This is a genomic window from Caldicellulosiruptor diazotrophicus (assembly GCF_017347585.1).
Lineage (GTDB): Bacteria > Bacillota > Thermoanaerobacteria > Caldicellulosiruptorales > Caldicellulosiruptoraceae > Caldicellulosiruptor > Caldicellulosiruptor diazotrophicus.
In genome coordinates this window covers 1,695,784-1,811,126 of record NZ_AP024480.1, presented here as the reverse complement: position 1 = coordinate 1,811,126, position 115,343 = coordinate 1,695,784, and the positions used below count along the sequence as shown (strand labels likewise).

Genomic DNA, 115,343 nt, shown 5'->3' with positions numbered 1-115,343 from the left:
CAAAAGCTGTGAGATTATATGGCAAAAACGATTTGAGACTTGAAGAATTTGAACTTCCACCAATAAGAGAAGATGAAATCCTGGCAAAAGTAATTTCTGATAGTCTTTGTATGTCTTCTTATAAGGCAGCAATTCAAGGAAGTGACCACAAAAGAGTACCAAAAGACATAGATAAAAACCCTGTTATAATAGGTCATGAATTTTGTGGGCAGATAGTAGAGGTAGGTAAAAAGTGGCAGGATAAATTCAAGCCAGGTGACAAATTCACGGTTCAGCCTGCGCTGAATCTCAAAGACAATCCATATGCAGCGCCAGGCTATTCGTTTCAGTACATTGGTGGTGATGCAACATACATCATTATTCCCAATGAGGTGATGGAACAAAACTGTCTTTTAAAATATGAGGGTGATGCTTTTTTTTACGGCTCACTCGCAGAGCCAATGTCGTGCATTATTGGTGCATTTCATGCAAGCTATCACACACAGCAAGGCAAGTATATACACATAATGGGTACATTGGAAAATGGTTTTATGGCAATCTTAGCAGGTGCTGGTCCAATGGGCCTTGGTGCTATTGACTATGCTGTGCACGGCCCTAAACCACCAAAGCTGCTTGTTGTGACAGATATAAACCAGGAAAGGTTAGATAGAGCAGCCTCAATATATACTCAAGAAGATGCTAAAAAGCATGGTGTTGACCTTTATTATGTCAATACTGCCAATATAGATGATGTTGAGAATTATCTTCTTTCATTTACTGATGGCAGAGGCTTTGACGATGTTTTTGTCTTTGCTCCAGTCAGAGAACTTGTTGAACTTGCAGATAAAATTCTTGCAAGAGATGGGTGCCTAAACTTTTTTGCAGGACCGAGCGACCCCAATTTTTCAGCACTTTTGAACTTTTACAATGTCCATTACAACTCAACGCACGTTGTTGGAACAAGTGGTGGCAATACCGATGACATGATTGAAGCGCTTGATTTGATGGCAAAAGGTATCGTCAACCCCGCTGCAATGATTACTCATATTGGAGGGCTCAATTGTGTAGCGCAAACAACTCTAAATCTTCCCAAAATCCCTGGCGGAAAAAAGCTTATATACACAAACATAGAGCTTGAACTTGTGGCAATAGAAGATTTCAAAGAAAAAGGCAAAGAAAATCCTCTTTTTGCAGAGCTTGCAAAGATTGTTGAAAGAAATAATGGTCTTTGGTGCAAAGAGGCAGAAGATTTTCTTTTAGAGAATGCTAAAAAGATTTGACAGTTAAAATTGTATATTGGCAATGATGAAAGGAAGATATGCAAAGTGTGTATAAATGTTTGTTATTTAGAAAAGGTAGACTATCAGGAATCTCTTTCAATTCAAGAGAGCATTTGGTCTTTGAGGGTTGAAAAGAAGATTGGTGACACACTGCTGTTGCTTGAACATCCACCTGTTATCACAATAGGAAGACGTGGCAGTAGGAATAACATACTTGTGTCAGAGGAATTTTTAGAGAAAATGGATGTCGAGGTGTTTGAGGTAAGCCGTGGTGGGGATGTGACATACCACGGTCCTGGTCAGCTTGTAGGATACCCAATTTTTGATTTGGCTTTGACAGATAGAGATATAAAAAAGTTTGTGTATCTTTTAGAAGAGGTTTTTATAAGGCTTTTAAAAGACCAATATGATGTTGAAGCGCACAGGGATGAAGATAAATACACGGGTGTTTGGGTTGGCAATGACAAGATAGTTGCTATAGGTATAGCAGTTAAAAAGTGGGTGACCATGCACGGGTTTGCTTTCAATGTAAATACAGATCTTGAACACTTTTCATGGATTGTTCCGTGCGGACTGAAAGATAGAGGTGTTACATCCTTAGAAAGACTGATTGGAAGCACAATTCGGTTTGAAGATGTGGTTGATAAGGTTCAGACTTATTTTGGAAAGGTTTTCGGCAGGAGTTTAAATATCTTGGACAAAGAAGAGCTTTTCAATTTGCTAAAAATTCAAACACAAGAAGGTATGGAAAGATGAGCTATCTAAAAAAGCCTGATTGGCTTAAGATAAGAGTAAAGGCAGATCAAAAAATAGATGATGTCATAGAAATTTTAAAAATGTTTTCTCTTCACACGGTGTGTGAAGAAGCTCAGTGTCCAAACATTTATGAGTGCTTTTCAAAAAAAACTGCTACTTTTTTGATTATGGGAGATGTATGCACAAGAAACTGCACATTTTGTGATGTCAAGAAAGGGAAACCTGTGAAGTTAAATAGTGATGAGCCTAAGATGGTTGCAAATGCTGTAGGTGCATTGGGACTAAAGTATGTTGTTATAACCTCTGTTACAAGGGATGATTTGCCAGATGGAGGAGCTTTTCACTTTGCAGAGTGCATAAGAAGCATAAAAGGAAAAAGCCCACACACAAAGATTGAGGTTCTAATTCCTGACTTTAAAGGTAGTTTTGAATCAGTTTCAAAGGTTGTAGAAGCTTCACCTGATGTTGTTGCACACAACATAGAGACCATCGAAAGGTTATATCCCTGCGTAAGACCTTTGGCAAGTTATAAAAGGTCGCTTGATGTCTTGAGGATGGTAAAAGAGATTGATAAGAATATATTTACAAAATCGGGTATCATGGTTGGACTTGGTGAGACAAAAGATGAAGTTAAAAAGGCGCTTGAAGACTTAAGGAAAGCAGAGTGTGATTTTGTAACAATAGGACAATACCTATCCCCTTCCAAGAATCACCATCCTGTTGTTGAGTTTGTTCATCCAGATGTCTTTGAAGAGTACAAAGAATTTGCAATTTCAATTGGATTTAAGTTTGTTATGTCAGGTCCTCTTGTGAGAAGTTCATATATGGCAGAGAATGCAAAAGATATAATTGAAAATATACGCAAAATATAAAATTAAAAATACAATAATCAAAATAACATTGACAAAAAACAAACAAAATGATATTATTGAATTGAAAATGAACAAAATTAACAAAGTATCTGAAAAAATATATCAAGTATTGAGAAATAAATAAACAGCTCAAATGGAGGTTTTTTTGAGATGGCAACACCTGTAATAATGCCCAAGCAAGGGCAGACTGTTGAAAGCTGTATAATTACAAAGTGGCACAAGAAAAAAGGTGATAAGGTTGAGGTTGGCGACCTTTTATTTTCTTATGAGACCGACAAGGCAAGCTTTGATGAGGAGGCAAAGGTAAGTGGTGTGCTTCTTGACATCTTCTTTGAAGAGGGTGAAGAGGTTCCTGTCTTGACAAATGTGTGTGTGATTGGTGAACCTGGTGAGGATGTACTTAAGTTCAATCCAAAGACCTTCTTGGAAGATCAAAAAGATCACATCTCACATTTGCAGACAGCTGAGCAAGACGTCCCGATGGAAACTCAAACAGAAATTTCAAAGCACTATTCTCCAATTGAAGGGAAAATAAAAATTTCGCCCAGGGCAAAGAACTTAGCTGAAAAGTTAAATGTTGATTTTAGGTTTGCAAAACCTTCAGGACCGGACGGAAGAATAATTGAAAGAGACATTTTAAAACTTTTTGAGTCAGGGCCTGTGTTCACAAGTGCGGCAAAGCAGGAAGCAAAAGAAATTGAAGATGTTGAAGTTTTAGATCCAACTGGCATTGGTGGTAGAATTACAACTTTTGACATTGAAAGGGCAAAGCAGGAAAGCTATGTCTCAAAAACTTCTGAGTCTTCTGGGCAGAATGTAGAATATGAAGATGTGCCGCTATCTAACATCAGAAAGGCTATCGCAAAGGCTATGTATCTATCACTTACCACAACAGCTCAGCTGACATTACATACATCATTTGATGCAAGTAAAGTCCTTGAGTTTAGAAAGAAAGTAAAAGAAAACAGAGAAAAACTGGGACTTGAGGATATCACAATAAACGATGTAATCCTTTTTGCTGTCTCAAGGGTTTTACCAAAACATAAGTTGCTCAATAGCCATTTTTTGGATGATAAAATGAGATATTTCAAGAATGTTCATCTTGGGTTTGCAGTTGACACAGAGCGTGGTCTTATGGTACCAACAATATTCAATTGTAACCAAAAGAGTTTGAGTCAAATCTCAAAAGAAGCAAAGGAGCTAATTGGCCTTTGCAAAAAAGGAACAATCTCACCAGACCTTTTGAAAGGAGCAACATTCACTGTCACTAACTTAGGAAGCTTTGGCATAGAAAGTTTTACGCCTGTCCTAAATCCTCCTCAGACAGGGATTTTGGGTGTAAATACAATTGTCCAAAGGCCTAAGGAAGAAGATGGACATATAAAGTTCTATCCTGCAATGGGGCTATCACTAACATTTGACCACAGGGCATTAGATGGAGCCGATGCAGCAAGGTTTTTGAAGGATTTAAAGGAGCTTTTAGAAAACTTTGATTTGCTTTTGGCACTCTGATTCTGAAGAAAGGGTGAAAACTTAGATGAAATACGACCTTATAATCATAGGTGGTGGACCTGCGGGGTATCTGGCAGCGGAAAGGGCTTCAAAAGGAGGACTTAAAACGCTCTTGATAGAAGAAAGGTATTTGGGCGGTGTTTGTCTCAATGAAGGCTGTATTCCTACAAAGACTTTACTGTACAGTGCAAAGATTTTAGAAGGGGCAAAGCATGGTTTTAAATATGGTGTTGAAGTAAAAAATATCACGTTAAACCATAAAAAGGTGCTTGAAAGAAAAGACAAAGTAATAAAAACTCTTGTGACAGGAATAAAAAGTAAGCTCAGAAAAAGCGGTGCTGAAATACTCAGCGGCCATGGAGAGATTTTGGGAAGAAACAGCAAAGGATATATTGTAGCGGTGGGCGATAAAGAATTTGCTACAGATAGGCTTTTGATTGCCACCGGTTCTTCGCCTTTCATTCCACCAATTGAGGGCGTGAAAGAGGGGCTTGAAAAAGGTTTTGTGCTGACCAACAGAGAAATTCTTGAGATTGAAAGTGTTCCAGCATCGATGGTTGTGATTGGTGGGGGAATTGTTGGGCTTGAGATGGCGTCATATTTCAATTCGGCAGGTTCAAAAGTGACTGTGATTGAAATGCTTGACCACATTGGCGGCGGCATGGACAGGGAAATTTCGAATATACTGCTTGAAGCATACAAGAAAAAGGGAGTTGAGTTTGAACTTTCAGCAAGAGTTACTAAAATTGATGACCGAAAAGTGGTGTATGAAAAAGATGGAAAGATCTTCGAAAAAGAGGCAGAGAAAGTTTTGCTGAGCGTCGGAAGAAGACCAAATATAACAGGGTTTGGACTTGAAAACATAGGAGTTGAGGTTGAAAAAGAGTGTATAAAAACAGATGAGAGAATGAAGACAAATGTTCAAGAGGTGTATGCTGCGGGGGATGTAAATGGAAAGCTCATGCTTGCTCACACAGCGTACAGAGAAGCAGAGGTTGCTGTATGGAATATGCTTGGAAGAAGGATGAAGGTGAACTACAATTCTATTCCTTCTGTTGTATATACAAACCCGGAGGTTGCATGGGTGGGCGAGAGCGAAGAGTCGGCAAAAGAAAAAGCTTTGGAATATGAAGTTGTAAAACTTCCTATGCTTTACAGTGGAAGGTTTGTTGCCGAAAATGAAGAATTTGACGGGCTTTGCAAAATATTGATTGATAGAAAGAAGAGAACAATACTTGGCTGTCACATGATAGGAAACTACAGCTCAGAAATAATTTTCGGTGTTGGTGTGATGATTGAGATGCAACTGAGAGTTGAAGATATAAAAGATATTGTATTTCCACATCCGACGGTTAGCGAAATCGTAAGAGAGGTCATATTTGAGCTATAGAATTTGTGGGGGAGGTTGGTTTAAAGATGCCAAAGTCACAGTTTATTGACCCGAACGAGGTAAGAAAAAGTGGCTGGATAAAATTTTTTGATATTCCTGTAAACCAGTATAACAAAACCTTAGAAGAGGAGAGACAAAACTTTTCGGATGACCAGCTGATTAGAATTTACAGAGACATGCTTATAATCCGCGAATTTGAAACAATGCTCTCTTTAATAAAAACGACTGGGAAGTACAATGGAATAAAGTATGACTACCCGGGACCGGCACACCTGTCGATTGGTCAGGAAGCAGCAGCGGTGGGCCAGGCTTTTGTGCTTGATAAAGATGACTTTATATTTGGTTCACATAGAAGTCATGGAGAGGTTATTGCTAAGGGCCTTTCAACAATTGAAAAGCTCAGTGACAATGAGCTTTTAAAAATTATGGAAAGTTATTTTAATGGAGCAATACTTAGAGTTGTGGAAGAAAACTTAAAAAATATCTCAAGCATTAAAGAACTTGCAGTCAACTTTTTCTTGTATGGCACGCTTGCCGAGATATTTGGAAGAGAAACAGGCTTTCAAAAAGGGCTTGGCGGGTCTATGCATGTGTTCTTCCCACCATTTGGAATTTACCCGAACAATGCAATTGTTGGCGGGTCTGCTGACATTGCAGTAGGAGCAGCTTTGTTTAAGAAAATCAATAAGAAAAATGGCATTGTTGTTGTCAATATTGGCGATGGTTCGATGGCGTGTGGACCTGTATGGGAGGCTATGTGCCTTGCTTCAATGGACCAATACAAAAAATTGTGGGATGATGAATACAGAGGTGGTCTTCCAATAATCTTCAATTTTATGGACAATCAATATGCTATGGGCGGGCAGACACGCGGCGAGACAATGGGATATGACATGCTTGCAAGAGTCGGAGCAGGCGTTAACCCTGAGCAGATGCATGCTGAGCGTGTTGATGGCTACAATCCACTGGCTGTAATTGATGCAATGAAGAGAAAGAAATACCTGCTGCAACAAAAACAAGGCCCGGTACTTTTGGACATTGTCACATACAGGCTCACAGGTCATTCTCCATCTGATTCATCTTCTTACAGGACAAAAGAGGAGATTGAGGCATGGGCAGCTCAAGACCCAGTTGTAACTTATAAGGATGAGTTAATCAAAGCAGGTGTTATGACAGAAGAAAAGATAGAGGAGATTCAAAGCTATGTGAAAGATCTTATAACAAAGATATGTGCTCTTGCTGTTGATGAAAATGTTTCGCCAAGAATAAATCTTGTGAAAGACCCTGATGGTATAGCAAGATATATGTTCTCAAACCAGAAGATTGAGAAGATGGAAGACAGAACTCCTGAGGTTTTGATTCCAAAAGAAGAAAATCCGCGTGTAAAACAGATAAAAAACAAAATAAGAGTAGGAATTGTTGACGGGAAACCTGTTCCAAAGGCAAAGGTGTTCAATCTCAGAGATGCAATATTTGAAGCGCTGCTTGACAAGTTCTACACAGATCCAACACTTATCTCATACGGAGAAGACTTGCGCGACTGGGGCGGAGCTTTTGCGGTCTACAGAGGACTTACTGAGTCGCTCCCATACCACAGACTGTTTAACACCTGTATCTCAGAAGGTGCAATAGTTGGGTCTGCAGTTGGATATGGGATGTGTGGTGGTAGGGTTGTTGTGGAGATAATGTACTGTGATTTTATCGGAAGAGCAGGGGATGAGATATTCAATCAGCTTGCAAAATGGCAGGCAATGAGCGCAGGGACATTGAAAATGCCTGTTGTTGTGAGGGTTTCTGTTGGTTCAAAATATGGTGCACAGCACTCACAGGACTGGTCTTCTATTGTCTCTCACATTCCTGGACTTAAAGTTGTATTCCCAGCAACACCTTACGATGCAAAAGGTCTTATGAACAGCGCACTGTCTTCCACAGACCCAGTGATTTTTTTTGAAAGCCAAAGACTGTATGACATTGGAGAGCTTTTCCACAAAGAAGGCGTACCGGAAGGATATTATGAGGTTCCAATTGGCGAACCTGATATCAAAAAAGAAGGTAAGGACATTACAATCCTGACAGTTGGAGCAACACTGTACAGAGCACTTGATGCAGCCAAAATCTTGGAAGAAAAGTATGGTGTTAGTGCTGAAATCATTGATGCGCGGTCGCTCGTACCTTTTAACTATGAGAAGGTGATTGAATCTGTCAAAAAAACAGGGAAAATTGTGCTGGCTTCTGACGCATGTGCAAGGGGCTCAATTTTGAAAGACATGGCAGCAACAATTGCCGACCTCGCATTTGACTATCTTGACGCGCCACCTGTTGTAGTTGGTTCTAAAAACTGGATTGTACCTGCATACGAATTTGAAAACTATTTCTTCCCGCAGGCTGACTGGATCATTGATGCAATCCATGAGAGGATTATGCCGCTCAAAGGTCATGTGCCAAAGAACAACTTCACAACAAATGAGATTTTAAGGACAAATAGACTTGGTATATAATACTTTTAAATCCAAGATGAGTTTTCGGGATGTGGTGTTGTGAATGATTTTAGAAGGCAAAAAATCCTTGATATATTAGAACAAAAAGGGGAAATCCAGCTTCAAAAACTCAAAGAGTTTTTTCCGGACGTATCAACCATGACGCTGCGACGTGATTTGATTGCGCTTGAAAAGGAAGGACACCTCATTCGGACGCATGGTGGTGCTATCAGCACAAAGAAGCTGTGGCAGCTGACTGGCCAGGAAGACGAATATTCAAAGCGTGCTCAGGAAAATATTGAAGCAAAAATGAAGATTGCAAATATTGCAAAGGGACTTGTTGAAAAAAACAGGTCAATATATTTTGACGCAGGTTCTACCATCATGTGGCTTGCCAAAATACTCGATAGTGACAATTTCACAATCATCACAAGCGGGCTTAATATTGCACTCGAACTTGTGAAAAAGAAAAGTGTCTTTGTTGTGATGCTTGGCGGGATTGTCAATAGCAACACCTTATCAGTGTCTGGTCCAAATGCCATATTTTCTCTTGATAGAATGAACATTGACATTGCTTTTATGAGCGCATCAGGTTTTTGTCTTGAAACAGGATTTAGTGTTTCAAATGCATATGAAGGTGATCTCAAAAGAAGGATAATCGACCGGAGTCAGAAAGTGGTTATGCTTATGGACACTTCAAAAGTGGGCAAAAACATGCCGTTTTCGTACGCAAGGCTTGAGGAGATTGACATATGGGTTTGCGAAAAAGCACTTCCAGAAGACATAGAAAAGGCTGCCCGTGAAAGTGGAGTTGAGATTTTATATTGAGGGAAAAGGGAGGGAAGGTTTTTATGAGCTTAGATTACGAAAAAATTCTTGCTGATTATGAAAGAGCAAAAGAGGTATACAAAACTTTTGGTATTGACACAGATGAAGTTCTAAAGAAGATGAAAGGGATTAGTATTTCACTTCACTGCTGGCAGGGCGATGATGTGACAGGGTTTGAAGAAGCAACGAAAGGCATGGGCGGTGGCGGAATTTTAGCAACAGGAAACTATTTTGGCAGGGCGAGAAACGGCGATGAACTCAGGTCTGATTTAGAGTTTGCTATGAGCCTCATTCCTGGCAAGCACAAGGTAAATCTTCACGCAATATATGCTGAGACAGATGGGAAAAAGGTTGACAGGGATGAGCTTTCAATTGACCACTTTGAAAAGTGGCTCAAGTGGGCAAAAGAAAAGGATATAGGGCTTGATTTTAATCCCACATTTTTTGCCCATCCAAAGGCACAGTCAGGATACACGCTCTCAAGCACAGATAAAGGTGTCAGAAAGTTTTGGATAAAGCATGGCGTAAAATCAAGAGAAATTGCATCCCAAATAGGGAAAGAACTAAAAAAGACTTGTATAAACAACATTTGGATTCCTGATGGGTCGAAAGACTTTACAGCAAAGAGGTATGAGTACAGGAAGATTTTGAAAGAGTCTTTAGATGAAATATTTGCTGCGTCGGTTGACAAAACCTATCTTGTTGATTCTGTTGAGAGCAAGCTTTTCGGAATTGGGTCTGAGGCATTTGTTGTTGGTTCTCATGAGTTTTACATGGGCTATGTTTTTACAAGCAAGCATGATATAGCAATTTGTTTTGACCTTGGACATTTCCATCCAACAGAAAGTGTGGCTGACAAGATTTCATCAGTTATAACATTTTCAAAGAAGGTGCTTTTGCATTTGAGCCGTGGTATGAGATGGGACAGTGACCATGTTGTTGTGCTGAACGATGAGGTATTGTCTGTTTCGCAGGAAGTAAAAAGGGCAGATGCTTTTGACAGGGTGTTTTTTGCATTGGACTTTTTTGATGCAAGCATAAACAGGATTACTGCTTGGGTGACAGGCGCAAGATCTGCATTAAAATCAATTCTGTACGCTTTGCTTGAACCAACACATCTTTTAAATGAAGCTGAAAATGAAGGGGATTTTGGGAAACGGCTTGCGCTTTTAGAAGAGTTCAAAACTTTGCCATTTGGTGCTGTGTGGAACAAGTTCTGCTATGAAAGTAACGTCCCTGTTGGAAGCAGCTGGCTTGACAAAGTAAAGGAATACGAGGATAAGGTGTTGAAAAGTAGGATATAAAAAACAAAAAAAGGCTGCAGCTTGCGGTTAGGTTACATAAAACCGGCTGCAGCCCTTTTTATATCCACATTATTTAAACGGATTTTCGTCCTTGTAGAGCATATTTGCTGGTTGATTGAACGATATGTCATCAACACCCAGCATTTTCATTGCGTCAAATAGAACTTTTCCAACATGTTTGAATGCAACTGCTGTGTGATGCGGGAATCTCTTTTGAATCAGAACGTATCTGTAGAATCTTCCCATTTCTTTTATTGCAAACACACCAATTCCACCAAATGATCGTGGGTCAATGTCAATTACCTCACCCTGTGCAATGTACGACCTGAGCTGACAGTCAGCTGTTGACTGAAGCCTGAATATTGTTATTTCACCAGGTTTTATTGCGCCTTCAAGTGTTCCGCGAGTGATATCAGGTTCTTTGTCAGGTTCTAAAAGTCTGTGCATAATGAGCTGGTATCTCATCTCTGCATATTTCATATGGCAAATTGGAGTATTTCCGCAGTGGAATCCCATAAAAAGGTCTGTTAACTTATAATCTTTGAACTTGTCCTTATTTGCCTCGTACATATCTTTTGGCACTGTGTTGTTTATATCAAGGATTGTTGCGGGAAGCTGTGTTGCAAGTGTCACTATATATTCGCTCAGTGCCCCGTATATATCAACTTCACATGCAACTGGAATACCTCTTGATGCAAGCCTTGCGTTTACATAGCATGGAACAAACCCAAACTGTGTCTGAAAAGCTGGCCAGCACTTGTTAGCAAATATTGCAAACTTGCAGCTGCCACGATATTTTTCATACCAGTCCATCAAGGTGAGCTCATATTGAGCAAGCTTTGGCAAAATACCTGGGTGTTTGTTTCCAGTGCCAAGCTCATCTTGCATTTGTTTTACAATCTCAGGTATACGTGGGTCATCTTTGTGGTTGTTGAATGCCTCAAACAGGTCAAGCTCAGAGTTTTCCATTATTTCTATACCAAGGTCATAAAGAGGTTTTATTGGTGCGTTACATGCAAGGAAATCCTGTGGACGTGGTCCAAAACTGAAGATTTTAAGGTTCTTTACTCCTATCACAACCCTTGCAACATCTACAAAATGTGCAATCATGTTTGCAACCTCGCTGCTATCTCCAACAGGATACTCAGGAATGTAAGGATTGAGCTTTCTAAGACCTATGTTGTACGAAGCGTTTAGCATACCACAGTAAGCATCGCCACGACCGTCAAACAGATTTTCTTGTGTCTCTTCAGCTGCTGCGACAAACATGGAAGGTCCGTCGAACTTTTGTGCAAGCATTGTTTCAGGTCCTTCTGGACCAAAGTTTCCAAGATACACAACAAGAGCATTTACACCTGCTGCTTTAAGTTCGTCTAAGGCTTTTAAAACGTCGTTTTCATTTTCTACTGTTGTCTTCGCCTCAAAGATGTCAATGCCAAGACGTTTGCACGCTTCAACTACCGCTTTTCTTCTTTTTTCAGAAAGTGTAATTGGAAAACAGTCTCTGCTAACTGCCACAATTCCAAGTTTTACTTCAGGTATGTTTTGAATCATCTTAAATATTCCCTCCAAAATGTTCTTATAAATTCAGAAATGTTTTTATAATTTAATTATATACCTTTCAACTTGTGCATACAATAAAATAATTCCATTATATTCCATTTAAAATCAAAAAATTGTTCACATACAAGTTGGGAAGCAAACTTTTCAAAATCCACTTTTAAAATAAAAACTTTTATGCTACAATATCATAGTTAAAATATAACTTTTTATTAGACCGACAGCAATGAAAAATTTAAAATAAATCTTTTTGAGGGAGGATTAGAATGGAGTTCAAGATTGAAAGAAAAGGTACAAACAAAGCAATAATTGAGGTTGAGGTTGAGGCTGAAAAGTTTGAAGAAGGTCTTCAAAAGTCTTATTTGAAAAACGCAAAATATTTCAAAATTCCAGGTTTTAGACCTGGCAAGGCTCCAAGGTCTTTGATAGAGAGAGCTTATGGCGAAGAGGTATTTTATGATGATGCTATTGACTATGTTTTAAATGAGACATATCCAAAAGTGATTGAAGAGAGCAAACTTGAAGTTGTTTCAAGGCCAGAAGTAAATATTGTTCAGGTCGAGAGAGGAAAGAGCTTAATATACAAAGCTGAAGTGTATATAAAACCTGAGTTTGAGCTTGGACAATATAAGGGAATTGAAATCAAAAAGATTGAATATCCTGTTGCTGAAGAAGAAGTAGAACACGAGCTTGAACACTTGAGAGAGGAAAATGCAAGGTTTGTTCCTGTTGAAAGGGAAGTTATGCAAGGCGATATTGTCACGATCGACTTTGAAGGGTTTGTGGATGGAGAGCCGATTAAAGGTGGTGCTGCTCATGATTATGAGCTTACAATAGGTTCTAACGCATTTATACCGGGGTTTGAAGAGCAGATTATTGGTATGAACAAGGGTGAGGAAAAGGAAATAAAGGTAACATTCCCAGAAGATTATCAAGAACCTTCGCTTGCTGGTAAAAAAGCAACTTTTAAGGTGAAAGTGAAAGATATAAAAGTAAAAGAGCTTCCTGAGCTTGACGACGAGTTTGCAAAAGATGTCAGTGAATTTGAAACGTTAGAAGAATTGAAGGAAAGCATCAGAAACAGAATTAAAGAGAAAAATGACCAACGAGCAAAAGACGAGATGATTGATGCGATTTTAGAAAAAATTGCCCAAAATACTTCAATAGATATTCCTGAACCAATGATTGAAAATCAGATAAATTATTATGTTGAAGATGTTGTAAGAAACCTGCAGTACTTTGGCATGACATACGATAGATACCTGCAAGCTATAGGAAAGACTGACAAGGAATTTAGAAGCCAGTTTAGAGAAAGAGCAAAAAAAGCTGTAAGAAATAACCTTATCCTGGAAAAGATTGCAAGGGTAGAAAATATCCAGGCAACAGATGAAGAGCTTCAAAAAGAGCTTGAAAGACTTGCAAAGATGTATAATTTGGAAGTTGATAAGCTCAAAGAAAGACTTTCTGAAGATGATATTGAATATATAAAAGAGGGTATAATCCTAAATAAGGCTATAGATTTTATTTACGAAAATGCTAAAATTATAAGTGAAGATAATCAAATTGAAAATCAGGAGAATTGAATTAAACCAAGCTTTTGAGTGAGAATTGATATTTTTAGTGTCACTAAATTGTTTATTGGATAAAGGAGGGAAAAATTATGTCTGCACTTGTTCCAATAGTTATAGAGCAGACAAACCGTGGCGAGAGAGCATATGATATATATTCAAGGCTTTTAAAAGATAGAATAGTAATCCTAAGCGGTGAGATTACAGACGATATTGCATCACTTATAGTTGCTCAGCTTCTTTTCTTAGAGGCTGAAGACCCTGACAAAGATATTTACCTTTATATAAACTCACCTGGTGGTTCTGTTACAGCAGGCTTTGCAATCTATGACACAATGCAATATATAAAACCTGATGTTTCAACAATCTGTGTTGGTATGGCAGCGTCAATGGGTGCGTTCCTGCTTGCGGCAGGTGCAAAAGGTAAGAGGTTTGCCCTACCAAACAGCGAGATAATGATACATCAGCCGCTTGGTGGTGTTCGCGGTCAGGCAACAGATATAAAAATTCATGCTGAATGGATTTTGAAGATAAAAAACAGAATAAATAAAATCTTGTCAGAGAGGACCGGTCAACCAATTGAAGTTATTGAACGTGATACAGACCGCGACTTTTTCATGACAGCAGAAGAGGCTTTAAAATACGGTATCATTGACAAGGTGATTGAAAGGCGTCCATAAATTCTTCTTTTAATTTGAGGTGATTCAAAATTGGCTAAATTTGAAGAAAAGAAACAGCTAAGATGTTCATTCTGTGGGAAGTCACAGGATGAAGTAAGACGGCTTGTTGCTGGTCCCGGGGTTTATATCTGTGATGAGTGCATTGAGCTTTGTTCTGAAATAATCTCAGAGGATTTTGAAGAAGAAGAATACAATGAGTTTGACGACAGACTTCCAACTCCAAAGGAAATAAAAGATTTTTTAGACCAATACGTTGTTGGTCAGGACCACGCAAAAAAGATTTTGTCTGTTGCTGTATATAACCACTACAAGAGGATATACTACCACGACACTAAAAAAGACGATGTTGAACTTCAAAAGAGCAATATCTTGATGCTTGGACCAACAGGGTCTGGAAAAACATACCTTGCACAGACTCTTGCAAAAATGTTAAATGTCCCATTTGCAATAGCTGATGCAACAACTTTGACAGAAGCAGGTTATGTTGGTGAAGACGTTGAAAATATCCTGCTCAGGCTCATACAGAATGCTGACTATGATATTGAAAGAGCAGAGCGTGGTATAATTTATATAGATGAGATTGACAAGATTGCAAGAAAGTCTGACAATCCGTCTATCACAAGAGATGTTTCAGGCGAAGGCGTGCAGCAGGCACTGCTCAAAATTTTGGAAGGGACTATTGCTTCTGTACCGCCACAGGGTGGGAGAAAACATCCGCACCAGGAGTTTATACAGATAGACACAACAAACATCCTGTTTATCTGTGGCGGGGCTTTTGAGGGTATTGAAAAGATAATTGAAAAGAGAATTGGTGAAAAGACACTTGGTTTTAACGCAAAGATTGAGAGCAAAAAAGAGAAAAAGATTGGGGATATATTAAGACAAATAATGCCTCAGGACCTCCTAAAGTTTGGAATGATTCCTGAATTTATAGGACGTGTGCCTATAATAGTTACATTAGATGCACTTGACAAGGAAGCTTTGATAAAGATACTAACAGAACCTAAAAATGCTCTTGTAAAACAGTACCAGAAACTTTTTGCGATGGATGGCGTTGAGCTGGAGTTTGAAAAAGATGCATTAGAAGCAATTGCTGACAAGGCTATTGAACGCAACACTGGTGCAAGAGGGCTTAGAGCTATAATGGAAGAGATTATGCTTGATGTAATGTTTGAGATTCCGTCAAATGATAAAATAGAAAAGGTTGTTATTACAAAAGCTGCTGTTTTAAAAGAAGACAAACCTATTGTAATAATAAATGAGAACAAGAAAGTTCAGAAAAGGCCGAGACTAAAACATCGACTTCAGGAAAGAAGAGGAAATGTCTCATAACACAAAATTTGAGATGTAGAACTGACGATATAGGAAGAAGGCTGGATAAACATACCAGCCTTCTTCTTTTTGAATTTTTCGTTTCAAAGAAGGGAATTTTGAGTTTGTAGAGAATTTAGATATTATAATAAGTGGAATATAAATAAGACAAAAAAGAAACTTTTAAAAGGTCCGGTGAGAAGTTTTGTTAAAAATAAGAGAGTATCAGGAGAGTTTAGAAGAAAAGATTCTTTCTCCCTATGCAACACTTTCAAAAAATTCAAAAGGAAGGCAAAAACCAGAACAAAAATGTGATGTAAGGACAGAGTTTCAAAGAGATAGAGATAGGATAATACATTCCAAATCTTTCAGAAGGCTAAAACATAAAACCCAAGTGTTCATATCTCCAGAAGGTGACCATTACAGAACAAGACTTACACACGCTTTAGAGGTTGCCCAGATTGCAAGAACCATTGCAAGAGCACTGAGGCTCAACGAAGATTTGACAGAAGCAATAGCACTTGGTCATGATTTGGGTCACACACCATTTGGTCATGCAGGCGAGGACATCTTAAATAAAATAACTACAATCGGATTTTCACACAATGTCCAGAGTTTGCGGGTTGTAGATTTCTTGGAAGGTGAAGAAGGTCTTAATTTAACATTTGAAGTAAGAGATGGGATTTTGAATCATGTGTGGGGAAGAACGCCTGCCACTTTAGAGGGTAGAGTTGTCCAGTTTGCTGACAGAATTGCTTATATTAACCATGATATTGACGATGCTATGAGAGCGGGCATATTGAAAGAAGATGACCTGCCGAAAGACTGTCTTAAAATACTTGGATATTCTAAGAGAGAGAGAATTAATACATTAATTAGGGATATAATAAAAAATAGTATGGACAAGCCAGAAATCTCCATGAGTGAAGATGTTTTTTATGCTATGCAAACTTTGCGAAGGTTCATGTTTGAAAATGTTTATATTGGTTCCGAGGCAAAGAAGGATGAAAGTAAAGCTAAGTATATTATACAAGCTCTGTATGAGTATTTTATGTCGAACTGTGATGCTTTACCAGACGATGTGAAAAGGAATATCGACAGGTTTGGCAAGGAACAAGCAATAGTTGACTATATAGCTGGAATGACAGATAGATATGCTATGCGAAAGTTTTATGAATTATTCTTACCATCACCATGGAACAAACTTTGATTTTTATTAAAAATGCTAAAAGGTATTTTAAAAAATTTGTCGAAATAAAATTAAATTGTCTTAAAAAATGCGAAGGTGAACATAATGTGTTGGAAAGAGTTGTAGAACAGGTTTTAAGCAAAATTGACATTGTTGATGTTGTCTCAATGTATGTGCCACTTAAAAAAGTGGGAGTGAACTTCAGAGCGCTTTGTCCTTTTCATCAAGAAAGGACGCCCTCTTTTTATGTCTCGCCGGCAAAACAGATATTTCACTGTTTCGGATGTGGAGTTGGAGGTAATGCTATTCATTTTGTAATGCGGATGGAAAATTTAACATTTACAGAAGCACTTAAGGTTTTAGCGGAGAAGGCTAAGATTGATGTAGATTTTACTCAGGCTCAGTCGTCAAGAGATAAAGCGTTAGCTAAACAAAAAGAAGAGCTTATTTCTCTTCACCATGATTGTTTAGAATATTTTCAGAGGCAATTGTATTTAAGAGAAAATATAGATGCTGCAAGGTATGTTTTGAAAAGGGGGATCAAAAAAGAAACTGCAAAGCAGTTTGGGCTTGGATATTGTCCTTATAATAATAATTTGTATGAGATGCTCTCAAGAAAGTATTCCAAAGAGATTATTGATAAAAGTGGAATTTTTATTGAGAGAAATGGAAAAAATTATTGTAGATTCGAAGGAAGACTCATTTTTCCTATATTCGATACAATGGGCAGAGTAATTGGATTTGGTGGTCGTATAATTGATGATTCGCAAACACCTAAATATATGAATTCTCCAGATACTCTAATATTTTCAAAATCAAAAATTTTATATGGTCTTAACATTGCAAAATCAAGTAAAGAAAAAGATTTTGTAATTGTTGAGGGGTATATGGATGTAATTTCGCTTCATCAAGAAGGTATAGACAATGTTGTGGGGGTTTTAGGCACAGCACTTACACAAGATCATAGTTTTCTTCTGAGGCGATACAAAAATGAGGTTGTTCTTTGTTTAGATAGTGACCAAGCAGGCAAAAACGCTACATTTAGAACTGCTGATATACTTTACCAAAGCGGCCTTATGGTAAAGGTTATGGAACTTGAAAATGCTAAAGACCCTGACGAGTTTATAAAAAAATTTGGGAAAGATGCGTTTTTACTAAAAAAACAAAATGCTATGTTTGTAATAGATTTTAAAGTAAAGCAGATTTCTTCTAACTATGATTTATCAAAATCAGATCAGAAGTTTAAATTTATCAAAGAATACTTTGAAAAGATTTTAATGCCAATCACAAATGAGGTTGAGAGACAGGAATATGTAAGAAAATTATCACAACTTGCACAAATTGATGAAGAAGTAATATTAAAAGAATTTACCAAAAGTGAAAACATAAAACTAAAACGTTTAGAAAGTATTCAACATTTTAGGGAAGTTCAGCAAAAGAGTAATTTATCAGAAGAAGAAAGAATCAAAAAGAATGATATAGACCTTTTATCCATCTATGTAGAATGGGCTAACAAGTCAGAAAGTATCAAAAACTCTGTTACTGAAGATGATTTCTGTACCGAGGATATAAAAATGCTTTTTAGTTCAATAAAAAACTTAATTAATGAGGGGATGGAATTGACCTATTCGATGCTTTTGACATTTGTCAATGACGAGAAGATATTATCAGAACTAACAAGCTTTTCCTCAAAAGGATTCGAAACAGAAGAAGCAGCCAAAAAGGCAATAGATGAGCTTAAAACAAATAATAATAAAATGTTATGGCTAAAACGAGAAATGTTGGAAGCACAAAAGAGAGGAGACAATGAAAAGGTGTTAAGGTTGCAAACGCAAATTAGGAGAATCAAAGATAGAAAGGAGGGAATTTGAGGGATGCCAGAGCAGAACATGGAGAACAATGAGGTAAAAAAACTCAATGGGGAAAATATAAATAAAAATAATGAGAACGAAAATCGACAAGAAGTTGATGAACAATTGTTTGTATCACAGAAAAATGAAAATCAGGAAAAGCAGTCTGGTAAAAAGAGTTCAGAAAATAAATCAGAAAGTAAGAAAATAAGTGAGGAAAAGAAGACACTTATACGAGAGAAGGTCAGGGAGTTAATATCACTTGGTCAGAGCAAAGGTTTTCTGACATATTCTGAAATACAGGAAATTCTTGACAAGGTAGAGCTTGATGCAAGCCAGATTGAGAACATTTATGATACCTTAGAGAGTATGGGAATTGATGTGGTTGACGACAGAGTATCTGAAGAGGAGCTTTTAAAAGACGACTTGGAAAATCTACCTGAAGGTATTGCTATAGATGACCCTGTTAGAATGTATCTCAAAGAGATTGGCAAAATTCCTCTTTTGACACCAGAAGAGGAGATTGAACTTGCAAAGAGGATTGAACAGGGCGATGAAGAGGCAAAAAAGAGGCTTGCTGAGGCAAACTTGAGGCTTGTTGTTAGCATTGCAAAAAGATATGTAGGACGTGGAATGTTATTCTTAGACCTGATTCAAGAAGGTAATTTGGGACTTTTAAAAGCAGTTGAGAAGTTTGACTACAGAAAGGGCTATAAATTCTCAACATATGCAACCTGGTGGATTCGCCAGGCAATAACAAGAGCAATTGCCGACCAGGCAAGAACTATAAGAATTCCTGTTCATATGGTTGAGACAATAAACAAGTTAGTTAGGGTATCACGCCAGCTTCTTCAAGAAAAAGGAAGAGAGCCAACGCCTGAAGAGATTGCAAAAGAGATGAACATGCCTGTTGAAAAGGTGCGTGAGATTTTGAAGATTGCTCAGGAGCCTGTATCATTGGAAACGCCAATCGGTGAGGAAGAAGACAGCCACTTGGGTGACTTTATCCCTGATGATGATGCTCTTGCACCATCTGAAGCAGCTGCATATTCAATGTTAAAAGAGCAGCTTTTAGAGGTTTTGGATTCTTTGAACGAAAGAGAAAAGAAGGTTTTAAAGCTCAGATTTGGCCTTGAAGATGGCAGGGCCCGCACCTTGGAAGAAGTTGGCAAGGAGTTCAACGTGACACGTGAAAGAATTCGTCAAATTGAGGCAAAGGCTTTGAGAAAACTCAGACATCCAAGCAGGAGTAAGAAGCTTAAGGATTTTTTGGAATAGTAATAAAAAGCAGGGTCTACCTTTGAGCAGGTAGTCCCTGCTTTTGTTACAGAGTTCATCGATTTTACACTTTATTTATATAATACTGCATCAACAACGACAGGAAAGGCTTGAAGATTTCTATAGTGTTGATTTATATAAAATTCAATTTTTAACGTATTTCCTCCTACAACTTCTAATGATACATTTTTAGTTTTTTCACCCTTTGCAATTGGGCTTTCATATTTCTTTTCACCATCTAAATAGATTCTGAAGACACCACTTGCCCCGACATCTGTATCATCGTCAAGCCCAAGGGTTAGATTTAACTTTTTATAATCTCCATTGAGTTTATATTGAACAAAAGTATATCTTCTACTATCATTTTCATCCCACCATTGTGTGTTATATGCTCGCCACACAATATTTTTGCCCTTTGTTGCGCCTAATATTGTGACCTCATTTGAATTAGAAACTGGATTAAAGTCTATTGAATAATAGTCGCTTAATGGCAAATCAGTCAAAAAGATGCCTCCATTTGGTGTTAAATTAGGTCCAATAACCAATGCTTTTTTGTTGTCATCAATTTTCCAAGGTGCAATATTTTTATTGTAGAAACAGTAAAGAATAGAGTCAAGATGAACAAATCTCATCCCTTTATAGTTTAAAAATGGAACTTTGTATTTGAGTGTTACTCCATTTAGGATAATATCTCTTTGATACTCATAAACTGGGCTTGTCGATACCTTTTTGCTAAGTTCATTCACCTTTGCTTGAAGATTAGCATTTTCTTTTTTTAGCTTGTCATATTGAGTTTTTAGAGAATTGTAATCTTTCAAAAGTTTTTCGTACATTGTCTTATAATTTGTTGGAGATGACGCAACTGCAACAAAACAAAAGATAACAGCAAATATGGTTATAAATACTGAGATGTGCTTTTTCATTTCCTAAACCTCCCTAGAAGAGATTTTGTTCCTGCTATTTAATATACAAAACGAAAAACTTAATGTCAACCATATTTTGAGATAAATAAGCTCTTGCATTTATATACGAGAAAAATTATAATTAAATCAAGATTACACCTTAAAAGTATATAATTTGTCGAATAATGTCGAATAGTGTCGAATTATATTAAAGAATGATGATGGGAGGGAAAAAAGTTGCTTTACTGTCCCAAGTGTGGTGCTACAATTGAAAATGGGAAGAAAGTATGTATTCAGTGTGGAGAGAGCTTAAAGTCAAAGATTTTGAGTAATTTGCAAAGGACAAAGAAAGAGTTCTTCTTAGAGAAATACTTTGAGGGCCAAACAAAAGAATTTAGAGTTCCAAGCTTAAAATTTAAATTTGACAGAAAACTTTTGCCTTGGCTTTGCGGAATTGTAGGTTTCCTAGTGTTCTTAATATTGTTTGTAACGATTGGAAAGTCAATATATTCTCCCCAAAGGGTTGTGAATGAATTCAAGGAAGCTGTTAAAAATAAAGACACAAAAATGCTTTCCCAAATACTTGTTCATGAAACAGGTGAACAAATTTCACAAGATAATCTAAAAGCTTTCTTAGAGTTGTGTCAGACAAAGCCTGAATACATAAACGGTGTTTTCAAAGCGTTAGATGAAGCAATTCAATCAATTTCAAATTCATCCTCAGATAAAAAGAATAGATCTCTAACTGATATTTTATCTGATCTTTTCTCAACTCAAGATTATTCAAATGATTTTCTCTTAAAACCTACAGGCAAAGGCTTGATCTTCTTCACGAAATATAAGATTGCAGCAAAAAATTACTTTTTAAAAGTGAAGTGTGATACAAAGGACGCAAAAATATACTTGAATGGTAAAAACATTGCTTCAGTTTCAGATCCATCTCAGGAAATTTCAATAGGTCCATTGATTGCTGGGATATACAAGGTTAAAGCTGAATATAAAGGTCCGTATTGTACATTAGAAAAGATTGATGAAGAAGAAATTTACAGTACAGATTTTAGTAACTATAACCAATACACAGCTGAACTATATCTTTATCCGCGCTATGTAGAGGTAAACTCAGATTTTGAAGATGCAGAGATAGTTTTGAACGGTAAGCCAACTGGTGTTTTGGTAAAAGATGCGTCTAAATTTGGACCTGTAAGTGACGGAAGTGAATTTAATGCAAAAATAAAACTTCCATGGGGTGAAGTGAAAACAACTTCTGTAAAACTTGGCAGCTGGTCAAATAGCATTACAATTCCAAATACACTTTCAAACGATGATACTAATAATTCGACCTTCGAAAAGGTTGCTTCTGTTATTAATGATTTTGAAAAGTCTTACAGAACTGCTATGACATCTCAGGATCCGAATAAGTTTTTGCACATTTCTGATGAATTAAAACAAACATTTTCAAATAGAATTCAGGAACTAAAAGATTATGAACAAAAATTTACAGGTAAAGTTACAAAAACAGAGTTTAATTTTGGAACATTACAATTGTTTAAAGATGAAGAGGGAAAAATAACATTAAAAGTTACTGCAAAAATTTACTATAAAGATGCAGTATATTACAAGGACGATTCTCCACCACAAGATATTCCTGAAAAAGTAACTGCACAGGTTTACACGCTTGTATGGGATGAAAATACAAAGAACTTTATTATTGTTGGAATAGAGGCTCCATGGTTTTATAATTGGCCGGAAGATGGCAAGATTAAAGAATACAAACTAGATGAAGGGAGTGTGTGATTGAAATGACAAAGTGTCCATACTGTGGTAGAGAACTTCAGGAATGTGAGGTTTGCACTTGCCAAACAAATCAAACGATGGTGAGTCAGACAACTGGCAATCAAGTTACAAGCGGTGAAGCATTGAACGATACTCAAAATACTGCGAAAGCTAGTGAGGATGTTAAAAGCGAAAGTATTGAGCAGACTGTAAATACCGCTGAAGAAAAGAAAAAGGAATCTACTAATACTTTAACCCTAAATGATGTAATTAACTCAGCAGTTCGATATTGTTATCTTACAATAAAGTTTGCTTGGGCATTTTTGAAAAATCCATTTGTTTTTATTTCAAAGGTTATACAGAATAATGATTACAAAGTAGGTGTTTTGTTTGCTACTCTTACTTTTGTATTTGTTTCTATTCAAAATCTTGTTTTAGCGGGGAGGGGTATAAAGTTAGTTGAAGATTTTATCGGAATATCAGGGCTTTTGTATTCTTATTCATCCTTTAAAACCTTTTTGTACAACTTCATAATTTTGTTTCTTTTGTATCTTCTATATTGCGGTACTCTCAAGTTAGCGTTTATGATAATTAAAGAAAGTGTAGATTTTAAAGCTATATTAGGTGCGGTTGGAGTAAGCCTTATTCCAATTGTATGGGTAGTATTATTAAATCTGTTATTGCAGTTTATTGCTATATGGCTTGTAATTTTATTAGGTATTTTTGGTATTATCACAAATACAATTCTTAACTTTTGGTCAATTAGGACTTTATCACAAAATAAAGATACTACAGCGCTTTACATCACTGCGACAACGTATATCGTATGCATTATTGTTGTAGCAATAGTCATGTTTGCCTTAGCTAATGGAATGGCAAGCTCAGGAGGAGTTGGTACGACAAGTTTTAGTTCAAATAGCATTATTGGTACCTGGTCAGATGATAAAGATACTATTACGTTCAACTCAGATGGAACATTTAAGGCTAATTATTATTGGTTAGGTGGAAATTGGGAGATAAATGGGAATAAGTTATATCTTACAGGAATATTAACTGGAAAAGAAGGGTATTATTACAAAGTTGAGGGCAATAAATTGATATTGGAGCCTATTCCTGGTTCGGGTAGGGGTAAGTATGAGTTTTACAGGGTTAGATAAATATGAGAATGAGATTTTGAGATTGAACTTAATAAATCTAAGAATGAAAGGTGGAAAATTATGAATAGACTTAGAAAAACTGTGATGTTCAAAATAATTGTAATTTGCATTGTATGTTTATTACTTTCGGGTTGTACATTATTTAAAAGAATCAAAAATGAAAATGTGTCACCTAATCAGAATATTGGTAAGGTAGTTTATAATGATGAAAAATCTACCATATCCTTGGGAAATAAAAATATTTCTGGAAAGCAAGTAGAAAAAGTAGTTAAAGTTAATAAAAAGACAATTGAACAAAGTGAAAGCAACAAAATTATAAAAATAGAATATCCTGTAATAATTGCAAGTGGTTATCCTCAATCAGCGATTGAAAAAGTAAATGAAACAATTGAACATTTTATCAAGAATAAATTAGAAGAAATACAGAAGACAGGAGAGTCTTTTGTATTAGGAATTACTTACGAATGCCATTATTACAAATTAAAAGATATTTTTTCCACAATATTTTTTATTGATGGAGGAGGAAGTGGAGGATATTACGAATCTATGACATTCAATTTTAATCTTATTAATGGAAAATTGTTGCCCAGAGAGGATATTATAGATAGCAATGCCTTAAAAAAATTAAGGAGTTATATAACTTTTCTTTCAGCAACATGTAGAGATATTGAATTGAAAACTCCAAAATATCAAGAAAGCCTTAATCAAGCAACTGAAAATACAGATATTCAAATAGATGACAAGTTTATTATAAAAGATGATGGAATAGAAGTATATTTTCCTTCTTTTGATATTGATCCCAATGGGAAAAACTCAGCAAATTTTTATATTAAGTTTGATGAGTTAAATAAGAATGTGATAAAAAGAATAAATATTCAATCATTAAGTGAAATAGAAAAGCTTACGAAAATGAACTTTAAAGATATAAAATCCATTTTTGGTTTATGTGATATAACTTATATGTGGGAAGGTGTAGTTTATTACAATATTGGTGCCCTAGAGTGGGCTTTTAATCCTGAAGATGGGTATTACAAAGATGTAGATTCTAAAATTCCTAATGCAATTCTTTTTCATGAAGGTGCAACTATTTTAGGTGTCGAAATAATGAAAATGACACCTGAGCAAGCTTATGAAATTCTCAGAAAGAACAAATCTGGGGCAATAAAAAAAGTTACAAGAGGGCAAGGTGCGGATTCTGATGAAGTTATCATATGTGAGTTAAGTAATGGAATTAATATTTACTTTGAATGTGGACGGAAATCTGTTGACTCCAATGAATTGGTAATTGTGGATGTTATTGTAAAGAGAAATTAATTGAACATATAATTTTCCCTGAAACAATTTTGGCATTAGTTTGTAAAAATAGAATATAGCTATATTGATAAAAGTTGGAACTGGATAGTTGAACCTAATTATGACGCAGCAAGTGGGTTTACAAGTGAATTTGCTTGTATTAGTAAAATAACCTTGAAGGACTAATTGTGTTGAAGAACATGATATTTAAAGAGAAGGACTAAGATTTACGTATAACTTTGCTGAGTAGATATGCAGTTATAAATTAAAGTGAGATATTTAAAAGCAAAAATTTGAGAACAAGTGTTTGAAATATATTAATTAACTTTGGGATGGTGAAAATGATGTTTAATAGAAGGCCAAAAATTATTTTATTAATAATATTCTTGATAATATCTGTATCAATAACCAAAATTAGTTTGGGATTTAGCAATAAAATTTATATAATAGTGGAACCAAAACATGAAGGTGAAGTAGTATGGATGGGGTCTAATATAGGTATATACAGGAGTAATGGTAATAAATATGGTGTTTTTGATATAAAAAGCTTTAAGATTCTTATACCTGCAAAATATAAAGAAATAAACTGTTCATTTAGTGATAATTTGATTGAGGTTAAGTACAAAGATAAATATGGCTTTGTGGATAAGAAAACAGGAGAAGAAATAGTTGCACCAAAATATGATTATATCGATTATAGTGACAATTTTGAAAATTTAGTACCTGTGATAGTAAACAATAAACGTGGATTGGTTAGTAAGATTACTGGTAGAGAAGTATTACCAATCAAATATGACTATGATTCTTTTCTTGGTGCTTTTTCTGACTATAATGGAAGTTATCTAGTTGAAATTAAATTAAATAGAAAAGTAGGTCTTGTAAACAAAAATGGAATAGAGATTATAAAACCTATATATGATGAAATCAGAGGAATTGGAGAAGGAGATATTGCTACAGTTACAGTGAATGGTCTATTTGGATTTGTTGATGTTAAAAACGGAAAAACATTGATAGAACCCCGATATAACTATGCAGGAGTTTTCAGCGAAGGATCAGCACCAGTTGTAGACGGAATTTCGTGGTTTTTTATAGACAAGTCAGGAAAAGTAGTTATAAAATTACCATATGACAGAACATTAATGGGCTTTGTTGATAGTTTTCATGAAGGTTTAGCTGCTTTTGGGATAGGATGGAATAATCCTAAGTGGGGGTTTTATTGATAAGACTGGCAAGGAAGTTTTTAAGCCTCAGTATGATGAAGTTAAATTATTTTTTGATGATTTACTCCGAATTAATAAGATGTTAGTTAAGGTTAAGGTAAGAGGTAAATGGGGGATTATAGATAAAAGAACAAAAAAAGAGATAATAAAGCCAATATATAATGAGATTGAATACTTCAGTAGCAATGTTGTAATGGTTGAAATTTTACAACAAGGAAAAATTAAGTATGGTTTTGTAGATATAAACACAGGTAAAGAAATAATTTCTCCCAAATATGACTTTGTAGACTATTATTCAAAGGGAAATAAATTTGTAAAGGTTAGAATTGGTGGTAAATGGGGACTCGTAGACAGACAAACGGGAAAAGAATTATTAACTCCAAGGTATGATTATATTGGAGAGGTTAGTGAGGGACTGATTACAGTTAGTGTCGATAAAAAGTGGGGTTTTATAGATATAAATGGTAATGAAGTTGTAAAACCAAAATACGATTTTGTAAAAGGCTATAAAGAAGGATTAGCGGCAGTAGAAATAAATGGTAAATGGGGATTTGTAGATAAAATGGGTAATGAAATAATAAAACCTCAATATAATGATGCTGAAAGTTTTAAAAAGGGTTTTTCTTTGGTAAGCACTGACGATGGTTATTACTTTATAGATAAAACAGGAAATAAGGTTAATAAATTAAATATTGATTTTAGTTATATTTTAGTTCCTATAGAATATAGCACAGAATGGGACTATGTTGTATATAAAGATGGGAAGTTTGGGTTTCTTAAAATTCAAATAAATTAGAACCCATAAAATTTGGCGAATGGAAATTAATTATAAATACAGAATTTGGATATTTATATCTGGGTGGTGAATGATTAAAATGAAGAAAATTTTTCTAATACTTTTTAACATAGTGCTATTGCTTAGCTTACAATATGGTTTTGCCAATTCTTTATCAAATAATCAAAAATATACATTGAAAGTTATACCTAAAATAAAGTATATAAAAACTTTTGAAAACTTAGCTGGGGATCCATTCAGAATTGTTAAGTCTACAACAGATTTAGGTTTTGTAACAGTAGGAGTTATAAGTGGTTCAGGGACAATTTCAGGTGGATTTATCCAAAATTGCAATGTAATAATATCGAAATGGAATGCTGATGGACAATTAAAATGGCAGAGAATTTTTGGCGGAAAAGGAGATGACGTTCCTTATTTTTTAGAAACGTTAAGAGATGGTGGAATTGTAGTTGTTGGAACTACTACATCCAAAGACGGAGATTTGAAAGGCTTGGCGAAAGGTGATAAGGATGCTTTTATAATAAGATATGATAAAACTGGCAGGCTTGTGTGGAAAAGTGTGTTTGGTGGTAAGGGATGTGATGAGTTTAAAATGGTAGTAGAATCTGTCGATGGAGGGTTTATAGTTGTAGGCTCTTCTAATTCTATTGATGGAGATTTAAAAGGTTTATCAAAAGGTGAATCAGACGCATTGATTGTAAAGTATGATAGAAAAGGGAAAATTCAATGGAAAAAAACTTTTGGAGGTTCAAATATTGATTACTTTAATTTTATTATTTCAATGGATGATAAAAGTTATGTTGCAGTTGGAAATGTACTTTCTGTTGATAAAGACATTAGAAATTTAAAAAAAGACACTGACAAGTATAGAGGAGATGTCCTAATAACAAAATGGGATGACAAAGGAAATTTATTATGGAAGAAGGTTTTTGGGGGAACAGGTGATGAAATGGTAAATACTGTTGTTAGGCATAAAACCGGTATTATTATGTCAATAAATGTAAGTATATGTAAAGGTGGTGACATAAAAAAATTTACTGGTTTAGACAATTATGTACGTGGAGATCTATTATTAAAATATGATTCTAAAGGACAGATAACTAATGCTAAATTATTCAAAAAAGGAGTTGAGACTATTTTGCCATTACCAAATGGAAGTTTTATTGTTGGTGCAAATTATGAGATAGATCGAAGTGAGAAAGGAATTTATATATATAAAACAGATTTAAAATTTAATATTCAATGGGAAAGATGTTTTGGTGGTAGTGATACTGATATATTGAAAGATATTGCATTAACTGAAAAAGGCAATATAATACTGAGCATAAGTACAACTTCACAAGATGGAGATTTTGCGCCACAAACTCAAATTGATTTTGATAAAAAATATTTTAACGCCGGTATTATTAAGTTAGATAAAAATGGAAATATAATATGGAAAAAAGTTTTTGGTGGAAGTAATTATGACAGCTTTTATTCAATACTGCATTGCACAGAGAAAAATATTATAGTTTCGGGAGATACTAATTCTTATGATGGCAATTTTGATAATAGGATAACACAGAAGCATTTTTCACATCCTATTCCTATTATAGTATCTATTGAAGAGGAAATATTAAGAAATATAGAGTGGGTTAAGTTATTTGGAGGAGAGAATAATGATGTTTTTACTTCTGGTGTATCTTTCAATAACTCAGAACTTATTGTCGTAGGATACTCAAGCTCTTTCTATGAAGATTTAAAAGAATTAAGAAGAAATATTCCTGGAAACACAACAATTGGATTAATACTCAGATTTAACAAGAACGGTCAAGTCATCTGGAAAAAAAGTATTTTTGGTGATGAATATTGTTTAATAAATCAACTAAATTATGTAATAAAAACTTCTGATAACAATTTTATTGCAATAGGTTCAGTAGAGCAATATAATAATCGACCTTCATATGGATTAATACTCAAATTTGATAAAGATGGAAATATTCTTTGGAGAAAGAGTATAGGAAATGATATGAAAGGTCATAATAGTTCAGAATTAACAGTATTTAGTTCTGTTATTGAGACATTAGACGGTGGTTTAGTTATAGGTGGACAGTTGTTTGGTAAGGCTGCCATATTAAAGTTAAATTCTAATGGTGATGTTGAATGGATTAAATATATACATCAAGATAGCAAACACGGATGTATTGAAAAAGTTACGAAATTACAAAATGGAAGTATTGTTGCAGTCGGTTGGGTAACAGCTAAGGAAAGAGATTGGAAAAGCAGCTATGGAGGAGACTGTGAAGGTTTCATAGGATTGTTTGACTTAAAAGGGAATGTATTATGGGAGAAGTTATTTAAAGGCACAGGGGATGATAGATTTTTATCGGTGACAGTTACAGCTAAGGACGAAATTTTTGTTGTGGGTGATTCAAGTTCAAAAGATTTAGATATGTATGATGTTGTAAAGAAATCTTCACATCTTATAACTGATGATTGTCCCGATGGAATTATTGTCAAATACGATAGTAAAGGTAACGTAATTTGGAAGAAAATATTTGGTGGAAGTAGGAAAGATTCGTTCAAAGATATAATCTTCAATGGTGATATAATTATGGCAGTAGGTTTGTCAGATTCAATTAATGGGGACCTGACAGATTTAGTAGATATGGGATTGAAAAGAGAATGGAATGAAATATGGGGTGACATTGTTTTAGTAGCATATTATTCCAATGGAGATATTATATGGAAAACATTGATAAGTGGAAAAAGATGTGATAAACCTTTTAAAATTATTCAGGATGGGGAAGATAGTTATGTCATTTTAGGAAGTACCTCTTCAGAAGATGGAGATTTTGATTGCATTAATCAAGGGTTAGATGATGCATTTATACTTAAATTAAGATTAAGCAATCAGCTAAGATAAGTTGCGGTTATAATAAATTATCTTTGAAGATGGCTTTATTTAAATTAAAAAATAGCTCGTTGAAAGAAACAGATTAACAGGTTTTAACGTTAAAAAGTAGAAAAGAATTCAACCAGGATCTTAAAAATGCTATTCTAAGTGAGAAAGCAAAGTTTTTCGACCAAATAGTGGTTGTTGGAGTGTAAAAATTAAAGACAAAAAATGCATTAATTACTGTTTCTCAAAGTAAAATGGAAGCATGCACCAAAAAATTCTTGAAAGAAAATATTAAAAAGTTATTTAGCGTAGCAAATATATTTGGAAGATTAGTAGGAGATAGTGTAAATGAAGTATTGGGAGATAAAGGAGATGTGACTGGGAGTCTGGATGTTGTAACTAATCTCTTAAATCTTGTAAGTGATGACTTGCTTGAAATGATACCTATTAAATCCTGTTAAATATAACTTTTATATTGATGAAAATGACTATAAAACTAAGAAAATAATTATTACTTACAATGGTAATTTTACAACATTGCAAATAACCCTTGATAACATCAAATTTGGGAAAGATGTTTTATTCCCTAACCCTCCAAAAGAAGCTTTTAAAGAAGCCGAAAAAATTTCCTTTAAAAGTTACCTCAATCCAATTGGTTTTAATATCAGTTATTGGGATGGTGTTATTCCAGTTTATAATTACTTAATTGTGAATCAGATGCTTGCGGAATTAAACGTGAATATAAGTAATTTTGGATACTAAAATAACGATTAATTTGAAATATTGAGAAAATAAACATTTTTAAAGGTCTGGAGGTAAACAATTTAAATCTACTAAACGGTTAGGAGGGAATATTACTATGTTGGACTTATTGCAAAGGACAATAATTGAAGGAAGATTGTCTTGCTATGTGAAGAAAACTAAGGAGTTTAATCCATATAAAAAATCAGATGTTTACGATTGGGAGTTTAAAAAGGAGATAAACCGATATATTTTTAAAGATTTTTATCGTGGATTTAATCCCTATGCAGGGGTTGAAATAATAATTGAGAAAGACAGTAATAAAGTAGTATGGATATGTGATTATGTTGGTTATGTTTTGAATAAATGTCCAATTGGTACAAATCAAGTATATGATTTTTTAAAAGAAGCTAGGGCTAAGCATTTAGTGGAATGCAAGGATAATCTATTTAAGGATTTTACATACGAAAAAGAATTATTAAAATATAAATCGATATTTGAACTTAAAGCAACAGGAGTATTGGAAAAAACTGATATTTATTATGATAAAGAATTAATTGCCCAACACATTGCATCTGGAATTGTGAAAATATGAGGATGGATTTTTATGAAAATAAAAATTGTTAAATAGAAGATATAGTTATTGAAGGCAAAAAAGTTAAACAAGAGATAAAAAAATGTCCCCGTTGTCATAAAATATTATAGTGCAAAAACATAACAACCATAGGTTATGCATATTAAGAGCAGGGGTTACTCATTCCCCTGCTTTTGATTTGTCAGGTTATTTAGTTATTGACTTTTTACTTACATACATTTAAAATAGTAAGCTATCTTTAAACTTTAAAAGGAGGCAGCCAAAGATCTAAAAATGCTAACCCAAAGAACTGACATTAGAAACATCGCTATAATTGCCCATGTTGACCATGGTAAAACAACCCTTGTAGATAGCATGCTAAAACAAAGTGGAATATTCCGTGAAAATCAGGTAGTTGAAGAAAGAGTTTTAGATTCAAACCAGCTTGAAAGAGAAAAAGGAATTACCATAATGGCCAAAAACACAGCAATTATGTACAAAGGCATAAAGATAAACATCATAGACACACCGGGCCATGCAGATTTTGGAAGTGAAGTTGAAAGAGCGCTTGTTATGGCAGATGGTGTGCTTCTTGTTGTTGATGCCTATGAGGGTCCAATGCCCCAGACAAAGTTTGTTTTAAGAAAAGCCCTACAGCTTAAACTCAAGCCAGTTGTTGTTATAAATAAAATTGACAGGCCATTTGCAAGGCCTTATGAGGTTTTGGATAAGGTCTTGGACCTTTTTATTGAACTTGGAGCAGATGAAGACCAGCTTGATTTTCCATATGTTTTTGCATCAGCAAAAGAAGGTATCGCAAAGTTTGATTTAGAAGATGAAAGTTACAATTTAGAACCACTTTTTGAGATGATTATAAACAATATTCCAGCACCAACTGGTGAAATTGATGCACCTTTCCAGATGATTGTAACTTCAATTGACTATGACAATTATCTTGGAAGAATTGCTATTGGAAAGGTTGTAAGAGGTAGTGTAAAACTCAATCAGCAGGTTGCAGTTTGCACAAGACAAGATGGGGTTTTACAAAAGACAAGGGTTACAAAGCTGTATCAGTTTGAAGGTTTAAAAAGGGTAGAATGTAGCGAGGCAAAGCTTGGTGATATTGTTGCAATTGCCGGAATAGATGGTATCAACATTGGTCAGACTGTGGCAGATGCAGAAAATCCAGAGGCGTTGGAGTTTATCAAGATTGATGAACCAACAATCTCTATGATATTTTCAACAAACGACTCACCTTTTGCAGGAAAAGAAGGTGAGTATGTAACATCAAGGCACTTACGAGAGCGCCTTTTTAAGGAACTTGAGAGAAATGTAGGATTGAAAGTTGAGGAGACCGATTCATCCGATTCATTTAAGGTGTCAGGAAGAGGGGAGCTTCATTTAGCAATATTGATTGAAACCATGCGGAGAGAGGGCTATGAGTTTCAGGTTTCAAAGCCACAGGTTATAACAAAGATTGTAAATGGTGAACTTTATGAGCCGTATGAATATTTGATAATTGATGTTCCAGAAGAGTTTATGGGCACTGTCATGGAAAAATTGGGTCCGCGAAGAGCACAGCTTCAGAACATGACCATTTTAAATGATGGATTTATGCGTCTTGAGTTTATAATACCTGCAAGAGGACTTATAGGTTTTAGGTCTGAGTTTTTGACAGATACCAAAGGCAATGGTATTATGAACCATGTGTTTTATGACTATATGCCATATGCTGGTGACATTCCAGAAAGAAACAGAGGAGCACTTATAGCTTTTGAAACTGGAGAGGCTGTGGCATATGGTCTTTACAATGCCCAGGAGAGAGGTCGACTTTTCATTGGACCTGGAACTGAAGTATATGAAGGTATGATTGTTGGTGAAAGTTCGCGCCCTGAAGATATTATTGTGAATGTTTGCAAGAAAAAACATCTTACTAACATGCGTTCAGCCACAGCTGATGAGGCTTTGCGTTTAACTCCTCCTCTGCAGCTTTCGCTTGAAGAATGTATAGAATTTCTGGCAGAGGATGAACTTTTGGAAGTGACACCAAAGAGCTTAAGGCTTAGGAAAAAGATTTTAAATCATGAGATGAGAAAGAAGATGGAGGCAAGAGCTAAAAAAGAAGAAAAGGAGCCTGTTTGTTGAAGGCTCTTTTTTCTTTTTTGATTTTCATTGTGATATAATATGAGCATGAAAATCAAAGAAAAGTTTTGGGGTAAGTGGTACTTATGAGGTTATGGCAAAAAGGTTTTAAATATTATTTGGTTGTATTACTCTTCTTAGTCTTAATGGTTTCACTTGTTTATGTATCATTTAAATCTCAAAGAGAAAAGGTAATCGAAACTGTGGTTGAAATTCCACAAAATACATCCACAAAAGATGTGGCTATGATTTTGAAGAAAAATGGGATTATAAAAAACCCGTACTTTTTTATGTTTTATGTCAAATTAAATAACTACAAAATAGCAGCAGGAAAATACAAGCTTTCGTCTGATATGACATATAGAGAGCTTTGTAGAGCTCTTGAAAAAGGTTTTGTTCCAAAAGTTGCTATTAAGTTTACTATTCCAGAAGGGTTTACAGCCCAGCAAATTGCCAAAAAACTTCAAAGTCTTGGACTTGTAGATGAAAACAAGTTTTTGGAAACTGTGAATAGTTATGACTTTAATTTTAAGTATAAATACAGTTCAAAAGAAGTAAAGTACAAGCTTGAAGGGTTTTTGTTCCCCGATACATATGAAGTATATCCCCGCACTTCTGAAAAGGATATTATAAAGATGATGCTAAATAGATTTTTAGAAGTGTATGAAAGCATAAAGGATAAAAAGACAACAAATTTAGATGATATTCAAACGATTATACTTGCTTCAATTGTTGAAAAAGAGGCAAAAAAAGATAACGAAAGAGGGATTATTGCTGGTGTGTTTTTAAACAGGCTACAAAAAAACATAAAACTTGAAAGCTGTGCAACGGTAGAATATGTGTTGCCTGTTCACAAAGAGGTTCTTTCTTTGCAGGATGTGAAAATAAAATCTTCATACAATACATACTTAAATAAAGGATTGCCACCTTCTGCTATCTGCAACCCTGGCAGAAAAAGTCTTCTTGCGGCTTTAGCTCCTACAAAAACAGATTATCTATTTTTTGTTGCCAAAAAGGATGGAACTCATATATTTTCAAAGACATTTGAAGACCATTTGAAGGCTCAAAAACAAATAGAAGAAGGGAAAAAATAAAAATGGATATATCACAGGACATTTTAAACCAGTTTATAAGAAGTAAGCTTACAAATATGGATCCAAGACTTTTAAAAATTGAAAAGGAGGCTCAAAAGAAAAATATACCAATAGTTTCAAAAGAAGTATCGCGGCTATTAACAATACTTTCAATGCTGAAAAAACCAAAGAGAATATTGGAGATTGGCACTGCAGTGGGATTTTCAACGCTGTCCATGCACTTAGGCTTCCCTGAAGCAAAGATTATTACAATAGAGATGGACTTTGACATGGTCATGGAGGCTAAGAAAAATATAAAAGAGTTTGGTGCACAGGACAAAATAGTTGTTATTGGTGGTGAGGCGGAAGAGGTTTTAGAGGCAATTGAAGGTGAGTTTGACATGATATTTTTTGATGCTGCAAAAGCTCAGTACATTGATTATTTCAACCTTACCAAGGAGAAGATGGCTAAAAATTGCCTCCTTATATGTGACAACGTGCTTTTTAAGGGAATGGTTGTGGGAAGAAGATATCTTAAAAGAAGGATGATAACAATTGCAAAAAGAATGAACAAGTTCATAAAAATGATAGAAGATGACCCTGACTTTGTAATGACACTTCTTCCCATTAGCGATGGAGTGTTGATAGCCGTAAGGAAAAAATAAAAAAAGGTTTGCGGAGGTTTTTTAGAAGATGATGAAGATAAAAAAGCCTGAGCTTGTTGCACCTGCGGGCGATTTGGAAAGGCTAAAAACTGCAATTTTGTATGGTGCAGATAGCGTGTATATTGGTGGTAAAGAATTTGGGCTCAGAAAATATGCGGGCAATTTTGATTTTGATGAGATGAAAGAAGGCATTGATTTTGCACATAAACATGGTAAAAAGGTGTATCTTACAGCTAACATATTCGCAAGGAATGAAGATATTAGGAAAATAAATGAGTTTTTTGATATTATAAAAAATTTTGAATTTGATGGAATAATTGTGTCTGACCCAGGGATATTCATGAAGGCTAAAAATCTTGGGATACCAATTCATATAAGCACTCAGGCAAATACAACAAACTATGAATCTGCCCGTTTTTGGCATCAGCTTGGTGCAAAAAGAATTGTGCTTGCAAGAGAGCTGTCTTTGGATGAAATCAGAGAAATAAGAGAGAATATTCCCGAGAGCCTTGAACTTGAAGCTTTTGTTCATGGAGCGGTCTGTATTTCATATTCAGGCAGGTGTTTTCTAAGTGCGTATATGACATACAGAGACGCAAACAGAGGCGAGTGTGCTCATCCGTGCAGGTATAAATATTATGTCATGGAAGAAAAAAGACCAGGCCAGTATTTTGAGGTATTTGAAGATGTTGATGGTACTTATATCTTTAACTCGAAAGACCTTTGCATGGTTGAGCACATTGACAAGCTTGCTTTTGCAGGTATTGACGCTTTTAAGATTGAAGGAAGGATGAAAAGTAGTTTCTACGTTGCAACAGTTGTAAGTGTGTACAGAAAAGCAATTGACAAGTTTATAGAAGACCCTGAACATTTTGAACCTGAAAAAGAATGGCTTGAAGAAATTGCAAAGTGTTCTCACAGAAGTTACACAACAAACTTTTATTTTGGAAAGCCAGATCATGACGACTATAGATTTGAGTCAAGCAAATATGTCAGGGAATATGAATTTGTGGGAATTGTCAAAGAAGTATTGAATGATGGCTGGGCTGTGGTCGAGCAGAGAAACAGGTTTTTCAAAGGAGATACTGTTGAGGTTATGCTTCCAAATGGGACATATTTTGTACAAAGGATAGATAGAATTTATGACCTTGAAGGAAATCCCTTAGAGGTTGTCCCTCATGCACAGCAGCTTACAAAAATAAAATTTGACAGGCCTGTTGTAGAATTTGCAATGCTAAGAAAGAAGGTAGAAAATTAAAAATTAATGGTGGACATGCAACAAAATGGGGGAATGAGCATAAACTATATGCTGACCTTAAAAAGTGTGGCGGGGATATTTAAAATGTTTTACATCGAAAATCAAAGTTCATTCCCCCAACCAATGTCTTCTGAAGAAGAGGAAATGTATCTGAACAAGATGTGGGAAGGCTGCAAAGAAGCTCGAAATATTCTCATTGAAAAAAATCTGCGTCTTGTTGCGCATATAGCAAAAAAATACACATTTTCATTTCCAAATTTAACAGATGATATCATTTCTGTTGGGACAATTGGGCTTATAAAAGCAATTGAGACTTATTCTTCAACAAAGTGTACAAAGCTTTCTACATATGCTGCAAAATGTATTGAGAATGAGATACTTATGTATCTTAGACAAAATAAAAAGTTTTTTTCCCAGCTTTCACTTGAAAATCCAATTGGCAGTGATAAGGACGGAAATGAAATAACACTCATGGATGTTTTGCAAAACGATCAAGAAGATATAGAGGAGCAAATTGATTTAAAAATCAAGATAAAAAATCTTCTGAAAAGGCTTAACAAAATTTTAAAAGGCCGTGAAAGAAAAATAATTGAGCTGAGATATGGTCTAAAAAATGGTAAAGCAAAAACACAATTGGAAGTTGCAAATTTGCTTGGCATTTCCCGCTCATACGTCTCACGAATAGAAAAAAAAGCACTTCAAAAACTTTATGGAGAACTTCAAAATTTAAGTGATAATTTTTAAAATGGTCGGGATGACAGGACTTGAACCTGCGACCTCCTGGTCCCGAACCAGGCGCTCTACCAAGCTGAGCCACATCCCGACCTTTTGTTTTATTTTTTGAAAAGAAGTTTACAAACCTCTATCTATCATTATATAATAATTCTCAAAAAAATCAATCGAAAAAGGAGAATAAAATTGAGGCTTATAAGAAAAAGATTTTACCCAGAAGAAGAAATAGATATCTCATCTGACCAAATAGTATACCTTGGCGAACAAGTATTGGTCACCAAGTGGCTTCCAATCAAAAAAAGAGAGGATATAAAATGGGGAGCTTCTTGCATATATTTTGACAAAGGAATAAAAATTAGCAAAGTCTATGGAAATGATGATAGACTAATTTATACCTATTGTGATATCATTAATACACGGAAAGACGAAGAAAAGATTGTCACAGAAGATCTGCTTGTTGATGTTGTAGTATATCCTGACGGCAGCTACAAAATAATGGACATAGATGAGCTTGTAATGCTGAGAAGAGAAAATAAAATCTCTGAAGAGATGCTTTTAGATGCACTTTTTAAACTCAATTTTCTTTTGAATGACATTTACAATGGCTTTAAACTGGACAAGGTAGAAGAGTATCTTAGAGAAAAAGGAGTGAAAAACCAGAATGATAATTATTGGTGAGAAAATAAATTCAACAGTTAAAAACGTTGCAGAGGCTATAAAAAATGAAGATTATAATTTTATAGTATCCCTTGCAGAAAAACAGGCAAAAGCAGGGGCTCATTATATAGATGTAAACGCTGGAGCGTTTGTCGACCTTGAGGCGGAAATACTAAAAAAGATGGTTCAAAGCATTCAAAGCAAAGTTGACATCCCACTTTCAATTGACAGTCCACGACCAGAGGTAATTTCTGAGGTTATGAAAGTCTACAAAGGACAAAGAGCAATTTTCAATTCTGTGATATATGAGCAAGGAATCTTAAACAAAGCTCTGCCCGTGATAAAAGAGTACAACATGAAAGTTGTTGCACTTTTGATGGAAGATAGTGGCATTCCAGAAGACCCAAAAGAAAGGCTTGAGATAGCAAAACGACTTGTTGACAGATTTGACAAGGAAGGAATCTTGCTTGAGGACATTTTTTTGGACCCGATGGTTCAGCCAGTTTCTGTGGATAAAAGATATGTCGATATTGCACTTGAGACAATCAGGCTTTTGAGGAATGAGTTTGAGAATGTGAATATCATATGCGGACTTTCAAATATATCCTTTGGCTTGCCAAAAAGAAGGTGGATAAACAGAGCATTTTTGCCTATTGCAATCTACTTTGGACTAAATAGCTGTATTGCTGACCCTCTTGACGATGTTTTGATGAAGCTCATTTATGCTTCTGAGACTTTGTCTGGGCAGGATGAGTTTTGTATGGAATATATTACAATGGCGAGAGAAGGCTTTTTAGATTAAATATGACAACCAAAAGGTGAAAAGATGTTAAAAGTTTCAAAAGTGTTGGAAAAAAGTTTGGCTTACAAATGTGGCATCAAACAAGGCGATATAATTTTAAATATAAATGGTAATGAAATTAATGATGTTCTTGATTATATGTATTACTCTAAGGATGAGATTCTTTTAATAGAGTATTTGAGGGATGGGAATATTCAAAAGGTTGGTCTTATAAACAGAAAGTTAAAACCTCTTGGAATAGAATTTGAATATGAAAATGTGAGAAGATGCACGAATAAATGCATTTTTTGTTTTATAGACCAGCTTCCCCAAGGAATGAGAGAAACTCTTTATATAAAAGATGATGATACTGTTCTTTCTGTTTTGAATGGAAATTATATCACTCTCACGAACTTGAGAGAGAAAGATTTTGAAAGGATAGTAAAGTTTCACTTGAGTCCATTGAAAATTTCTGTACACACCACGGACCCACAACTCAGAGTATTTATTTTGAAAAACCCTAAAGCATCTATGATATTAAAACAACTTAAATATTTATCGCAGCATGGTATTGAGTTTGATGTTCAGGTAGTATTAATGAAAAATATCAATGATAAGGATAATCTTGACAAAACAATCTCAGACCTTGCTGATTTTTATCCTAATCTTAGGTCAATTGCAGTTGTGCCTGTTGGACTTACCAAGTATAGAGAGGGGCTTTTTGAGCTTGAGCCTTTTTCAAAAGAGGATGCAAAAGAGGTTATTTTGCAGATATCAAAATGGCAAAAAGAGTTTGAAAGAAGATTTGGGACCAAACTTGTATTTGCTTCAGATGAGTTTTATGTAAAGGCAGAAGAGAAAATACCTGATTATAGATTTTATGAGGAGTTTAGACAAATTGAAAATGGGGTAGGTCTTCTAGCCCTTTTTAAAAAACAGTTTTTAAGTAGCTTAAAAAAACTAAAACCAAATGTTAAATTAAAAAAACGTATAACTCTTGTGACATCTGTGGCAGCATATAAGTTTATGAAAGAACTAATTGAAACTTTTAACCAGAAGTACCCAAATATAAAGGTTGATGTTGTGGCTGTTGTCAATAATTTTTTTGGTGAAAATGTCACTGTTGCAGGGCTTTTAACTGGCCAGGACATTATAAACCAGCTAATGTGCAAAGAACTGGGAGATTATGTTTTGGTTCCTGCATGTGCTCTCAATCATGAAAATAAATTCTTGGATGATGTTCATATAGATGATGTTGCCAAAGAAATAAAAAAGCCTGTATATCCTGTGCAAAATCATGGCAGAAAACTTTTGTATTACCTTTTGAAAGGTGGTGAGGGGAATTGAAGCCAACAGTTGCAATAGTTGGAAGGCCAAATGTAGGTAAGTCAACACTTTTTAACAGGCTCATTGGCGAAAGACGGGCAATTGTGGATGATACACCGGGTATTACCCGTGACAGAATAATTGGTGAGACAGAATGGAGAGGAATTACTTTTAATGTGATTGACACTGGTGGAATTGAGCCGTACTCTGAAGACATAATATTAAAACAAATGAGAAGACAAGCCCAGTTTGCAATTGATATGTCTGACGTTATTATTTTCATGGTTGATGGCAAGACTGGTCTTACTGATGCAGATAGAGAAGTTGCCAACATGCTCAGAAGTTCAAAAAAACCAATTGTTCTTGCTGTAAATAAGATTGATAATATTTCACAGCAGGCTATAATATATGAATTTTATGAGCTTGGGCTTTCTGACCCGATAGCAATGTCTGCTGAGCATGGAACAGGAGTTGGAGATGTTTTAGATGCAGTTGTTAATTACTTTAATAAAGAGGGAATAAATGAAATAGAGGAAGGTACAATAAAGGTGGCGATAATAGGGAAGCCAAACACAGGAAAGTCCTCTCTTGTAAATTATATTCTGGGTGAGGAAAGGGTTATTGTGAGCGATATTCCTGGAACAACGCGCGATGCTATTGACTCTACATTTGAATTTGAAGGCATTCCTATGACTTTGATTGACACGGCAGGACTTAGACGAAAAAGCAAAATATATGACAACGTGGAAAGGTATAGTATGCTGAGAACTCTTCAGGCAATAGAAAGAAGTGATATCTGTATAATTTTACTTGATGGAACAGAAAATGTTTCTGAACAGGATGCAAAGGTTGCAGGATATGCTTATGAGGCTGGGAAAGGTTGTATTGTGGCAGTCAATAAATGGGATGCTGTTGAGAAGGATGAAAAAACGGCTGATGAGTACAAAAAACAGATAGAAGAAAAGCTCAGTTTTCTAAAATTTGCACCTGTACTTTTTATTTCGGCAAAAACAGGGTTCAGAGTTAAGAAACTGCTTGAGACAGTATTATATGTATATGGTAATTATACTAAAAGAATCACTACTGGTCAGTTAAATGATGTTTTAGCAGAAGCAACTACAGTCTATCAGCCACCAAGCGACAAAGGAAAGCAGCTCAAAATCTATTACATGACTCAGGTGGGTGAAAAACCGCCCAAAATAGCTGTTTTTGTGAACAGCAAAGACCTGTTTCATTTTTCATATCAACGGTATATTGAGAATTATTTGAGAAAAACTTTCGACTTTACTGGAGTTCCAATAATATTTCTCATTAGAGAGAAAGGGGAACAGGACAAATGAAAGCACTTCAGATTTTGATTGTTCTTGCAGTGGGTTATTTGCTGGGAAGCGTTCTTCCAGCCCTCATAATCGGCAAGATGGTAAATGGTATTGATATTAGAAAGTATGGTAGTGGAAATCCCGGAACAACAAATGTTTTAAGGACTCTTGGAATTGGTCCTGCAATTTTGGTTTTTGCAATTGACGTTTTAAAAGGAGTTGTTGCTACCTTGTTTGCAAAGATAGTAATGCCAGATGACGTTGTACTTGGTGTTACTTTAGCTGGATTTGCGGTTATTTGGGGACATACTTTTCCACTTTATTTCGGATTCAGGGGAGGAAAGGCAGCGGCAACTTCGATTGGTGTTGCGCTTGTTGCGACACCTACCATAACCATTGTTGTGATTGCTTTAGCGCTTATTGTTCTTGCCATCAAAAGGTATATGTCTTTAACAGTGATTGTTGGATCAATTTTGTATTTCTTTGCAGTTTTGATATTTGAAAGAGAGTATTGGTTTTTAGCTTTAATTATTTTAGTAGTTATAATCGTAAGACACAGAGAAAATATTAAAAGGCTTTTAAATGGTACAGAAAGAAAGGTAGGGGAAAGGGTTAAGCTTCAATAAACAGAATGAATTCGTATAGTAAAATAGCTGTTTACTATTCAAAATTTTCGTCATTGTTTTTTTGCAGAAAAGACATTCTCAGGTTTATTGAAAAAAGTTTTTTGAATTTTGGGGTTAGAAAAGATTGTAAGATATTGGACATTGGCTGTGCAGATGCCAAACTGTTATTTCTTTTAAAAAGGAGAAGTTTTAAAAAGCTTTATGGAATTGATATTTCTTCAAAGATGATAGAACTTGCTTTCGAAAGAGCCGTTTCAAAGGGGATAAAGCTTTACAATCTGAATTTTTTGAATTTTACGTCAAGAAAAAGGTTTGATGTTGCTCTGTGCACAGTGGATGTTATAAATCACATTCCTAAGAAGGAGATATTTAGATTTTTTAGAAATACCAATATCATTTTGAAGAAAAATGGAATATTTATTTTTGATATAAATACCAAAGAATACCTACAAAAACTTGGCAAGAGAAAATTTATTGTGAGAAAAATTGAAGGAACACTTGTGAGATGGAAGTTTAGCTTGAGCTCAAGGTATCTCAAAATAAATTTTTCAGTAAAAGAAAAAAATTGTGAGAATGTTTCAGAAGATATATACCAGTTTATATATGAGGAAGAATTTATTGAGAATATCTTAAAAGACTGTGGTTTTGAGGTCTTAAAAAAAGTGTATGATTACAGGCTGCCTTTTAGAACCAAATTTTCGTCAAAAGTGTGTTATGTGTGTAAAAAGATTTGGTGAATAATAATATCACAAAAGAGAGAATAATATTCTGTGTAAATCATTTTAGAAGAAGGTGGATTTTTAAAGATGCGAGGAAGAGTTAAATGGTTTAATCCCGAAAAAGGTTATGGGTTTATAAGTACTGACAATGGTGAAGATGTGTTTGTGCACTTCTCTGCTATCAATATGGAGGGGTACAAGACACTTGCAGAAGGGCAGACGGTTGAATTTGACATTGTGAAGACAGAAAGAGGCAATCAGGCTATGAATGTAAGGAAGGTAAAATAAGCTTCTGGCAGTTTTGCTGGAAGCTTTTTTGTTTTTGGATTAAAATAGACTTATAAAACTCTCAATAAATTGAATTTCGGAGGGAGAATTTATATGGCACAAATCTTGAGAGCTCTGTCAAAAGACAAAAACATAGCAATCTTTATCATGGACTCAACAGATATAGTAGAATATGCGCGCAAAATACATAACCTTCCACCTATTCCTGCAGCAGCTTTAGGAAGGTTATTGACAGCAACATCCATGATGGGCATAATGCTCAAAGGAGAAAATCATTCTGTGTCAGTTCAAATATCATGTTCAGGTGTACTCAAAGGCTTGGTTGCTGTTTCTGACTCAAAAGGGAATGTAAAAGGGTATGTTAAAAATAAGGAGGTGCTCACAGAAATTGATGAGAGAGGGAAGTTGAATGTAAAAGGAGCAATTGGAGAAGGCACGCTCACGGTTATAAAGGATTTGGGATTGAAAGAACCATATATAGGTCAAATTGAACTTGTATCTGGCGAAATTGCTGAAGATATAACACATTATTTTGCACTGTCAGAACAAATTCCTTCAGCTGTTGCGCTTGGTGTTCTGATTGACAGAGATGAAAGTATAAAGTCAGCAGGAGGTTTCATTGTTCAGGTTTTGCCTGAGACAGATGAAAAAGTTATTTTTGACCTTGAGCAGAAATTGAAAAATTTTACGAACATCTCATCAGTGCTTGAAAATAAAAGCATTGAAGAGATTGTAAAAGAACTTTTTGGCAGTATAGAATATGAAGTTTTAGCTAAGCACCAGCCAGTGTACAAGTGTGACTGTTCTAAAGAAAAGGTAGAATCTATAATTCCGCTTTTAAAAGATGAAGAAATTTCAGATGAGACCATCGAAATTGTATGCACTTTTTGCCAGAAAAAATACTATTTTTCCAGAGAAGAAGCTTTTAAAATTAAATATGGTGAATAATTGAGAGAAAAATCGAGATTTATTTAGCAATAGTAAGAAGAAGCTCAATTTTGAGCTAAAACGGCTGAATTTAATAAAAATTTGCCCAAAAAACACTATTGAAAAAAACGCGCATCTTAAGTATAATAAAACATGTCGCCGCTGATTGAAGCGGCGGTTGAAAAAATGGGCGGTTAGCTCAGCTGGGAGAGCACCTGCCTTACAAGCAGGGGGTCGCAGGTTCGAGCCCTGCACTGCCCACCATTTTAAATTGGCCCAGTAGCTCAGTCGGTTAGAGCGCCAGCCTGTCACGCTGGAGGTCGAGGGTTCGAGTCCCTTCTGGGTCGCCATATAAAATAAATGTGCCTCGGTAGCTCAGTTGGTAGAGCAGAGGACTGAAAATCCTCGTGTCGGTGGTTCGATTCCGCCCCGAGGCACCAGTTTTTAAAATGAGCGGGAATAGCTCAGGTGGTAGAGCGCTACCTTGCCAAGGTAGATGTCGCGGGTTCGAGTCCCGTTTCCCGCTCCAAAATTTTATTTTATATAAAGGAAGACGTGGCGCCATAGCCAAGCGGTAAGGCAAGGGTCTGCAAAATCCTGATTCCCCGGTTCAAATCCGGGTGGCGCCTCCAGTATGTGAAAATTATCAAACCTGCTCAAAAGAAGTGAGCAGGTTTTTGTTTTTCTAAAGAAGGATTTTTTGAGCTTTGTGTCGAATAAAAATATATTGTACGCTTTTTTAAAGGTTGTCAAATTATTGACAAGAAATTTTACTTTAAGGAGGGATTGCAGTGGGAGCCTACATAGCTTTAATCTATGGAGTTATTGTATTTGCAATTCTTGTAATCATTGGTCTTGTCAGGTTTATCTTTTCTCAAGAAAAAGGCAATGAAAAGATGCAGGAGATTGCAGGTGCAATCAGAGAAGGTGCCATGGCATTTTTAAACAGGCAGTACAAAACTATAGGGATTCTGGCATTGATTGTTGCTATTATAATCATCATTGCAAACTATTTTGGTAACCTTTCAAAAGGTTCGTCACATGCTGTTTCAATTGCTTTTCACATAGGTTTTGCTTTTATAACAGGTGCACTCTGCTCAGCAATATCTGGGTATTTGGGAATGTATATTGCAGTGAATTCTAATGTCAGAGCTGCAGCAGGTGCAAGAAAAGGTTTAAATAGAGCCTTACAGATAGCTCTTCGTGGCGGTGCAGTGACAGGTTTGGCTGTGACCGCGCTATCTCTTTTGGGTGTTGCAACACTGTTTTTACTGTATGGAGGAGCTTCTGGGAAAGAAAATCTTATAAAAGAAGCACCTTCGCTGATTGTTGGTTTTGGATTTGGTGCATCATTTGTGGCTCTTTTTGCCCAGCTGGGCGGTGGAATTTATACAAAGGCTGCTGACGTTGGCGCTGACCTTGTTGGTAAGGTAGAAGCAGGGATTCCCGAGGATGATCCGAGGAACCCAGCTGTTGTTGCTGACCTTGTTGGTGACAATGTTGGAGACTGTGCAGGCCGTGGTGCAGACCTTTTTGAGTCAACAGCAGCTGAGAATATAGGTGCGATGATATTGGGTGTTGCACTGTATCCGGTGTTCGGTTGGAAAGGAATTTTGTTCCCGCTTGTTGCACGTGCTATAGGTATTGTTTCGTCTGTTATTGGACTTTTCTTTGTCAACACAAAGGATGAAAGCAAAGACCCAATGAAGGCTTTGAACAAGGGCTACTTTGTCACAACAATTTTGAACTTGATAGTATTGATTTTCATAGTTAAAGCAATGCTCTCTGGGAAACTTCCAAACGGTCAAGAGGTTAACTGGTGGCTTTTGTATGGCTGTGCAGTTGCCGGAATTATATTGAGCTATATTTTCGTATGGCTAACAGACTTTTATACCTCATACCACTACAGACCTGTTCAGGAGATAGCTAAAGCATCAACTACCGGTCCTGCAACAAATATCATAACAGGTATGTCTGTTGGTATGGAATCAACAGCGTTGCCGGTTATATTTATCTCAATTGCGATTTATATCGCATACAAGCTTGGTGAACATGCACTTCCTGGGTTTGCAAACGGAGGACTTTACGGAACAGCAATTGCGACAATGGGTATGCTTTCAACCTGTGCATACATTTTAGCAATGGACACATTTGGACCGATTACAGACAATGCAGGTGGTATCACTGAGATGTCAGGTGCACCTGAAGAGGTAAGAAATGTTACAGACAGGCTTGATGCTTGTGGAAATACAACAAAGGCTCTGACAAAAGGTTATGCTATTGGTTCTGCGGCACTTGCAACTTTCTTACTTTTCTCTGCTTACCTTGATGAGGTCAAAAAGATACTGGGAAGACCACTTGAGTCATGGTTTTCTGTTGATATTGGAAAACCTGAAGTATTCATCGGTGCATTTATCGGTGCGATGGTTGTTTACCTTTTCAGCTCAACAGCAATAAGGGCGGTTGGAAGAGCAGCCCAATATGTTATTTTAGAAGTAAGACGTCAGTTCAAAGAAATCCCAGGTATCATGGAAGGAAGAGCAAAGCCAGATTATGCAAAGTGTGTTGACATTGTTACAAAAGGTGCTTTGAAAGAGATGGTTGTTCCTGGTATGATAGTTGTTATTGCGCCAATACTTGTTGGAATACTTCTTGGTAAAGAGGCAGCAGCAGGATTTTTAATGATAGGTACTATTGCAGGTGTTATATTGGCACTTTTCCTCAACAATGGCGGTGGTGCTTGGGACAATGCAAAGAAGTTCATAGAACTTGGTAACTACGGTGGCAAGAGATCTGATGCACATAAGGCAGCAGTTGTTGGTGACACAGTTGGAGATCCTTGCAAAGACACAGCAGGTCCATCTTTGCATGTTCTTGTAAAGCTCATATCAACTATTACATTAGTATTTGTATCCTTGTTCAGATAAGAATTTAATTAGAAAAACAAAAGGGAAGAAGGGAATGTAATCCTTCTTCCCTTTTTGTTCTTTTAGTAATGAAGGCTGAACTGAATTAAATCAGCGTAATCAGAAATTAGATTAAAGTTGTTAAACAATTTTCAAAAATGGTATAATAAAATTAGGAAATGAATAGGGGGGATCACAGATGGGTCTGTTTGGGTTAGGTGTTCCAAAACAGATAAAAGAGCTAGGACGTGACATCTGTGAGCCGCTTGATGTTGAGTACATTGAAGGTCATCCAGACATAAAGTATCAGGGTAGAATGAAGTTGCATGTCTGCCAAAACGGTTTTTACCTAATTGACCCATCAAAAAAACACTTTGGAGTTGTTAAATGGACAGATTTTAAAGATGCATACCCCAGCAAAACAGGTGACAGAAGAACAGTGATTGCAACAAAAGATTATAAGATTTACTTACTTGGTATTGAAGAGAGAGTTTGCGAGGTTCTGACAAAGAGGATGGCAAGCTAAGGTGAGGTAAGTATATGCTTGAAAGGTGTTTTGTAAGGAGAGGGACTGCGCTTTGCAGTCCTTTATTTTTTGGACTAAATATGTCAAAATATTTACTCTTCTACAGAAAAATATATTGAGGTGGGAATTTTTAATTTAATCGAGATCTAAACTCAAAAAATGAAATTACTTTGACGAAAAAAAGCAAAATTGATCATTGACAAAGTTGCAAGTAGTTGTATAAAATTTTAACAGAAAACTACAGGGAATAAGTGGTTAAAAGATTAATTGTAGCAAAAATCATAATAGAACAAGAAAAAAACACAAAAGCTATATTTAGCAAAAGTATACGGATAATGAGTGGAAAATACTGCTATGTAAGACAGAGGAATATACTAAGATTAGAGCAATCTTACTTTTGATGTACGGTCACAATCTCTATTGTGCGCATAGGTGGTGTGATAAAAAAAATAACGAGGTTGAATATGTAAAAGGTTTGATAGACAGAGAGATTGAACTTAAGAGGAGTGTAGAGTAAAGTGTTAAAGTTGCTTTTAGTTGAATATAAAGATAAACTACGAATGCAAATGTTGATATTTAAACGTTTTGGAATGTTACTGGTATTAGGATTGATACTATTATTTTGGATGACGCCAAGTTTGACTGATAACCATTCTTTAAATAAATTTAATTATTTAGCAAATAAATGGATGATCCTTTTAGCTATTACATTATTCTTCGCATTGAAGACATATATATTTAGGAATACTAACATCCATATTTATTTTCCTACATTTGTTCATTTTTATACGCAAAATTTTTATAAACTTGGACTTGTAATGATAATCAGACTCATTAACTACTTAATTTCAAGAAGTTTTTTATTTTACTTTTTATATAAAATCATGATATATATATTTGGTGATAATTTACATTATTTTATAACAAAGGAAATTTTATTTCTGTTTATTGTAACAGACATTTTTTCAGAGTCAATCAAGTTTATCTGTTCGTTTACTCTTTTTTTAAAATATTCTTTCATAATAAAAACGCTATCGTTGTTGATATTTGTTTTATTAGCTTATTTTTTAAATGAAAAGGTTTTTCTTATATTATTAGCAATTGAGATAGTGTTAATACCCATAATTTTGAAAAACGTTGATACACAAAAATTGCTAAATTATAGCAAGATTATATATAAATCAAACTGGGGATTTGCAAGAGGTGACTGGGGATTACTTGTAGAAGTAGGTGAAGAATACAAGAAGTTGATTGATTTTAATGAAAAGAAATCTTGTGATTTGGCGCTGTCATTTCCATTTAATGCCTATTTATGCCAATTTTTGATTTTCAAAAGAGTCTATTCGAGGCAATTAATATTGTTATTGTTGATAACGGTATTATCAGTTATTATCCTGCCAAAACTGCAATTAAGTGTACAACTATATTGCTATTTTATCATTCATAGCTTTATGTTATTTTACCTTTTACTATTCTACTTGATGGATACAAAAGAACATATATATTTCTATATGCATAGATTGAACCACTTAAAATTAACATTTTCAGCATTGCCTTTTGTGCTTATTAACATATTTTTAAATTTCTTACTACTTGCCTTTTTACAACAGTTTTGGTATTACAAAGTAATTTGGTATTTAGTATTAGATTCACTCTTGTTTTTTGTGTTGAAAATTTTTTGGCAAAATGAAAAAATTAAGTTCTTAATGTTGTGTGGCGTAATAATTCTCCAAGGTTTGTTACTTAAATTTTAATTTTCTTTAGGAAATAAAATCTTTGCTGTAACACTTTGTTAACTTACCAATTTCAAAAGCCTCCTTAATTGCGATTAAAGGAAATAAGAGCCTTAACAGAAGGCTTTATTTTTTTGTGGATAAGTACCCCTCTTCTTTTTCTTGATAATGAGATTTTTTTACTATAAAATAAAGAAGAGTAGCAAAAAAGCTTTAAAAACAAAAGGAGATGAGATAAAGCATGATTACAAGAAACGATGTTGAATATGTTGCAAACCTTGCAAGGCTAACTTTAACAGAAGAAGAGATAGAAAAGATGACAAAAGAGCTTGGTGCTATAATTGAATTTGCAAATAAGCTTTCTGAGCTAAATACTGAAGGGATTGAACCAACTGCGCATGTTCTGAATCTTTACAATGTTTTTAGAAGCGATGAGGTAAAACCTTCGTATCCACGTGAAGAGATTTTGAAAAATGCTCCATCTCATGACGATGTTTGCATAAAAGTCCCAAAAATAGTAGAATAAATCTTTATATGTAAGGAGGCAAAACAAAAGATGCTCTACAAACTAACTGCGCACGAGGCAATTGATCTTATCAAGAAAAAAGAGGTCAAGTGCCAAGAAGTTGTTGAAAGTGTTCTTGAGAGAATTAAACAGGTTGAAGATAAAGTAAAGTCGTATATAACAATCACAGAACAAGAAGCTTTAGAGAATGCGAAGAAGATTGATGAGAAGATAGCAAAAGGCGAAGATGTAGGGGTGCTTTACGGTCTTCCAATTGCCTTGAAAGATAATCTTTGCACAAATGGAATAAAAACAACCTGTGCATCTAAAATCCTTTACAACTTTGTTCCCCCTTACGATGCAACTGTTGTGAAAAAGCTAAAAGAAAATAATATGACGCTTTTAGGAAAGCTCAATATGGACGAGTTTGCAATGGGCTCATCAACAGAAAACTCTGCTTTCCACACAACAAGAAATCCGTGGGATTTGGAAAGAGTTCCGGGGGGTTCATCAGGTGGGTCTGCTGCGGCTGTTGCGGCAGATGAAGCATTTTTCACCCTTGGTTCTGACACAGGTGGGTCTATCAGACAGCCAGCTTCACTTTGTGGAGTTGTTGGCATGAAGCCAACATATGGAAGGGTTTCGCGATTTGGACTTGTTGCATTTGCATCTTCTCTTGACCAGATAGGACCTTTGACAAAAGATGTTGAAGACTGTGCTTTAGCTATGAATATCATCTGCGGACATGACCCATATGATGCAACATCAGCACCAGTTGATGTTCCTGACTTTACAAAAGCATTGAAAAACGATGTGAAAGGTCTAAAAATAGGTGTGCCTAAAGAATATATGGAGAAAGGTGTAAATGAAGAAGTAAAAAAAGCTGTTGAAAAAGCTCTTGAGCTTTTAAAATCTTTGGGTGCAGATTATGAAGAGTTTTCTATACCAATTGTTGAGTATGCTCTTCCAACTTACTACATCATTGCATCATCTGAGGCAAGTTCAAACCTTGCAAGGTATGATGGAATCAAATATGGGTACAGGACGCAAAACTATGAAGACCTAATAGATTTATACAAAAAGACAAGGTCTGAAGGATTTGGACCTGAGGTAAAAAGAAGAATTATGCTTGGCACATATGCACTTTCTGCGGGGTATTATGATGCATACTACAAAAAAGGGCTTCAGGTTAGGACATTGATTAAGCGGGCATTTGACGAAGCTTTCCAAAAATATGACGTAATAATTACTCCTACAAGTCCAACAACAGCTTTTAAAATAGGTGAAAGAGTTTCAAATCCACTTGAGATGTATATGTCTGATATATGTACAGTGCCTGTAAATATTGCTGGGCTTCCTGCTATTTCTATTCCATGCGGATTTGATAGTAATGGTCTTCCAATAGGTCTTCAAATAATAGGAAAGGCGTTTGATGAAGAGACTATCTTAAAAGTTGCATATACCTATGAACAAAACAGTGGACATAAAAACCTAAAACCCAAGAATTTATAAATCTCTACAAAAGTTATTAATCAAGAGGTGAAATAAGAAGATGGAATATGAGGTTGTGATAGGTTTAGAGGTCCATGCTGAGCTTGCGACAAAGTCGAAAATATTTTGCAGCTGCACAACAGAGTTTGGCGGTGAGCCAAATACCCACTGCTGTCCTATTTGCACTGGTATGCCAGGAGTTCTTCCTGTTTTGAACAAAAAGGCAGTTGAATATGCCATAATGGCAGGGCTTGCAACAAACTGTCAGATAGCAAGATATAGTAAGCAAGACAGAAAAAATTATTTTTATCCGGACCTTCCAAAGGCTTACCAGATTTCACAGTATGATTTGCCACTCTGTTACAATGGTTATATAGACATTGAGGTAAATGGGCAGAAAAAGAGAATAGGAATAAAAAGAATTCACATAGAAGAGGATGCTGGAAAGCTTCTTCATGACCAGTGGGAAGAAGGAAGTCTTGTTGATTTTAACAGGTGCGGTGTTCCTTTGATTGAGATTGTTACAGAGCCGGATTTACGTTCAAGTGAGGAGACACGAATTTTTCTTGAAAAGCTAAAAGCAATTTTGCAATACACAGAGGTTTCTGACTGCAAGATGCAGGAAGGTTCGCTCAGAGTGGATGTGAATTTGTCTGTGCGACCAAAAGGTTCAAAAGAATTCGGTACAAGAACAGAAATGAAAAACTTAAACTCTTTCAGATCTGTTGTGAGGGCAATAGAATATGAGGCAAGAAGACAAATAGAGGTTTTAGAAAGCGGCGGTGTTGTTGTTCAGGAGACAAGGCGCTGGGATGATGCAAAAGGTATAAGTTTATCTATGAGGACAAAAGAAGAAGCGCATGACTACAGGTATTTCCCAGAGCCTGACCTTCCACCTATAGTTGTAGACGACAGCTGGATTGAGGAGATTAGAAAGAGAATTCCTGAGCTTCCTGACCAGAAAAAGGAAAGGTATATAAAAGAGTATGGGCTTCCAGAATATGATGCCGGCGTTCTGACTTCATCAAAGGCTATAGCCAACTATTTTGAAGAGTGCATAAAATATACGCAAAACATAAAGGCTGCAAGCAACTGGATGATGGGAGAGATTATGAGAATCTTAAATGACAAAGGGTTAGAACCTGAGGAAATTAATAATATAAAGATTAAGCCAAATCAGCTTGCAAGCCTTATTAACCTTGTTGATAACAAGACAATTTCCAACACTATTGCAAAACAAGTCTTTGAAGAGATGTTTGAAACGGGCAAAGATCCTGAAGTTATTGTAAAAGAAAAAGGGCTTGTTCAGATAACAGACAAGAACGTAATTTTAGAAGCTGTGAAACAGGCAATAGCAAACAATCCAAAATCAGTAGAAGATTACAAGAATGGCAAAGACAAGGCGTTTGGATTTTTGGTGGGGCAGGTTATGAAGATAACAAAAGGCAAGGCCAATCCACAGCTTGTGAATGAAATCTTAAGAGAGGAGCTTGAGAAAATTTAAGCTCCCTCTTTTTTAAATTTTTTGAAAAGGTGAGAATGAAGGTGGAAACCAAAAGGTTTGGAATAGAGGAAGAAATCTTAAATAAGATTATCGAAATTTTTAAGAAATACAAGCAAGTGAGAAAAGCTTGTATCTTTGGTTCGAGGGCAAGAGGAGACTATAGAAGAGGTTCTGATGTAGATATATGTATTTGGCTTGAAGAGGAGAGTGAAAATCCAATTTATAAAATCCAGGATGAATTAGAAGAAGTTAATACAATATTGCTGTTTGATGTTGTTGCGTTCGATAGCATTACAAAAGAAAATCTCAAAGAAAGTATCATAAAAGAAGGAGTAATTATATATGAAAGAGAGAATAGTAGAGAAGTATGAAGATTTTAAGACTGCTTTAAAAAGATTAGAAGAAGGTATAAGTATACAGCCGGACAAGGATATTATTATGGACGGGGCAATCCAGAGATTTGAATTTGTCTTTGAACTTTCATGGAAGCTCATGAGGGAATATTTGAAGTATACTGGTTTGGAGATTAACAATCCTCGGACCGTTATAAAGTATGCATATCAAAATGGCATTATAGAAGACGGTGACAAATGGCTTAAAATGCTTTCAGATAGAAATATGACTTCTCACTTATATGACCAAAAAATGGCTTATGAGATTTACCAAAACATTAAACTTGAGTATGTAGAGCTATTTAGGAAGTTGGTTTTAAAGTTTGAAGAGATAATAATTTCTGAGCTATGAAGATGGCAAACTTGTTGATAGATTTGTAAAAAAGGGTAAAATAAAATTGAGAAAATAAGCTTTTAGCAAGTTGTCTTTTGAGGAGATGGTAAGATGCAAAAAAAAGAGAAAAACAACAATTTTTATATGGCGTTTTGTGATGACAGGTTCAAGATAAACAGGATTTCAGTTACCTTTATAGATAGGCTTGAAAGAGAAAAAAATACTTTAAATGCTCTATTTCCAATGGTTTTAATAAGAGGGAACAATAAGTACAAGGATATGAAAGAAATAAATAGATTTTTGGACAATATGTATGGTGCATCTTTGAGCATTGATGTGGATAAAAAGGGTGACCTGCAGGCAATTTCATTTGCAATAAGCTTTTTAAATGATAGATTTGCAGGAGAAAACCTTTATACAAAAGCGCTACAGTTTTTGTATGACATCATATATGGTCCGATAAAATATGGCGGTGGATTTGAAGAAGAAGCTATATTGCAAGAGAAGAACAATCTAAAACAGGAGATTGAAAGCAGGATAAACGACAAGGTTCAATATGCAATTGACAGATGTATAGAGATTATGTTTGAGGGGCAAAATTATGCTCTTTATGAAAAAGGAAATGTTGATGACTTGCAAACCATCACAAAAGAAAAGCTCTTTTCACAATACCAAGAGGTTATTACCAAAAAGCCTATGTACGTGTTTGTCTATGGTGACTATGATGAAGAATGGGCAACTTCAAAAGCATTAGAGATTTTTGGAGAGGAAAAAAGAGAGAGTATACACAATGATTTTTTTGTAGACATTCCATTTGAAAACACAAGATATGTAACAGAAGAGATGGAAGTAAATCAAGGCAAAATTGCCCTTGGGATAAGAACAAATGTGGATGTGACATCTGAGGATTATTACAAACTTTTGATGCTCAACGGAATTCTAGGAGCATCTCCAAAATCAAAACTTTTTGAAAATGTTCGCGAAAAAGCTTCTTTGTGCTACTACGTATTTTCAAGGATTGACAGGTTCAAATCTGTAATGATTATTAGCTCTGGAATTGAAATTGAAAACTATGAAAAGGCTTTAAATATGATTTTGCAGCAGATAGAGGATATCAAAAATGGGAGGATTGATGATATCGAATATGAAAGTGCAATAAACTATTATAAAACAGCTCTGATGGCTATATATGACAGTCCAAGGGATCTTCTGAGTTTTTATTTAAATCAGGCATTAGTTGGACAAATAATAGAACCCAAGGAAGTTTTTGAAAACCTCAAAAATGTGAATATAGAGGATATAAAAAAGATAGCAAACAGGTTTGAGCTTGATACTGTATATTTTTTGAAAAACAGAGGTGTTGCTAAAGATGGAAAGGATTTATGATGATGCTCTCAATGAAGAGATTTATATAAATTCATATTCAAATGGACTAAAAGCTTTTGTCATAAAAAAGAAAAACTTCAGCAAGGCATTTGCAGGTTTTGCAACAAAATACGGTTCTGTTGATAGTAAATTTGTTCATCCAAAAACAAAAGAGGTTGTTGAGGTTCCAGATGGCATTGCACATTTTTTGGAACACAAATTGTTTGAGGAAGAAGAAGGAAATGTGTTTGACAGATTTGCAAAATTTGGTGCAATGGCAAATGCATTTACTTCCTTCAAAGAAACAGTCTACTATTTTATATCCACTCAAAACTTTTATGAAAATTTTGAGATTCTCTTAGATTTTGTTCAAAATCCGTATTTTACTGATCAAAATGTCGAGAAAGAAAAAGGGATAATTGGACAGGAGATAAGAATGTACCAGGACAATCCAAACTGGAGGGTTTATTTTAATCTCTTGAATGCACTTTATGTAAACAATCCTGTGAAAATTGACATTGCAGGAACATTAGAGAGTATTCAAAAAATTACAAAAGAGGATTTGTATTTGTGTTATAATACATTCTATCATCCAAGCAATATGATAATTGTTGTATGCGGTGATGTGGACCCTAAAAAAGTTTTTGATACAATTGAAAGGATGGAAAAGACAAAAGAATATCAAAGCCTGATAGAAAGGATTTATCCTGATGAGCCTGAAAAATTAAATCAAAAAAAGATAGAGGCAAGGCTTTCAGTGGCAGTGCCAATCTTCTATATAGGCTTTAAAGACAATCAAAATGACCTTCCGCCATATGAGATGATAATGAAGGATATACAAACACAGATAATGGCTGAAATGCTGTTTGGAAAATCCACAGATTTTTATGAAAAGCTTTATAAAGAAGGACTTATCAACCAGAACTTTGGGTTTGAGTACAACTGTGAACCTGAATATTCATTCTTTATGATTGGTGGAGAGAGCAAAGACCCTGAAGAGGTTTACAGAAGAATAATTGAGCACATTGAGGATGTCAAGAAAAAAGGAATTGACAGAGAAGAGTTTGAGAGAGCAAAAAAGGTTGTTTTGGGGACTCACTTGAGAAAGTTTGATAATCCTGAAAAACTCTCTGTTGAGTTTATATACAACTATTTCAAAGGAGTAAATATATTTGAATATGTTAAACAAATATCTTCTGTATCATTTGAAATGTGCGAAAAAAGGCTCAAAGAATTTTTTGATGAAAGTACAAGCTGTATATCAATTGTTTGGCCAACAAATTAAGACAAATATAAAGTTTGGAGCAAAGGAAAATGATAGATGATAGTATTGTTTTTCCAGGGCTTGGTTTGAGATTTAATTTTAGTCCAGTTGCATTTAAGATTTTTGGACTTGAGGTCAGATGGTACGGGATTATAATTGCAATTGGTTTTTTATGTGGTTTTCTTGCAAGCACATATTTTGCTAAAAAAGAAGAAGTAAACCCAGAGGTTTTGCTTGACATTGCAATAATTGCACTACCTGTTGCAATAATCTTTGCAAGGGCTTATTATGTGATTTTTAATTTTAAAGAGTTCAAGGACAATATTCTAAGCATTTTTGCCATTCGCCAGGGTGGAATTGCGATATATGGAGCTTTGATAGGTGCGCTTTTGAGCACATACATTTATTGCAAGATAAAAAAAATAAATTTTTTCAAAATATGTGATGTGGGTGTTCACGGTCTGATATTAGGGCAGGCAATAGGAAGATGGGGTAACTTTGCAAACAGGGAAGCTTACGGCTATGAGACAAATCTTCCATGGCGTATGCAGATTTATAGCAATGAAGTTGGGAGAAGAATAGATGTTCATCCAACATTTTTGTATGAGTCTTTATGGGACTTTTTTGTCTTCTTGCTTTTATTATTTCTCAGAAAGTATAAAAAGAAAGAAGGGGATATGTTAGGATTTTATTTAATATTTTATTCTACCGGAAGGTTTTTCATCGAGGGGTTGAGAACAGACAGTTTAATGATAGGGAATTTTAGAGTATCCCAGATTGTTGCAGCTTTGTGCATTGTTGTAGGAAGTACAATTGTGTTAAAGAACAAAAGGTCATTTTTCGACAAAATATAGCAAAAAAACAGCACAATGTATTTTTAGAGTATTTTTGTTGACAAAATACGCGTTTGGGTTTATAATTAAAATACAATCTTTGTAAGATGGTGGGAATATGATAACAGAAAAGATAATGAAGTTGAGAGAGAAGTTGGATGAACTGATTAACAGCAACGCTGATTATGAGTCAATATATCATGTCAGTACAGAATTGGACAAGCTGATTCTGGATTATTACAAAGAGAGAAATGAAATGGTGCTCAAAAAGTTAGTCAAAAAGGAAGGGAATGTGTAAAAAAGTTTGCCTGGTCAAAAAGAGCCTGATAGGAGGCAAAACACAAAAGATGAGAATTTTTACGATATAAAAAATAGGGCAGATAAAAATCTGCCCTATTTTTTTTTTCATTTGTTGAAGGATTTTTCAAATTGGTATAGAATATTTTTATAAAGTGGTTCAAAGTGGAGTAAAGTGGTTTAATGTTAATAGGAGAATACAAGCATGTGGTAGACAATAAAGGTAGAATAATACTTCCTTCTAAATTCAGAGAAGAACTTGGTGAGAGATTTATCCTTACAAAAGGACTTGATAACTGCCTTTTTGGATATTCTTTGAAAGAGTGGTCTGTGCTTGAGGAAAAGCTTAAAAAACTTCCACTTACAAGCAAAGAAGCACGAACATTTTTGAGATTTTTCTTTGCGGGGGCGTGTGAGTGCGAGGTTGACAAGCAGGGGAGAGTCCTCATTCCCCAGAACCTAAGAGAATATGCAGGTATTCAAAAAGAGGTATTTATAATTGGTGTTATGACAAGAATTGAAATATGGAGCGAGGATAACTGGCTCAAAGAAATGACTAATGAGGACCTTTCGGTTGATAGAATAGCACAAAAAATGGAGGAGCTGGGTATATAAGTTTTAGAAGGAGTAGGGGAAAGTTTAATGTATGAACACATACCGGTGCTACTTGAAGAGTCGGTGTTTTTTCTTGTTACAAATCCGGATGGAATTTATGTTGATGCTACTTTTGGTCTTGGTGGACATTCAAAAAGAATACTTGAAAGGATTTCTAACAAAGGTTTTCTTATTGCTATTGACAGGGACTTGGAAGCTATTGAGCTTGGCAGAAGAAAATTAGAAGCTTACAAGAATGTAGAGATAGTGCATTCTTCATTTTCAAAAGTTGATGAGGTGCTGGAAGCTTTAGGAATTGAAAAGATAGATGGAATACTCTTCGACTTTGGTGTTTCTTCATTGCAACTTGACAAGCAAGAAAGAGGTTTTTCGTACAGCAAAGAAGCTTTTTTAGATATGAGGATGGATACAACATCAAAACTAACCGCGTATGATGTTATCAATTTCTATTCTAAGGAAGATTTAGAGAGAATAATAAGAGAGTATGGTGAAGAGAGGTTTGCAAGAAGGATTGCAAAAGCGATTGTGGAAAGAAGGAATAAAAAGCCTATTGAAACCACAACAGAATTGAGTAGCTTGATTTCTTCTGTGGTACCGAAGCCAAAAGATGGTTCACATCCTGCACAAAAGACTTTCCAGGCTATCCGAATAGAGGTAAACAGAGAACTTGAGGAAATAATGATCGCGCTTGAAAAGAGTTTGAGATTTTTGAAATCTGGTGGGAGGATATGTGCAATTTCTTTTCACTCTCTTGAAGATAGAATAGTAAAAGAGTTTTTCAAATTTCACTCACTTGACTGTATTTGTCCGAAAGATCTTCCTGTCTGTATATGTGGCAAGAAAAAAGAGCTTAACATCATAACAAAAAAGCCAATAACCCCTTCTAAAGAAGAGATTGAGAAAAACAAAAGAAGTCACAGCGCAAAACTGAGAGTTGCTGAAAAGGTCTGAAAAATAAAAAGGGGGTTTTTTAAAATGTCAAGAGCAGGTTCAGCAATTTATAGCGAAGATTACTGGGAAAATAATTTGGCTGATAGAGAAGAGATTGAACAAGAAATTGCAAAAAAAAATCACATAAGAAAACAAATATTAAAACAAAAGAAAGTTGAAAGATCAAGGTTTTTTAGGAATATATTGTTTGTTTGCATATTTTGCAGCATGTCAATAATTATTATGTGCGGGTATGTGAATATTACTCATGAGAGAGCAAAACTTGCTCAGCTTCAGAATGACCTTAAATTACAAACTGATATAAACAAACAGTTAAAACTTGAGATAGATGGGAAGCTTACTCTATCTGAGATAGAAAAGATTGCACAACAAAAATATTCAATGGCATATCCTGAATTTTCGCAAGTTGTGTATGTTACTGTTCAGTTGCCTGAAGAAAAAAAACAGAAGGTCGCAAAAGAAGAAAAATCGAATTATAATAATAAAGTGTCTTTGATAATAAACTTTATTAAGAAAATCTTTTAAAATTTTTAAGACCCAAAAAGCTGGAGGAAAAAGGCTTGAAAGAAGCATCTATAAAGATAAAAAAGAGAATTCTTTTTATTATGTCAGTGTTTTTTTTAAGCTTTGTAATGCTGGTGGGACGGCTTTTTTATCTTCAACTAATAAAAGGTGAAGAACTTAAAAAAAGAGCTTTTTCACAATGGACGCGGGAAAGGCTTGTTGCACCCAAAAGAGGAAGTATTGTGGATAGAAATGGCAAGATCTTAGCGATGTCAATTACAGCTGAAACGGTTGTTGCATCTTTGAATCAAATCAAAGAAAAAGAGTGGACTGCTAAAGTGTTATCTGGTATTTTACAGATGGATTATCAAAAAATTTTAAAAAAGCTAAATACAAAGGGAGTTTCAGATATTTACATAGCACGCAATATTGACAAAGAGAAGGCAGATAAGATAAGAAAATATGCTCTGCCAGGGATTTATTTGACAGGTGGGACAAAAAGGGTGTATCCAAACGGTAATTTTCTGGCTCAGGTTCTTGGCTTTACAGGGATTGACGACCAAGGACTGTCTGGGCTTGAACTTTATTATGATAAGTATCTTCGCGGCAAACCAGGTGCCATTTCAGCCCAGACTGATGCAAGTGGCAGAGCTGCTCCATTTTCAGAAGAGTTTTTTAAAAAGCCTGTCGATGGCTATGACCTGATGCTTACAATTGACGAAACAATACAGCATTTTGCTGAAAAGTATGCACAAAAAGCTCTTTATGATAACAAAGCAAAGAGTGTAACCATTATTGTTGAGAAAGTCAAAACAGGCGAGATTTTAGCTATGACCTCCAAACCTGATTTTGACCCCAATAAACCATTTGATCTTATATACAAAGACAGGTTTCCTGACTTTGATAAACTATCTCAAGCTGAAAAGAACAAGATAGTCCAGTCAATGTGGAAAAACAGAGCACTGACAGACACATACGAGCCCGGTTCAACATTTAAGATAGTCACCGCAGCTGCAGGGCTTGAAGAAGGGGTTGTTAATGAAAATTCTCAATTTTATTGCAAAGGATATGTCAAGGTTGCAAATGCAACGATAAAATGTTGGAGGTATTACAATCCACACGGCAGTGAAAACTTTGTTGAAGGTGTTCAAAATTCTTGCAACCCTGTATTCATAGAAGTGGGACAAAGGCTGGGAAAAGAGAAACTCTACAAGTATATAAATCTTTTTGGGTTTGGTCAAAAGACTGGAATAGACCTTCCCGGTGAGGCAAAAGGGATTGTTCAGCCACTGAGTAAGATTGGGCCTGTTGAACTTGCAACAATTTCTTTTGGTCAGGGAATTTCAGCAACTCCAATTCAGGTTATCAGTATGATAAATGCAGTTGCAAATGACGGTGTGTGGGTCCAGCCTCATGTTGTAAAGGCCATATATGATAAGGACAAAAAACTGATAAAGTCTTTTGACAGCCCGAAAAAAAGAAGAGTTTTGCACCAGGACGTTGCACGAAGGCTTAAAATAATGCTTCAGTCTGTTGTGACAAACGGTACAGGTCACAATGCTTATCTTTTGGGCTATAAAGTTGCAGGGAAAACAGGAACTTCGCAAAAGTACGACAAAACATCTAAAAAGTATATAGCATCATTTGGGGGGTTTGCGCCGGCCGACAATCCCGAGGTGTCAGTTCTTGTCATTATAGATGAGCCTGACCCTTCACTTTATTATGGAGGTCTTATAGCCGCACCAGTTGCAAGAGACTTATTAAATGATATACTCAGATATTTGGATGTCCAGCCACAGTATACAGCTGAGGAGTTAAAACAGATAGAGCTATATAAAGAGTTTATAGTTCCAAACACAATCGGAATGAATGTTGGGGATGCAAAGAAAGAAATTAACAATAACAAATTTAATGCAAGGGTCATAGGAAATGGTGACAAGGTGATTGACCAGGTTCCAAAAGCTGGGTTTATGTTGAAAGAAGGTTCAACAATAATATTGTTCACTCAAGAAATGTCACAAACAACTGTAATTGTTCCCAATGTAGTGGGCTTGAGTGCACAGGATGCACAAAAGGTGCTTTCAAATAGTCTTCTCAACATAAAAGTTAAAGGAATGAAAGGAAAGATTATAAGACAAAATCCACAGCCAGGGACAAAAGTCCCAATAGGTTCAATTGTTGAGGTTGAAATTGCTGATAAAGAAAATGCAGAATAGAAAGGGTGAAGAATTCTTGAAATTAAAAGATTTAATTGAGGACGTTGATATTATAGAAACAAATGTTAAGGATTTTGATAAAGAAATAATTGATATTGTATACAATTCAAAAAATGCAAAAGAAGACTGTGCTTTTGTGTGTATAAAAGGTTTTAAGACAGATGGGCATGAATATATCGATGAAGCGGTCCACAATGGTGCTCGTTTGGTGGTTGTAGATGAGTTTTTTGACACATCTAAGATTGAAGGGAAGGTTGATTATATAAAGACTTCAAATACCAGAAGGGCCCTTGCTGTTATGTCTGCAAACTTTTTTGGTCATCCTTCAAAGGACTTTTTACTGATTGGTGTGACAGGTACAAATGGTAAAACTTCGACAACATTTATGATAAAGTCTATCCTTGAAGTTCATGGACAAAAAGTGGGGTTGATTGGTACAATCAAGAATATGATAGGTAGCAAAGAAATTGAGGCACAGCATACAACGCCTGAGTCTTATGACCTGCAAAAACTCTTTTGGCAAATGAAAAATGAAGGTGTTGACAGTGTTGTGATGGAAGTGTCTTCACACTCTCTTGAGCTTTTCAGGGTTTACGGCTGTGATTTTGACGTTGGAGTTTTTACAAACCTTACTCAGGATCATTTAGACTTTCATGGAACAATGGAAAATTATTTTAATGCTAAGTTAAAACTTTTTAATATGAGCAAAAAAAGGGTTGTAAATGCCGATGATATGTGGGGGAAGAGAATTATAGAAATGTATCCTGACAGTGTGACATATGCAAAGGACAGCGATGCCCAAGTTTTTGCACAAAACATTAAACTTTTTGTTAACAAAAATCAATTTGATATGTGGTATAATGACAAAAAAGCAGAGATAACACTTAATATCCCCGGTCTTTTTTCAATTTACAATAGCCTTGCCGCTGGAGCGTGTTGCATCGCGCTTGGCCTTGAACTTGATACAATAAAAAAAGGACTTGAGAAATTAAAAGCTGTGCCCGGCAGATTTGAGATTGTTGAGTCAAATGAAAAGTTTACTGTGGTAATTGACTATGCACACACACCAGATGGACTATTAAATCTTATGAAGACAGTAGATGAAGTTACGAATGGTAGAAAAGTGTTACTTTTTGGATGTGGCGGAGACAGAGACAGAGCAAAAAGACCAATTATGGGCGAGATTGCTGGCAAGATGGCAGATTTTGTAATTGTTACATCTGACAATCCGCGAACAGAAGACCCGCTCAAGATAATTGCCGATATCTTGGAGGGGATAAGAAAGACAAATGTTGATTATGTGGTTATACCCGACAGATATGAAGCTATCAGATATGCTATAAAGAATGCAAGAGAAAATGATTTTATTGTTCTTGCTGGGAAAGGCCATGAAACTTACCAGATTTTAAAGGATAGAACTATACCGTTTGATGAAAGAGAGGTTGTGAAGAATATCTTAAAGGAGTTAAGAAAATGAACCTGTGGCTTTCTGAGATAGCAAAAGCTGTGAATGGAGAACTTAAAAATTTTTCTAATGATGTAATTGTTAAAAATTTTTCAATTAATAGCAAAAACATAGGAAAAGATACCTTATTTATTCCTTTAAAAGGAATTAGATTTGACGGACATGATTTTGTAAAAGAAGCATTGCAAAATGGTGCAATTTCGTTTATTTCTCAAAAAGAATTTGAAGATGTAAATATACCTTATGTTAAAGTCCAGGATTCTCTTTTAGCACTGCAAAATTTGGCTTATTATATAAGAAAAAAATTAAGCGACTTAAAAGTTATAGGGGTTACTGGAAGTGTAGGCAAGACTTCAACAAAGGAATATATATACGGTGTACTTAGCTTAAAATATAAAGCTTATAAAAACCAAGGTAACTATAATAATCATATAGGTCTTCCGATTTCTATTCTGAATATTCCAGATGATACTCAAATTGCTGTATTTGAAATGGGAATGAATAATTTTGGCGAAATATCAAAACTATCTCAAATTGCAAAACCTGATATTGGAATTATAACAAATATTGGTATTGCACACATTGAAAATTTAAAGTCAAGATACAACATTTTTCTTGCAAAGTCAGAGATTCAGGACGGGATGCCAGAAAATGGGATACTGATTATAAATAACGACAATGACATTTTGAATCTTCATAAAAGGGAATTCAAAAGAAAGGTTATTACTATTGGGATTGAAAACGAGAGCAATTTTAGAGCACAAAACGTGCAAAGACATCAGAATGGATTTTCATTTGAGGTAGATAACTACACCTATTTTATAGAAAGCTTTAATTTTCATGACATTTATAACTCTCTTTTTGCAATTGCGGTAGGTACAATTTTAGGAGTAGACAGGCAGCTTGTGAAAGAAGCAATCCGCCAAAAAGAGAGACTAAAGAGAAGGTTTGAAATTATCAGAAAAGGAAACATTACAGTTGTAGATGATACTTACAATGCAAGTACACATTCGATGCTGTCTGCTATAGACAGCATATGTGAGTTTGATGGCAAAAGGATATTGGTGCTGGGCGATATGCTCGAACTTGGCGAATTTTCTGAAGAGGAACACAGAAAAGTTGGCAGGTACATATTGCAAAAGCCAATTGATGTTGTTGTATGCACAGGGAAAGACGCATTTTATATATATGATGAAGTAAAGAAAAAAGATGGTTTAAAAGCATATTTTGTTTCAAAAGATGAGTGTTTAGATGTGTTGGAAAGAGAAGTTACAAGTAACTGTACAATTCTTTTTAAGGCTTCGCGGGGTATAAAACTGGATGAAGTTGTAGATGAATTTCTCAAGGAGAGATAAAAAATGCTTGACATTGATACAATACTTGCAATAATGATTTCGTTTTTGATTGTTTTAATTACTATGCCAATTGTAATTCCATTTTTAAAATATTTAAAATTTGGTCAGGTTGTACGTGATGATGGGCCAAAAACACACCACAAAAAAAGTGGAACACCAACAATGGGCGGGCTGGTTATAGGTTTTGCTATTATTGTAACATCACTAATTTTCTACAAAAAATATCCTGCAATTGGAGCACCTCTTATAGCCACATTTGCTTTTGGACTTATAGGTTTTATAGATGATTTCATAAAGGTTGTGCTAAAAAGATCTTTAGGCCTTCGAGCACGTGAAAAACTGGTACTTCAATTTTTAATCAGTATAACCTTTTTGTATATTATACAGAAACATTTAGGAAGTGATGTTTATCTGCCAGTTCTGAATAGATACATTGACTTGAAATGGGCATATGTTCCAGTGATGTCGGTTTTAATGGTTTTCACTGTAAATGCTGTGAATCTTACAGATGGACTTGACGGTTTGGCAAGTGGTGTAACAATGATAGTATCTTTATTTTTAGCCATTATCTCCATATTTTCCAAAAACCATGATATGGCAATTTTTAGTGGAGCTATTGTGGGGAGTTGTATGGGATTTTTGAGATACAATGCACATCCGGCAGTTGTGTTTATGGGAGATACAGGATCTCTGATGTTGGGTGGTTCCATATTTTCAATTGCTGTGATGTTAAAACAGCCTGTACTTGTGTTGGTTATAGGTGGGCTATATATAATGGAGGCAGCATCAGTAATGCTTCAAGTATTATATTTTAAGCTCACGAAAAAAAGAATATTTAGAATGGCACCTTTACATCATCATTTTGAACTTTTAGGCTGGGATGAAGCGAAAGTTGTTGTTGTCTTTTGGATATTTACAATTTTGTTTTGCTTGCTTGCCTTGGCAATGATACAGCTGAAAATTTAGTAGTTGGAGGTTTTTAAAATTGGATTTAATAGGGAAAAATGTTTTGATAGTAGGTCTTGGTAAAAGTGGATTGGCTTGTGCACAATTTTTAAAAAAATATGGTGCTTTTGTGATAGGTTTTGATGAAAAGGCAGAAGAACAGTTCAAAGAAGAAGATAGAAATTGTGCAGAAAAGTACTGTGACGAAATCTATTATTGTGAGATTCCCGATGAGGTGATTGACAAGGTTCAGCTTGTTGTTGTTAGTCCTGGCGTGCCACTTACCAAAAGACCTTTGGTGCTTGCTTATAAAAAAGGTGTTGAGGTTATTGGTGAGATTGAGCTTGCATATAGGTTCTGTAAAAGTAAAAATATTGTTGCTATCACAGGTACAAATGGTAAAACAACAACCACAACTCTTGTAGGAGAAATTTTAAAAAAACAGTATGAAGATGTTGTTGTATGTGGAAACATTGGTCTACCATTTATTGATACAATAGAAACATCAAGTGAAGATACTATTTTTGTGCTTGAGATATCAAGTTTTCAGCTTGAAACTATTAAATATTTCAAACCAAGAGTTGGATGTATTCTCAATATCACCCCTGACCATCTAAACAGACATATAACAATGGAGAATTATATAAAAGCAAAGATGAGAATATTCGAAAATATAGATGAAAAGGGATATACAGTTCTCAACTATGACAATGACATAACCCGTGATTTAATTGGAGTGGCAAAAGGGAATGTTATAGTATTTTCAAAAACAAGGGTTCAGTTTGAAAATGTAGTATTTGTTGAAGACGATATAATTTATTTTACCATTGATAGAAAAACACAAAAAATTATGAAAAAAGACGAAATATTTATACCGGGTCAACATAATTTAGAGAATGCTCTTGCAGCAATTAGTTGTACTTTGCCGTTTGGAATAGAAAAAAATACGATTAAGCAAGTTCTCAAGACTTTTAAAGGTGTTGAACACCGCATAGAATTTGTGGCAGAAATAAATGGTATAAAATTTTATAATGATTCAAAAGGTACAAACACTGATGCTGCTGAAAAGGCACTCAATGCTTTTGAAAACCCAATAATTTTAATTGCCGGCGGGTATGACAAGGGAGAAAGTTTCGAGAAATTTGCAAGCTTAGTTGCTAAGAAGGCTAAAAAAGTATTTTTACTTGGTCAGACAAAACAAAAGATTGCCAGTGAACTTGAGAAAAACGGATATAAAAACTTTGAGCTTGTTTCAAACTTGAAAGAAGCGGTTAAAAAGAGCTTTGAATGTGCTCAAAATGGTGATATTATACTTCTGTCACCTGCATGTGCAAGCTGGGATATGTTTGAAAACTATGAGCAAAGAGGAAGGATATTTAAAGAATATGTAAATGAGCTTTTAACAACAGGGATGTGAGTGTTGAAAATGGAAAGGAAGATGATAGATTATCCGCTTTTGTATATTACTCTTTTGCTTTCGCTAATTGGCGTTGTGATGATATTTAGCGCAAGCTATTACTATGCTTATTACCATTTTCATGACAGCTACCATTTTTTAAAAAAACAGATAATAGGTCTTGTACTTGGTTTAATAGTGATGTATATAACAACTCAGATTGACTATAGAGTATGGAAAAAGTTTGCTATTATGCTTTATATAGTAGCTACAATATCGCTTATAGCTGTTTTAATTCCGGGAATAGGTAAACTTGTAAACAACGCACGTAGATGGATTGATATTGGACCTATTCAGTTTCAGCCATCAGAACTTGCAAAATATGCTCTTGTTATAACACTTAGTACTTATTTTGACCATATTGAAAAACCGAAGTCAAAATTTAAAGCTTTTATCATATCAATGATTTTGACAGGATTATTTTTTGCACTTATATACAAGGAACCAAACATGAGCACTTGCATACTGATACTTGGAATTTCAATACTTATGCTCTTTGCTTGGGGATTGAATATTGGATATTTTATCACAATGGGTGCTATGGCTGTACCAGTTTTGTATTACCTTACAACAAAAGAACAGTACAGAGTAGAAAGAATTCAAGCACTTTTCAATCCATGGGCAGACCCGACAGACAAGGGGTACCAGATAATTCAGTCATTGTATGCAATTGGCTCTGGTGGACTTTTCGGTATGGGGCTTGGTCAGAGTAGACAAAAACTACTGTACATTCCTGAACCCCACACAGATTTTATATTTTCAATTTTATGTGAAGAGCTGGGGTTTATTGGAGCTATTTTTGTGATAGTCTTATTTGTTCTTTTTGTATGGAGAGGAATTGTTATTGCGCTAAATAGTCCTGATAGGTTTGGAACGCTTTTAGCATTTGGTGTCACAAGTATAATAGCCATGCAGGCAATTTTGAACATTGCTGTTGTAACAGCATCAGTGCCAGCAACAGGTGTACCTCTACCTTTTATAACTTACGGCGGAACTTCAATAGTGTTTCATCTTTTTGGTGTAGGAATATTACTGAGTATTTCAAGAAAGATAAAGGTGATAAAATGACACAAATAAGAAAAACGTTGATATTAAGTGGTGGTGGGACAGGTGGTCATATTTATCCTGCAATTTCTGTTGCTGACTGTTTGAAAAAGATTGATAGTCAGGTAGACATAATCTTTATTGGAACAAGAGAAGGACTTGAAGCAAAGATTGTACCAGAGGTAGGGTACAGAATAGAGTTCATAGAAGTAAAAGGTCTTAAAAGACAGTTTAAAATAGAAAATATAACTGTAGCAGTAAAGTTTTTGAAAGGATTTTGGCAGGCTAGGAAGATATTAAAACAGTGCAATCCAGCTTGTGTATTTGTAACTGGCGGGTATGTATCACTTCCTGTTGCACTTGCTGCGAAAAGTTTTGGTATAAAGATTATTTTGCACGAACAAAATACTTTTCCAGGTCTTGCCAACAGGATAATTTCAAAGTTTTGTGACAAGGTTTTGATAAGCTTTGAGGAGAGCAGAAAATACTTCAAAAAAAGCAAAAATGTCATTTTAACAGGAAATCCTATTAGGCTTGAGATTTTAAATTATAATCAAAACCAAGCAAAACGTGAAATTGGATTAGATAACACAATCATTGTTTTGATAGTTGGTGGGAGTAGAGGAGCAGAAAATCTAAATAGAGCCGCAATAAGACTTGCAAAATCTTTTGAAAGTAACAATAATATACATTTTATCCTTTCGACAGGTGAGAAAAAGTTTGAAGATGCGAAGAGCTTTGCAGAACAGTTGAATGTTAGATCAAACATAAGTTTGTATCCATACATTAAAGAAATGCCAAAATATCTTGCTGCTGCTGATATTGTTATTTCAAGGGGTGGTGCTATAGCTATTTCAGAGATTACTGCACTTGGTAAGCCAAGTATCATTGTTCCATCACCATATGTTGTTAATAACCATCAAGAGTACAACGCAAGGGCTTTAGAAAAAGAAGGAGCATGTTTTGTAGTGCTTGAACGTGAGCTTGAGGGTGATAAGCTCAGAATTCTATTAGAAAAGCTTATACATGATAAACAACTATATGCTTCGATGGAAAAAAAGAGCAAAAACCTTGGAAGACCTGATGCAACTGAAAATATAGTGAGAGTAATAAGGGAATACATCAAATAAGATTTTTGTAACAGACAATGCAAGTTAAGAATAAAATAATATGCGACAGTTTTCTAGAAAGTTTGGAAGTGAAGATGCAAAAACTTATAATATATGGTCCGACAAGGCTCATGGGAGAGATTGAGGTTGAAGGTGCCAAAAATGCAGCACTTCCTATATTGACAGCATCTATTTTAAGCAACAATAGAGTTATTATCACAAATGTACCTGACATTGTTGATGTGAGACATACAATAGAGATTCTCAAATATCTTGGTTGTATTGTATCGTTTGAAAACAATACAGTGGTGATAGATAGTAGCTCAATTAAAAGATTTACCATACCATCTGAGTATGCAAAGCTCATGCGTTCAAGTGTACTTTTTATGGGGGCGCTTCTGAGTAAGTTCAAAAGAGCAGAGCTTTCTAATCATCCAGGGGGGTGTGAGATAGGGCAACGACCAATTGATCTACACATCTTAGCTTTTAGACAACTTGGTATAGAAGTGTTTGAACATGATAACAGAATAATTTGCCGTTGTGATAAAATTAAAGGCGGTGAAATTTTTTTGCCAATACCTTCAGTTGGAGCAACAGAAAATATAATTCTTGCATCCATATTTTGTGATGAAGAAGTTGTAATAAAAAATGCAGCAAAAGAGCCAGAGATAGCGGATCTTTGCCATTTCTTAAATAAGCTTGGTGCAAAGATAAAGGGTGCTGGGACACATATAATTAAGATTGAGGGTGTAAAAAGGTTAAAGAGTGAAGAGGTGGCTCACAATGTTATACCTGATAGAATTGTAGCAGGGACGTACCTGTGTGCAGTTGCTACGTGCGGGGAGGAAGTAGTTTTAAAAAGTGTATTTCCAAGACATTTAGATTCAATACTATATATTCTCAAAAATGCGGGATGTGTAATTAAAGAGTCAAAAAATGAAATTTGGATAAAGAAAGAACGAAGATTAAAAGGTGGGTGGCGGATTACTACACATTATTATCCTGGTTTTCCTACAGACCTTCAGGCTCCTATTTGCAGCGTGTTTGCAGTAGCAAATGGAGTTACAATAATTAAAGAAACCATCTTTGAAAACAGATTCAAACATATATCCGAGCTTGTAAAAATGGGTGCAGATATACATGTTGAAAAGGATATTGCAGTAATAAATGGTGTTGAGAAATTGAAAGGTTGTAAGGTTTTTGCACGTGATTTGAGAGGTGGTGCAGCACTTTTTGTAGCGGGGCTTTCTGCTCAAGGAGTAACAGAAGTTGTGGATGCAGATTACATCGACCGGGGGTATGAGAAGATAGAGGAAAAATATTCTTTACTTGGTGCGAAAATTCTCAGAATAAAAAGTGAGTGAGTATTTTAAAATGGGTAGATTGAGTGTAAAGATTAGTGTATTATTAATGTTAGGAGTTACATTTACTCTTTTAATTTTTAATTTGGACTACTTTGAGGTAAAAAATTTCAGTATACATAATTTGCAAAGAGTTAAAAAAAATGATATTATAAAGATAATACAGCAATATCAAAACCAGAACATATTGAGTGTAAACACAAAAGATATAAAACACAAACTATTGGAAAATCCAGAAATAGAAGATGTTGTAATAAAGAGAAAGCTGCCTGATACACTTTTAATATATGTGAATGAAAAGAGTACAGTTGGACTTATAAAATATTTAAATTCGTATATAGAAATTGATAAAAAAGGGTATGTAATAAGAATAGAAGGAGATTTACCGCAAAATTCGATTGTGTTTGAAGGTCTAAAAGTGGTTCAAGCAACAGTGGGTAAGAAAATTGTTGTTACAGATGAAATACTTTTGCAGAGAGCAATTGAAGTAGCTCAAGGTCTTTTACGTTTTAATGCGTTAAAGGTTTTTAAAATAGAAAAAGTCATTTTGCTTTTAAAAAATGTTAGTGACCTTCAACTTAAAATGGACAAGCTAACTATAAAACTTGGAGACGGGTCAGATATAGATTACAAATTAAGACTTTTGAAAAGTGTGTATGATAAATTACCAAAAAATGTTGAAGGGATTATTACACTAAATTCTAATGGTATCGCCACGTTCAGTCCAGATACTGGGGAGGACAATTGAAAGAATATGAAGGTGAAGATTAAAAAACCGACAGGTGGACAGGTTGCCATTGCTATTTTGCTTTTGGTTTTAGGGATATTAATGTCAATGCAAATTAAAAGTGTTAGACAAAGTAATGAACTAAAAAATTTAGAAAAAGCAAGAGCCATTGAACTTGCTGAACAGATAAACAAGCTTAGAGAAGAAAATGTGAGTCTTCGCCAGCAGATTTATGATTATGAGAAAAAAATCAAAGAATATCAGGACTCAGCAGCAAGTATTAGCAAAACTACAGAACTTTTAAAAGAAGAGCTTGATAAAGTCAAGATTTTAGCTGGGCTCACAGATGTAGAAGGACCAGGTATAATTATTACACTTGATGACAGCAAAATACCTGCCCAACCCAATGTTGATCCAAACAGTTTTCTGCTACATGATTCTGACATTTTGCAGGTTATAAACGAACTTCGGGCAGCAGGAGCTGAAGCAATAGCGATAAATGACCAGAGAGTAGTTTCAACAACTGAGATCAGATGTGCAGGACCAACTATTAGTATAAACAACACAAGGTATTCTGCCCCGTACATAATAAAAGCAATTGGTGATCCTAAGATTCTTAAAAATTCTCTTGAGATGCGGGGAGGTATCATAGACCTTTTAAAGGAATTTTCTATAGGGGTTAAGATTGAAGAAGCTTCAAAAGTTGTAATTCCACGTTATACTGGAAGTTTAAAATTCAATTACGCAAAGATAAGAAGTGAAGGAAGCTGATGAAAAAATGATAGTACTTGTAATTGCTCTTTTAATTGGTATATTAATAGGACTTTTTATTCCAATAAGTATTCCTCAGGATTATTCATCTTATGTTGCAGTTGGTCTTCTTGCAGCACTTGACTCTATATTTGGTGCTCTGAAATCAAATTTAAAGGGTGACTTCAAGATAGATATATTCATTTCTGGATTTGTTGGCAATACATTAATAGCCATGCTTCTTGCTTATATGGGTGACATGCTTGGTATTCCGCTGTACCAAGCAGCGGTTGTGGCTTTTGGTGTCAGGATTTTTCAAAATTTTGGGGAAATGCGAAGAAGCATTTTAATAAAAAATAAGAGTTTTTCTAAGGAGGAGAAAAACCAATGATTAGTTTTGACACAGAAAAAATGACTGTTGCACAATTGAAAGTTATTGGTGTTGGTGGTGCAGGAAATAATGCAGTCAATAGAATGATTGATGTTGGCGTATCGGGAGTAGAGTTCATAGCAGTTAATACCGACAAGCAGGCTCTTCAACGCTCAAAAGCGCATTATAAGATTCAGATAGGTGAGAAAATTACAAAAGGACTTGGAGCGGGGGCTGACCCTGAAATTGGAAGAAAAGCTGCAGAGGAGAGTAAAGAGGATATAGCTCAGGTTTTAAAGGGAGCGGACATGGTATTTATTACAGCAGGAATGGGTGGCGGGACGGGTACTGGAGCTTCACCTGTTGTTGCTGAGATAGCAAAAGAGCTGGGGATATTGACTGTTGCTGTTGTTACAAGACCGTTTAAAAGTGAAGGTGCAAAGCGAAGAGTCAACGCAGAAAAAGGAATAGAAGAACTTAAGAAGATTGTAGATACAATAATTATTGTCCCAAATGATAGACTATTTATGCTTTCCACCAATAAAAGTCTTAAAATCTCAGATGCATTCAGAATGGCTGATGATGTGCTAAGACAGGGTGTTCAAGGAATTTCTGATATCATATTGAATGCGGGGCTAATAAATGTGGATTTTGCAGATGTAAAGGCTATTATGATGAATAAGGGATATGCACACATGGGAATAGGCAAGGCTAAAGGTGATGAAAAGGTACTCAAAGCTTTAGAGCAGGCAATCAACAGCCCGCTTCTTGAGACTTCAATAAAAGGAGCAAAAGGTGTTCTTGTAAACTACACAGGAAATCCAGAAGAATTACTTCTTGATGAGATTGAAAGAGCGAATGAGCTTATTTCTTCGGAGGCTGATGAGAATGTTAACTTTATAATGGGGATTGTTTTCAATGAAGAAATGAAAGACGAGGTTCAAGTTACTGTCATTGCAACAGGATTTGACACAACCAATGAAGAATCGTCATCTGCTCAAGTTAATAAAGCTCCGATGCAAAAGATGGGCAATCTTCAAAATCTGTTCCAAGATGATGACATATTTGAAATTCCAATATTCTTGAAAAATAAAAAATAATAACAAGTATTATTTAAAAATAAATTTTGTAAAATTAAGGGGCTATCCAGCAAAAAATGTTAATTGGATAGTCCCTTTTTGCTTTCAAAATTTATAAATGTACAGTTTCGATGGTTATAAAACAATTAAAACTTTATTTTTTGCAAAAAATTGTTAGAAAATTGATTTTTACTTAGGAGCAACTTGAAAATATTTTGACATAATTTTACCCTTTTAAGGAATATAATTATTACTTAGAGATACCTGTTTTGAGGATAAAGAGTTGATAGAATGAAATGATTATTTATGCAGATGTATATATATTAGAAAATTTGGTTATAAATTATTTTATTCTACTTGTAACGTCATATTTACTTAAAGAAAATGTAAACAGTTTTAAGATTATTGTTATGAGTATACTTGGAGCTTTTTATTCGCTATTTCAATTTTATAAGCCTTTACAGCTATTATATTCTCCGATTGGGAAAATTATTGTTTCAGCTTTCTTTGTATATTTTACCTTTTTGCCTAAAAATTTTTTTGGATTTATTAGACAATTTCTTAGTTTTTATCTTGTTACAATCATGTTTGGAGGAATGGGATTTTTTCTATATTATATTTCAGAAAATAGTATTGAATACTCTTTTCAGCTCAAGTTGAGGAACGTACTACTTGCGATTGGTGTTTCACTAATTGTGTTCAAGTTATCATATGAGCTTATAATCAAAATGGTTTACAAAGATTCACTCATTAGGTATATAAGATTCAGGATAAATCAATTAGAGTATAGCTGTGTTGGATATATAGATACAGGCAATAACTTAAAAGAACCTTTTTCTGGCAAACCTGTTGTAATTGTTGAAAGAAATCTACTTGGAATGGAAGAAGAAGAGAAAGACATATCTTCAAAGGACCTTGAAAAACTCCAAAAAGTTTTTGGTAGCAAAATTGTTTTGATACCTTACAATTCAATTGGTCAGGAACATGGGGTTTTAGTAGGGGTTATTCCAGATGAGTTTTATGTTTCAGAAAACAAAAATACATGGGTAAAGAAAGATGTGGCTATTGCCTTGTATGACAAGAAAATTTCGAACAGGTACTCAGCACTTCTTGGTCCTGATCTGATTTAATTCTTCTTGATTTTTTTAAGGAGGAGTGATTTTATGAGACTTGAGTCTAATATCCTGCAATATGTGTTAAAAATATTGAAAAAACTTGGTTTTTCATTTTCAAAAAGCCAGTTAATGGAGATTTTTTATGTTGGTGGATGTGATACACTTCCACCACCGCTTACACCTGACGAAGAGGCGCAGATTTTATACAAGATTCACTACCAAGGAAAAGAAGAATTAAAGAAGCTTTTAATAGAAAGGAATTTGAGGCTGGTTGTCTATATTGCGAGAAGATTTGAAAATACAAAGATTAATCTTGAAGACCTTGTTTCAATAGGTACAATAGGTTTGATTAAAGCAATAAATACATATAATCCAAACAAGAATATAAAACTTGCTACTTATGCTTCAAAATGTATTGAGAATGAAATTCTGATGTTTTTGAGACGAAATTCGAGCAAGAAACTTGAATTGTCAATAGATGAGCCACTAAATGTAGATTGGGATGGCAACGAACTTTTGCTTTCTGATGTTCTGGGGACTGATACAGAAGAAATTTACAACAGGATTGAGAGTAATGTAGAAAAAGAAGCACTTTTGCAAGCAATTAAAAAGCTTCCATCAAGGGAAAAAAAGATTGTTGAATTGAGATTTGGATTTGGAGATGGTGGAGAAAAGACCCAAAAAGAGGTTGCTGATATGCTGGGGATATCACAAAGCTATATTTCGAGATTGGAAAAAAAGATTATAACAAGACTTAAAAAAGAGCTGGCAAAAATTATATAATATAGAAATCTATTTTGGAATAATTACCTTCCCCAAGGTTAATAATAACCATAGTGTAAAGTAAAAAAGGGGGAGGTAATTAAATTGAATAAAGTAGAAATTTGTGGTGTAAATACATCAACACTCCCCATTTTGAGCCATGAAGAAAAACTTGAACTTTTGAAAAGAATGAAAGAAGGGGACAAAGAAGCACGAAGGATTTTTATCGAAGGGAATTTGAGACTTGTTTTAAGCGTTGTACAAAAATTTGCTAACAGGGGCGAGAATTTAGACGATTTGTTCCAGGTTGGGTGTATTGGTCTTATAAAGGCAATCGATAATTTTGACCTTTCTCAGAATGTAAAATTTTCGACTTATGCAGTGCCAATGATAATCGGTGAGATAAGAAGATATTTAAGGGATAACAACTCTATGAGAATTTCGAGGTCTTTGAAAGATACAGCCTATAAAGCTTTAAAAATAAAAGAAAAATATATAAGTAATAACCAAAAAGAACCCACATTAGAAGAGATAGCTAAAGAACTCTCAATAACCAAAGAAGATCTTGTTTTTGCACTTGATTCAATTCAAGAACCTATATCTCTTTATGAACCAGTGTTTCAAGATAGTACTGATACAATGTATGTTGTGGAAAAGCTATGTGATCACAAATCATGTGAAAGTGTTTGGCTTGAGGAGATATCGCTCAAAGATGCTCTCTCAAAACTCACAAAACGTGAAAAAGAGATATTGTATTTGCGTTATTATAAAGGAAAAACTCAGATGGAGGTAGCAAAAATTGTGGGAATTTCACAGGCACAGGTGTCAAGAATTGAAAAAAGTGCGATAGGACATATCAAGAAGTATATCTAAGATTTTGTTGTTGACATTTTATGCATTCAAAATTTATAATAATCTAAAATTAAAAAAGCCTTTTACCTTAAAACTAAGGTAAAAGGCTTGTACATTTATATAAGGGGGCACAGAGGCTCAATGGCCTTTATTGAAATGACTATTCCAGACTATTTTGATATGATAGCTGTAAAATATGCTGACAATCCTGCTGTCATTTATCATCATGAAAAGATTTTCCTTACATATTCTCAATTCAAAAAAATGGTGGATGATACAGCGAAAGGATTTATGGCGATCGGCATTCAAAAAGGAGAACATGTAGCTGTATGGGCAACGAACAGGCTTGAATATCTCATTGCTATCTTTGCTTTGGCCAAAATTGGAGCAATACTTGTTACTGTAAATACCAACTACAAAATATATGAACTTGAGTATCTTCTCAGACAATCTGACAGTTCCACTTTAATATTCACAGAAGGATTTAAAGATTCGAATTATCTTGAGATTGTGAAAAAACTCAATCCTCAGCTTCAGTCGTGCAAAAAAGGAGATCTTGAAAATCCAAATCTACCATCTCTCAAAAGGCTTATTTATATTGGACAAGGTTTCCATAGTGGAATTTATAACTGGGATGAAGTAATTGAACTTGGTAAAAATATTTCTGATGAGGAACTTATTAGCAGACAAAAAAGCCTTGAGCCAGATGAAGTAATAAATATGCAGTATACCTCTGGCACCACCGGATTTCCTAAGGGTGTAATGCTTACACACAAAAACATTCTAAACAACGCAAACGCTATTGCAGATTGCATGAAACTTACGTACAAGGACAAACTATGCATACCTGTTCCGTTTTTTCACTGTTTTGGACTTGTATTGGGTATAAGTGCATGTGTGGCAAAAGGTGCCACAATGGTTCCGCTTGACCATTTCAATCCTCTTAAAGTTATGGAGACAGTCCATTTTGAAAGATGCACTGCTTTGCACGGGGTGCCAACAATGTTTATTGCAATCTTGCAGCATCCCGAATTTAATAAATTTGATTTTTCTTCTCTTCGTACTGGCATAATGGCTGGAGCACCTTGTCCTATCAAGGTGATGAGAGAGGTTGTTGAAAAAATGCACATGAAAGAGATTACAATAGCGTATGGTCAAACAGAAGCATCACCTGTAATAACTCAAACAAGAGTTGATGACCCTCTTGAGTTTAGAGTGTCCACGGTTGGAAAACCTCTTGATGGTGTGGAGGTAAAGATTGTGGATATCCACACAAAAAGAGAGGTCCCAGACGGTGTTGTTGGCGAGATATGTGCGAGGGGATACAACGTTATGAAAGGATATTATAAAATGCCAGAAGCAACAAAACAAGCCATCGACGAGGAGGGCTGGCTCCACACAGGTGATTTAGGGTATATTGACCAAAATGGATATTTAAGGATTACCGGTAGACTCAAAGACATGATTATAAGAGGTGGAGAAAACATTTATCCACGCGAAATAGAGGAGTTTTTATATACACATCCGGCAGTTAAAGATGTGCAGATTGTTGGTGTACCAGATAAGGTCTATGGTGAGGAAATAGCTGCATTTATAATCCTAAAAGATGGGTGTTATGTAAACGAGGAAGAAATAAAAGAGTTTGTAAAAGCAAACCTTTCTCGTCACAAAACTCCACGATATGTTGTGTTTGTTAGTGAGTTCCCAACAACTGCAAATGGTAAGGTCCAAAAATATAAATTGAGAGAGATGGCAATAGAGAAATTTTCTCTTCATGATGCAGCAAACATCGAAACAGCTTAATCTCTTACCTTAGAAAATATTGAATTTTTCTTTAATTGTATGTTAGAATTATTTTCAATATTAAATTGTGAGGGGAGAAGGTATATGCACCTAAGATATAATCTTGAAATTTCACCAAAAGGCAATCTTTCATGGGAAGGGATTGACCTTCTTGACTTGATAGAGATGTATGGAACACCTCTTTATGTTATGAATGAGACAATGATAAGAGAAAATATTAATAGATTTAAATCTTCCCTTGATAAATATTTTGGAGAGAATGGTCTTATAATATATGCTTCAAAAGCTTTTTGTACAAAAGCAATGTGTCAAATAGCAAAGGAAGAAGGAATTGGACTTGATGTTGTATCGGGTGGAGAGCTTTACACAGCACTTTCTGTAAATTTTAATCCAGACAAAATATTCTTCCATGGAAATAATAAAACATACGATGAACTTGAGATGGCAGTTGAAAAGGGTGTAAAGATTGTACTTGATAATTTTGATGAGCTTGAGATGCTAAGTTTGATATGTAAAACAAGAGACAAAAAAGCAGATGTTTTAATTCGAATAAAACCGGGAATAGAAGCTCATACACACGAGTTTATTAGGACAGGCCAGATAGACTCAAAGTTTGGAGTTACGCTTGAAAATGGCGAAGCGTTCTCTATGGTTCAAAAGGTTTTACAAAAAGAGGAACTAAACTTGGTAGGTCTTCATTGCCACATTGGTTCACAGATTTTCGAGACAGCTCCATTTAAACTTGCTGCAAGAGTCATGCTTGAGTTTATGCTCAAGATTAAAAATGAACTTGACTATGAAATAGAAATATTAGATTTAGGTGGTGGATTCGGAATAAAATATACCGCATATGACGAACCACCGAGAGTTGAAAAGTTTATAGAAGTAATTGCTGAAGAGGTAGAAGAATTTTGCAGTTTGAGAGGGTTAAAAAAACCGTTTATTGTTTTGGAACCTGGAAGATCAATTGTTGGTGAAGCTGGGATTACTCTTTATACAATTGGAAGTGTCAAAGAAATACCAAATGTCAGAAACTATGTATCTGTTGATGGTGGGATGACAGACAATCCACGATATGCACTGTATCAAGCAAGATATGATGCATATGTTGTTGAAAACCCGCTGGGAGAACGGACGAAAGTTTATACAATAGCGGGAAGATGCTGTGAGTCTGGTGATATACTCATCAAAGATATTAAGCTTCCTGAGCTTAAGAGTGGGCAACATATTGCCATTTTGGCAACAGGAGCATATAATTATTCTATGTCGAGTAATTACAATAGGTTTCCAAGGCCTGCAGTTGTACTTTTGAAAAATGGACAAGCAAGAGTGATTGTAAAGCGTGAAACTTATGAAGACATTGTGAGAAACGACTTGGAGATTTAACAAAATTTAAATTGGAGAGAATTTATGATGACTGTACCAAGTATTATAACTATGCTTTTGAGAATTCCAGGGCTGCTTTTTGCAATATCTGTACACGAGTCAGCCCATGGATTTGTTGCATACCTGCAAGGTGATGATCTTCCTAAAAGGCAGGGGAGGATAACCTTAAATCCATTGCCACACATAGATTTGTTTGGTGCGATAGCATTGATCCTTTTTGGGTTTGGATGGGCAAAACCTGTGGTGACTGACCCAACAAAGTACAAAAATCCAAAAACAGGTATGGGTCTGACTGCTTTAGCAGGGCCTGTTGCAAATATTCTTTCGGCAATTTTGTTTGCTGTTGCGCTAAAATATGCTAACAAATACAATATAATTACGAATAAGTATCTATTAATAATGGTTCAACAGGCCTATTTGATTAATGTTTACCTTGCTATATTCAATTTATTGCCAATACCTCCTTTAGATGGTTCAAAGATTTTGTTTATCTTTGCGCCGAACAAATATATAGAATTTTATTATAGATATGAGGTAGTCGGCCAGATGATATTGATTGCATGCATATTATTTGCTCCTTACTTGCTTTCATATGTGTTACAACCTATTGCTCATGTTATTTTTACCTTTATTGAATTTATTTTAAGTTTATTTCCTTAAAAGTATAATTATATAAAAATCTTGATGAGAATAGGGGAATGAAAAGATGAGACGAGTTTTGTCTGGTACAAGACCTACGGGAATTTTACATCTTGGGAACTATTTTGGAGCTATAGAAAGTTGGATAAAGCTTCAGGATGAATATGAATGTTTCTTTTTTGTTGCCGACTGGCACGCACTTACAACAGGATATGAAGATACTTCGAATTTAAGAGAATATACAAAGCAGGTTGTTATAGACCTTTTGGCGTGCGGTCTTGACCCAAAAAAGTGTACAATATTTGTGCAGTCGCATGTTCCACAGCATGCTGAGCTTCATCTTTTATTTTCTATGATAACTCCTCTTTCTTGGCTTTATAGGTGTCCAACTTACAAAGACCAGATGAGAGAATTAAAAGAAAGAAACATAGCAACATATGGTTTTTTGGGATATCCATGTCTTCAGGCTGCTGATATACTGATATACAAGGCAGAGTTTGTCCCAGTTGGTGAAGACCAGCTTCCACATTTGGAGCTTACACGAGAGATTGCAAGAAGGTTTAACTTTTTATATGGTCAAACTTTTCCAGAACCACAGGCAATTCTTAACACCGTAAAAGTGCTTGTTGGTACAGACGGACGCAAGATGAGTAAAAGCTATGGAAATACAATTGCGCTTTCAGAAGACTTGGAAAGTATCAGGAAAAAGGTAATGAACATGGTGACTGACCCTGCAAGGATTCGCAAGAACGACCCTGGACATCCTGAGGTGTGCACAGTTTTTACATATCATCAGATATTCAGCCCAGAGATTGTATCAGAGACTGAAGAAAATTGTAGACAGGGTAAAATGGGTTGTGTTGAATGCAAAAAGAAGCTATTTGAAAATATTTCAAGGTTTTTAGAGCCAATTCAAGCAAAAAGAAGAGATCTTGAAAATGACCTTGACTATGTTTTGGGAGTTATCAGTGAAGGTGCAAAAAAGGCGAAAGAAATAGCCTCAAGAACATTGCAAGAAGCAAAGGACAGGGCAGGTCTGTTATGAACTTTGAGGTTAAACTTCCTAACTTTGAAGGACCACTTGACCTGTTGCTTTACTTCATAAAAAAAGAGAAAATAAATATATATGATATACCAATATCCGAAATCACAAGCCAGTACTTGGAATATCTCAACCGTTTAGATACTGTCAATGTGGATTCTGTTTCAGAGTTTATGGTAATGGCAGCAACACTTTTAGAGATAAAATCAAAAATGCTTTTGCCCAAAGCTCAGGAAGACCAAGATCCACGCCAAGAACTTGTAGAAAGACTAAGAGAATATCAGAAATACAAACAGGTAGCAATTTACTTAAAAGAAAACTTTCCTTACAGAGAATGCTATAGAAAGACAAGCCAAGATTATCTACTATTAAATGAAAGCAGAAAAGATCTTGTACTTCAGCTTGATATTAAAAAGCTTTGCAGAGCATATTTAGCAACTGTCGAGAAGAATGAAGATTTTTCAAAAGAAAATGTTCAAAAACTTCAAGAGATTACCAAGAAGCAATCAATATCTATTTTGAAAGTTATAAAACAAGTACTTGAATATATTAAACAAAAAGGTACCTTGTATTTTAGCAATCTCATTAAAGGGATTTCAAAGGAAGGAATTATCTACAGATTTTTGGCTATATTAGAACTTTGTAAGCTTGGTCATATCTTTGCTCATCAAGATAAAATATTTGATGATATAAAGATTTTAAAGAGGTAACAGGATGGTAATGGATGCTGCAAAGATAAAATCGGTTATAGAAAGCATACTCTTTTTGGCTACGGAACCATTGAATATCCAAAAACTGGCTAAGATTTTGGAGTTAGAGTTTCAAGAGGTTAAAAATTGTGTCGAGCAGCTGAGACAAGAATATCTTCAACAAAACAGAGGATTTTTAATAGCCGAACAAGAAAATGGATATATACTGGTTACTAATCCAGAAAACTCTGGATATATAAAAGAATACTTTGATGTGGAGCAAAAGTCTGTGTCACTTTCTCAAGCAGCGTATGAGGTGTTATCAATTGTTGCATTAAAAGGACCTATTACAAGACAAGAGATAGAAAAGATAAGAGGAGTAAATAGTGAGAATGTAATAAAAAGCCTTATAGAAAAAGGACTTATCAAAGAAGCTGGAAGACTTGATACAATAGGTAAGCCTGCTTTATATGAGGTAACTTCACTTTTTTACACTTCTCTTGGAATAAAAGATTTAGAAGAACTTAAAGAGAAGATTTCAAAAATCCAGCAAGAGGATACCTCAATTTGAGGTATCCTCTTTAATTTTTGTGGGAATAATTTTAATAAAAAGTTTGAAAGGGTTAATAGGCAGTAAGAATTGGAAATTTTCATTTATTTCTTGTCCTTTGCGTTTTTGCTAATTTATCTTTTTCTGCCAAAAATATTTTTGATTGAGATAAAAGTTGAAAAGAGAATTTGTATTACAATAAAATTTAACATTTTAGGAATTTATGTGTCAATATTTCATAAGAAGATTCAAGTTTCTGATTACAAAAGAGATAAGAGATTTTCAATTGTAGAAAAAGGCAGAAATATAAAATCAAAGCATATTTCTACTAAAATGACATTTAATCTTATAAGAATCTTTCTTTTATCAACTGTGGTAAAAATAGAAAAGATTTTTGTGCGCATTTACTGTAAAGATGCGTTTATTTTGAGTATTTTAAGTGCAAGTATTTATTCAATTTGGGGAATATTAATGTCATGTGGTCAAAATACCAATCTTGATTGTAAAGCCTTCTTGAAAGAAGACTTTTTTTCAAGCATTTTACAATTAAATGTTTATGTAAAAATTCTTCCTATAAAGCTTTTGACTGGTTGGCTTAAAGTAATAAAAAAACAGAGGGGTGGTGTTAAACTTGGCACATCCAATTGAAATGCTTATGCAGACAACGATGGAAAATCTAAAACAGATGATTGACGTAAACACAATTGTAGGTGATGCTGTTCAAAGTTCATCTGGAGCTGTTATAATTCCAGTATCAAAAGTTTCATTTGGTTTTGTGGCAGGTGGGGGTGATATAAAACAAGATAATAATAAGATGAACAAAACCGATGAAAATACTCCGCTCTTTGCAGGTGGAACTGGTGCAGGAATTTCTGTTATGCCGATTGCCTTTTTGGTTGTAACGCAGGACCAGATAAGACTTTTAAATGTCTCAGCAAACAGTAATATTGAGAGAATAATTGATATTATTCCAAATATAATTGAAGATATAAAAGAAATAATTCAAAGAAGATGATAGTAAGGTAGCCTTGCTATCATCTTTTTTTATATAAACGAATAAAAATTAAATTGAAAATGCTTTAGAGAGGTAGTGAAAATGAGAAAAAAGAAAATAGAAAAAAAGAGTTCAAAGGTAGCAGTAATGAAAATAACGACAGTAGCCTTAGTTGTTTTTTTAGTTCTTTCGTTAAAGTTCGAATATATTTACATAGACAATTTTTCGTTTGAGAAAGCTAAACTTTATTTTCAGCGTGATGAGAAACTTTATTCGAATTTAGTAAAATGGATAGAAGATTTTTTAAAGCCTTTATCTTTTTCAAAACAGACAAGGAATAGCTATATGACAAAAAGTTTATCTTCTACATCCTACATATACCCTGCGGACGGACAAATTCAGTCATCTGACGATGGTGGGACTTTTATTATAGTTAAAAAAAAGACTGATATTCGCAGTCCCTGTGATGGAGTAATAATGGAAACTATTAAAAAAGGAGAAACTTTTGATATTATTATACAGCAAGAAAGCAAGATACTTTATAGAATTGAAAATATTGATGTTTTAAACGTACAAAAAGGGCAAGTTTTAAAAAAGGGTGAGATAGTAGGATATAAACTGCCATTAAATCTTGTGGGAAAAGACTTTATATATTTTAAGAGAGAAGAAAAGATGTAGTTTAGGAATATTTCACAAATGACATTTCAACCTAAATTATGCTATACTAAACTTAGACAAAAATCGACAGACGATGATAAACAAATCTGAGCAAAACAAAGGATGGGGCAAGGTGGAGCTAAGATTTAAAATACTTGTTCTTACACTGATAGTTGCATTTTTACCATCGACCATTGTTGCTGTGTATGTAATGAATAACATAATTCCTCAGTATGAAAAAATTACCTATGATTACTTTGTTAATAAACAACAACAAACATTAGAGAGGATAATTCAAAAAATTTTTGATGATATGGAGAATATATCAAAAGAGTATGCTATCTGGAATGAACTTTACAGAGCTGTTATAAAAAATGATAAAGAGACTATTAACTTTTACTGGACAAGCTGGCTCTACCAAAAACCTTACAGTTTTTCCTTAATAATTGGTTTTTCAAAAGAAGGAAATATTATCTCATATTATTCTAATTATAAAGGAATTAGAAACACTGGCCAAGTCGTAATTTCAAAAGTATTCAAGAAAGTAATAAGTAAAGTATATTCTGAAAACGATATAAATCTTATACCTGTTGAAAGAGGTTTTCTAAAAATAAATGGTAAAGTTTTTGCGTTTGTTTGTTGTCCTGTCTTAGATGACAAAGATTTAACAAAACCTATTGCTGGAGCTCTTTTTTTGGCAAGAGATGTTGATGAGTTTGTATCTTTGATACAGCCTTACATGGTGGATAGAATATATTTTGTAGATAAGACAAATGTGTCTTCTAAAGAAAACCTTCTTAAAAATCATGTTGATTTATTTGATATTGAGGGGTATAAGGTAGGCACACTCGTAATTGATTATAATGAAAGAACACTTTTGAATATAAAAAGACACTTTGAAAAACTGCTTATTATTACGTTTTTATTTCTCATGGTTTTTACTTTACTTATAGCATTTTTAAGTGGAGTATACCTTACAAAAAGGATTGTTCAGCTTGAAGATTATGCTATTTCACTATTTTCTGGTATAAACGGTGATGTAACTTTTCCAAAACCAAACATAAGAAAAGAAGGAAAGTTTAAAAATGTAGAACTTGTTTTAGAATATTTTTCAAACGAAATAAAAAGCAAGATTTCGTTATTAAAACAACAAGATAAACTCCTAAAAGAACTATTTGAGAAAGAAAAGAGAAACTTCGAAGGGGCAATAAAACTTTTGATATCTATTATTGAAATGAAAGACCCTTATACTAAAGGACATGCAGAAAGGGTTATGAGATATAGTAAAAAAATAGGTGAAAAGCTTTCTTCAAAAGGGCATAAAATTGACCTATTTGACCTTGAAATTGCTGCATATCTTCACGATATTGGCAAGATTGTAATTCCGGAAAGCATATTAAATAAACCTGGCAAGCTAACGCAAGAAGAATATTCTATTGTTAAAAGACACTCCTTAGATGGTTATAACATTCTTTCAAACATTGAATATTTTGATAATATAAAAGAGATTGTTCTATATCATCATGAGAATTTTGATGGAAGTGGGTATCCACTGGGGATAAAAGGAGACAAAATTCCTCTTGAGTCAAGGATAATCTCAATTGCAGACGTATTTGATGCTCTTACTACAGACAGACCTTACCGGAAGGCTTTTTCTGAGGAACAAGCATTGGAAATAATGAAAGAGGACGTAGGTAAAAAATTTGACCCAGAAGTGTTTGAGGAGTTTTTAGGTGTTCTTAAAGAGGAAAAAATCTCAAAAATAGTAGAGATGAAGATAGATGGATAAATATAAGCTTAAAATGCTTTTGGAATCTGATGAAGGGCCAAAACTTGATTTTAAACAGTCTCTTTCAATTGAAACTGATGGTGAAAAGAAAGAGCTTGTAAAAGATGTGATTGCTATTGCAAATTCAAGAGGTGGAAGAGGCTATATTATCTTTGGGGTTGAAGATAAGACAAAAAGAGTTATTGGAATAAAAGACGAAAATATTTCTGAAGAAAAAATTCAGCAGATAATATCAGGAAGATGTGACCCACCTGTATCAATTAAGTTTGAGATTGTAGAATACGAAGGTAAAAAACTTGGTGTTCTTACAATATATAAGAGTAGTTTGAGACCTCATCAGATGGTGCAAAACGGTGTGTTTTATATAAGACGGGGGTCAACAACAGATGTTGCGAGAAGAGAAGAGATAGCATCTATGTTTGAAGAAAGTGGGAGTATCAATTTTGAAATGTCAGTTGTAAGAAATGCGAATTTGACCGACCTTGAACCTGAGCTAATTTCTATGTTTTTTAAAAAAAGTGGTATTTTATCAGAGTGGGACAACTTAATTTTGCTTGAAAGTTTTGGGATTGTTCAGAGAGATAGAGAAAGCAATAACCTTTATCCTACCTTAGCTGGTATCCTTGTGTTTGGAAAATATCCTGAGAGGTTTTTGCCATCGGCGTATTTGGCAATTGAATTTTTCGAACAAATTCAAATTATTTGTGGTAACATATATAGTATAATTAAAAAAACTATAAATTTTTTTACTCAAAGGTATCCTCACAAAAACCTGTGGGCTTTGTTTGAAGCAATTGTAAATGCACTTGTCCACAGAGATTATTATGACTTAACAAGGTGCACAGCAGTTAAAATTTCTGAAAGAAATATAGAAATTGCGAATCCTGGCTGTCTTCTTGAAAATAACATGATATTCAATATGGGTAGAGAAATTCTACCAAGGCGTCGAAATCCATGGATATACCAAAAGATGATAATTTTAGATGACAATAACCTTTTTTTAAAGGCTGGTAAAGGAATATCAAGGATAAGAAAAACATATCCAAATGTTAAGATTATAAATATAAACTCACAAAATACATTTAAAATTATATTGCCACCAATTGATAAACTGTGAAAAAGAGGAGTAATGAAAAATGACCAAGGGGAAGGTAATTAACCTCAATCCTACATCATCAATGTATTTTAAAATTGGGATTAAACATTACGAAAAGGGAGAAATAGATCTTGCAATAAAAAGACTCATGAAAGCTCTTGAACTTGATAATAAAAATGTTGAGATAAAGTTTAACCTCGCTGGACTTTTAGCACAGGTTGGTGATTTTGAGACTTCAAATAAGCTGTTGAACGAGCTAGCAAAAGATAGTCCGGAGTTCTATGATTCACTTTTTGGTCTTGGATGCAATTTTTTTGAGATGGGCAAATTCAAAGAGGCAAAAAATTTTTTAAAGAGGTATATAAAACTTTCTAATAACATTGAGTTTAAAGAAGCAGCGGAGGACCTTCTTGACTTTATTGAAAGTCAAGAAGAGTTTGAAAAAGAACAAAAAGAAATCGAAAAATATTCAAAACTATTAGAAAGAGGTAATTTCCTTCTTGAAAGTGGAAGATACGAAGATGCAATGAAATATTTTAAGATGATATTAGCAAAAGATAATAGCGTCCTTGCTGCAAGAAACAACCTTTCACTTGCTTATTTTTATATAGGCGATGTTCAAAGAGCGATTGAAGAAGCAAAAAAAGTTCTTCAAATTGACAAGTACAATATATATGCAAACTGTAATTTAGCGTTTTTTTACAGGAGTATAGGAAAAGAAAGAGAGATGAAAAGGCATTTAAAAGTGGTATTAGACATAAAAACATATGATAGCAAAGACAAAATAAAGATTTTAGATACTCTTATCAAGTTAAATCAGCATAGTGAAATTGCCCAGCGCGCAAATGAACTTTTTGAGATTACAAAAGAGCCATATTTTAAACATATTGAAGCCATAAGCCTTTACAACACACGAAGGTATCTTAAAGCAAAAAAAATTTGGGAATACTTAAAAAGGAACTTTGAAATGCCTGAGATTAGGATTGACTATTTTTTGAAGAAAGTCGATAATGTAATAAAGACATTTGAAAAAGATATTATTGATTATTTCGAATCAGGTTTCAAGTTTTTAGAGGGCATGGAAGAAAAGGAGCTAAAAAAACAACTCCAAAATCATATTGACAATTATTTTTCTCAAACTGTAGAGGAAAACAGACAAAAAGTTATAGAAATTTTACGGCAGTATACAGAATTAAATCAGAAGGACCAAGAGACTATTATTAATCTTCTAAAAAATCTTCCTCTTGAAAAGCCAAAATTAAATCTTCAGGTTATTGCTGCAATTGTATTATACGTATTCAAAAAATTTATCAAAAAAGAGAGAATAAAACAAAAAGACATAGCTAAAATTTTTGGTATTTCACAGGCAGTTTTCTCTAAATGGTTTAGTGATTTCAAAGAACTTCTGCTTAACAAGGAAATATGAAATGTTATTTTACAAAAGGAGGCATTGATGGTACAATGGACAAAATTAATATAACTCTTCCAGATGAAAAAATAGTAGAAGCAGAGAAAGGAATATCTGCTATAGAGTTTATAAAGACAATCTCTATGAAACTTTATAAAGAGGCAGTTGCATGTAAGATTAACGGAGTATTGAAAGACCTATGGACTGTTCTCGAGGAAGATTGCAGTTTTGAGATTGTTACATTTTCAAGTGATGAAGGTAAAAAGGTTTACTGGCACACAACCTCACATATTTTAGCTCAGGCTGTCAAAAGAATCTTTGGCGATAAAGTAAAACTTGGCATAGGACCTGCAATTGATAATGGTTTTTATTATGACTTTGACATTGAAGAGTCAATTACTAAGGAACTTCTAGAAAAAATTGAGCAAGAGATGCAAAAAATAATAAAAGAAGATTTAAAAATTGAAAGATTTGAACTTTCTAAAGAAGAAGCGATTAAACTTATGCAACAAAGAGGAGAAAACTACAAAGTTGAACTTATAAATGATATTCCAGAAGGAGAAATTATATCTTTTTATAAGCAAGGTGAATTTGTTGACCTTTGCACAGGTCCACATCTTCCAACAACAGGGAGGGTAAAAGCTTTCAAGTTGCTTTCTATAGCAGGCGCTTATTGGCGGGGAGATTCAAAAAATAAGATGCTTCAAAGGATCTATGGAATCTCTTACGAAAAAAAATCGCAACTTGATGAATATCTCACAATGCTTGAAGAAGCAAAGAAACGAGACCATAGAAAACTTGGGAGAGAACTTGATTTATTTGATATTTTTGAGGAAGGCCCAGGATTTCCTTTCTTTTTGCCCAAAGGAATGATTATAAGAAACATATTAGAAGACTTTTGGAGAGATGAACATAAGAAAAGAGGTTATCAGGAAATAAAAACTCCTATAATGTTAACAAAAGAGCTTTGGGTTCAGTCAGGACATTGGGACCATTATAAAGATAATATGTATTTTACCAAGATAGATGAACAGGAGTTTGCAATAAAACCTATGAACTGTCCAGGCAGCATATTAGTCTATAAAAGAAAATCACATTCATACAGGGACCTTCCTCAGCGACTGTGTGAACTTGGGCTTGTTCACAGACATGAGTTATCTGGTGTATTGCATGGACTTATGAGAGTAAGATGTTTTACGCAAGACGATGCTCATATCTTCATGTTACCGTCGCAGATAAAAGATGAAATTAAAGGTGTAATTGACCTTATTGATTATTTTTATAATGTATTTGGTTTCAAATATCATGTTGAACTTTCAACAAGGCCGGAAAATTATATGGGGACAGATGAACAATGGAATATGGCTGAAACTGCTCTAAAAGAAGCTTTAGAGGAAGTAGGTATAGATTATAAAATAAATGAAGGCGATGGAGCTTTTTATGGTCCTAAAATTGATTTTCATCTTGAGGATAGTTTAAAAAGAACGTGGCAATGTGCAACAATCCAACTTGATTTTCAAATGCCAGAGAGGTTTGACTTATATTATATAGGTGAAGATGGTGCTAAACATAGACCAGTAATGCTACACAGAGTTGTCTTTGGCAGCATAGAGAGATTTATTGCAATACTTACTGAACACTTTGCTGGTGCATTTCCGGTGTGGTTAGCACCCACTCAAATAAAAATAATACCTGTATCTGACAATTTCAATGATTATGCAACTAAGGTATCTCAAGTACTAAAGGAGAATGGATTTAGAGTTGAAGAAGATTTTAGGTCAGAAACTGTAGGATATAAAATAAGAGATGCGCAATTACAAAAGATACCATATATGGTGATAGTGGGTGAAAAAGAGCAAAAAGATAATACTATTTCTGTGAGAGATAGAAAAAAGGGAGATTTAGGTTCTTTTACCCTTGATGAATTTATTTCAATAGTTAAAGATAAAGTTGAGAAAAGAGCTTTAGAGTAGAAATTCAAAAAGGCTGCCGAAAGATTATTAGCTTATTATACAAAAACTGAAAAATGGGCAGCCTTTTTGAATTATATCTAGTATATTTGATTCCCAGAAAGAGGTGATACGCGTGAAAGTGATATGGCAAGAACCATATGAGTCTTTTTCAAAGTTCATTAACAAAAATGGATATAAATCTTTGTTGATTGTATGCGACAAAAATACACTTAATGTGTGTGCCAATAAAGTCAGGGAAGCTGTTGAAACAAATGATATTAAATATAAGATTGTATGTTTTGAGCCAGATGCTATTGCAGATGAGTATTCACTTGGAAGAATTTTGTTTGAGATAGAACAGGCGGACATATTTGTTGGGATAGGAAGTGGAACCATTTCTGATATTACGCGGTATACAGCGTACAAGTTAAAAACCCCATTTGTTTTGTTTCCTACCGCACCTTCTATGGACGGATTTGCGTCTTCTGTAGCAGCACTTACTATAAATGGTTTAAAAACAACGGTTATAGCATCACCACCAGAAGCTATATTTGTAGATATGGAAGTAATAGTGAATTCACCTGAAATTTTAAAGAAGGCTGGTTTTGGAGATTTGATGGGCAAGATAACTGCTCTTCTTGACTGGCAACTTTCGCATATCATCTTTGATGAAATGTTAGACTTAGAAGTTTTACAAATTATGAAAGATACATATTTAAAAACGCTAAAATCAGTAGGTAAAAACAATTTTTACAGAAATTTATTGGAAGGACTAATAACATCTGGTATTATGATGTCAAGAGTTAATTCATCGCGACCTGCGTCTGGCAGTGAACACCATCTTTCTCATTTTTGGGAATATCACAGAGTAAAAACTTATCATGGGATTAAAGTTGGACTTGCAACCCTTTATGTACTAAGGTTTTATCAACACTTTTTGAATCTTGATAAGTCCGAAATTATTGAAAGAAAAGAATATAAAGTAAATATAAATAGATGGGAAAATATAATTAAAAAAGCATTTCAATGGACTTTTGAAAATGTGATTAAACAAAATGAAAGGAGAGTAAGAAAGATAAACAATGAAGAGTTTAGGAGTCAAGTAATAAACAGGATTGTTGAAAAGAAAGAGGTTATAGATAATTTAATAAAGGATGCAATAAGAGTGTATAAAGAGTTGGTTGATTCATATAAAAAACTTGAAATGCCTCTGAATTATTGGGAGATCGGTTTAGATGAGAATCTTTTTAAGATGTCATTTCTATGTGCACCGAATATCAGAGAAAGGTTTACTATACTACATTTGTACGAATTTTTAGGCTTAACAGATGAAGTTATCCAAAGCTTCTGAGCATTTTCTGTTTTGATACCTGAAATTTTGGGAATAAATATTATTGAAAATGATTGTATTGGTGATGAGTTTATGTACAAGGTATTGGTTGTTGACGATTCAGCGTTTATGAGACAGCTCATAAAATCTATCTTAGAAAATACAGGTAAATTTGTTGTTACAGTTGCTCAAACTCCTCTAATTGCACTTGACAAAGTAAGAAAATTCAAGTTTGATATAATAACAATTGATTATGAAATGCCATATATGAATGGTGTTGAGCTTATAAAAAAAATAAAAGAGATAACGGATACGAAGATTTTGATGATAAGTGCGTACACGCGGCCTGGAGCATATACAACATTTGAGGCATTGTCTGCAGGTGCTTTCGATTATATTTTAAAACCGTCTTCAGAAGAAGAACTTGAAGATTTTAAATATGAGCTAATAAGGAAACTTACTGCAGTCTGCGAAGAGTGTAAAAAAGAAGACACATCAAAAAACTACAATCTTCCAGCTGCTAGTGAAGACAAAATATTACTGGAGGAAAATGTAATTGAAAGAGTAAGATTGGCTAAGGTTATCGGTATTGGTATATCCACAGGAGGTCCTCCAGTCTTAGAAAAAATGTTTAAAGCACTGAAAAAAGATTTTCCAATTCCCATTCTTGTTGTTCAACATATGCCACCTAACTTCACAAAACCGTTTGCAACAAGACTTGCTGCCCTTACATCAAAATGTATAAAAGAGGTTACTGATAATGAAGAGATAAAAGGTAGTTGTATATATATTGCTAAAGGTGGCTATCATTTGGCAGTGGAAGAGATGAATGGAAAACTTTATACAAGAGTTCTTGACCTTGAGAAAATAAAAAGCCACAAACCTTCAGCGGACATTCTTTTCAGCTCAATTGCAGAAGCTTGTGGAAAAGCTTCTGTTGGAATTGTGATGACAGGGATGGGTTCTGATGGGAGTGATGGGATTTTAGAGATGAGGAAAAAAGGTGCTCTCACGATTGCACAGGATGAAAAAAGTTGTGTTGTATTTGGAATGCCCAAAGCAGCCATTGAAAAAGGAGCAATTGAACTTGTTTTAAGCCCCGACCAAATTGTTGATCTTTTAAATAGAGTATGAAAAATTTAAAAAATTTAAAGTTCTTAAAAAGATGACCACTCAAAAATTATTGAACAAGTGGTCATCTTTATTTTTTAAAGTGAAAATAAATTTTTATTCACTTCATTGACACAAAAAACTGCTTATGTTATAATAACAAAATGCGTTAATATGGGTATAACTTCCTTTCAACTTAGACTATTCTAATAAAAGCTGCAATATGCGAAGGCTTTCAAGAATAGATTGTATTTTTAAGGAAATAATAATAAAGATAAGGAAATTTTTTAAGAGGTGATATAGTTGGCACTACCTCATCCTGTGCAATATGGCAAAGTTCAAAGAATGAGTTATGGTAAGGTTAAGGAAGTTCTGGATTTGCCATATCTTTTGGAAATCCAGAAAAAATCATTTCAATGGTTTTTAGATGAAGGACTGAGAGAGGTCTTAAGAGAGATATCTCCAATTAAAGATTACAGTGAGACCTTGCTTTTGGAGTTTGTAGACTATTATTTTGATGGGCCACCTAAATATTCAGAACAAGAATGCAAGGAAAGAGATGCCACATATGCAAGACCTCTAAAAGTAAAGGTAAGACTCATAAACAAAGAAACAGGTGAGATAAAGGAACAGGACATCTATATGGGCGAATTTCCAATTATGACTGAAACCGGAACATTTATTATCAACGGAGCAGAAAGGGTTATTGTAAGCCAGCTCATCCGTTCGCCGGGATGTTATTTTGCATCTTCTATTGATAAACAGGGCAGAAAGATATTTTCAGGGACTCTTATTCCAAACAGGGGTGCATGGCTTGAATTTGAAACTGATGCGAGTGAACTTTTGTCTGTTAGACTTGACAGGACAAGAAAAGTTTCTCTCACAACCCTTTTGAAGGCTTTTGGGCTTTACAATCAGCAGCTAATATTTGAGAAGTTTGGTGAGGATGAAAGACTGAAAGCTTCTCTTGAGAAAGAAGCTAATAAAGGTGAGCTTGGCAATCCAGTTGAGAATGCTCTTTTAGAGGTATATAGAAGACTTAGACCAGGAGAGCCACCAAATGTTGAAAATGCTCGAAATCTTCTTTACAATATGTTCTTTGACCCAAGAAGGTATGATTTAGCAAAAGTAGGGAGATATAAATTCAATAAAAAATTATCGCTCTGGAAACGAATTTTCAATAAAAGATCTGCTCAGGATGTAGTTGACCCCAGGACTGAAGAAATATTAATAAAAGAAGGAGAGTTGATTACAAGAGAGATTGCTACTCAAATTCAGGATGCTGGTATTAACGAAGTATGGGTATATGCAGATGAAGAAAGACCATTTAAGGTTGTAGGGAACAACACCGTAAAACTTGATAGATATGTAGAATTTGATGTCTCTGACCTTAACATAAAAGAACTTGTTTATAAACCTGTTTTGGATGATATTCTTAATACTACAAATGATGTTCTTGAGATTAAAAGACTTATAAAAGAAAGAGAGAGAGAGCTTGTTCCATATTGCCTTACAATAGATGATATATTTGCAGCAACAAGCTATTTCTTGGGTCTCAAATATGGCATAGGTACAACTGATGATATTGACCATTTGGGCAACAGAAGGGTAAGAGCGGTAGGAGAACTTTTGCAAAACCAGTTCAGAATTGGTCTTGCACGAATGGAAAGAGTTATTCGTGAGAGAATGAACATACATGATATTGACACTGTAACTCCTCAGACGCTTATAAACATAAGACCTGTTACAGCAGCAATTAAGGAATTTTTTGGTTCAAGCCCACTATCCCAATTTATGGACCAGGTAAATCCACTTGCAGCACTTACAAACAAAAGAAGGCTTTCTGCTTTGGGACCAGGTGGACTTTCCAGAGACAGAGCTGGGTTTGAAGTAAGAGACGTACATCATTCTCATTATGGAAGGATGTGCCCTATCGAAACCCCTGAAGGCCCAAACATAGGTCTTATTACCTCTTTGGCAACATATGCGAGGGTCAACGAGTACGGATTTTTAGAGACACCTTACAGAAAGGTGGACAAGAAAGAAGCAAGGGTGACAAATGAGGTTGTATATCTTACCGCTGATGAGGAAGATACTTACAAGATTGCTCAAGCAACAGAACCTGTTGACGAAGAAGGAAGATTTATAAATCAGAGGGTCACTGTTAGATTTGGTGAAGAAATTATAGAGGTTGACAAGCATGAGGTTGATCTTATAGATATATCACCTAAACAGATTGTATCAGTTTCAACATCACTAATTCCGTTTTTAGAAAATGACGACGCAAACAGGGCACTTATGGGTTCTAACATGCAACGCCAGGCGGTGCCGCTTTTGATGACAGAGTCTCCAATAATTGGAACAGGCGTTGAATTCAGGGCTGCGGTTGATTCTGGTGTATGTATTCTTGCAAAGAAAGATGGTGTGGTTGAAAAGGTATCTGCTGATGAGATTGTTATCAGAAATAATGATGGAACAAAAGATGTGTATCATCTTTTGAAGTTTAAAAGAACAAACCAGGGGACATGTTTCAACCAAAGACCAATTGTAAGAAAAGGACAAGAGGTTAAAGCTGGAGAAGTTATTGCGGATGGACCTTCCACAGACCATGGTGAACTTGCACTTGGCAAAAACGTCCTTGTTGCTTTCATGCCATGGGAAGGATACAACTACGAGGACGCTATATTGATTTCAGAAAGGCTTGTAAAAGAAGATGTTTATACCTCTATTCATATAGAAGAATATGAGTGTGAGGCGAGAGATACAAAACTTGGACCTGAGGAGATAACAAGAGATATTCCTAATGTTGGCGAAGATGCAATCAAAGATCTGGATGAAAGAGGCATTATAAGAATTGGTGCAGAAGTAAAGAGCGGTGATATTCTTGTTGGTAAGGTTACTCCAAAGGGTGAGACAGAACTTACAGCTGAGGAAAGACTTTTGAGAGCTATATTTGGTGAAAAGGCAAGAGAGACAAGAGATACTTCATTGAGAGTACCACATGGCGAAGGTGGAATAGTTGTAGATGTAAAGGTATTTTCGCGCGACAAAGGAGACGAACTCCCACCTGGCGTAAACCAGCTTGTAAGAGTGTATGTTGCTCAGAAAAGAAAAATATCAGTTGGTGACAAGATGGCAGGCCGCCATGGCAACAAAGGTGTTATATCAAGGATCCTTCCAGTTGAGGATATGCCATTTTTACCTGACGGTACACCTGTTGACATAGTTTTAAATCCTCTTGGTGTACCATCGCGTATGAACATTGGCCAGATTTTGGAAACGCACCTTGGATATGCAGCTAAAGCGCTTGGATGGAAGGTTGCAACTCCTGTTTTTGATGGTGCTAAAGAGGAAGATATCGAAGAGGCATTAAAGCTTGCAGGATTAAATCCTACAGGTAAGACAATCCTGTATGATGGTAGAACAGGTGAACCATTTGACAATGAAGTAACTGTTGGGTATATGTATATGCTAAAACTTGTGCACCTTGTCGACGATAAGATTCACGCACGTTCGACTGGGCCGTATTCACTTGTTACTCAGCAGCCACTTGGCGGTAAAGCTCAGTTTGGCGGTCAGAGATTTGGCGAGATGGAGGTTTGGGCACTTGAAGCATACGGTGCTGCATATACTCTACAAGAGCTTTTGACTGTAAAATCTGATGATGTAACAGGAAGAGTCAAGACATATGAAGCGATAGTAAAAGGAGAAAATATTCCAGAACCAGGAATACCAGAGTCTTTCAAAGTGCTTGTCAAAGAGCTTCAGAGCTTGTGTTTGGATGTGAAGCTTTTGTCTGAGAATAACGAAGAGATTGAGCTAAAAGAGTCTGTTGATGAAGATGAGCAGCCACAAGGACTTAGTGCTTTTGAAATAGGTGGCGATGAAATAGAGGAAGACAAAGATGTTCAAGAGGATAAGGAGAAGTTTTATGAGGATTTGATGAATGCGACACAAGAAGATGATCAGGGCGAGATAGATGATATAGATGAGTAAAACCTCGAAAAGGTGGGTGTTAAGACTGATGGATTTGTTCAATTTCGATGCTATCAAAATTAGTCTTGCTTCTCCTGAAAAGATAAGAGAATGGTCGCGTGGGGAGGTAAAAAAACCCGAGACTATAAACTATAGAACACTCAAGCCCGAGAAGGATGGGCTTTTCTGTGAAAAGATTTTTGGACCAACAAAAGACTGGGAATGCCACTGTGGAAAGTATAAAAAAGTTAAATATAAAGGTGTTGTATGTGACAAATGTGGTGTTGAGGTAACAAAGGCAAAGGTAAGACGTGAGAGGATGGGGCATATTGAGCTTGCTGCCCCTGTCTCTCACATCTGGTATTTTAAAGGTGTTCCAAGCAGAATGGGACTCATTTTAGACATGACACCACGAAATTTAGAAAAGGTTTTGTACTTTGCTGCATATGTAGTAATTGATCCAGGTGACGTGCCAAATTTAGAAAAGAAACAAATTCTTTCGGAAAAAGAATACAGAGAGCTAAAAGAGAAGTATGGCGATAGGTTCAAGGCAGGAATGGGAGCTGAGGCGATAAAAGAGCTTTTGAAGGAAATTGACCTTGATAAACTATCGCAGGAGCTCAGGCAAGAACTTGAGACTGCAACAGGCCAGAAAAAATTAAAGATAATCAAAAGACTTGAGGTTGTTGAAGCTTTTAGAAAGTCTGGCAACCGTCCTGAATGGATGATACTTGACGTTATACCTGTTATTCCACCTGAACTCAGACCAATGGTTCAGCTTGACGGTGGAAGGTTTGCAACATCTGACCTAAATGACCTTTATAGAAGAGTAATAAACAGAAACAATAGGCTCAAAAAACTAATGGACTTAGGTGCACCCGATATAATTATCAGGAACGAAAAGAGAATGCTTCAAGAAGCTGTTGATGCTCTTATAGACAATGGAAGAAGAGGAAGACCGGTAACAGGTCCTGGCAACAGACCGCTAAAATCACTTTCTGATATGCTCAAAGGAAAGCAGGGGAGATTCAGACAGAACCTTTTGGGAAAAAGAGTTGACTATTCAGGGCGTTCTGTTATAGTTGTAGGACCTGAGCTCAAGATTTACCAGTGCGGTCTTCCAAAAGAGATGGCTTTAGAACTTTTCAAACCATTTGTTATGAAAAAGCTGGTTGAAAAAGGAATCTGTAACAACATAAAAAATGCAAAAAAAGCTGTCGAGAGACAGAGAAGCGAGGTTTGGGATATTTTAGAAGAGGTAATAAAAGACCATCCAGTACTTCTAAACAGAGCACCTACTTTACACAGGCTTGGTATTCAGGCGTTTGAACCAGTGCTTGTTGAAGGAAGAGCTATAAGACTTCACCCGCTTGTTTGTACAGCGTACAATGCTGACTTTGACGGTGACCAAATGGCGGTACACGTTCCACTTTCAGCCGAAGCTCAGGCTGAAGCAAGGTTTTTGATGCTTTCTGCAAATAACTTATTAAAACCAGCAGATGGCAAACCAATTGTGGTTCCAACCCAGGATATGGTTTTGGGAATTTACTACCTCACTCTTGAAAAGAAAGGCGATAAGGGCGAGGGAATGATATTCTCCTCAGAAGAAGAAGCGCTTTTAGCGTATGAACACAAGGTTGTTGGTCTCCATGCAAGGATAAAAGTTAAGAGGATAGCAGAAGTAGAAGGGGAAATTATCTCTGGACTAGTTGAGACAACGGTTGGCAAAATAATACTAAATCAAGTAATACCACAAGATCTTGGGTTTGTTGACAGAAGCAAAAGAGAAAATCTTTTGAGGTATGAAATTGATACACTTGTAGATAAAAAGATGTTAGGAAAAATTATTGATAGATGTATAAAAGTTTATGGAAATACTCGAACGGCAGAGATACTGGATGAGATAAAAGAACTTGGATTTAGATTTTCAACAAGAGGGGCGATTACTATCTCAGTTTCAGATATGGTTATTCCAGAAGTTAAGCAGAAACTCATAGCAGAGGCTGAACAAAAGGTTGAGAACATTGAAAAACTATACAGACATGGCTTGATTTCTGACCAAGAAAGGTATGAGCAAGTAATTTCTATATGGAACGAAACAAAAGACAAGCTCACAGAAGAGCTTATTCAGAATCTTGATGAATTTAATCCAATATTTATGATGGCTAATTCTGGTGCAAGAGGCTCAAAAAATCAGATATCACAACTTGCTGGTATGAGAGGACTGATGGCAAACCCATCTGGAAAAACAATTGAGATGCCGATTAAGTCAAACTTTAGAGAGGGGCTCAATGTTATAGAATTTTTTATATCCACACATGGTGCACGAAAAGGGCTTGCTGACACAGCGCTCAGAACTGCAGATTCAGGATATCTTACGAGAAGACTTGTAGATGTTGCACAGGACATAATTGTAAGGGAAGAGGATTGTGGAACAGAAAAAGGTATATGGGTTGAAGAGATAAGAGATGGCACAGAGGTAATTGAAACACTTGAAGAAAGGATTATAGGAAGGTATGCAGCTGATGATATAAAAAATGAAATGACAGGCGAGATAATTGTAAAGAAAAACGAGCTAATTACTGAAGAGGCAGCAAAAAAGATAGTAGATGCTGGAATCAAAAGGGTATATGTAAGGTCAGTTTTAGAGTGCAAAACAAGATATGGCGTTTGTACAAAATGTTATGGACTTGACCTTGGTACAGGTCAGCCGGTAAACGTAGGTGAAGCAGTGGGAATAATTGCTGCACAGGCTATAGGTGAGCCGGGTACTCAGCTTACAATGAGAACTTTCCACACAGGTGGTATTGCTGGACAAGACATCACACAAGGTCTTCCAAGGGTTGAGGAGTTGTTCGAGGCTAGAAAACCAAAGGGTGTTGCTGTGATTTCTGAAATAGAAGGGTATGTTTCAATAAAAGAAGATAAAAAGAGGACGATAACTGTTCGAAATGACAATGGTGAAGAGAGAACATATGAAATACCCTACGGTGCACGATTAAAAGTAAACGATGGTGACTACATTCGAGCAGGGGATGAGTTGACAGAAGGTTCAATAAATCCGCACGACCTTTTAAGAATAAAAGGACCAAGAGGTGTCCAGAGCTATCTTTTAGCTGAGGTGCAGAAAGTTTACAAGATGCAGGGTGTTGATATAAACGACAAGCATATAGAGATAATAATCAGACAGATGATGAAAAAGGTCAAAATAGAAGACCCAGGCGATACTGAGCTTTTGCCAGGCGACATTGTTGAAATACACAGGTTTGAAGAAGAAAACGACAAGGCAATAGCAGAAGGGAAACGTCCTGCACTTGGAAGAAGGGTACTTCTTGGTATAACAAAAGCAGCGCTTTCGACTGAGTCATTCTTGTCTGCTGCGTCATTTCAGGAGACCACAAGGGTATTGACAGATGCAGCAATAAAAGGAAAAGTTGATCCACTAATTGGGCTCAAAGAGAATGTCATCATTGGTAAACTTATTCCTGCAGGAACTGGAATGGCAAAGTATAGAAACATTGTGATTGAAGAAAATCAGTAGTAGTATTGGTTGCGGGTATGCCTCAAAGAAAAGGTATGCCCGCTCCAAAATTAAAATTTTTTGAAGTTGCAATAAAACAAAAGATGTGCTTTTAAACTTTCTTGACATTAAATAATTTGAGTGTTATTATATTTGAGTGTAATTTTACACCTTCCATGTAAAAGAGGGAGGAAGTGAATTTGTCATCATCAGAAATTGAGGCTTTAAAAACTTCACAGAAGACAGTTGGTGCGCGCCAGACTGCCCAAGCTATCCAAAAAGGCAAAGCGAAGGTTGTTTTTGTCGCAAAGGACAGTGATGAGTGGGTAGTGAGGGATATCATAGATATGTGCAAGCAAAAAGGGATTAAGCTTGTATTTGTGGATTCAAAAAAGGAACTTGGAAGAATTTGTGGTATAAGTGTGGCGGCATCGTCCGCCGCGATAATTGAATAAGATTTTTTCAAGGAGGTGCAAGAATGCCAACAATAAACCAGCTTGTTAGATACGGCAGAGAGAAAAAAGTTGAAAAGTCAAAGGCACCAGCACTTCAAAAGGGGTTTAACTCTTTGAAAAAGAAGTATTATGATATCAGCTGTCCTCAGAGAAGAGGAGTTTGCACAGTTGTCAAAACTGTTACTCCTAAAAAGCCAAACTCAGCTTTAAGAAAAGTTGCAAGGGTAAGACTTACAAATGGTATTGAAGTGACAGCATACATTCCTGGTATTGGTCACAACTTACAGGAACACTCAGTTGTTCTGGTAAGAGGCGGAAGAGTCAAGGACTTGCCAGGTGTCAGATACCATATTGTAAGAGGTACTTTGGATTGTGCTGGTGTTGCTAACAGAAGACAGGGCCGTTCTAAGTACGGTGCAAAAAGGCCAAAACAACAAGCAGCAGGCGCTGCAAAGAAATAAAATTTTCAAAAAAGTGTATGGGAAAGATAGGCATGAATATTTACAGTTTTATAGAAGGAGGGGAATAGCTTGCCAAGAAAAGGACCGGTTAAAAAGAGAGAAATATTGCCAGACCCAGTATATAATGACAAAGTTGTTGCAAAGCTTATAAACAAAGTTATGTATGATGGCAAAAAATCAATTGCACAGAAGATTGTATATGGTGCATTTGATATTATAAGAGAGAAAACAGGTAAAGATCCGCTGGAAGTACTTGAGGCAGCTCTTAATAATGTAATGCCTGTATTAGAAGTTCGTCCAAGAAGAGTTGGTGGTGCAACATACCAGGTTCCAATTGAAGTTGCACCTGATAGAAGGCTTTCTCTTGGAATTAGATGGCTTGTTGAGTATGCAAGAGAGAGAAAAGACAAAAGGACAATGAGAGAAAAACTTGCAGCAGAGATTATGGATGCAGCAAATAATACAGGCGGTGCAGTCAAAAAGAAAGAAGATACTCATAGAATGGCAGAAGCAAATAGAGCATTTGCACATTACAGATGGTAATACTATTTTGACAAGGAGGACAGAAGAAATTGCCCAGGCAGTTTCCACTTGAAAAAACAAGAAATATAGGTATTATGGCTCATATAGATGCGGGGAAGACTACAACAACAGAAAGAATTCTTTTTTACACAGGTAAGGTCCACAAGATGGGTGAAGTCCACGAAGGGACTGCTACTATGGACTGGATGGAACAGGAACAGGAAAGAGGTATTACAATCACCTCTGCTGCCACAACATGTGAATGGAAAGGTCACAGGATAAACATCATTGACACACCAGGACATGTGGACTTCACAGTTGAGGTAGAAAGGTCCCTGCGCGTGCTTGACGGTGCAATTGCTGTATTTTGTGCAAAAGGCGGTGTTGAGCCACAGTCAGAGACTGTTTGGAGACAGGCTGACAAATACCGTGTGCCAAGGATAGCTTATGTAAATAAGATGGATATAATGGGTGCGAACTTTTTCAATGTCATTGATATGATGAAAGAAAGACTTGGTGCAAATCCGGTTGCAATACAGGTTCCAATTGGGAAAGAGGATACTTTTAGAGGGATTGTAGACCTTCTGACAATGAAGGCTATAATTTATGTTGATGATCTTGGAAAAGTATCTCAAGAGACTGAGATTCCAGAGGATGTAAAAGATATTGCGGAAGAGTATAGAATTAAACTTTTAGAGGCTGTTGCTGAGACTGATGAAGAGATTATGATGAAATATTTAGAGGGTGAAGAGATTACAGTTGAAGAGCTCAAGGCTGCAATAAGAAAGGCTACAATCAACATGCAAATGACACCTGTATTATGTGGTTCATCATATAGAAATAAAGGTGTTCAACCACTTTTAGATGCAGTTGTTGATTATCTGCCATCACCTGTTGACATTGCTGCAGTAAAAGGATTTTCACCTGATACTGGTGAAGAAATTGAAAGAAAAACAAGTGAAGATGAGCCGTTTTGTGCACTGGCATTTAAGATTATGTCTGACCCATATGTTGGTAAACTGACATTTTTAAGAGTTTACTCAGGTGTTCTTCATGCAGGTTCATATGTTTATAACTCAACAAAGAACAAGAAAGAAAGAGTAGGAAGACTGTTGCACATGCATGCAAACCATCGAGAAGATGTTGATGCTGTATATGCCGGTGATATTTGTGCAGCAATTGGTCTTTCTAATACAACAACAGGTGACACCCTCTGTGATGAAAATCATCCAATTGTATTAGAGTCTATGGAGTTCCCAGAACCTGTTATACAAGTTGCTATTGAACCAAAGACAAAAGCTGACCAAGAAAAGATGGGTATTGCACTGCAAAGACTTGCTGAAGAAGACCCGACATTCAAGGTATCTACAAACCATGAAACAGGGCAAACACTTATTGCAGGTATGGGAGAGTTGCATTTAGAGATTATTGTTGACAGAATGAGAAGAGAATTTAAAGTAGAAGTTAATGTAGGTAAACCTCAGGTAGCTTACAAAGAGACAATCAAGAAATCTGTCAAGGTTGAAGGAAAATATATCAGACAGTCTGGTGGTAGAGGTCAATACGGTCACGTTTGGCTTGAACTTGAACCGCTTGAAAGAGGTGCAGGGTATGAGTTTGTGAACAAGATAGTTGGTGGTGTGATTCCAAAAGAATTCATACCATCTGTTGATGCAGGTGTTCAGGAAGCAATGCAGTCAGGTGTGTTGGCAGGATATCCTGTAGTGGACGTAAGAGTTACATTGTTTGATGGTTCATACCACGAAGTCGACTCAAGCGACATGGCGTTCAGAATTGCAGCAGCTCAAGCCTTCAGAGAAGGTATGAAAAAAGCAGACCCAGTACTCTTAGAGCCTATTATGAAGGTCGAGGTTGTTGTTCCTGAAGAGTACATGGGAGATGTCATGGGTGATATAAACTCCAGACGTGGAAGAATTGAGGGAATGGAACTTAGAGGAAATGCGCAGGTTATTCGTGCATATGTTCCGCTTGCTGAGATGTTTGGTTATGCAACAGACTTGAGGTCAAAGACACAGGGTCGAGGAACATACACCATGCAGTTTGACCACTATGAAGAAGTTCCAAAGAATATTGCTGATAAGATTCTTGAAATGAAGAATAAATAAGTGTTAAAATAGTCTTAAACTGCGGTTGCAATTTTAAAAATTCACATAAATAAAATATTATTGTGAAGGAGGATAAAATCAGGATGGCAAAGGCTAAATTTGAAAGAACAAAACCACACGTAAACATAGGTACAATTGGACACGTTGACCATGGAAAAACAACATTGACAGCTGCAATCACAAAGGTTTTAGCTCTCAAAGGTAAAGCGCAGTTTATGGCTTATGACCAGATTGACAAGGCTCCAGAGGAAAGAGAAAGAGGTATTACAATCAACACAGCACACGTTGAATATGAAACAGATGCAAGGCACTATGCACACGTTGACTGTCCAGGTCACGCTGACTATGTCAAGAACATGATAACAGGTGCTGCGCAGATGGACGGTGCAATCTTGGTTGTATCTGCAGCAGACGGTCCAATGCCACAGACAAGAGAGCACATTTTGCTTGCTCGACAGGTTAACGTTCCATACATCGTTGTATTCCTCAACAAAGTTGACATGGTAGACGATCCAGAATTGATTGAGTTGGTTGAAATGGAAGTAAGAGAGCTTCTATCTAAGTATGGCTATCCTGGGGATGAAGTACCAATAGTAAAAGGTTCAGCGTTGAAGGCTTTAGAGTCAACGTCACAGGATCCAAATGCTCCAGAGTATCAGTGTATCTTAGAACTTATGGATGCTGTTGACAAATACATCCCAACACCACAAAGAGATATTGACAAACCATTCTTGATGCCAATTGAAGACGTGTTCTCAATCACAGGTAGAGGTACTGTTGTAACAGGTAGAGTTGAAAGAGGAACACTTAAGACTGGCGAAGAGGTTGAAATTGTAGGTTTTGCTCCAGAGCCAAGAAAGACAGTTGTAACAGGTATTGAAATGTTTAGAAAGGTACTTGACGAGGCTGTTGCTGGTGACAATGTAGGATGTCTTCTCAGAGGTATTCAGAAGAATGAGGTTGAAAGAGGTCAGGTTCTTGCAAAGCCAGGCACAATTAAACCTCATACAAAGTTCAAAGCACAGGTTTACGTCTTGACAAAAGAAGAGGGTGGAAGACATACGCCGTTCTTCAATGGGTACAGACCACAGTTCTATTTCAGAACAACTGACGTTACAGGAACGATTACACTGCCAGAGGGTGTAGAGATGTGCATGCCTGGTGACAATGTCGAAATGACAGTTGAGCTTATTTCTCCAATTGCTATTGAGTCAGGACTCAGATTTGCTATCCGTGAAGGCGGAAGAACTGTTGGTGCAGGTTCTGTTACAACAATAATTGAATAATCAGAAAGGCCCAAGCCTAAGGTAAGAAAAGCTTTGGAAGCTTTTTAAACTTAGGTTTGGGCTTTTTTTGGCTAAAGAGAATATATTGTGAAAACTATTGTATTTCAGGGGAGGTGTTTTTGATAGATTCTATGCCAAGAATAAGAGAGTATTATTACAGTGTGATTCAAAAACTAAAGTCCCATCAGACAGAAGAATATATGATTGATGAGTTTATTTACAACTCTTTGAAGGAGTTTTCATTAAATCTCAATAAGGAAGTAGCAATTGTATTGAACAGAAAAGGAAGAATTGAAGAAGTCCTAATAGAAAAAAAGGAATTTGACGAATTGGAAAACCAGGATTCTTTCCCTAAAAAGGCAGCGTTAATCTTTACAAAATTATCTTCTTTATCGCATCCATCAATGTTTGAACTTTCTACACTTATATTGAAAAAATATGACTATGTTATGACAGTCTCTCTCAAAACTGAAGAAGCTACATTAGCTTTTTGGGGAAGGTTTCTTAAAGAGGTGGAAACGATCGGACCGTACAGAATAGAATATTTTTACAGTCTTGATATATCATCTAAGATCACAGAACTGGATGAAAAACAGAAGGAAAGAGAAAAAACTCATGAGGTTATGGCAGAAAAAGAAGAAAGGGCTTTACTAGTTGATGTGTGGCCAAAAAGTTTATCTGATCTTGACAGGCATCTTTTAGAAGAGCTTGAGAGTCTGTGCAATACAGCAGGAGTTAAAGTTGTTGACACGATAGTACAAGTAAGAAGGAGCATAGACCCTGCATATTTTATAGGAAGAGGTAAAGCTGAAGAGATACTTTCAATCTGTCAGCAAAAAGACATTGACGTTGTTATATTCAATAGAGAGCTTTCACCTGCTCAGATAAAAAACTTGGAAGAGCTGCTTTTGAGAAAAGTAATAGATAGAACTGATGTTATACTTGACATATTTGCAAAACGTGCAAGGACAAAAGAAGGAAAACTTCAGGTAGAACTTGCACAGCTTTTGACACTGCTTCCGCGCCTGCGTGGAACAGGAGTGCTACTTTCAAGACTTGGTGGTGGAATAGGAACAAGGGGACCAGGTGAGACCAAACTTGAAATTGACAGGAGACATATCCAGCGTAGGATCGAAGAAATAAAAAAAGAACTTGAAAAGGTGAAAAAAAACAGAGAAGTACAAAGAAAAAGCAGAATAGAAAATCAGATGCCGGTGGTATCAATCATTGGTTACACAAATGCGGGTAAGTCTACTCTCATGAACAAACTCTCAAAAGCAAATGTTTTAGTAGAAGATAAACTATTTGCGACACTTGATACTACAACAAGAAGAGTATATCACAAGGGAAAAGAATTTTTGCTCACTGATACTGTTGGATTTATAAGAAATTTGCCACATCATCTTATTGAGGCATTTTCCTCAACATTAGAAGAAGTCAAGTATTCAAGCCTTATATTGAACGTAGTAGATATATCCGACCCATATTTTTATGACCACATAAAAGTTTCTGAGGATTTGCTAAAACAGCTTGGAGCAGAAAATATCCCTGTTATAAGGGTTTATAATAAGATAGATAAAGTAGACCTTTCAAATGTAGATGTGTTTGATAATCTTCCACATGTTTTTATTTCTGCTCAAGAGGGCAGAGGAATTAGCACTTTACTTGATATGATTGTTGAGAGGATATAATTATATGAAATTTGTTGAATATGATGAATAAAGAGGGTATTATTAAAGTAGGGGGAAATTTTCATTAAAATAAAAGAAAGGGGTTGTCCGCATTGCTAATCCGTAATTGTGCTGGTGGAGTTGTGTTCTACCAGGGAAAAATCTTTATCATGAAAAACGAAAAGGGCGAATGGGTGTTTCCAAAAGGTGTTATTCGAAACGGTGAGATTGCGCCCGAAGTTGCAGTAAGAAGAGTGAAAGAAGAAGTTGGGATTGATGCTTCAATTCTCTCAACGGCAGGTCAAACAAGTTATGAGTTCTATTCTGTTACACGTCAGAGACCAGTTTGTAATAAGATTATATGGTATATCATGGAAGCAAGATCTCCAGAATTTTTGAAAGAAAACAAGGAAGAGAATGTTTTTGATGCTGGATATTTTGACATTGAAGAAGCTATCCAGAAGATTACTTACAGCCAAGACAAGGCTTTAGCATCTTGTGCGTATGAACAGTACAAACAACTTGTGAATATTTAAATCACAATTTATAATATATATGGTGAAAAAATTTGATGGGCTGTCATAGATTTTAACATAAAATGACAGCCCTTTTTGATGTAGAAATAGTTATTTGATTAATCACGGCAAAGGGGCTTAAAACGAAAAATGGGATTTAAAACGGTTGCTCAAAATGTCCGAGTAGAATTTATTGAAAAAAAATCAAAATTTATTGCATCAGTTTTCAAGGTAGAAAATCAACGTGAGGTTAATATCTTCCTTGAGCAAGTCAGGAAAGAGTTTTATGATGCAACACACAACGTGTATGCATATACGTACGGTATTGAATATCCTGTACAAAAATATTCAGATGACGGTGAACCACAGGGAACAGCAGGACTCCCTGTCATGGAGGTAATAAGAAAGAGCAATGTTTCAAATGTTCTTATAATAGTAACCCGCTATTTTGGTGGAATTTTGCTGGGTGCCTCAGGACTTGTTAGGGCATATACACAAGCAGCCACTCTCGGACTTGAGAAAGCAGGTATTTTGGAGTATCATGAGTGTGAAGAGATTTTGCTGAGCATAGAATATTCTGACTTTGATAAGATTAGATGGCTTATTTCAAGATATAATGCAATAATAGAAAAAATTGAATATTCTCAAATTGTAGACTTGTTTTTAGCAATCAAAAAAGAAGAGGTAGATGAGTTTATAAAGAAGGTTTCAGATATTACTTCCGGTAACTTCTTGGCTGATAGGAAAGGAACAGTTTTGAGAGTAATTTAAGAAAAGGATGTGTGTGAAGTGTACAAGAAAGACAATGTATATAAACAACTTTTTATAAATCCTCTTTATTTTGTGCAGAACATTTCACTTCTTAATAATTTTGTAGCAGGAATAGTAGTTTTCTTGATATATATTACACTTTTTACAATATATGTTTATATTCAGATAAGAAAGGGATATGAAATAATGCCAGGGGAAGCAGGTCTTGTATTTTTCACAGATAGAATAAAGTCTGATTTAGAAAATTTAAGACTGGCAAGGCTAATCATTACACTTTTTTCAAACCAAGTTTTTAAGCTTTTTATTCTGGTAGCTATAGTCTTTTTAGCAGCTTCCGTTGCTACAGCAAAAAGAGCTAATGTTTCACAAGTTATAACCACATTAACAGTATCGTATCTTCTTCCGTCATATACATTTTTGATGGGTATTGTTTTATGGTTTTTACCAATTGGTTATGCAGTTTTTAAACTCTCAGAGATGTTTTTCTTAATATCTGTTTATGAAGCACTTTCAAAAGGTTTTGGAATACCAAAGCCGAAGGCTTTGGTAATAGTATGTATAATTGTACTCTTTTTTGGTTTGTTTTATATATATTTTCCTTCATTTTTCCTTACGCCTTTTTTGATATAAAAAGATAAAGTAACTAAGTAAAGAGTATCCCGATAGGAATAGAATAATAAAAACTTGCATTGAGGTTATGTTCAGGAAAATAAGTATGGTGAATATAAGTAGGCATACAACTGCAAATTGAAATATGAGAAAGATTATTCGTTTTTCAATAATAAATTCAAACTCAAGGTTTGATATCTTTTCAATCATTATAATGCATGAAATAAGCGCGAATATATTTGAAATCCAAATATAAGAGATTTCACTTTTAAAAAGTAATATTGTTGGGATATAGGCTATCAATCTTGCTGCTGTTAGTACTGTATTTAAGATAAAATTAAAATTGGCTTTATCAAGTGCGTTAAGTAAACTTGAAAGTACAACAGAAAGATAATAAAATACAATTGCAGGTGCAATGTGTTTAAGATATACTCCTGCTTGAGAGTTTTTATATAGTAAATTGCAAATCTGTGTGGGAAAAAGCAAAAATATACATGTTACTGGTAATGAAATAGCAATGGTAAGCAAGAGAAAAGAATTTATTCGAGAGTTTAGTGCTTTTGTATTAATCTTTGTTTCAGAGATGGTAGGAACTATTATTATAGATAAAGAATTTATTATCACAAGAGGTAGAGTTGCCGCTGGGAAGCTCATTCCATTAATTATTCCATAAATAGAAATTGCTTGGCTTTTTGTATTGCCAATGATTTCAAACGTTTTAGGAATTATCATGTTTTCAAACGATTGAAAAATCATTCCAACTACACTGGCTGTAGCAAGAGGAATGGATACTTTGAATACATTTGAAGAAATTTCGGCGATGTCAGATAAATTAATTAAAATCTGTGGATTTTTGTATTTAAATTTATATGATATCCAAAGAAAACTCAGGCTTGAAATTTCTCCAATAAGAATTCCTAAGAAAGATAGAAGAAGTTTTGTGTCAAGCGAAGATGATGTTGATACTGTTAAAAAAATAGGACATGTAATAGAAAGTCTGACGATATTTTCAAAAACCTCTGCTAAGGCAGGTGGAGTAGGGTTTTGAATTCCGTAAAAAAAGCCTTTTAAAATGGCTGACTGAGTGACAACCACGACACATGCAATAAGAGGGTATACCAAATGTTTAAGTTGTGGCGTTGTAAACACAAAGTCGCAAAAAAATGGATTTAATATCCAAAATAGTATAGCAATCATGATACTCCACAAAAAAAGTATCTTACTTAACACAAAGACAACTTTTTCTTTTAGCCCGACTGTATAGCAATTTTCAGCAATATATTTTGAAATTGCTGTCAAAATCCCACCGCTTGATATGCTGTAAAACAAGTAATAAAGTGTCATTCCAAATGTATAAAGTCCCATACCAACAGAACCAATCCTGCGTGATATGAACACTCTATAAAAGAAAAAAAGACTGTATGTTAAAACATTACAAAGTGTAAGTATTACAATTTGGTTTAGAATCTTCTTATTCATTTTTCTTTCATAACGAATTAATATTTTGTTCATTATTAAATCTTATGTATCAATTTTATTTGACATTAGCTCTAAATCTAATTTATAATTCCATATTGAGCAAAATAGCAGCTTAAAAGGTAGGGGGAAAAGTTATGTCTGGACATTCAAAATGGGCAAATATAAGGCATAAAAAAGAAAAAACAGATGCACAGAAAGGAAGACTTTTTACAAAACTTGGTAGAGAACTTATGGTTGTGGCAAAGATGTACGGACCTGACCCTGAAACAAATCCAAAACTCAGGGATGTTATTGCAAAGGCTAAGGCAAGCAACATGCCCATGGATAAAATAATGGGGTTTATAAAGAGAGCAGCTGGTGAGATTGATACAACAGGGTACGAAGATATTACGTACGAGGGTTATGGTCCTGGCGGGGTTGCAGTTATTGTTGAGGCAATGACAAACAACAGAAACAGGACGGCCGGAGAGCTTAGACACATTTTTGACAAAAACGGTGGTAATCTTGGTCAAACAGGTTGCGTTTCATGGATGTTCAGCAGAAAAGGTGTCATAGTTATTGAAAAAGAAAGCTTTCCAGATGAGGATTTTGTGATGGAAAAGGCGTTAGAGTATGGTGCTGAGGATTTTTCCTCAGGAGAGGATATATATGAGATAATTACATCACCTGAAGATTTTTCGAAGGTCAGGGAAGGTCTGGAAAAAGAAGGTTTTACATTTATAAGAGCGCAAATAGAGATGATTCCCCAGACAACTGTAAAACTTTCAAATGAGGATGCCCAGAAGATGAGAAAACTTATTGACATGCTTGAAGACAACGATGATGTAAAAGAGGTATATCATAACTGGGAAGAAGATGAAGAGTAATTTTTATGTATAGCAGTGGGTTTGGCAGGGAATAATAGTAAAAAAAGTTTGAGTACTCATGGGGGCAGAAGAAGATGAGACTGTATTTTAAAACTGCCACGCTCACTGCTATTATTATTTTCTTGTTTATAGTGTCATTTGCAGTGGGGTTTACTATAACATTAGAAAGAGGAAAAGTAAAATCTGAAAAGGACATAAAAGGTAAGAATGTTACACAGATTGCCTTTATAAACAAAGATAAAGAAGCCAGGATAGCTGATAATACTTTGTTTGTTGTAAGAAAATATTTTAAAGGATGTGGACATGTCATCGAAGAGAAGAAATTAGTACCAAAAGAGTATGTAGGGATGTCAAAGCAGGACTTTAAAAATATGTTTGCCGGATGGGAAATAGATGCGTTCAGCTCTAAGTATGTGGTAATAAGCCGTGTATTTGACGGTTTTTGCCCAAATCATTTTATAATTTCTATAAAAGACGGAAGGGTAGCTATATTTTATTCACAACCGGTAGACGGTGATACTCTGAAGCTCATTACTCCAATTAGCATTGAAAGCTTACCAGAACAAGAGGTCAATGATTTAAAAAAAGGAATTGTGGTTAACTCGTTTGAAGATGCAATTAAGATAATTGAGGATTTTGGGAGTTAAAAAAATTATATGTAACATAGTTTACCCATAATTCATATTATGTTAATGAAAGAAAACATAATATGAATTATGGGAGGTAGGAATGTATGTCAGAAGAATTGGATTTGAGGTATGAAGGTCATGAGCATCATTACCATGACATTTGTGAACACATGAAAAGATACCTGGGTGAAACTGTTACAGTTTTTACAGAGAGCGGAGGAGAAAGTGGTCAGGGATTTACAGGAGTTTTAGCATTGGTTACACCAAGATTTGTAAGACTCATTGTTACAATAGGAACACCACCAGATGATCCATTCTGGTACAGAGGCTATGACTCAAGAGAAGAGTTTGGTGAACATCATCGAAGAGTAAGATGCTGTCCACCACACAGAAGATTTTGCGGACTTGGTTCAATAGTTGACATTCCATGCAGAAAGATAGTTGCTTTTGTTCATAATGCTGTATAAAAAAGCCTTGAAAGGCTGGCACAATTTAAACTGCCAGCCTTTATTTTACATAATTTGTGAGTTTTCCAATCCCATCAATTTCAACTTCAACCACATCTCCCTTTTTTATACTTCCAATGCCAGAGGGTGTTCCTGTTATTATCACATCAAAAGGTTTTAAAGTCATAATAGAGCTTATATAACTTACAAGTTCCTGCACAGTAAAGATAAAATTGCTTGTATTTGAATTTTGAACAATTGTACCATTAATATAAGTTTTGATTGGGCTGTTGTTCGGGTCGATTTCGTCAGTTATAATAGGACCAAGTGGCAAAAAAGTATCAAAAGATTTTGCTACAGTCCACTGACCGTTTTTGGGTTGTAAATCCCTTGCAGTTACATCATTTGCACATGTATAACCAAGTATGTACTCATTTGCCTCTTGAGGTTTTACATTGCGACACTCTTTTTTTATGACCACTGCAAGTTCTCCTTCATAATCCACATGGCTACTCATGTGCTGCGGATAAATTATACTGTCGTTGTGACCGATCACACATGTCGGAGGTTTTAGGAAAAGCACTGGATTTTTTGGAAGTTCAAGTCCGAGTTCTTTTGCATGATCTTTGTAGTTAAGTCCCACACATACAATCTTTGAAGGCTTGACAGGAGGCAAAATCTTTAACTCATCTAAAGTAAAAGATTCTTTGCTTATTTTAAGTGGGTCAAGACTTTTTAAAACCTTCACTGAGCTGCCATCAATAAACCCGAAAAATGTTTTGTTTGCATAAAAAAATCTTCCCAGTTTCATATTTCTTGAGCACCTCTCAATAATATAAAATATAACTTGGTCAAAATTATATAATATCCTCTCCAAAAACACAAATAATAAATTGCAAGTGGCCTCTTGTAAACTTTCATTTTTGGTGATATAATAAGATTGTTAAATTTTAAACGAAATTTGGGCTTTGGATGATTAAAAATCTTATATTTTGGGTATTAATTTAAATAGTATTTTGTAGGATAATAATTTTGGAAAGTTTTAAATATGATTTTACAGGTGGTGATTTGGTTGCCAAAGGTTCTTCGAGCTGACAACATGAACAAGTGTCTTGGATGCTTTACATGTATGCTTACATGCGCAGCAGTAAACCATAACAACCACAACCTTGCAAAAAGTTCTATAAAGGTGAAGACAAGAGGGGGACTTCAGAGCAAGTTTGCGGCAACAATTTGTGTTGCGTGCAAGGAACCAGCGTGTGCAGAGGCTTGTCCCACAAATGCACTTGTAAAAAGGCCCGGTGGCGGTGTTAAGCTAATTGAAGAAAAATGCATTGCATGTGAAAAATGTGTTAGCGCGTGCATAGTTGGGGCAATTCACATGGACTATGACAGAAAAATCCCGATTGTTTGTAAACACTGTGGGGCATGTGTGAGGATGTGTCCACACAATTGTCTTTCTATGGAAGAGGTGAGCGAATAAGATGATAGGGACAGAGTTTATAAGAGTGCTTTATATAGACCTTACAAACAAAAAGGCAGACATTCAAGAAAGGAAGGACCTTTACAAATACCTTGGTGGGGCAGGTATTGCAGTAAAACTTTTAGAGGAAAATATGAAAAAAGGTGTTGACCCATTGCATGAAAGCCAGCCGTTAATCATTTCAATCGGACCTCTTTCAACCATATTTCCTGTGGTAACAAAAGCTGTAGCAACTTTTATTTCACCTCACACAGGTGAGTATGGTGAGAGTCACGCAGGTGGAAGACTTGCAATGGCTATAAGAAATGCAGGATATGATGCCATAGTCATAACAGGAAGGGCTAAGAAGCCAACATACCTTGTCATTACAGATAAAAATATTGAATTTAAAGATGCAAGAGCTATGTGGGGACTTGACATAGAAGAAACAGGAAGAGTGATAAGAGAAAGAGAGCCAGGTCCAGGGAAAAGAAGTATAATCAGAATTGGCAGGGCAGGAGAAAACCTTGTAACATACTCTTGTGTCAATGTTGATACTTACAGACATTTTGGAAGACTTGGAATTGGTGCAGTCCTTGGAAGTAAGAATTTGAAAGCAATAATGATAATGGGAGAAGAAAACTTACCAATTGCTAATCTTAAAGAGTATTTTAAGACCTATCAAGAAATATACAAAAAAGTTACACAGACAGATGCAATGGCTAAATACCACGAGCTTGGGACGCCTATGAACATCAAAGTTCTAAATAGCATAAGTTCTCTTCCAACAAAAAATTTACTTCAATCTACGTTTGAACATGCAGATGATATCTCAGGTGAGACATTTGCTGAGAAAAACCTTGTCAGAAAAGTTTCGTGTGTTGGTTGTCCTATTGGATGTATCCATATAGGACAGTTCAGACGCGAGTTTGACAAGGGATATGAGTATGAATCTATTTCTGTTTCATATGACCATGAACTTATATATGCACTTGGAAGCCTATTGGGAGTAAAGACAACAGATGAAGTTTTGCAGATTATAGAAGAAGTTGAGCTTGTAGGACTTGATGCCATTTCAACTGGTGTTGTACTGGCATGGGCAACAGAAGCGCTCAAAAAAGGGCTTATATCAAGGGAAGATACCCTTGCGGACCTTGAGTTTGGCAACACCATGGAGTATATTAAAGCAATTGATAATATCGCAGATAGAGTAAACGAGTTTTATTACACAATAGGCAACGGTTTGAAAGAGGCTGTGAAAAAATACGGAGGAGAAGAATTTGCTCTTTTGTATGGTGGAAATGAAATGGCAGGATATCATACAGGCTATGCATTTGCGCTTGGTCAAACAGTTGGGGCAAGGCATTCTCATTTGGATAATGCAGGTTACTCTTATGACCAGAGTGCAAAAGAAATCAAAGATGAGGAAATAATAGATTATGTAATAAATGAGGAAAAGGAAAGAGCAATCTTGACCTCCCTTTGCATATGCTTGTTTGCAAGAAAAGTATATGACAGACCTACAATCTTAAAAGCCTTAAATTCGATTGGTATTAATTGGACTGACCAAGATTTGATAAGACTTGCCAATGACGTCTTCTTTACAAAACTTAAAATCAAAAAGGAACTGGGATATTCGCTTGAAAACTACAAATTCCCAAAGAGAATTTTTGAAACGCCAACTTTGTGGGGCAAGATGGACGAAGAGAGACTAAACAGACTTTTGAAGATGTATATTGAGAGGGTGGAAAAGGAATATGAAAATTGGAGTAGAGGTAAATGATTTTTTTAGGAGATATGGAAGTGAAGTAGGGAAAATGGAGGTTGAAATTGGACCGAACACAAACGTGGAAGAGCTTCTTAAAAACTTAAACATTCCAAAAGACAAAGTAGGATTTGTGATTGTCAATCAAAAAAGAGTTGACTTTGATTATGTGTTGTCAGAAAATGATAGTGTGTATATAACTCCATATGCAACTGGAGGCTAATTTGAGTATGCAAAAAAGGTATTTAAAAAACTTGAATGCTATAACAGAAGAAGGACAAAGAAAGATTCTTTCAACAACAGTTGCAGTTGTTGGGGTGGGCGGAATAGGTGGTTTTTTAATAGAAGGGCTTGCGCGGCTTGGAGTGAAAAAAATTATAGCAGTTGACATGGACTCTTTTGATGAAACAAATTTGAATAGGCAGATAATTTCAAATGTAAACAACCTTGGAAAGTATAAAGTATTTGAAGCAGAGAAAAGAGTAAAAGAGATAAATCCTGCAGTTTATTTTGAGCCAATAAAGGAAAAGGCTTATTTAGAAAACCTTGATATATTTTTGATGGAAGCAAATTATATATTTGATGCAACTGATAATGTGGAAATAAGAAAAAGCCTTTCTAAGTTTGTACAAAAGATGGGGAAAACATTAATTCACGGCGGATGTGCTGGCTGGTATGCTCAGATTGCCGTCATCACAAAAGACACACCAGGAATTGAAAAGCTTATAGGAGAGACAAATGTTGAAGGTGCTGAAAAAGACCTTGGCAATCCCATTTTTGCTCCAATGTTGACGGCAGCGTTAGAGCTTTCTGAGTTTTGTAAACTGATAT

The 115,343-nt window shown here is 35.2% G+C and carries 103 protein-coding genes, 6 tRNA genes and 1 pseudogene (2 of these 110 only partly in view); 105 read left to right on the top strand and 5 right to left on the bottom strand.

What is annotated here, in order from left to right; all coding sequences use genetic code 11:
- From CaldiYA01_RS08770 to CaldiYA01_RS08735, 8 genes are all read left to right on the top strand, one after another.
- A protein-coding gene (locus CaldiYA01_RS08770; RefSeq protein WP_207178881.1) for a zinc-binding dehydrogenase crosses the window boundary here: on the top strand, window positions 1-1,259 show its 3' portion. 7 nt of this gene lie to the left of the window's left edge; the window shows 1,259 of its 1,266 coding nt (coding positions 8-1,266); its start codon lies beyond the left edge, outside the window; it ends in the stop codon at window positions 1,257-1,259.
- 45 nt (window positions 1,260-1,304) lie between these two features.
- A complete protein-coding gene (gene lipB / locus CaldiYA01_RS08765) occupies window positions 1,305-2,015 on the top strand; it encodes a lipoyl(octanoyl) transferase LipB (protein WP_207178879.1) in 711 nt (236 codons plus the stop codon).
- Complete coding sequence (lipA, locus tag CaldiYA01_RS08760) at window positions 2,012-2,887, top strand: lipoyl synthase (protein ID WP_207178877.1); 876 nt, start codon at window positions 2,012-2,014, stop codon at window positions 2,885-2,887. The genes lipB and lipA overlap by 4 nt, the downstream gene beginning before the upstream one ends.
- Window positions 2,888-3,037: 150 nt before the next feature.
- Window positions 3,038-4,399, top strand: a complete 1,362-nt coding sequence (locus tag CaldiYA01_RS08755) for a dihydrolipoamide acetyltransferase family protein (RefSeq protein ID WP_207178875.1) — start codon at window positions 3,038-3,040, stop codon at window positions 4,397-4,399.
- Between the two features lie 25 nt (window positions 4,400-4,424).
- Window positions 4,425-5,789, top strand: a complete 1,365-nt coding sequence (gene lpdA, locus CaldiYA01_RS08750; RefSeq protein WP_207178872.1) for a dihydrolipoyl dehydrogenase — start codon at window positions 4,425-4,427, stop codon at window positions 5,787-5,789.
- Window positions 5,790-5,815: 26 nt separating this feature from the next.
- Complete coding sequence (locus CaldiYA01_RS08745; RefSeq protein WP_207178870.1) at window positions 5,816-8,287, top strand: alpha-ketoacid dehydrogenase subunit alpha/beta; 2,472 nt, start codon at window positions 5,816-5,818, stop codon at window positions 8,285-8,287.
- Between the two features lie 39 nt (window positions 8,288-8,326).
- On the top strand, window positions 8,327-9,094 hold the full coding sequence (locus CaldiYA01_RS08740; protein ID WP_207178867.1) for a DeoR/GlpR family DNA-binding transcription regulator: 768 nt from the start codon (window positions 8,327-8,329) through the stop codon (window positions 9,092-9,094).
- A gap of 23 nt (window positions 9,095-9,117) precedes the next feature.
- Complete coding sequence (locus CaldiYA01_RS08735; protein WP_207178864.1) at window positions 9,118-10,398, top strand: L-rhamnose isomerase; 1,281 nt, start codon at window positions 9,118-9,120, stop codon at window positions 10,396-10,398.
- A gap of 69 nt (window positions 10,399-10,467) precedes the next feature.
- On the opposite strand, the gene CaldiYA01_RS08730 is transcribed toward CaldiYA01_RS08735, so the two are convergent.
- Window positions 10,468-11,952, bottom strand: a complete 1,485-nt coding sequence (locus CaldiYA01_RS08730; protein ID WP_207178861.1) for an L-fucose/L-arabinose isomerase family protein — start codon at window positions 11,950-11,952, stop codon at window positions 10,468-10,470.
- A 272-nt stretch (window positions 11,953-12,224) separates the two neighbouring features.
- On the opposite strand from CaldiYA01_RS08730, the gene tig reads away from it, so the two are divergent.
- The 6 genes from tig to rpoD all read left to right on the top strand — a co-directional run bounded on the left by tig (window position 12,225) and on the right by rpoD (window position 19,834).
- The gene (gene tig / locus CaldiYA01_RS08725) at window positions 12,225-13,541 is read left to right on the top strand and encodes a trigger factor (RefSeq protein WP_207178858.1); all 1,317 of its coding nucleotides are present in this window, start codon (window positions 12,225-12,227) and stop codon (window positions 13,539-13,541) included.
- Between the two features lie 77 nt (window positions 13,542-13,618).
- The gene (clpP, locus tag CaldiYA01_RS08720; RefSeq protein WP_013403820.1) at window positions 13,619-14,206 is read left to right on the top strand and encodes an ATP-dependent Clp endopeptidase proteolytic subunit ClpP; all 588 of its coding nucleotides are present in this window, start codon (window positions 13,619-13,621) and stop codon (window positions 14,204-14,206) included.
- 30 nt (window positions 14,207-14,236) lie between these two features.
- A complete protein-coding gene (clpX, locus tag CaldiYA01_RS08715) occupies window positions 14,237-15,538 on the top strand; it encodes an ATP-dependent Clp protease ATP-binding subunit ClpX (RefSeq protein WP_207178857.1) in 1,302 nt (433 codons plus the stop codon).
- A 184-nt stretch (window positions 15,539-15,722) separates the two neighbouring features.
- The gene (locus CaldiYA01_RS08710) at window positions 15,723-16,727 is read left to right on the top strand and encodes a deoxyguanosinetriphosphate triphosphohydrolase (protein WP_207178856.1); all 1,005 of its coding nucleotides are present in this window, start codon (window positions 15,723-15,725) and stop codon (window positions 16,725-16,727) included.
- Window positions 16,724-18,577, top strand: a complete 1,854-nt coding sequence (gene dnaG, locus CaldiYA01_RS08705) for a DNA primase (protein WP_207178855.1) — start codon at window positions 16,724-16,726, stop codon at window positions 18,575-18,577. The genes CaldiYA01_RS08710 and dnaG overlap by 4 nt, the downstream gene beginning before the upstream one ends.
- A gap of 3 nt (window positions 18,578-18,580) precedes the next feature.
- Window positions 18,581-19,834 (top strand): RNA polymerase sigma factor RpoD, encoded by a 1,254-nt coding sequence (rpoD, locus tag CaldiYA01_RS08700; RefSeq protein ID WP_207178851.1) that lies wholly within the window; start codon window positions 18,581-18,583, stop codon window positions 19,832-19,834.
- 71 nt (window positions 19,835-19,905) lie between these two features.
- On the opposite strand, the gene CaldiYA01_RS08695 is transcribed toward rpoD, so the two are convergent.
- Window positions 19,906-20,757 (bottom strand): NPCBM/NEW2 domain-containing protein, encoded by an 852-nt coding sequence (locus tag CaldiYA01_RS08695; RefSeq protein WP_207178849.1) that lies wholly within the window; start codon window positions 20,755-20,757, stop codon window positions 19,906-19,908.
- A 216-nt stretch (window positions 20,758-20,973) separates the two neighbouring features.
- On the opposite strand from CaldiYA01_RS08695, the gene CaldiYA01_RS08690 reads away from it, so the two are divergent.
- From CaldiYA01_RS08690 to sigK, 15 genes and pseudogenes are all read left to right on the top strand, one after another.
- Window positions 20,974-22,530, top strand: a complete 1,557-nt coding sequence (locus CaldiYA01_RS08690; RefSeq protein ID WP_207178847.1) for a zinc ribbon domain-containing protein — start codon at window positions 20,974-20,976, stop codon at window positions 22,528-22,530.
- 5 nt (window positions 22,531-22,535) lie between these two features.
- A complete protein-coding gene (locus tag CaldiYA01_RS08685) occupies window positions 22,536-23,666 on the top strand; it encodes a YIP1 family protein (protein ID WP_207178845.1) in 1,131 nt (376 codons plus the stop codon).
- 60 nt (window positions 23,667-23,726) lie between these two features.
- Complete coding sequence (locus CaldiYA01_RS08680) at window positions 23,727-24,980, top strand: hypothetical protein (RefSeq protein WP_207178843.1); 1,254 nt, start codon at window positions 23,727-23,729, stop codon at window positions 24,978-24,980.
- 48 nt (window positions 24,981-25,028) lie between these two features.
- A complete protein-coding gene (locus CaldiYA01_RS12555) occupies window positions 25,029-25,145 on the top strand; it encodes a WG repeat-containing protein (RefSeq protein WP_408612171.1) in 117 nt (38 codons plus the stop codon).
- 158 nt (window positions 25,146-25,303) lie between these two features.
- On the top strand, window positions 25,304-26,179 hold the full coding sequence (locus CaldiYA01_RS08675) for a WG repeat-containing protein (RefSeq protein ID WP_207178841.1): 876 nt from the start codon (window positions 25,304-25,306) through the stop codon (window positions 26,177-26,179).
- Window positions 26,154-26,216: pseudogene (locus CaldiYA01_RS12550) on the top strand (WG repeat-containing protein); the annotation flags it as partial. The gene CaldiYA01_RS08675 and the pseudogene CaldiYA01_RS12550, both read left to right, overlap by 26 nt.
- A gap of 42 nt (window positions 26,217-26,258) precedes the next feature.
- Window positions 26,259-26,975 carry a WG repeat-containing protein gene (locus tag CaldiYA01_RS08670; protein ID WP_207178839.1) on the top strand — a complete coding sequence of 239 codons (717 nt, stop codon included), beginning with the start codon at window positions 26,259-26,261 and terminating at the stop codon, window positions 26,973-26,975.
- Between the two features lie 79 nt (window positions 26,976-27,054).
- Complete coding sequence (locus CaldiYA01_RS08665) at window positions 27,055-29,880, top strand: hypothetical protein (RefSeq protein WP_207178837.1); 2,826 nt, start codon at window positions 27,055-27,057, stop codon at window positions 29,878-29,880.
- Window positions 29,881-30,393: 513 nt separating this feature from the next.
- Complete coding sequence (locus CaldiYA01_RS08660; RefSeq protein WP_207178835.1) at window positions 30,394-30,618, top strand: hypothetical protein; 225 nt, start codon at window positions 30,394-30,396, stop codon at window positions 30,616-30,618.
- A 97-nt stretch (window positions 30,619-30,715) separates the two neighbouring features.
- Entirely contained in the window at window positions 30,716-31,192 is a 477-nt protein-coding gene (locus tag CaldiYA01_RS08655) for a DUF5680 domain-containing protein (RefSeq protein ID WP_207178833.1), read from the top strand.
- A gap of 273 nt (window positions 31,193-31,465) precedes the next feature.
- A complete protein-coding gene (gene typA / locus CaldiYA01_RS08650) occupies window positions 31,466-33,316 on the top strand; it encodes a translational GTPase TypA (protein ID WP_207178831.1) in 1,851 nt (616 codons plus the stop codon).
- 83 nt (window positions 33,317-33,399) lie between these two features.
- A complete protein-coding gene (mltG, locus tag CaldiYA01_RS08645) occupies window positions 33,400-34,407 on the top strand; it encodes an endolytic transglycosylase MltG (RefSeq protein ID WP_207178828.1) in 1,008 nt (335 codons plus the stop codon).
- A 2-nt stretch (window positions 34,408-34,409) separates the two neighbouring features.
- Entirely contained in the window at window positions 34,410-35,051 is a 642-nt protein-coding gene (locus tag CaldiYA01_RS08640; RefSeq protein WP_207178826.1) for an O-methyltransferase, read from the top strand.
- A gap of 28 nt (window positions 35,052-35,079) precedes the next feature.
- Entirely contained in the window at window positions 35,080-36,309 is a 1,230-nt protein-coding gene (locus CaldiYA01_RS08635; RefSeq protein WP_207178824.1) for a peptidase U32 family protein, read from the top strand.
- 33 nt (window positions 36,310-36,342) lie between these two features.
- Entirely contained in the window at window positions 36,343-37,053 is a 711-nt protein-coding gene (sigK, locus tag CaldiYA01_RS08630; protein WP_269076397.1) for an RNA polymerase sporulation sigma factor SigK, read from the top strand.
- Between the two features lie 2 nt (window positions 37,054-37,055).
- Here the strand turns inward: sigK and CaldiYA01_RS08625 are convergent.
- Window positions 37,056-37,132 (bottom strand) — tRNA-Pro (locus CaldiYA01_RS08625).
- 95 nt (window positions 37,133-37,227) lie between these two features.
- On the opposite strand from CaldiYA01_RS08625, the gene CaldiYA01_RS08620 reads away from it, so the two are divergent.
- From CaldiYA01_RS08620 to CaldiYA01_RS08280, 69 genes are all read left to right on the top strand, one after another.
- Window positions 37,228-37,719, top strand: a complete 492-nt coding sequence (locus tag CaldiYA01_RS08620) for a DUF402 domain-containing protein (protein ID WP_207178822.1) — start codon at window positions 37,228-37,230, stop codon at window positions 37,717-37,719.
- Window positions 37,703-38,500 carry a dihydropteroate synthase gene (locus CaldiYA01_RS08615; RefSeq protein ID WP_207178820.1) on the top strand — a complete coding sequence of 266 codons (798 nt, stop codon included), beginning with the start codon at window positions 37,703-37,705 and terminating at the stop codon, window positions 38,498-38,500. The genes CaldiYA01_RS08620 and CaldiYA01_RS08615 overlap by 17 nt, the downstream gene beginning before the upstream one ends.
- A 24-nt stretch (window positions 38,501-38,524) precedes the next feature.
- Complete coding sequence (locus CaldiYA01_RS08610) at window positions 38,525-39,826, top strand: DUF512 domain-containing protein (RefSeq protein ID WP_207178818.1); 1,302 nt, start codon at window positions 38,525-38,527, stop codon at window positions 39,824-39,826.
- Window positions 39,823-41,145: a ribosome biogenesis GTPase Der gene (gene der, locus CaldiYA01_RS08605; RefSeq protein ID WP_207178816.1), complete on the top strand. Its 1,323-nt coding sequence runs from the start codon at window positions 39,823-39,825 to the stop codon at window positions 41,143-41,145. Before CaldiYA01_RS08610 ends, der begins: the two co-directional genes overlap by 4 nt.
- Window positions 41,142-41,750, top strand: a complete 609-nt coding sequence (plsY, locus tag CaldiYA01_RS08600) for a glycerol-3-phosphate 1-O-acyltransferase PlsY (RefSeq protein WP_207178814.1) — start codon at window positions 41,142-41,144, stop codon at window positions 41,748-41,750. The genes der and plsY overlap by 4 nt, the downstream gene beginning before the upstream one ends.
- A gap of 5 nt (window positions 41,751-41,755) precedes the next feature.
- Complete coding sequence (locus CaldiYA01_RS08595; RefSeq protein WP_207178812.1) at window positions 41,756-42,487, top strand: class I SAM-dependent DNA methyltransferase; 732 nt, start codon at window positions 41,756-41,758, stop codon at window positions 42,485-42,487.
- 69 nt (window positions 42,488-42,556) lie between these two features.
- The gene (locus CaldiYA01_RS08590; protein WP_207178810.1) at window positions 42,557-42,757 is read left to right on the top strand and encodes a cold-shock protein; all 201 of its coding nucleotides are present in this window, start codon (window positions 42,557-42,559) and stop codon (window positions 42,755-42,757) included.
- Window positions 42,758-42,850: 93 nt separating this feature from the next.
- Window positions 42,851-43,705, top strand: coding sequence for an Hsp33 family molecular chaperone HslO (gene hslO, locus CaldiYA01_RS08585; RefSeq protein ID WP_207178808.1), 855 nt, complete (start codon window positions 42,851-42,853; stop codon window positions 43,703-43,705).
- A 167-nt stretch (window positions 43,706-43,872) separates the two neighbouring features.
- A tRNA-Val gene (locus tag CaldiYA01_RS08580) sits at window positions 43,873-43,948 on the top strand.
- A gap of 9 nt (window positions 43,949-43,957) precedes the next feature.
- Window positions 43,958-44,034: transfer RNA gene (locus CaldiYA01_RS08575), tRNA-Asp, on the top strand.
- 14 nt (window positions 44,035-44,048) lie between these two features.
- Window positions 44,049-44,124, top strand: a tRNA-Phe gene (locus CaldiYA01_RS08570).
- Window positions 44,125-44,137: 13 nt separating this feature from the next.
- A tRNA-Gly gene (locus tag CaldiYA01_RS08565) sits at window positions 44,138-44,213 on the top strand.
- A gap of 28 nt (window positions 44,214-44,241) precedes the next feature.
- A tRNA-Cys gene (locus CaldiYA01_RS08560) sits at window positions 44,242-44,316 on the top strand.
- 159 nt (window positions 44,317-44,475) lie between these two features.
- Window positions 44,476-46,611, top strand: a complete 2,136-nt coding sequence (locus CaldiYA01_RS08555; RefSeq protein WP_207178806.1) for a sodium-translocating pyrophosphatase — start codon at window positions 44,476-44,478, stop codon at window positions 46,609-46,611.
- A gap of 178 nt (window positions 46,612-46,789) precedes the next feature.
- Window positions 46,790-47,116, top strand: a complete 327-nt coding sequence (locus CaldiYA01_RS08550; RefSeq protein WP_013411584.1) for a hypothetical protein — start codon at window positions 46,790-46,792, stop codon at window positions 47,114-47,116.
- A gap of 518 nt (window positions 47,117-47,634) precedes the next feature.
- Window positions 47,635-48,870, top strand: coding sequence for a hypothetical protein (locus CaldiYA01_RS08545; RefSeq protein WP_207178804.1), 1,236 nt, complete (start codon window positions 47,635-47,637; stop codon window positions 48,868-48,870).
- Window positions 48,871-49,090: 220 nt separating this feature from the next.
- A complete protein-coding gene (gene gatC, locus CaldiYA01_RS08540; protein WP_207178802.1) occupies window positions 49,091-49,375 on the top strand; it encodes an Asp-tRNA(Asn)/Glu-tRNA(Gln) amidotransferase subunit GatC in 285 nt (94 codons plus the stop codon).
- Window positions 49,376-49,405: 30 nt separating this feature from the next.
- The gene (gatA, locus tag CaldiYA01_RS08535; RefSeq protein ID WP_207178800.1) at window positions 49,406-50,866 is read left to right on the top strand and encodes an Asp-tRNA(Asn)/Glu-tRNA(Gln) amidotransferase subunit GatA; all 1,461 of its coding nucleotides are present in this window, start codon (window positions 49,406-49,408) and stop codon (window positions 50,864-50,866) included.
- 40 nt (window positions 50,867-50,906) lie between these two features.
- Window positions 50,907-52,349: an Asp-tRNA(Asn)/Glu-tRNA(Gln) amidotransferase subunit GatB gene (gatB, locus tag CaldiYA01_RS08530; RefSeq protein ID WP_207178798.1), complete on the top strand. Its 1,443-nt coding sequence runs from the start codon at window positions 50,907-50,909 to the stop codon at window positions 52,347-52,349.
- Between the two features lie 35 nt (window positions 52,350-52,384).
- Window positions 52,385-52,720 (top strand): nucleotidyltransferase domain-containing protein, encoded by a 336-nt coding sequence (locus CaldiYA01_RS08525; RefSeq protein WP_207178796.1) that lies wholly within the window; start codon window positions 52,385-52,387, stop codon window positions 52,718-52,720.
- The gene (locus CaldiYA01_RS08520; RefSeq protein WP_207178794.1) at window positions 52,692-53,093 is read left to right on the top strand and encodes a nucleotidyltransferase substrate binding protein; all 402 of its coding nucleotides are present in this window, start codon (window positions 52,692-52,694) and stop codon (window positions 53,091-53,093) included. The genes CaldiYA01_RS08525 and CaldiYA01_RS08520 overlap by 29 nt, the downstream gene beginning before the upstream one ends.
- A gap of 93 nt (window positions 53,094-53,186) precedes the next feature.
- Complete coding sequence (gene yfmF / locus CaldiYA01_RS08515) at window positions 53,187-54,461, top strand: EF-P 5-aminopentanol modification-associated protein YfmF (RefSeq protein WP_207178792.1); 1,275 nt, start codon at window positions 53,187-53,189, stop codon at window positions 54,459-54,461.
- Entirely contained in the window at window positions 54,445-55,725 is a 1,281-nt protein-coding gene (yfmH, locus tag CaldiYA01_RS08510; RefSeq protein ID WP_207178789.1) for an EF-P 5-aminopentanol modification-associated protein YfmH, read from the top strand. Before yfmF ends, yfmH begins: the two co-directional genes overlap by 17 nt.
- Window positions 55,726-55,754: 29 nt before the next feature.
- The gene (gene lgt / locus CaldiYA01_RS08505) at window positions 55,755-56,558 is read left to right on the top strand and encodes a prolipoprotein diacylglyceryl transferase (protein WP_207178787.1); all 804 of its coding nucleotides are present in this window, start codon (window positions 55,755-55,757) and stop codon (window positions 56,556-56,558) included.
- 97 nt (window positions 56,559-56,655) lie between these two features.
- Window positions 56,656-56,835 (top strand): Spo0E family sporulation regulatory protein-aspartic acid phosphatase, encoded by a 180-nt coding sequence (locus CaldiYA01_RS08500; RefSeq protein ID WP_207178785.1) that lies wholly within the window; start codon window positions 56,656-56,658, stop codon window positions 56,833-56,835.
- Window positions 56,836-57,017: 182 nt separating this feature from the next.
- Complete coding sequence (mraZ, locus tag CaldiYA01_RS08495; protein WP_207178782.1) at window positions 57,018-57,449, top strand: division/cell wall cluster transcriptional repressor MraZ; 432 nt, start codon at window positions 57,018-57,020, stop codon at window positions 57,447-57,449.
- A 27-nt stretch (window positions 57,450-57,476) separates the two neighbouring features.
- Window positions 57,477-58,400 (top strand): 16S rRNA (cytosine(1402)-N(4))-methyltransferase RsmH, encoded by a 924-nt coding sequence (rsmH, locus tag CaldiYA01_RS08490; protein WP_207178780.1) that lies wholly within the window; start codon window positions 57,477-57,479, stop codon window positions 58,398-58,400.
- Window positions 58,401-58,424: 24 nt separating this feature from the next.
- Window positions 58,425-58,925, top strand: coding sequence for a septum formation initiator family protein (locus CaldiYA01_RS08485; RefSeq protein WP_207178777.1), 501 nt, complete (start codon window positions 58,425-58,427; stop codon window positions 58,923-58,925).
- A gap of 35 nt (window positions 58,926-58,960) precedes the next feature.
- A complete protein-coding gene (locus CaldiYA01_RS08480) occupies window positions 58,961-61,120 on the top strand; it encodes a stage V sporulation protein D (protein WP_207178773.1) in 2,160 nt (719 codons plus the stop codon).
- Window positions 61,110-62,597 (top strand): UDP-N-acetylmuramoyl-L-alanyl-D-glutamate--2,6-diaminopimelate ligase, encoded by a 1,488-nt coding sequence (locus CaldiYA01_RS08475; RefSeq protein WP_207178770.1) that lies wholly within the window; start codon window positions 61,110-61,112, stop codon window positions 62,595-62,597. The genes CaldiYA01_RS08480 and CaldiYA01_RS08475 overlap by 11 nt, the downstream gene beginning before the upstream one ends.
- Window positions 62,594-63,940, top strand: a complete 1,347-nt coding sequence (locus CaldiYA01_RS08470; RefSeq protein ID WP_207178768.1) for a UDP-N-acetylmuramoyl-tripeptide--D-alanyl-D-alanine ligase — start codon at window positions 62,594-62,596, stop codon at window positions 63,938-63,940. The genes CaldiYA01_RS08475 and CaldiYA01_RS08470 overlap by 4 nt, the downstream gene beginning before the upstream one ends.
- A gap of 3 nt (window positions 63,941-63,943) precedes the next feature.
- Window positions 63,944-64,906: a phospho-N-acetylmuramoyl-pentapeptide-transferase gene (gene mraY, locus CaldiYA01_RS08465; RefSeq protein ID WP_207178766.1), complete on the top strand. Its 963-nt coding sequence runs from the start codon at window positions 63,944-63,946 to the stop codon at window positions 64,904-64,906.
- A 19-nt stretch (window positions 64,907-64,925) separates the two neighbouring features.
- Window positions 64,926-66,302, top strand: a complete 1,377-nt coding sequence (gene murD, locus CaldiYA01_RS08460; RefSeq protein WP_207178764.1) for a UDP-N-acetylmuramoyl-L-alanine--D-glutamate ligase — start codon at window positions 64,926-64,928, stop codon at window positions 66,300-66,302.
- A 21-nt stretch (window positions 66,303-66,323) separates the two neighbouring features.
- The gene (gene ftsW, locus CaldiYA01_RS08455; protein ID WP_207182814.1) at window positions 66,324-67,409 is read left to right on the top strand and encodes a putative lipid II flippase FtsW; all 1,086 of its coding nucleotides are present in this window, start codon (window positions 66,324-66,326) and stop codon (window positions 67,407-67,409) included.
- A complete protein-coding gene (murG, locus tag CaldiYA01_RS08450; protein WP_207178762.1) occupies window positions 67,406-68,515 on the top strand; it encodes an undecaprenyldiphospho-muramoylpentapeptide beta-N-acetylglucosaminyltransferase in 1,110 nt (369 codons plus the stop codon). Before ftsW ends, murG begins: the two co-directional genes overlap by 4 nt.
- Before the next feature lie 74 nt (window positions 68,516-68,589).
- Window positions 68,590-69,858 (top strand): UDP-N-acetylglucosamine 1-carboxyvinyltransferase, encoded by a 1,269-nt coding sequence (gene murA / locus CaldiYA01_RS08445; RefSeq protein WP_207178759.1) that lies wholly within the window; start codon window positions 68,590-68,592, stop codon window positions 69,856-69,858.
- A 10-nt stretch (window positions 69,859-69,868) separates the two neighbouring features.
- The gene (locus tag CaldiYA01_RS08440) at window positions 69,869-70,603 is read left to right on the top strand and encodes a cell division protein FtsQ/DivIB (protein ID WP_207178754.1); all 735 of its coding nucleotides are present in this window, start codon (window positions 69,869-69,871) and stop codon (window positions 70,601-70,603) included.
- A 6-nt stretch (window positions 70,604-70,609) separates the two neighbouring features.
- Entirely contained in the window at window positions 70,610-71,353 is a 744-nt protein-coding gene (locus CaldiYA01_RS08435) for a DUF881 domain-containing protein (RefSeq protein WP_207178751.1), read from the top strand.
- Between the two features lie 7 nt (window positions 71,354-71,360).
- The gene (locus CaldiYA01_RS08430; protein ID WP_207178748.1) at window positions 71,361-71,723 is read left to right on the top strand and encodes a small basic family protein; all 363 of its coding nucleotides are present in this window, start codon (window positions 71,361-71,363) and stop codon (window positions 71,721-71,723) included.
- Window positions 71,720-72,802 carry a cell division protein FtsZ gene (gene ftsZ / locus CaldiYA01_RS08425; RefSeq protein ID WP_207178744.1) on the top strand — a complete coding sequence of 361 codons (1,083 nt, stop codon included), beginning with the start codon at window positions 71,720-71,722 and terminating at the stop codon, window positions 72,800-72,802. Before CaldiYA01_RS08430 ends, ftsZ begins: the two co-directional genes overlap by 4 nt.
- A 275-nt stretch (window positions 72,803-73,077) precedes the next feature.
- Window positions 73,078-73,911, top strand: coding sequence for a sigma-E processing peptidase SpoIIGA (locus tag CaldiYA01_RS08420; protein ID WP_207178741.1), 834 nt, complete (start codon window positions 73,078-73,080; stop codon window positions 73,909-73,911).
- Window positions 73,912-73,944: 33 nt separating this feature from the next.
- Window positions 73,945-74,679, top strand: a complete 735-nt coding sequence (gene sigE / locus CaldiYA01_RS08415; RefSeq protein WP_207178738.1) for an RNA polymerase sporulation sigma factor SigE — start codon at window positions 73,945-73,947, stop codon at window positions 74,677-74,679.
- Window positions 74,680-74,763: 84 nt separating this feature from the next.
- Window positions 74,764-75,531: an RNA polymerase sporulation sigma factor SigG gene (sigG, locus tag CaldiYA01_RS08410; RefSeq protein WP_207178735.1), complete on the top strand. Its 768-nt coding sequence runs from the start codon at window positions 74,764-74,766 to the stop codon at window positions 75,529-75,531.
- 120 nt (window positions 75,532-75,651) lie between these two features.
- Complete coding sequence (locus tag CaldiYA01_RS08405; RefSeq protein WP_207178732.1) at window positions 75,652-77,313, top strand: AMP-binding protein; 1,662 nt, start codon at window positions 75,652-75,654, stop codon at window positions 77,311-77,313.
- An 84-nt stretch (window positions 77,314-77,397) separates the two neighbouring features.
- A complete protein-coding gene (gene lysA, locus CaldiYA01_RS08400; protein ID WP_207178730.1) occupies window positions 77,398-78,699 on the top strand; it encodes a diaminopimelate decarboxylase in 1,302 nt (433 codons plus the stop codon).
- A 24-nt stretch (window positions 78,700-78,723) separates the two neighbouring features.
- Complete coding sequence (locus tag CaldiYA01_RS08395) at window positions 78,724-79,359, top strand: site-2 protease family protein (RefSeq protein WP_207178728.1); 636 nt, start codon at window positions 78,724-78,726, stop codon at window positions 79,357-79,359.
- A 46-nt stretch (window positions 79,360-79,405) separates the two neighbouring features.
- Window positions 79,406-80,383 (top strand): tryptophan--tRNA ligase, encoded by a 978-nt coding sequence (trpS, locus tag CaldiYA01_RS08390; RefSeq protein ID WP_207178726.1) that lies wholly within the window; start codon window positions 79,406-79,408, stop codon window positions 80,381-80,383.
- Entirely contained in the window at window positions 80,380-81,090 is a 711-nt protein-coding gene (locus tag CaldiYA01_RS08385) for a segregation and condensation protein A (RefSeq protein WP_207178724.1), read from the top strand. The genes trpS and CaldiYA01_RS08385 overlap by 4 nt, the downstream gene beginning before the upstream one ends.
- 4 nt (window positions 81,091-81,094) lie before the next feature.
- Window positions 81,095-81,640 (top strand): SMC-Scp complex subunit ScpB, encoded by a 546-nt coding sequence (gene scpB, locus CaldiYA01_RS08380; RefSeq protein ID WP_207178722.1) that lies wholly within the window; start codon window positions 81,095-81,097, stop codon window positions 81,638-81,640.
- Window positions 81,641-81,730: 90 nt separating this feature from the next.
- On the top strand, window positions 81,731-82,267 hold the full coding sequence (locus CaldiYA01_RS08375; protein WP_238480506.1) for a hypothetical protein: 537 nt from the start codon (window positions 81,731-81,733) through the stop codon (window positions 82,265-82,267).
- A complete protein-coding gene (gene ytfJ, locus CaldiYA01_RS08370) occupies window positions 82,251-82,634 on the top strand; it encodes a GerW family sporulation protein (protein ID WP_207178718.1) in 384 nt (127 codons plus the stop codon). Before CaldiYA01_RS08375 ends, ytfJ begins: the two co-directional genes overlap by 17 nt.
- 81 nt (window positions 82,635-82,715) lie before the next feature.
- Window positions 82,716-83,291, top strand: a complete 576-nt coding sequence (locus tag CaldiYA01_RS08365; RefSeq protein ID WP_207178716.1) for a M23 family metallopeptidase — start codon at window positions 82,716-82,718, stop codon at window positions 83,289-83,291.
- Between the two features lie 112 nt (window positions 83,292-83,403).
- The gene (locus CaldiYA01_RS08360) at window positions 83,404-85,059 is read left to right on the top strand and encodes an HD domain-containing phosphohydrolase (RefSeq protein WP_207178714.1); all 1,656 of its coding nucleotides are present in this window, start codon (window positions 83,404-83,406) and stop codon (window positions 85,057-85,059) included.
- Window positions 85,052-86,176, top strand: coding sequence for an RNA-binding domain-containing protein (locus tag CaldiYA01_RS08355; RefSeq protein WP_207178708.1), 1,125 nt, complete (start codon window positions 85,052-85,054; stop codon window positions 86,174-86,176). Before CaldiYA01_RS08360 ends, CaldiYA01_RS08355 begins: the two co-directional genes overlap by 8 nt.
- A gap of 19 nt (window positions 86,177-86,195) precedes the next feature.
- The gene (locus tag CaldiYA01_RS08350; protein WP_207178705.1) at window positions 86,196-87,581 is read left to right on the top strand and encodes a tetratricopeptide repeat protein; all 1,386 of its coding nucleotides are present in this window, start codon (window positions 86,196-86,198) and stop codon (window positions 87,579-87,581) included.
- Between the two features lie 35 nt (window positions 87,582-87,616).
- Window positions 87,617-89,536, top strand: a complete 1,920-nt coding sequence (gene thrS, locus CaldiYA01_RS08345) for a threonine--tRNA ligase (protein ID WP_207178699.1) — start codon at window positions 87,617-87,619, stop codon at window positions 89,534-89,536.
- Between the two features lie 112 nt (window positions 89,537-89,648).
- Complete coding sequence (locus CaldiYA01_RS08340) at window positions 89,649-90,866, top strand: iron-containing alcohol dehydrogenase (RefSeq protein ID WP_207178696.1); 1,218 nt, start codon at window positions 89,649-89,651, stop codon at window positions 90,864-90,866.
- Between the two features lie 72 nt (window positions 90,867-90,938).
- Window positions 90,939-91,979 carry a chemotaxis-specific protein-glutamate methyltransferase CheB gene (gene cheB / locus CaldiYA01_RS08335; RefSeq protein ID WP_207178693.1) on the top strand — a complete coding sequence of 347 codons (1,041 nt, stop codon included), beginning with the start codon at window positions 90,939-90,941 and terminating at the stop codon, window positions 91,977-91,979.
- A gap of 279 nt (window positions 91,980-92,258) precedes the next feature.
- On the top strand, window positions 92,259-95,951 hold the full coding sequence (gene rpoB, locus CaldiYA01_RS08330) for a DNA-directed RNA polymerase subunit beta (RefSeq protein ID WP_307729581.1): 3,693 nt from the start codon (window positions 92,259-92,261) through the stop codon (window positions 95,949-95,951).
- 25 nt (window positions 95,952-95,976) lie between these two features.
- Window positions 95,977-99,471: a DNA-directed RNA polymerase subunit beta' gene (gene rpoC / locus CaldiYA01_RS08325; RefSeq protein ID WP_307729602.1), complete on the top strand. Its 3,495-nt coding sequence runs from the start codon at window positions 95,977-95,979 to the stop codon at window positions 99,469-99,471.
- Window positions 99,472-99,650: 179 nt separating this feature from the next.
- The gene (locus CaldiYA01_RS08320; RefSeq protein ID WP_207178689.1) at window positions 99,651-99,905 is read left to right on the top strand and encodes a L7Ae/L30e/S12e/Gadd45 family ribosomal protein; all 255 of its coding nucleotides are present in this window, start codon (window positions 99,651-99,653) and stop codon (window positions 99,903-99,905) included.
- Between the two features lie 23 nt (window positions 99,906-99,928).
- On the top strand, window positions 99,929-100,366 hold the full coding sequence (gene rpsL, locus CaldiYA01_RS08315) for a 30S ribosomal protein S12 (RefSeq protein WP_013290052.1): 438 nt from the start codon (window positions 99,929-99,931) through the stop codon (window positions 100,364-100,366).
- 69 nt (window positions 100,367-100,435) lie between these two features.
- Window positions 100,436-100,909 (top strand): 30S ribosomal protein S7, encoded by a 474-nt coding sequence (gene rpsG, locus CaldiYA01_RS08310; protein WP_207178687.1) that lies wholly within the window; start codon window positions 100,436-100,438, stop codon window positions 100,907-100,909.
- Between the two features lie 29 nt (window positions 100,910-100,938).
- On the top strand, window positions 100,939-103,014 hold the full coding sequence (gene fusA / locus CaldiYA01_RS08305) for an elongation factor G (RefSeq protein ID WP_207178684.1): 2,076 nt from the start codon (window positions 100,939-100,941) through the stop codon (window positions 103,012-103,014).
- A gap of 83 nt (window positions 103,015-103,097) precedes the next feature.
- Complete coding sequence (gene tuf / locus CaldiYA01_RS08300; RefSeq protein WP_013403741.1) at window positions 103,098-104,300, top strand: elongation factor Tu; 1,203 nt, start codon at window positions 103,098-103,100, stop codon at window positions 104,298-104,300.
- Window positions 104,301-104,461: 161 nt separating this feature from the next.
- Window positions 104,462-105,991 carry a GTPase HflX gene (gene hflX, locus CaldiYA01_RS08295; RefSeq protein ID WP_207182804.1) on the top strand — a complete coding sequence of 510 codons (1,530 nt, stop codon included), beginning with the start codon at window positions 104,462-104,464 and terminating at the stop codon, window positions 105,989-105,991.
- A 92-nt stretch (window positions 105,992-106,083) separates the two neighbouring features.
- Window positions 106,084-106,506 carry an NUDIX hydrolase gene (locus CaldiYA01_RS08290; protein WP_207178682.1) on the top strand — a complete coding sequence of 141 codons (423 nt, stop codon included), beginning with the start codon at window positions 106,084-106,086 and terminating at the stop codon, window positions 106,504-106,506.
- Window positions 106,507-106,635: 129 nt separating this feature from the next.
- A complete protein-coding gene (locus CaldiYA01_RS08285) occupies window positions 106,636-107,256 on the top strand; it encodes a YigZ family protein (protein WP_207178678.1) in 621 nt (206 codons plus the stop codon).
- An 18-nt stretch (window positions 107,257-107,274) separates the two neighbouring features.
- Window positions 107,275-107,886 carry a hypothetical protein gene (locus CaldiYA01_RS08280; RefSeq protein WP_207178672.1) on the top strand — a complete coding sequence of 204 codons (612 nt, stop codon included), beginning with the start codon at window positions 107,275-107,277 and terminating at the stop codon, window positions 107,884-107,886.
- Here the strand turns inward: CaldiYA01_RS08280 and CaldiYA01_RS08275 are convergent.
- Window positions 107,857-109,344: an oligosaccharide flippase family protein gene (locus tag CaldiYA01_RS08275; protein WP_207182800.1), complete on the bottom strand. Its 1,488-nt coding sequence runs from the start codon at window positions 109,342-109,344 to the stop codon at window positions 107,857-107,859. The two genes, CaldiYA01_RS08280 and CaldiYA01_RS08275, sit on opposite strands and share 30 nt — an antisense overlap.
- Before the next feature lie 134 nt (window positions 109,345-109,478).
- On the opposite strand from CaldiYA01_RS08275, the gene CaldiYA01_RS08270 reads away from it, so the two are divergent.
- The 3 genes from CaldiYA01_RS08270 to CaldiYA01_RS08260 all read left to right on the top strand — a co-directional run bounded on the left by CaldiYA01_RS08270 (window position 109,479) and on the right by CaldiYA01_RS08260 (window position 111,306).
- Window positions 109,479-110,210: a YebC/PmpR family DNA-binding transcriptional regulator gene (locus CaldiYA01_RS08270; protein WP_207178667.1), complete on the top strand. Its 732-nt coding sequence runs from the start codon at window positions 109,479-109,481 to the stop codon at window positions 110,208-110,210.
- A 74-nt stretch (window positions 110,211-110,284) separates the two neighbouring features.
- A complete protein-coding gene (locus CaldiYA01_RS08265; protein ID WP_207178661.1) occupies window positions 110,285-110,857 on the top strand; it encodes a BofC C-terminal domain-containing protein in 573 nt (190 codons plus the stop codon).
- 86 nt (window positions 110,858-110,943) lie between these two features.
- Window positions 110,944-111,306 (top strand): hypothetical protein, encoded by a 363-nt coding sequence (locus CaldiYA01_RS08260; RefSeq protein ID WP_207178652.1) that lies wholly within the window; start codon window positions 110,944-110,946, stop codon window positions 111,304-111,306.
- 40 nt (window positions 111,307-111,346) lie between these two features.
- On the opposite strand, the gene CaldiYA01_RS08255 is transcribed toward CaldiYA01_RS08260, so the two are convergent.
- Window positions 111,347-112,096, bottom strand: a complete 750-nt coding sequence (locus CaldiYA01_RS08255; protein ID WP_207178647.1) for a fumarylacetoacetate hydrolase family protein — start codon at window positions 112,094-112,096, stop codon at window positions 111,347-111,349.
- A gap of 261 nt (window positions 112,097-112,357) precedes the next feature.
- Between CaldiYA01_RS08255 and CaldiYA01_RS08250 the strand changes: the two genes are divergently transcribed.
- The 4 genes in view from CaldiYA01_RS08250 to CaldiYA01_RS08235 are tightly spaced (at most 7 nt apart) and all read left to right on the top strand, a layout consistent with a single transcriptional unit that may run on beyond the window.
- Window positions 112,358-112,768 carry a 4Fe-4S binding protein gene (locus CaldiYA01_RS08250; RefSeq protein WP_207178641.1) on the top strand — a complete coding sequence of 137 codons (411 nt, stop codon included), beginning with the start codon at window positions 112,358-112,360 and terminating at the stop codon, window positions 112,766-112,768.
- 1 nt (window position 112,769) lies between these two features.
- Window positions 112,770-114,530 (top strand): aldehyde ferredoxin oxidoreductase N-terminal domain-containing protein, encoded by a 1,761-nt coding sequence (locus CaldiYA01_RS08245; protein ID WP_207178635.1) that lies wholly within the window; start codon window positions 112,770-112,772, stop codon window positions 114,528-114,530.
- Complete coding sequence (locus tag CaldiYA01_RS08240) at window positions 114,505-114,735, top strand: MoaD/ThiS family protein (protein WP_207178632.1); 231 nt, start codon at window positions 114,505-114,507, stop codon at window positions 114,733-114,735. Before CaldiYA01_RS08245 ends, CaldiYA01_RS08240 begins: the two co-directional genes overlap by 26 nt.
- A gap of 7 nt (window positions 114,736-114,742) precedes the next feature.
- A protein-coding gene (locus CaldiYA01_RS08235; RefSeq protein WP_207178629.1) for a HesA/MoeB/ThiF family protein crosses the window boundary here: on the top strand, window positions 114,743-115,343 show its 5' portion. Its footprint extends 80 nt past the window's final position; only the first 601 of its 681 coding nucleotides appear in the window; it begins with the start codon at window positions 114,743-114,745; the stop codon falls past the right edge of the window.

Bases quoted from the DNA above. Each gene is read 5' to 3' on its own strand.
- CaldiYA01_RS08430 (WP_207178748.1), top strand. From the start codon at position 71,361: ATGATAGTACTTGTAATTGCTCTTTTAATTGGTATATTAATAGGACTT.
- CaldiYA01_RS08520 (WP_207178794.1), top strand. From the start codon at position 52,692: ATGAAAGAGAGAATAGTAGAGAAGTATGAAGATTTTAAGACTGCTTTA.
- yfmF (WP_207178792.1), top strand. From the start codon at position 53,187: ATGCAAAAAAAAGAGAAAAACAACAATTTTTATATGGCGTTTTGTGAT.
- tuf (WP_013403741.1), top strand. From the start codon at position 103,098: ATGGCAAAGGCTAAATTTGAAAGAACAAAACCACACGTAAACATAGGT.
- CaldiYA01_RS08590 (WP_207178810.1), top strand. From the start codon at position 42,557: ATGCGAGGAAGAGTTAAATGGTTTAATCCCGAAAAAGGTTATGGGTTT.
- sigK (WP_269076397.1), top strand. From the start codon at position 36,343: ATGAGCATAAACTATATGCTGACCTTAAAAAGTGTGGCGGGGATATTT.
- mltG (WP_207178828.1), top strand. From the start codon at position 33,400: ATGAGGTTATGGCAAAAAGGTTTTAAATATTATTTGGTTGTATTACTC.
- scpB (WP_207178722.1), top strand. From the start codon at position 81,095: ATGGTAATGGATGCTGCAAAGATAAAATCGGTTATAGAAAGCATACTC.
- gatB (WP_207178798.1), top strand. From the start codon at position 50,907: ATGGAATATGAGGTTGTGATAGGTTTAGAGGTCCATGCTGAGCTTGCG.
- CaldiYA01_RS08285 (WP_207178678.1), top strand. From the start codon at position 106,636: ATGGGATTTAAAACGGTTGCTCAAAATGTCCGAGTAGAATTTATTGAA.
- CaldiYA01_RS08420 (WP_207178741.1), top strand. From the start codon at position 73,078: ATGATTATTTATGCAGATGTATATATATTAGAAAATTTGGTTATAAAT.
- CaldiYA01_RS08350 (WP_207178705.1), top strand. From the start codon at position 86,196: ATGACCAAGGGGAAGGTAATTAACCTCAATCCTACATCATCAATGTAT.
- tig (WP_207178858.1), top strand. From the start codon at position 12,225: ATGGAGTTCAAGATTGAAAGAAAAGGTACAAACAAAGCAATAATTGAG.
- CaldiYA01_RS08665 (WP_207178837.1), top strand. From the start codon at position 27,055: ATGAAGAAAATTTTTCTAATACTTTTTAACATAGTGCTATTGCTTAGC.
- CaldiYA01_RS08735 (WP_207178864.1), top strand. From the start codon at position 9,118: ATGAGCTTAGATTACGAAAAAATTCTTGCTGATTATGAAAGAGCAAAA.
- CaldiYA01_RS08485 (WP_207178777.1), top strand. From the start codon at position 58,425: ATGTCAAGAGCAGGTTCAGCAATTTATAGCGAAGATTACTGGGAAAAT.
- lpdA (WP_207178872.1), top strand. From the start codon at position 4,425: ATGAAATACGACCTTATAATCATAGGTGGTGGACCTGCGGGGTATCTG.
- murG (WP_207178762.1), top strand. From the start codon at position 67,406: ATGACACAAATAAGAAAAACGTTGATATTAAGTGGTGGTGGGACAGGT.
- CaldiYA01_RS08635 (WP_207178824.1), top strand. From the start codon at position 35,080: ATGATGAAGATAAAAAAGCCTGAGCTTGTTGCACCTGCGGGCGATTTG.
- CaldiYA01_RS08475 (WP_207178770.1), top strand. From the start codon at position 61,110: ATGCAGAATAGAAAGGGTGAAGAATTCTTGAAATTAAAAGATTTAATT.
- lysA (WP_207178730.1), top strand. From the start codon at position 77,398: ATGCACCTAAGATATAATCTTGAAATTTCACCAAAAGGCAATCTTTCA.
- CaldiYA01_RS08405 (WP_207178732.1), top strand. From the start codon at position 75,652: ATGGCCTTTATTGAAATGACTATTCCAGACTATTTTGATATGATAGCT.
- ftsZ (WP_207178744.1), top strand. From the start codon at position 71,720: ATGATTAGTTTTGACACAGAAAAAATGACTGTTGCACAATTGAAAGTT.
- CaldiYA01_RS08755 (WP_207178875.1), top strand. From the start codon at position 3,038: ATGGCAACACCTGTAATAATGCCCAAGCAAGGGCAGACTGTTGAAAGC.
- CaldiYA01_RS08615 (WP_207178820.1), top strand. From the start codon at position 37,703: ATGATAATTATTGGTGAGAAAATAAATTCAACAGTTAAAAACGTTGCA.
- CaldiYA01_RS08500 (WP_207178785.1), top strand. From the start codon at position 56,656: ATGATAACAGAAAAGATAATGAAGTTGAGAGAGAAGTTGGATGAACTG.
- CaldiYA01_RS08355 (WP_207178708.1), top strand. From the start codon at position 85,052: ATGGATAAATATAAGCTTAAAATGCTTTTGGAATCTGATGAAGGGCCA.
- cheB (WP_207178693.1), top strand. From the start codon at position 90,939: ATGTACAAGGTATTGGTTGTTGACGATTCAGCGTTTATGAGACAGCTC.
- CaldiYA01_RS08595 (WP_207178812.1), top strand. From the start codon at position 41,756: ATGAATTCGTATAGTAAAATAGCTGTTTACTATTCAAAATTTTCGTCA.
- typA (WP_207178831.1), top strand. From the start codon at position 31,466: ATGCTAACCCAAAGAACTGACATTAGAAACATCGCTATAATTGCCCAT.
- CaldiYA01_RS08395 (WP_207178728.1), top strand. From the start codon at position 78,724: ATGATGACTGTACCAAGTATTATAACTATGCTTTTGAGAATTCCAGGG.
- lipA (WP_207178877.1), top strand. From the start codon at position 2,012: ATGAGCTATCTAAAAAAGCCTGATTGGCTTAAGATAAGAGTAAAGGCA.
- CaldiYA01_RS08365 (WP_207178716.1), top strand. From the start codon at position 82,716: ATGAGAAAAAAGAAAATAGAAAAAAAGAGTTCAAAGGTAGCAGTAATG.
- gatC (WP_207178802.1), top strand. From the start codon at position 49,091: ATGATTACAAGAAACGATGTTGAATATGTTGCAAACCTTGCAAGGCTA.
- CaldiYA01_RS08655 (WP_207178833.1), top strand. From the start codon at position 30,716: ATGTTGGACTTATTGCAAAGGACAATAATTGAAGGAAGATTGTCTTGC.
- CaldiYA01_RS08675 (WP_207178841.1), top strand. From the start codon at position 25,304: ATGTTTAATAGAAGGCCAAAAATTATTTTATTAATAATATTCTTGATA.
- mraZ (WP_207178782.1), top strand. From the start codon at position 57,018: ATGTTAATAGGAGAATACAAGCATGTGGTAGACAATAAAGGTAGAATA.
- CaldiYA01_RS08525 (WP_207178796.1), top strand. From the start codon at position 52,385: ATGAAGGTGGAAACCAAAAGGTTTGGAATAGAGGAAGAAATCTTAAAT.
- CaldiYA01_RS08265 (WP_207178661.1), top strand. From the start codon at position 110,285: ATGAGACTGTATTTTAAAACTGCCACGCTCACTGCTATTATTATTTTC.
- CaldiYA01_RS08610 (WP_207178818.1), top strand. From the start codon at position 38,525: ATGTTAAAAGTTTCAAAAGTGTTGGAAAAAAGTTTGGCTTACAAATGT.
- lgt (WP_207178787.1), top strand. From the start codon at position 55,755: ATGATAGATGATAGTATTGTTTTTCCAGGGCTTGGTTTGAGATTTAAT.
- ftsW (WP_207182814.1), top strand. From the start codon at position 66,324: ATGATAGATTATCCGCTTTTGTATATTACTCTTTTGCTTTCGCTAATT.
- CaldiYA01_RS08440 (WP_207178754.1), top strand. From the start codon at position 69,869: ATGGGTAGATTGAGTGTAAAGATTAGTGTATTATTAATGTTAGGAGTT.
- thrS (WP_207178699.1), top strand. From the start codon at position 87,617: ATGGACAAAATTAATATAACTCTTCCAGATGAAAAAATAGTAGAAGCA.
- CaldiYA01_RS08270 (WP_207178667.1), top strand. From the start codon at position 109,479: ATGTCTGGACATTCAAAATGGGCAAATATAAGGCATAAAAAAGAAAAA.
- sigE (WP_207178738.1), top strand. From the start codon at position 73,945: ATGAGACTTGAGTCTAATATCCTGCAATATGTGTTAAAAATATTGAAA.
- CaldiYA01_RS08255 (WP_207178647.1), bottom strand. From the start codon at position 112,096: ATGAAACTGGGAAGATTTTTTTATGCAAACAAAACATTTTTCGGGTTT.
- CaldiYA01_RS08435 (WP_207178751.1), top strand. From the start codon at position 70,610: ATGAAGGTGAAGATTAAAAAACCGACAGGTGGACAGGTTGCCATTGCT.
- murA (WP_207178759.1), top strand. From the start codon at position 68,590: ATGCAAAAACTTATAATATATGGTCCGACAAGGCTCATGGGAGAGATT.
- CaldiYA01_RS08275 (WP_207182800.1), bottom strand. From the start codon at position 109,344: ATGAATAAGAAGATTCTAAACCAAATTGTAATACTTACACTTTGTAAT.
- hslO (WP_207178808.1), top strand. From the start codon at position 42,851: ATGGCACAAATCTTGAGAGCTCTGTCAAAAGACAAAAACATAGCAATC.
- CaldiYA01_RS08685 (WP_207178845.1), top strand. From the start codon at position 22,536: ATGACAAAGTGTCCATACTGTGGTAGAGAACTTCAGGAATGTGAGGTT.
- CaldiYA01_RS08695 (WP_207178849.1), bottom strand. From the start codon at position 20,757: ATGAAAAAGCACATCTCAGTATTTATAACCATATTTGCTGTTATCTTT.
- CaldiYA01_RS08385 (WP_207178724.1), top strand. From the start codon at position 80,380: ATGAACTTTGAGGTTAAACTTCCTAACTTTGAAGGACCACTTGACCTG.
- CaldiYA01_RS08670 (WP_207178839.1), top strand. From the start codon at position 26,259: ATGTTAGTTAAGGTTAAGGTAAGAGGTAAATGGGGGATTATAGATAAA.
- CaldiYA01_RS08240 (WP_207178632.1), top strand. From the start codon at position 114,505: ATGAAAATTGGAGTAGAGGTAAATGATTTTTTTAGGAGATATGGAAGT.
- CaldiYA01_RS08640 (WP_207178826.1), top strand. From the start codon at position 34,410: ATGGATATATCACAGGACATTTTAAACCAGTTTATAAGAAGTAAGCTT.
- rpoD (WP_207178851.1), top strand. From the start codon at position 18,581: ATGCCAGAGCAGAACATGGAGAACAATGAGGTAAAAAAACTCAATGGG.
- CaldiYA01_RS08245 (WP_207178635.1), top strand. From the start codon at position 112,770: ATGATAGGGACAGAGTTTATAAGAGTGCTTTATATAGACCTTACAAAC.
- CaldiYA01_RS08470 (WP_207178768.1), top strand. From the start codon at position 62,594: ATGAACCTGTGGCTTTCTGAGATAGCAAAAGCTGTGAATGGAGAACTT.
- trpS (WP_207178726.1), top strand. From the start codon at position 79,406: ATGAGACGAGTTTTGTCTGGTACAAGACCTACGGGAATTTTACATCTT.
- CaldiYA01_RS08680 (WP_207178843.1), top strand. From the start codon at position 23,727: ATGAATAGACTTAGAAAAACTGTGATGTTCAAAATAATTGTAATTTGC.
- rsmH (WP_207178780.1), top strand. From the start codon at position 57,477: ATGTATGAACACATACCGGTGCTACTTGAAGAGTCGGTGTTTTTTCTT.
- clpP (WP_013403820.1), top strand. From the start codon at position 13,619: ATGTCTGCACTTGTTCCAATAGTTATAGAGCAGACAAACCGTGGCGAG.
- plsY (WP_207178814.1), top strand. From the start codon at position 41,142: ATGAAAGCACTTCAGATTTTGATTGTTCTTGCAGTGGGTTATTTGCTG.
- rpsL (WP_013290052.1), top strand. From the start codon at position 99,929: ATGCCAACAATAAACCAGCTTGTTAGATACGGCAGAGAGAAAAAAGTT.
- yfmH (WP_207178789.1), top strand. From the start codon at position 54,445: ATGGAAAGGATTTATGATGATGCTCTCAATGAAGAGATTTATATAAAT.
- CaldiYA01_RS08730 (WP_207178861.1), bottom strand. From the start codon at position 11,952: ATGATTCAAAACATACCTGAAGTAAAACTTGGAATTGTGGCAGTTAGC.
- mraY (WP_207178766.1), top strand. From the start codon at position 63,944: ATGCTTGACATTGATACAATACTTGCAATAATGATTTCGTTTTTGATT.
- CaldiYA01_RS08260 (WP_207178652.1), top strand. From the start codon at position 110,944: ATGTCAGAAGAATTGGATTTGAGGTATGAAGGTCATGAGCATCATTAC.
- CaldiYA01_RS08550 (WP_013411584.1), top strand. From the start codon at position 46,790: ATGGGTCTGTTTGGGTTAGGTGTTCCAAAACAGATAAAAGAGCTAGGA.
- CaldiYA01_RS08745 (WP_207178870.1), top strand. From the start codon at position 5,816: ATGCCAAAGTCACAGTTTATTGACCCGAACGAGGTAAGAAAAAGTGGC.
- gatA (WP_207178800.1), top strand. From the start codon at position 49,406: ATGCTCTACAAACTAACTGCGCACGAGGCAATTGATCTTATCAAGAAA.